The organism is Mesorhizobium sp. Arg314 (assembly GCF_053714275.1).
The window spans coordinates 1-101,449 of the sequence record NZ_JBSKBP010000019.1 but is presented as its reverse complement, the minus strand read 5'-3'; the positions used below and the strand labels follow the sequence as shown (position 1 = coordinate 101,449).

88 protein-coding genes, 3 tRNA genes and 2 pseudogenes are annotated in these 101,449 nt (G+C 62.6%); 53 read left to right on the top strand and 40 right to left on the bottom strand.

The features are described from left to right. From ACWGS9_RS20795 to ACWGS9_RS20760, 8 genes are all read right to left on the bottom strand, one after another. Positions 1-239, bottom strand: a 239-nt coding sequence (locus ACWGS9_RS20795; protein ID WP_454506995.1) for an alcohol dehydrogenase catalytic domain-containing protein, incomplete at its 3' end; no start/stop codon positions are given. Positions 240-635: 396 nt separating this feature from the next. Then, positions 636-1,457 carry an MBL fold metallo-hydrolase gene (locus ACWGS9_RS20790; protein WP_454506994.1) on the bottom strand — a complete coding sequence of 274 codons (822 nt, stop codon included), beginning with the start codon at positions 1,455-1,457 and terminating at the stop codon, positions 636-638. Positions 1,458-1,460: 3 nt separating this feature from the next. Further along, positions 1,461-2,255: a TatD family hydrolase gene (locus tag ACWGS9_RS20785; RefSeq protein WP_454506993.1), complete on the bottom strand. Its 795-nt coding sequence runs from the start codon at positions 2,253-2,255 to the stop codon at positions 1,461-1,463. Then, positions 2,255-3,802, bottom strand: a complete 1,548-nt coding sequence (gene metG, locus ACWGS9_RS20780; RefSeq protein ID WP_454506992.1) for a methionine--tRNA ligase — start codon at positions 3,800-3,802, stop codon at positions 2,255-2,257. The genes ACWGS9_RS20785 and metG overlap by 1 nt, the downstream gene beginning before the upstream one ends. 132 nt (positions 3,803-3,934) lie before the next feature. Beyond that, positions 3,935-4,990 carry a DNA polymerase III subunit delta' gene (locus ACWGS9_RS20775; protein WP_454506991.1) on the bottom strand — a complete coding sequence of 352 codons (1,056 nt, stop codon included), beginning with the start codon at positions 4,988-4,990 and terminating at the stop codon, positions 3,935-3,937. Beyond that, complete coding sequence (tmk, locus tag ACWGS9_RS20770; protein WP_454507001.1) at positions 4,987-5,661, bottom strand: dTMP kinase; 675 nt, start codon at positions 5,659-5,661, stop codon at positions 4,987-4,989. The genes ACWGS9_RS20775 and tmk overlap by 4 nt, the downstream gene beginning before the upstream one ends. Before the next feature lie 72 nt (positions 5,662-5,733). Beyond that, positions 5,734-6,912 (bottom strand): D-alanyl-D-alanine carboxypeptidase family protein, encoded by a 1,179-nt coding sequence (locus ACWGS9_RS20765; RefSeq protein ID WP_454506990.1) that lies wholly within the window; start codon positions 6,910-6,912, stop codon positions 5,734-5,736. Between the two features lie 129 nt (positions 6,913-7,041). Further along, positions 7,042-8,304, bottom strand: coding sequence for a septal ring lytic transglycosylase RlpA family protein (locus ACWGS9_RS20760; protein WP_454506989.1), 1,263 nt, complete (start codon positions 8,302-8,304; stop codon positions 7,042-7,044). 587 nt (positions 8,305-8,891) lie between these two features. Here ACWGS9_RS20760 and ACWGS9_RS20755 point away from each other — a divergent pair. Beyond that, positions 8,892-8,981 (top strand) — tRNA-Ser (locus tag ACWGS9_RS20755). Positions 8,982-9,357: 376 nt separating this feature from the next. Then, entirely contained in the window at positions 9,358-9,786 is a 429-nt protein-coding gene (locus ACWGS9_RS20750; protein ID WP_454506988.1) for a hypothetical protein, read from the top strand. A 218-nt stretch (positions 9,787-10,004) separates the two neighbouring features. Here ACWGS9_RS20750 and ACWGS9_RS20745 read toward each other — a convergent pair whose 3' ends face one another. After that, positions 10,005-16,817, bottom strand: coding sequence for a hypothetical protein (locus tag ACWGS9_RS20745; RefSeq protein WP_454506987.1), 6,813 nt, complete (start codon positions 16,815-16,817; stop codon positions 10,005-10,007). Between the two features lie 752 nt (positions 16,818-17,569). On the opposite strand from ACWGS9_RS20745, the gene ACWGS9_RS20740 reads away from it, so the two are divergent. The 3 genes from ACWGS9_RS20740 to rimO all read left to right on the top strand — a co-directional run bounded on the left by ACWGS9_RS20740 (position 17,570) and on the right by rimO (position 20,260). Beyond that, positions 17,570-17,977, top strand: coding sequence for a DUF930 domain-containing protein (locus ACWGS9_RS20740; protein WP_454506986.1), 408 nt, complete (start codon positions 17,570-17,572; stop codon positions 17,975-17,977). A gap of 185 nt (positions 17,978-18,162) precedes the next feature. Then, the gene (locus ACWGS9_RS20735) at positions 18,163-18,822 is read left to right on the top strand and encodes a TerC family protein (RefSeq protein WP_454506985.1); all 660 of its coding nucleotides are present in this window, start codon (positions 18,163-18,165) and stop codon (positions 18,820-18,822) included. Between the two features lie 124 nt (positions 18,823-18,946). After that, entirely contained in the window at positions 18,947-20,260 is a 1,314-nt protein-coding gene (gene rimO, locus ACWGS9_RS20730) for a 30S ribosomal protein S12 methylthiotransferase RimO (RefSeq protein WP_454506984.1), read from the top strand. A gap of 80 nt (positions 20,261-20,340) precedes the next feature. On the opposite strand, the gene ACWGS9_RS20725 is transcribed toward rimO, so the two are convergent. The 8 genes from ACWGS9_RS20725 to ACWGS9_RS20690 all read right to left on the bottom strand — a co-directional run bounded on the left by ACWGS9_RS20725 (position 20,341) and on the right by ACWGS9_RS20690 (position 28,792). Further along, positions 20,341-21,408 carry a BMP family ABC transporter substrate-binding protein gene (locus tag ACWGS9_RS20725; protein ID WP_454506983.1) on the bottom strand — a complete coding sequence of 356 codons (1,068 nt, stop codon included), beginning with the start codon at positions 21,406-21,408 and terminating at the stop codon, positions 20,341-20,343. A gap of 51 nt (positions 21,409-21,459) precedes the next feature. Further along, on the bottom strand, positions 21,460-22,380 hold the full coding sequence (locus ACWGS9_RS20720) for an ABC transporter permease (protein WP_320216066.1): 921 nt from the start codon (positions 22,378-22,380) through the stop codon (positions 21,460-21,462). Further along, positions 22,380-23,510: an ABC transporter permease gene (locus ACWGS9_RS20715; protein WP_320216065.1), complete on the bottom strand. Its 1,131-nt coding sequence runs from the start codon at positions 23,508-23,510 to the stop codon at positions 22,380-22,382. Before ACWGS9_RS20715 ends, ACWGS9_RS20720 begins: the two co-directional genes overlap by 1 nt. Beyond that, positions 23,507-25,084, bottom strand: coding sequence for an ABC transporter ATP-binding protein (locus ACWGS9_RS20710; RefSeq protein WP_454506982.1), 1,578 nt, complete (start codon positions 25,082-25,084; stop codon positions 23,507-23,509). The genes ACWGS9_RS20715 and ACWGS9_RS20710 overlap by 4 nt, the downstream gene beginning before the upstream one ends. 264 nt (positions 25,085-25,348) lie before the next feature. Beyond that, a complete protein-coding gene (locus tag ACWGS9_RS20705) occupies positions 25,349-26,326 on the bottom strand; it encodes a quinone oxidoreductase family protein (protein ID WP_454506981.1) in 978 nt (325 codons plus the stop codon). A 133-nt stretch (positions 26,327-26,459) separates the two neighbouring features. After that, positions 26,460-27,221, bottom strand: a complete 762-nt coding sequence (pcsA, locus tag ACWGS9_RS20700) for a phosphatidylcholine synthase (RefSeq protein ID WP_454507000.1) — start codon at positions 27,219-27,221, stop codon at positions 26,460-26,462. A gap of 53 nt (positions 27,222-27,274) precedes the next feature. After that, positions 27,275-27,889 (bottom strand): DUF1326 domain-containing protein, encoded by a 615-nt coding sequence (locus tag ACWGS9_RS20695; RefSeq protein WP_454506980.1) that lies wholly within the window; start codon positions 27,887-27,889, stop codon positions 27,275-27,277. Positions 27,890-27,901: 12 nt separating this feature from the next. Continuing rightward, entirely contained in the window at positions 27,902-28,792 is an 891-nt protein-coding gene (locus ACWGS9_RS20690) for a DUF2182 domain-containing protein (protein WP_454506999.1), read from the bottom strand. Between the two features lie 101 nt (positions 28,793-28,893). On the opposite strand from ACWGS9_RS20690, the gene ACWGS9_RS20685 reads away from it, so the two are divergent. Next, entirely contained in the window at positions 28,894-30,105 is a 1,212-nt protein-coding gene (locus tag ACWGS9_RS20685) for a UbiH/UbiF family hydroxylase (RefSeq protein ID WP_454506979.1), read from the top strand. A gap of 213 nt (positions 30,106-30,318) precedes the next feature. After that, on the top strand, positions 30,319-30,642 hold the full coding sequence (hspQ, locus tag ACWGS9_RS20680; protein ID WP_454506978.1) for a heat shock protein HspQ: 324 nt from the start codon (positions 30,319-30,321) through the stop codon (positions 30,640-30,642). 97 nt (positions 30,643-30,739) lie between these two features. Here the strand turns inward: hspQ and ACWGS9_RS20675 are convergent, their stop codons facing one another. Next, complete coding sequence (locus tag ACWGS9_RS20675; RefSeq protein WP_454506977.1) at positions 30,740-31,360, bottom strand: invasion associated locus B family protein; 621 nt, start codon at positions 31,358-31,360, stop codon at positions 30,740-30,742. A gap of 294 nt (positions 31,361-31,654) precedes the next feature. Between ACWGS9_RS20675 and ACWGS9_RS20670 the strand changes: the two genes are divergently transcribed. The 5 genes from ACWGS9_RS20670 (at position 31,655) to mgtE (ending at position 38,566) form a co-directional block, all read left to right on the top strand. After that, a complete protein-coding gene (locus ACWGS9_RS20670) occupies positions 31,655-33,475 on the top strand; it encodes an extracellular solute-binding protein (RefSeq protein ID WP_454506976.1) in 1,821 nt (606 codons plus the stop codon). 39 nt (positions 33,476-33,514) lie between these two features. Then, positions 33,515-34,192 (top strand): DsbA family oxidoreductase, encoded by a 678-nt coding sequence (locus ACWGS9_RS20665; protein WP_454506975.1) that lies wholly within the window; start codon positions 33,515-33,517, stop codon positions 34,190-34,192. A gap of 146 nt (positions 34,193-34,338) precedes the next feature. Further along, positions 34,339-34,677 carry a hypothetical protein gene (locus ACWGS9_RS20660; RefSeq protein WP_454506974.1) on the top strand — a complete coding sequence of 113 codons (339 nt, stop codon included), beginning with the start codon at positions 34,339-34,341 and terminating at the stop codon, positions 34,675-34,677. Between the two features lie 357 nt (positions 34,678-35,034). Continuing rightward, positions 35,035-36,924, top strand: coding sequence for an ABC transporter ATP-binding protein/permease (locus ACWGS9_RS20655; RefSeq protein ID WP_454506973.1), 1,890 nt, complete (start codon positions 35,035-35,037; stop codon positions 36,922-36,924). 277 nt (positions 36,925-37,201) lie between these two features. Continuing rightward, positions 37,202-38,566: a magnesium transporter gene (gene mgtE, locus ACWGS9_RS20650; protein WP_454506972.1), complete on the top strand. Its 1,365-nt coding sequence runs from the start codon at positions 37,202-37,204 to the stop codon at positions 38,564-38,566. Positions 38,567-38,757: 191 nt separating this feature from the next. On the opposite strand, the gene gor is transcribed toward mgtE, so the two are convergent. The 3 genes from gor to rpiA form a co-directional block, all read right to left on the bottom strand. Then, the gene (gor, locus tag ACWGS9_RS20645; protein ID WP_454506971.1) at positions 38,758-40,146 is read right to left on the bottom strand and encodes a glutathione-disulfide reductase; all 1,389 of its coding nucleotides are present in this window, start codon (positions 40,144-40,146) and stop codon (positions 38,758-38,760) included. A 119-nt stretch (positions 40,147-40,265) separates the two neighbouring features. Further along, on the bottom strand, positions 40,266-40,883 hold the full coding sequence (locus tag ACWGS9_RS20640) for a DUF2059 domain-containing protein (RefSeq protein WP_454506970.1): 618 nt from the start codon (positions 40,881-40,883) through the stop codon (positions 40,266-40,268). After that, positions 40,870-41,601 carry a ribose-5-phosphate isomerase RpiA gene (gene rpiA / locus ACWGS9_RS20635; protein WP_454506969.1) on the bottom strand — a complete coding sequence of 244 codons (732 nt, stop codon included), beginning with the start codon at positions 41,599-41,601 and terminating at the stop codon, positions 40,870-40,872. The genes ACWGS9_RS20640 and rpiA overlap by 14 nt, the downstream gene beginning before the upstream one ends. 159 nt (positions 41,602-41,760) lie before the next feature. Between rpiA and ACWGS9_RS20630 the strand changes: the two genes are divergently transcribed. Together ACWGS9_RS20630 and ACWGS9_RS20625 are read left to right on the top strand one after the other, a co-directional pair. Continuing rightward, positions 41,761-42,441 carry a phosphoglycolate phosphatase gene (locus tag ACWGS9_RS20630; protein WP_454506968.1) on the top strand — a complete coding sequence of 227 codons (681 nt, stop codon included), beginning with the start codon at positions 41,761-41,763 and terminating at the stop codon, positions 42,439-42,441. A 128-nt stretch (positions 42,442-42,569) separates the two neighbouring features. Further along, positions 42,570-42,644: transfer RNA gene (locus tag ACWGS9_RS20625), tRNA-Val, on the top strand. 90 nt (positions 42,645-42,734) lie between these two features. Here the strand turns inward: ACWGS9_RS20625 and ACWGS9_RS20620 are convergent. From ACWGS9_RS20620 to ACWGS9_RS20610, 3 genes are all read right to left on the bottom strand, one after another. Continuing rightward, positions 42,735-42,905 carry a hypothetical protein gene (locus ACWGS9_RS20620; protein ID WP_181164840.1) on the bottom strand — a complete coding sequence of 57 codons (171 nt, stop codon included), beginning with the start codon at positions 42,903-42,905 and terminating at the stop codon, positions 42,735-42,737. 109 nt (positions 42,906-43,014) lie between these two features. Next, on the bottom strand, positions 43,015-44,538 hold the full coding sequence (locus ACWGS9_RS20615) for an MBL fold metallo-hydrolase (RefSeq protein WP_454506967.1): 1,524 nt from the start codon (positions 44,536-44,538) through the stop codon (positions 43,015-43,017). After that, positions 44,531-48,205, bottom strand: a complete 3,675-nt coding sequence (locus ACWGS9_RS20610) for a S8 family serine peptidase (protein WP_454506966.1) — start codon at positions 48,203-48,205, stop codon at positions 44,531-44,533. Before ACWGS9_RS20610 ends, ACWGS9_RS20615 begins: the two co-directional genes overlap by 8 nt. A gap of 594 nt (positions 48,206-48,799) precedes the next feature. Here ACWGS9_RS20610 and ACWGS9_RS20605 point away from each other — a divergent pair. Continuing rightward, on the top strand, positions 48,800-49,483 hold the full coding sequence (locus tag ACWGS9_RS20605) for a Crp/Fnr family transcriptional regulator (protein ID WP_454506965.1): 684 nt from the start codon (positions 48,800-48,802) through the stop codon (positions 49,481-49,483). Positions 49,484-49,635: 152 nt separating this feature from the next. Here ACWGS9_RS20605 and ACWGS9_RS20600 read toward each other — a convergent pair whose 3' ends face one another. Together ACWGS9_RS20600 and ACWGS9_RS20595 are read right to left on the bottom strand one after the other, a co-directional pair. Continuing rightward, entirely contained in the window at positions 49,636-53,862 is a 4,227-nt protein-coding gene (locus ACWGS9_RS20600) for a cytochrome P450 (protein ID WP_454506964.1), read from the bottom strand. Between the two features lie 118 nt (positions 53,863-53,980). Next, positions 53,981-55,762 carry an adenylate/guanylate cyclase domain-containing protein gene (locus tag ACWGS9_RS20595; RefSeq protein WP_454506963.1) on the bottom strand — a complete coding sequence of 594 codons (1,782 nt, stop codon included), beginning with the start codon at positions 55,760-55,762 and terminating at the stop codon, positions 53,981-53,983. 431 nt (positions 55,763-56,193) lie between these two features. Here ACWGS9_RS20595 and ACWGS9_RS20590 point away from each other — a divergent pair, with 431 nt between their 5' ends. From ACWGS9_RS20590 to ACWGS9_RS20580, 3 genes are all read left to right on the top strand, one after another. Then, on the top strand, positions 56,194-56,451 hold the full coding sequence (locus tag ACWGS9_RS20590) for a PepSY domain-containing protein (protein ID WP_454506962.1): 258 nt from the start codon (positions 56,194-56,196) through the stop codon (positions 56,449-56,451). Positions 56,452-56,539: 88 nt separating this feature from the next. Then, on the top strand, positions 56,540-57,265 hold the full coding sequence (locus ACWGS9_RS20585) for a lysozyme inhibitor LprI family protein (RefSeq protein ID WP_454506961.1): 726 nt from the start codon (positions 56,540-56,542) through the stop codon (positions 57,263-57,265). Positions 57,266-57,376: 111 nt separating this feature from the next. After that, on the top strand, positions 57,377-57,529 hold the full coding sequence (locus tag ACWGS9_RS20580; RefSeq protein WP_454507002.1) for a hypothetical protein: 153 nt from the start codon (positions 57,377-57,379) through the stop codon (positions 57,527-57,529). Here the strand turns inward: ACWGS9_RS20580 and ACWGS9_RS20575 are convergent. Next, complete coding sequence (locus ACWGS9_RS20575) at positions 57,521-59,404, bottom strand: L,D-transpeptidase family protein (protein WP_454506960.1); 1,884 nt, start codon at positions 59,402-59,404, stop codon at positions 57,521-57,523. The genes ACWGS9_RS20580 and ACWGS9_RS20575 overlap by 9 nt on opposite strands. A 305-nt stretch (positions 59,405-59,709) precedes the next feature. On the opposite strand from ACWGS9_RS20575, the gene ACWGS9_RS20570 reads away from it, so the two are divergent. Beyond that, positions 59,710-60,111, top strand: a complete 402-nt coding sequence (locus ACWGS9_RS20570) for a rhodanese-like domain-containing protein (RefSeq protein ID WP_454506959.1) — start codon at positions 59,710-59,712, stop codon at positions 60,109-60,111. 37 nt (positions 60,112-60,148) lie between these two features. Then, the gene (gene plsY / locus ACWGS9_RS20565; protein WP_454506958.1) at positions 60,149-60,835 is read left to right on the top strand and encodes a glycerol-3-phosphate 1-O-acyltransferase PlsY; all 687 of its coding nucleotides are present in this window, start codon (positions 60,149-60,151) and stop codon (positions 60,833-60,835) included. Positions 60,836-60,850: 15 nt separating this feature from the next. Here the strand turns inward: plsY and ACWGS9_RS20560 are convergent, their stop codons facing one another. Next, positions 60,851-61,759, bottom strand: a complete 909-nt coding sequence (locus tag ACWGS9_RS20560) for an alpha/beta hydrolase (RefSeq protein ID WP_454506957.1) — start codon at positions 61,757-61,759, stop codon at positions 60,851-60,853. Between the two features lie 47 nt (positions 61,760-61,806). Between ACWGS9_RS20560 and ACWGS9_RS20555 the strand changes: the two genes are divergently transcribed. Next, positions 61,807-62,259, top strand: a complete 453-nt coding sequence (locus tag ACWGS9_RS20555) for a MarR family winged helix-turn-helix transcriptional regulator (RefSeq protein WP_454506956.1) — start codon at positions 61,807-61,809, stop codon at positions 62,257-62,259. 159 nt (positions 62,260-62,418) lie between these two features. Here the strand turns inward: ACWGS9_RS20555 and ACWGS9_RS20550 are convergent, their stop codons facing one another. Beyond that, positions 62,419-63,030: a pyridoxamine 5'-phosphate oxidase family protein gene (locus ACWGS9_RS20550; protein WP_454506955.1), complete on the bottom strand. Its 612-nt coding sequence runs from the start codon at positions 63,028-63,030 to the stop codon at positions 62,419-62,421. Positions 63,031-63,226: 196 nt separating this feature from the next. Further along, complete coding sequence (locus ACWGS9_RS20545; protein WP_454506954.1) at positions 63,227-63,580, bottom strand: gamma-butyrobetaine hydroxylase family protein; 354 nt, start codon at positions 63,578-63,580, stop codon at positions 63,227-63,229. Positions 63,581-63,778: 198 nt separating this feature from the next. Between ACWGS9_RS20545 and moaA the strand changes: the two genes are divergently transcribed. From moaA to ACWGS9_RS20485, 12 genes are all read left to right on the top strand, one after another. Then, positions 63,779-64,792, top strand: coding sequence for a GTP 3',8-cyclase MoaA (moaA, locus tag ACWGS9_RS20540; RefSeq protein WP_454506998.1), 1,014 nt, complete (start codon positions 63,779-63,781; stop codon positions 64,790-64,792). Between the two features lie 54 nt (positions 64,793-64,846). Next, positions 64,847-65,341 (top strand): hypothetical protein, encoded by a 495-nt coding sequence (locus tag ACWGS9_RS20535; protein WP_454506953.1) that lies wholly within the window; start codon positions 64,847-64,849, stop codon positions 65,339-65,341. Positions 65,342-65,455: 114 nt separating this feature from the next. Continuing rightward, the gene (locus tag ACWGS9_RS20530) at positions 65,456-65,812 is read left to right on the top strand and encodes a hypothetical protein (protein ID WP_454506952.1); all 357 of its coding nucleotides are present in this window, start codon (positions 65,456-65,458) and stop codon (positions 65,810-65,812) included. A gap of 123 nt (positions 65,813-65,935) precedes the next feature. Continuing rightward, positions 65,936-66,856: a DMT family transporter gene (locus ACWGS9_RS20525; RefSeq protein WP_454506951.1), complete on the top strand. Its 921-nt coding sequence runs from the start codon at positions 65,936-65,938 to the stop codon at positions 66,854-66,856. A 5-nt stretch (positions 66,857-66,861) separates the two neighbouring features. Then, positions 66,862-67,494: a molybdenum cofactor guanylyltransferase MobA gene (mobA, locus tag ACWGS9_RS20520; RefSeq protein ID WP_454506950.1), complete on the top strand. Its 633-nt coding sequence runs from the start codon at positions 66,862-66,864 to the stop codon at positions 67,492-67,494. Further along, on the top strand, positions 67,491-68,006 hold the full coding sequence (gene mobB / locus ACWGS9_RS20515; RefSeq protein WP_454506949.1) for a molybdopterin-guanine dinucleotide biosynthesis protein B: 516 nt from the start codon (positions 67,491-67,493) through the stop codon (positions 68,004-68,006). The genes mobA and mobB overlap by 4 nt, the downstream gene beginning before the upstream one ends. A 152-nt stretch (positions 68,007-68,158) precedes the next feature. Further along, on the top strand, positions 68,159-68,944 hold the full coding sequence (locus tag ACWGS9_RS20510; protein ID WP_454506948.1) for an ABC transporter substrate-binding protein: 786 nt from the start codon (positions 68,159-68,161) through the stop codon (positions 68,942-68,944). 77 nt (positions 68,945-69,021) lie between these two features. Then, entirely contained in the window at positions 69,022-69,738 is a 717-nt protein-coding gene (locus ACWGS9_RS20505; protein ID WP_454506947.1) for an ABC transporter permease, read from the top strand. After that, a complete protein-coding gene (locus tag ACWGS9_RS20500) occupies positions 69,735-70,559 on the top strand; it encodes an ABC transporter permease (RefSeq protein WP_454506946.1) in 825 nt (274 codons plus the stop codon). The genes ACWGS9_RS20505 and ACWGS9_RS20500 overlap by 4 nt, the downstream gene beginning before the upstream one ends. A 113-nt stretch (positions 70,560-70,672) precedes the next feature. Next, complete coding sequence (locus ACWGS9_RS20495; protein WP_454506945.1) at positions 70,673-71,542, top strand: NAD(P)-dependent oxidoreductase; 870 nt, start codon at positions 70,673-70,675, stop codon at positions 71,540-71,542. Between the two features lie 6 nt (positions 71,543-71,548). Next, positions 71,549-72,253, top strand: a complete 705-nt coding sequence (locus ACWGS9_RS20490; protein WP_454506944.1) for a DNA alkylation repair protein — start codon at positions 71,549-71,551, stop codon at positions 72,251-72,253. Continuing rightward, positions 72,213-72,791, top strand: coding sequence for a GNAT family N-acetyltransferase (locus tag ACWGS9_RS20485; protein ID WP_454506943.1), 579 nt, complete (start codon positions 72,213-72,215; stop codon positions 72,789-72,791). The genes ACWGS9_RS20490 and ACWGS9_RS20485 overlap by 41 nt, the downstream gene beginning before the upstream one ends. Positions 72,792-72,858: 67 nt before the next feature. Here ACWGS9_RS20485 and ACWGS9_RS20480 read toward each other — a convergent pair whose 3' ends face one another. After that, positions 72,859-74,211, bottom strand: a complete 1,353-nt coding sequence (locus ACWGS9_RS20480; RefSeq protein WP_454506942.1) for a hypothetical protein — start codon at positions 74,209-74,211, stop codon at positions 72,859-72,861. 249 nt (positions 74,212-74,460) lie between these two features. Here ACWGS9_RS20480 and ACWGS9_RS20475 point away from each other — a divergent pair, with 249 nt between their 5' ends. Continuing rightward, entirely contained in the window at positions 74,461-75,027 is a 567-nt protein-coding gene (locus ACWGS9_RS20475; protein ID WP_454506941.1) for a DUF3299 domain-containing protein, read from the top strand. 43 nt (positions 75,028-75,070) lie between these two features. Here the strand turns inward: ACWGS9_RS20475 and ACWGS9_RS20470 are convergent, their stop codons facing one another. The 4 genes from ACWGS9_RS20470 to ACWGS9_RS20455 form a co-directional block, all read right to left on the bottom strand. Next, positions 75,071-75,562, bottom strand: a complete 492-nt coding sequence (locus ACWGS9_RS20470; protein WP_006205209.1) for an Lrp/AsnC family transcriptional regulator — start codon at positions 75,560-75,562, stop codon at positions 75,071-75,073. 107 nt (positions 75,563-75,669) lie between these two features. Further along, a complete protein-coding gene (locus tag ACWGS9_RS20465; protein WP_454506940.1) occupies positions 75,670-76,377 on the bottom strand; it encodes a uracil-DNA glycosylase family protein in 708 nt (235 codons plus the stop codon). Beyond that, complete coding sequence (locus ACWGS9_RS20460; RefSeq protein WP_454506939.1) at positions 76,317-76,928, bottom strand: glutathione S-transferase; 612 nt, start codon at positions 76,926-76,928, stop codon at positions 76,317-76,319. Before ACWGS9_RS20460 ends, ACWGS9_RS20465 begins: the two co-directional genes overlap by 61 nt. Before the next feature lie 62 nt (positions 76,929-76,990). Continuing rightward, entirely contained in the window at positions 76,991-77,614 is a 624-nt protein-coding gene (locus ACWGS9_RS20455) for a thermonuclease family protein (protein ID WP_454506938.1), read from the bottom strand. Positions 77,615-77,690: 76 nt separating this feature from the next. Here ACWGS9_RS20455 and ACWGS9_RS20450 point away from each other — a divergent pair, with 76 nt between their 5' ends. Next, the gene (locus ACWGS9_RS20450) at positions 77,691-79,214 is read left to right on the top strand and encodes a sensor histidine kinase (RefSeq protein ID WP_454506937.1); all 1,524 of its coding nucleotides are present in this window, start codon (positions 77,691-77,693) and stop codon (positions 79,212-79,214) included. Between the two features lie 17 nt (positions 79,215-79,231). Here the strand turns inward: ACWGS9_RS20450 and ACWGS9_RS20445 are convergent, their stop codons facing one another. Next, the gene (locus ACWGS9_RS20445) at positions 79,232-80,227 is read right to left on the bottom strand and encodes a nicotinate-nucleotide--dimethylbenzimidazole phosphoribosyltransferase (RefSeq protein WP_454506936.1); all 996 of its coding nucleotides are present in this window, start codon (positions 80,225-80,227) and stop codon (positions 79,232-79,234) included. Positions 80,228-80,392: 165 nt separating this feature from the next. On the opposite strand from ACWGS9_RS20445, the gene ACWGS9_RS20440 reads away from it, so the two are divergent. From ACWGS9_RS20440 to ACWGS9_RS20395, 10 genes and pseudogenes are all read left to right on the top strand, one after another. Continuing rightward, positions 80,393-80,623, top strand: a complete 231-nt coding sequence (locus tag ACWGS9_RS20440) for a DUF1289 domain-containing protein (protein ID WP_454506935.1) — start codon at positions 80,393-80,395, stop codon at positions 80,621-80,623. 10 nt (positions 80,624-80,633) lie between these two features. Continuing rightward, complete coding sequence (locus ACWGS9_RS20435) at positions 80,634-81,338, top strand: TIGR02281 family clan AA aspartic protease (protein WP_454506934.1); 705 nt, start codon at positions 80,634-80,636, stop codon at positions 81,336-81,338. A 226-nt stretch (positions 81,339-81,564) separates the two neighbouring features. After that, positions 81,565-81,897: a BufA1 family periplasmic bufferin-type metallophore gene (locus ACWGS9_RS20430; RefSeq protein WP_454506933.1), complete on the top strand. Its 333-nt coding sequence runs from the start codon at positions 81,565-81,567 to the stop codon at positions 81,895-81,897. A gap of 66 nt (positions 81,898-81,963) precedes the next feature. Further along, entirely contained in the window at positions 81,964-82,827 is an 864-nt protein-coding gene (bufB, locus tag ACWGS9_RS20425) for an MNIO family bufferin maturase (RefSeq protein WP_454506932.1), read from the top strand. Next, positions 82,811-83,602, top strand: a complete 792-nt coding sequence (locus ACWGS9_RS20420; RefSeq protein ID WP_454506931.1) for an HvfC/BufC N-terminal domain-containing protein — start codon at positions 82,811-82,813, stop codon at positions 83,600-83,602. Before bufB ends, ACWGS9_RS20420 begins: the two co-directional genes overlap by 17 nt. Positions 83,603-83,658: 56 nt before the next feature. Further along, positions 83,659-84,084, top strand: a complete 426-nt coding sequence (locus ACWGS9_RS20415; RefSeq protein WP_454506997.1) for a DoxX family protein — start codon at positions 83,659-83,661, stop codon at positions 84,082-84,084. Positions 84,085-84,164: 80 nt separating this feature from the next. Continuing rightward, complete coding sequence (locus ACWGS9_RS20410; RefSeq protein ID WP_454506930.1) at positions 84,165-84,686, top strand: sigma-70 family RNA polymerase sigma factor; 522 nt, start codon at positions 84,165-84,167, stop codon at positions 84,684-84,686. Beyond that, entirely contained in the window at positions 84,683-85,339 is a 657-nt protein-coding gene (locus ACWGS9_RS20405; protein WP_454506929.1) for an NrsF family protein, read from the top strand. The genes ACWGS9_RS20410 and ACWGS9_RS20405 overlap by 4 nt, the downstream gene beginning before the upstream one ends. A gap of 80 nt (positions 85,340-85,419) precedes the next feature. Further along, positions 85,420-85,605: pseudogene (locus tag ACWGS9_RS20400) on the top strand (mercuric transporter MerT family protein); the annotation flags it as partial. A gap of 18 nt (positions 85,606-85,623) precedes the next feature. Further along, positions 85,624-85,767, top strand: a pseudogene (locus tag ACWGS9_RS20395) (GDCCVxC domain-containing (seleno)protein); the annotation flags it as partial. Positions 85,768-85,788: 21 nt separating this feature from the next. Here ACWGS9_RS20395 and dusA read toward each other — a convergent pair. Both dusA and ACWGS9_RS20385 read right to left on the bottom strand, forming a co-directional pair. Further along, positions 85,789-86,787, bottom strand: a complete 999-nt coding sequence (gene dusA / locus ACWGS9_RS20390) for a tRNA dihydrouridine(20/20a) synthase DusA (protein ID WP_454506928.1) — start codon at positions 86,785-86,787, stop codon at positions 85,789-85,791. A 46-nt stretch (positions 86,788-86,833) separates the two neighbouring features. Continuing rightward, on the bottom strand, positions 86,834-87,304 hold the full coding sequence (locus tag ACWGS9_RS20385) for a hypothetical protein (protein ID WP_454506927.1): 471 nt from the start codon (positions 87,302-87,304) through the stop codon (positions 86,834-86,836). 968 nt (positions 87,305-88,272) lie between these two features. On the opposite strand from ACWGS9_RS20385, the gene ACWGS9_RS20380 reads away from it, so the two are divergent. Further along, positions 88,273-88,998, top strand: coding sequence for a Crp/Fnr family transcriptional regulator (locus ACWGS9_RS20380; RefSeq protein WP_454506926.1), 726 nt, complete (start codon positions 88,273-88,275; stop codon positions 88,996-88,998). Positions 88,999-89,328: 330 nt separating this feature from the next. Then, on the top strand, positions 89,329-90,075 hold the full coding sequence (locus ACWGS9_RS20375) for a LuxR C-terminal-related transcriptional regulator (protein WP_454506996.1): 747 nt from the start codon (positions 89,329-89,331) through the stop codon (positions 90,073-90,075). A 254-nt stretch (positions 90,076-90,329) separates the two neighbouring features. Here ACWGS9_RS20375 and ACWGS9_RS20370 read toward each other — a convergent pair whose 3' ends face one another. Both ACWGS9_RS20370 and ACWGS9_RS20365 read right to left on the bottom strand, forming a co-directional pair. After that, positions 90,330-90,686, bottom strand: a complete 357-nt coding sequence (locus ACWGS9_RS20370) for a hypothetical protein (RefSeq protein WP_454506925.1) — start codon at positions 90,684-90,686, stop codon at positions 90,330-90,332. Positions 90,687-91,036: 350 nt separating this feature from the next. Then, positions 91,037-91,870 (bottom strand): LuxR C-terminal-related transcriptional regulator, encoded by an 834-nt coding sequence (locus tag ACWGS9_RS20365; protein ID WP_454506924.1) that lies wholly within the window; start codon positions 91,868-91,870, stop codon positions 91,037-91,039. Between the two features lie 655 nt (positions 91,871-92,525). On the opposite strand from ACWGS9_RS20365, the gene ACWGS9_RS20360 reads away from it, so the two are divergent. From ACWGS9_RS20360 to ACWGS9_RS20335, 6 genes are all read left to right on the top strand, one after another. Next, complete coding sequence (locus ACWGS9_RS20360; RefSeq protein WP_454506923.1) at positions 92,526-94,349, top strand: polysaccharide biosynthesis/export family protein; 1,824 nt, start codon at positions 92,526-92,528, stop codon at positions 94,347-94,349. Between the two features lie 311 nt (positions 94,350-94,660). Further along, on the top strand, positions 94,661-95,803 hold the full coding sequence (locus ACWGS9_RS20355) for a GNAT family N-acetyltransferase (protein WP_454506922.1): 1,143 nt from the start codon (positions 94,661-94,663) through the stop codon (positions 95,801-95,803). 128 nt (positions 95,804-95,931) lie between these two features. Continuing rightward, positions 95,932-96,016, top strand: a tRNA-Asn gene (locus tag ACWGS9_RS20350). Between the two features lie 524 nt (positions 96,017-96,540). Next, positions 96,541-97,152, top strand: coding sequence for a 4'-phosphopantetheinyl transferase family protein (locus tag ACWGS9_RS20345; RefSeq protein WP_454506921.1), 612 nt, complete (start codon positions 96,541-96,543; stop codon positions 97,150-97,152). Positions 97,153-97,242: 90 nt separating this feature from the next. Continuing rightward, positions 97,243-98,274, top strand: a complete 1,032-nt coding sequence (locus ACWGS9_RS20340; RefSeq protein WP_454506920.1) for a TubC N-terminal docking domain-related protein — start codon at positions 97,243-97,245, stop codon at positions 98,272-98,274. Between the two features lie 38 nt (positions 98,275-98,312). After that, complete coding sequence (locus ACWGS9_RS20335; protein ID WP_454506919.1) at positions 98,313-101,288, top strand: amino acid adenylation domain-containing protein; 2,976 nt, start codon at positions 98,313-98,315, stop codon at positions 101,286-101,288. The last annotated feature ends 161 nt before the right edge of the window (positions 101,289-101,449 follow it).

The window sequence follows — 101,449 nt, the reverse complement described above, 5'->3', positions numbered from 1 at the left end:
GTTGTCCCATAGCCAAGGGCAGTGATCACACCGGCCAGCTCGTGGCCGAGGATCGACGGCGTCCGGTCACGGAAGGCACGATCGGCCCAGGTCGAAGGCCACTCTAGTTCGGTGTTGACGAATCCTGCCGCGTAAACCTGAACGACGACATCGTTTATCGCGGCTTGCGGCTCAGGCCGCTCCACCAGCTTCATGCCGGCCGTTCCCGAAGCCTGATCCGTGACAACGATTGCTTTCATCTGAATTGCCTTTTCTCTCGTCTGTCTCTTCGGTCGAAATGTTGCCTGCTGGCCGCTATGAGTGGCAAGCGGGTTGCGTGGTGACCAGAGGCATGACGGCTCCGCAAGGCCCGGTCTCACGCCAGGCGCTGTGAAGTCGCCGGCCTTCCTTCCAGGGAAGCGGGAGGTGTCGCATCTCTAACTGGGGCAACTGTCGCATCTACTAAATGGCTGCTCCATGAGAAAGTCGCATAAGATAGATTATGGAACTGTCGCATCGGGCGCTGACCCGGAAACTGCTGCGGCTTTCGCCGCTGGTGGCAAACTCTATGAACCGCTCCATACAGCGCTTCGCGACTTCGCGCCCAGACCGAACGTTTGGATGATGGAGCCGAAATGCCAACTGAGCAGTCGTCGCTATCGCTCTGACTCGTAAGGGATTTCGATCGCCATGCCGTCATAGGCCGGCACCACGTGCTCCGGCGTCTCGGCCATCACCGCGACATAGTCGAGCGGCACGTGCATATGGGTCAGCACGGCATTCCTGGGCGCCAGCTTTTCGATCCACTCCAGCGCCTGGCCGAGCGACAGATGGCTGGGATGCGTGCTGTACTGCAGCGCGTCGATCACCAGCATGTCGAGGCCGTGCAAACGCTCGGCTGTGGCATCCGGGAAGCCGCTGATATCCGGGCAGTAGGCAAGCCCGCCGATGCGGAAGCCCAGTGAAATGATGTCGCCATGGAACTGCGGCAGCGGCTCGAGGGTGAGGGCGCCCCCCTCGCCTTCGATCACCACCGGTCTCCCGTGGTCGATGATATGGGCCTCGACGATCGGTGGATACGAGCTGCCGGGCGGCGTCTCGAAGCAATAGCCAAACGCCTCGCGCATCCGCCGCATCGTCGGTTCGTCGGCGTGGATGTCGATCCTGCGCCGCTGGTCGTGCACGTAGCCGCGCAAATCGTCAATGCCGTGGATATGGTCGGCATGCGGATGGGTATAGACGACGGCGTCGATACGCCCGACCGACGCCATCAGCATCTGCTGGCGGAAATCCGGCCCGGTGTCGATGACGACCGTGGTACGCGCGCCGTTGGCGGCAATCCGCTCGACCAGCGCGGCCGTGCGCATGCGCCGGTTCTTCGGATTTGCGGGATCGCAATTGCCCCAGTCGCCCGTGATGCGCGGCGTGCCGGGCGACGAGCCGCAGCCGAGAACGGTAAAGCGCAGCCGGTCGCCCATGCCTCAGCCTGCCGCCATGTCGGGACGCGGCATCTTGGTGAACAACCGAAAGAAATTCCCGGTGGTGATATCGGCGATCTCGGCCTCGCTGACGCCGATGGTCTCGGCAAGCACCCTTGCCGTGTTCGCCACATAGGCCGGTTCGTTGCGTTTGCCGCGATGCGGGATCGGCGCGAGGTAGGGCGCATCGGTCTCGACAAGCAGCCGGTCGCGCGGCACGTCGGCGGCGATGGCGCGCAGCTCGGTCGAGTTCTTGAAGGTCAGGATGCCGGAGAAAGAGACATAGCCGCCCAGCGCCACGCCGACTTCGGCCAGCCTGCGCCCAGACGAAAAACAGTGCAGAATGAAAGGGAAGGCGCCCTTCCCTGTCTCGTCCTCGAGGATCGCCGCCATGTCATCGTCGGCGTCGCGCGAATGGATGACCAGCGGCAGGCCGGTCCGGCGCGCGGCGGAAATCTGGGTGCGAAAACCTTGCGCCTGCGCATCGCGCGGCGCCTTGTCATAGTAGTAGTCGAGCCCGGCTTCGCCGATCGCCACCACCTTTGGATGGCCGGAAAGCCGCACCAACTCGTCGGCGGTGACGTCGAGCTCTTCCGCCGCATTGTGCGGATGGGTGCCAACCGAGCAATAGACTTCAGTGAAAGTTTCAGCGATTTCAAGGATTTGTTGAAAACGCTTGACGCGCGTCGAGATGGTGACCATGCGACCGATTCCGGCGGCGAGAGCGCGGGAGACGATTGTCTCCCGCTCCTCGGCGAAGTCCGGAAAGTCGAGATGGCAATGGCTGTCGACCAGCATCAGGCGTTGCCATCCTGCTCGACATAGCGTGGGAACACGCCCTCGGGCGCCGGCAATGCCGTGCCGGGCACCAGCGCGTGGTCGGCATGGACGTGCTCGAATGCGCGCTTGTCCGCGGGCACGGCCAACAGGTCGAGCAGCTTGGCGGCCGATCCGGGAACGAACGGCTGGCAAAGCACCGTCACCCGTCGCACGACCTCGGCCGTCGTCCAAAGCACCGTCTCCATGCGTTCCGGATTGGTCTTCTTCAGCGCCCACGGCTCCTGCGAGGCGAAATAGCGGTCCGCTTCCGCCACCGCGCCGAAGATCGCCGCCAGCGCCAGATGGATGCCCTGCTCCGCCATTGCCCTGCGCGAAACGGCCAACGCCTCGATCGCATGGTCGAGGATCGCCGTGTCGGCCTCGGTCAGATCGCCGCGCTTCGGCACCGCGCCGCCGCAGTTCTTGGCAATCATCGACAGCGAGCGCTGCGCCAGATTGCCGAGACCGTTGGCGAGGTCGGCATTGGTGCGGTTGACGATCGCCTCATGGCTGTAGCTGCCGTCCTGGCCGAGCGGCACCTCGCGCAGGAAGAAATAGCGTACCCGGTCGACGCCGTAATGCTCGACCATGGTGAACGGATCGACGACGTTGCCGACCGACTTCGACATCTTCTCGCCGCGGTTGAACAGGAAGCCGTGGGCGAAGACACGCTTCGGCAATTCGATGCCGGCCGACATCAGAAAAGCCGGCCAGTAGACCGCATGGAAGCGCACGATGTCCTTGCCGATGATATGCGTGGCCGGCCAGTAGTGCCATTGCTCGGCCTTGGTGTCGGGATAGCCGGCCGCGGTGATGTAGTTGGTCAAGGCATCGACCCAGACATACATGACATGCTTGTCGTCGCCTGGCACGGGCACGCCCCAGTCGAAGGTGGTGCGCGAGATCGACAGGTCCTTCAGCCCCGACCTGACGAAGCTCACCACCTCGTTGCGCCGCTCGGCCGGACCAACGAAGTCGGGCTGGCTCTCATAAAGCGCCAGCAATTTGTCCTGATATGCGGAGAGCCGGAAGAAATAGCTTTCCTCCTCGTTCCATTCGACCGGCGAGCCAAGCGGCTCGCGGCGCACGCCATCCTCGCCGAGCGTGGTTTCGCTCTCGTCGAAATAGGCCTCCTGCCGCACCGAATACCAGCCGCTGTAGCGGTCCAGATAGATGTCGCCATTGGCGGCCATCGCCTTCCAGATCGCCTGGCAGGATGCGTAGTGGCGTTGTTCCGTCGTGCGGATGAATTCGTCGTTTGAGGCGCCGACCGTCTCGGTCATCGAGCGGAAGATTGCCGAATTGCGGTCGGCAAGCGCCAGGGGCGTGATGCCTTCCTTCTCGGCCGTCTGCTGCATTTTGAGGCCATGCTCGTCGGTGCCGGTGAGGAACAACACATCCTTGCCGTCGAGACGCTGGAAGCGAGCAAGCGCGTCGCTGGCAATGACCGTATAGGCATGGCCGATGTGTGGCTTGCCGTTCGGATAAAAGATCGGAGTGGTCAGGTAAAATTTTTCGCGTGACATGAATGAACCGTCATGAATGTCTGAATGTGAGTTGTGGCGGTGGATATCGCATCGGGACGGCGATTGCCATCCCGTTGCATGCCGCCCAAAGGGGCCCCGGTTTTGGGGCGGCGGCATGCACCAAAGCAATCGTCACATTCGCATCGCAGAATTCAGGCGGTCGATCATGGCCAGGGCGTGCTGCTTCTTGTCGAGATTGTAAGTCTCGGCCTCAGATATCGTGTTCAGCGCCTCGTGCCAAGCCTCCGACAGGGTTTTGGCCCTGGCGAGGTCGCCCGCAAGTGCCGCTTCGCTGGCGGCGGCCGATAGCAGATCGAGCGCGCGGCGGTTGAAGATGTCGAATTGGATCGCCTGGTCGCGTCCCGCCACGGCCTCGGCCAAGCGATGCGCGCCGGCAATGTCCGGCTTCCTGGCCGCCACCAGCGTGTCGAGCGCGCCGGCGATCTCCAGTCCGCCATATTGGGTGAGCAGGATCGCGTTGCGGGCGCTGCCCCCTGCCCGCTCGGCAAGTGCTGCGCGCGCGGCCGGATCGTCCGGCGGCGGCGGCTCGACATTTTCCAGCACCGCCATCAACTCGTCGGCGGCCAGAGGCGCCAGCCGCACCATCTGGCAGCGCGAGCGGATCGTCGGCAGCAGGCTGCCCGGCGCGTGCACGATCAGAATGAACAGGGTGCGCGCCGGCGGCTCTTCGAGATTCTTGAGCAAGGCATTGGCGGCGTTGGTGTTCATGTCGTCGGCCGGATCGACGATGACGACGCGGTAGCTGCCGTCATGCGAGGTCATCGACAGGAAGCGGCTGACCCTGCGGATCTCGTCGACGGTCAGCACCGTCTTGAAGCTCTTGGTCTTGTCGTTGGCCGGACGGGTGAGATGCAGCACCGAAGGATGCGCGCCGGTGGCGATCTGGCGAAACAGCGAGGAAGCCGGATCGGGAACGGCGAGCGTGTCGGGCGCCGCCTTGAAATCCGGATATTTCAGAAGGTGGTACGCAAGGTGGAACGCCAGCGTGGCCTTGCCGATGCCGTGCGGTCCGGCAAAAATCAGCGCGTGCGGCAGCTTGCCGGCGCGGTAGGCGCTCACGAGCATAGCCGCCGCTGGCGCGTGGCCGATCAGCCGCGGCGTTTCTGCCGGCTCAGGCACGCCATCCAGCGTGTCGTGCTGTTCTGGGGCAATGCGTTCGAAGATCATGCCGGCGCCGTCTCAATCCTTGGCGCCTGCATCCGCTCTTCCAGCGCCGTGAAGACGGCGGCGGTGACGACATTTTCCACCGCATCGGGATCGGCGGAGGCGTCGATGACGATGCAGCGCTCCGGCTCCGCTTCGGCGATGGCCAGGAAAGCCTCGCGCCGTCGCCGATGGATAGCCAAAGTCTCCTTCTCGAAGCGGTCGGCGGCATCACCGGCGCCGCGCCGCGCGGCGGCCCGCCTCAGGCCTTCAACGGGATCGATGTCGAAGATCAGCGTCATGTCCGGCATCATGCCGTTGATGGCAACCGCTTCCAGCGCCTTCATGAAATCGGCATCGATGCCGCCGGTGACCCCTTGGTAGACGCGCGAGGAATCGATGAAGCGGTCGCACAGCACGATCGAGCCGCGCTCGACCGACGGCCGGATGACCTGCTCGACATGGTCGGAGCGCGCGGCAGCGAACAGGATTGCCTCCATCTTCGGACCGAACGGCTCGGCCGCCCCCGACAGAAGCACATGCCTTACGGCCTCGGCGCCGGGCGATCCGCCCGGCTCGCGGGTGACCAGAACCTCGTATTTCTTGGCGCGCATGCGCCGTGCCAGCCGCTCGATCTGTGTCGACTTGCCTGCTCCTTCGCCGCCTTCGAAAGTGATGAAAAATCCGCTCGCCAATCGCGACTGCCTTTGCCCGTGCTGGCCGCTGTCATAGCTCCCGTCCGTCAAAAGGTCCACGAACTTGCCCGATCACAAATGTTTCTGACGCAGCCAGCCGACAGCGAGTTCCTTGACGGCGTCGAGCGCGCGCTGCGGCAGCGTGCCCACTTTCACCGACTCGGCGGCATAGAGCTGCGTCTGCTGGCTGAGGGTTTCACCTATCCAAACGCGCAGCTCTCCGACCGGTTGCCCCTCCTCGACCGGTGCCGACACCGGACCCTGATAGACGATCCTGGCGGTCAGCTTGTCACGGTTGGCGATCGGCAGAAAGATGTCCACCGGACCTTTGGCCTTCAAGGCCAGGCCGGACTTGGCGCCGCCGAAGACCTGCGCTTCGCCGACCACCTCGTCCTTGGCGAAAATCTCGGTCTTCTGGAAGGAACGCGAGCCCCATTCGAGCAGCTTGCGCGCCTCTTCGGAGCGTTCGCGGTCATTCGCCAGTCCGCTGAGCGCGGCGATCACGCGGGTGCCGTTGTGGCTGACGGTGCCGACCAGGCCGAACCCCGCCTGCTCGCTGGCACCGGCCACGAAGCCGTCGGCTTCGATGCCCATGGCGATCAGCGGATTGCGGTTCCTCTGCGCGATCTTGTTCCAGGTGAAGTCCGGCTGGCCGTAATAGTGGAAGAACTCGGGATAGTCGCGCCACAGATGCAGCGCCAGCATCGTCAGCTCCCGCATGGTCGTCTGCTGGCCGTCGGCCGGCAGGCCGGTCGAATTGACGAAGGTCGACTTCGACAGGCCGAGCTGGCGGGCGCGATCCGTCATCTGCACGGCGAAATTCGCTTCCGAGCCCGCCATGCCCTCGGCAAGCACGATACAGCCGTCATTGGCGGCCTGCACGGTGACGCCCTGGATGAGGTCCTCGACGCGGACCTCGGATTTGAGCTTGGCGAACATGGTCGAGGTGCCGGACGGCGCGCCGCCGGTGCGCCAGGCGTTTTCACTGACGACGAAAGTGTCGTCGAGCGTCATGCGTTTCGACTTGATGGCGTTGAAGACCGTCTCCATCGTCATCAGCTTGGCCATCGAGGCCGGCGGGATCGGCTTGTCGGGGTCCTTGGCGAAGAGCACGGTGCCGGTGTCGGCATCGATCATGAACGCCTGCGTTGCCTTGGTCTCGAAAAGCTGCGCGCTCGCCGGGGCGGCGCAAAGCAGCACCAGCACCAATCCCAGAAGGCTGGCGAAAGGTGGAAAAATGCGGAATTGCATGAATCTCGACCCAATCTGAGCAACACCGGAAAACGCACAGAGGTTGTTGGCCCGGAATTGCGCAAAGACTACCCCGCGGCCAAGCTATCAGGGTTTTTTCGACCGGATCAACGGGCAGCTCGAATTTGGTCAGTTACGCACAGCCAGCGCGTCCGGCGCGCCATGCGACCAGGCTGCCTGGAGCAGGTCGTCGATGCTGCCATGGCCGTCCGGATAGACATTGACCGCATACCAGTCGTTGCCGTCGAGCTCGGTGCGCTGGATCTCGGTCCGGCCGAACGGCTCGAGCGCCGCGGCCACACGCTTTGCCTCGGCGGCTTCGTCGAAGGAACCGGCGGCGACGTAGTCGGATCCAGGAGCCTGTTCCTGGCGGTTCGATTTCTTCCACGACTGCAGGATATCGGCCGGCGACATGCCGCTGGTGCCAAGCGCGGCAAAGACATCGGCGCGCTTCACCCGCCCATCCGCATAGGACAGCGAAGCCACCGCGAAGGGCGAATTCGCCGGCAAGGTGAGCTCGGGTCGCTGCGGCACGATCGGTCCGAAATCCGGCAGCACGACATCGCTGGCGCCCTGCACCGAGAACGACGCCGGTTGCACGGTCGGCTGATTCGACAAGCCTGGCTGCGCGGCAAAGGCTTGCCCCGAATTGGTCAACTGGCCGGGGAACGGAACGGCGGCTGGCGGCGCGCTCACCGGCACGCTCGGCGACGGGCCGTTCATGGCCACCATCACGCCGGTCGGCAGGCCGTCCGAGGGATCCGGCCGGTTGTTGCCGGGGTGATAGGAGGCCACCAGATACCGGTCGTCATCGCCGTCGAGCGGCGCCCGGCCGACATATTCCACTTTGACCTTGGCCGTGCCGACCTTGTCATAGTCGAGCATCTGCGCGGCGCGTTCGGAAACGTCGATGATACGGCCTTCATGGTAGGGACCGCGGTCGTTGACACGCACGATCACTGAACTGCCGGTCTCGATATTGGTGACGCGGGCATAGCTCGGCAGCGGCATCGTCGGATGCGCCGCCGTCAGATGCGTCATGTCATAGACTTCGCCATTGGCGGTCAAACGGCCATGGAAGGCGTCGCCGTACCAGGAAGCCAGGCCGACCTTGGCGTATTTCTTGTCTTCCTTCGGGTAATACCACTTGCCGCGCACCTGGTAGGGCTTGCCGAGCTGGTCCCGGCCGCCGCCGCGCCGCATGAACTCGACGCGCGGGCTCGCCTTCACGCCATATTCGGATTCGGCGAAATATTCCTTGGAGCGGGCCTTCTTGTAGACCATTCCCTTCGGTTCGGGTTGCGACGCACAGGCAGCCAGCAGCAGGCCCGAGAGGGCGCACAGGGCGAAAGCAGAAGCACGGCGAAGACGCGGGTGCGCCGAAGTCTGCATGTTTTCGATTGTCCCCTACCGTGCTGCCATCCGACGGAACCAAGCGTCCGCCAATGCCAGCAACACCTTGATCCCCAATCCCTTTGTGCACCGGAATTGTTTATCACGATGTTAATCGATTATGGCCGCAACAGGGCGAGATTATGGCGAGAGGTGATACCGGCGCCCTCGGAACATCCGTTCCCGTTTCGAAAATCCTCTGCTGCCAATACGAGCACCGGCGACAAAGATCGCCGGCGTGTCGAATCCGCGTGAGAGTAAAGGTTCGTCCGCTATAGCGGCCGCCCGCCGGATGGCGCCTGCTGGGCCGTCGCACGAGACAGCATCTCACGCTTTGTCAGTACAGGTTTCTCATAGGTTTTCTTCACGATTGTCCCCTCAAATATTAGCAGATTGAGATTGGCAGGGTCTCGGCGACATTGTCAATGCATCGGCTTCCGCTGCCGTCCCGCCTCCCGCAAACAATGATTGAGCCGTTCCAACGATTGACAGATCTTTGCGCGGCGCACTAGAGCATGGGCGCTCGCGTTCCTGTTGGTATGGCTTTGCGGTCAGCGGGACGAAGCGCCTCGTGAAGGAATCACGATGGAGGGATGGCCGAGCGGTTTAAGGCACCGGTCTTGAAAACCGGCGTGGGCGCAAGTTCACCGTGGGTTCGAATCCCACTCCCTCCGCCACGACCATAATAAAATCAATAACTTAGAGGTCATTTTCCGACTGCGAAATATCTTTTTGCGCTACCCTTTAAGCAATGTCGGTCGCTGCGCCCCTCCCCGCCTTGACGGCTTAATACCGTTCTACATAGCCGCAATCGGCCTTACGATGATCTCCAGCGCGGTCTGGCGCTATCGCGCAGAGGGGACATGATTGACATTGCGGCAAGCCCTGACGGCACCCTGAAGGCCTATCTGCCTATGGGCACTCAGTCTAAATTGAGCGGTTGCTAATGCGCGTCTAAACTATTCGGCAGCCGCGCCCCCACCCCTAGACCCGGCCTGGGTCGTGGTTAGACTCCGTCCAAAACGCTTTAAGAAATTTGGGGGCTAACCGCCTATGCCTATCATCATCAATCTGTTGTTTTGGCTGCACCTTATGGCTTTGGCTATGGGAATTGGCGGCGGCATAGCCATGTCTCAAGTCGGCCCGCGCCTGGTAGCAGCGACGCCGGACCAGCGTACGCTTTGGTGGCCGCTGGCCACGGTCTACACTCGCATCGCCGGCACGGGCCTCATCCTGCTCCTGATCACTGGGCCGCTCCTGCTTTGGCTGAGGTACGGCGGCATCGATGGTCTGAATGGTTGGTTTAAGCTCAAGATGGCGCTCGTCGTCGTCATAGTGCTGACGATCGGCCTGAGCATGCGGGGGATGGCGCGGCTGAGGCGCGGCGACGAAGGTGGCGGCAAGCTGATGAGGGTGGCGGGCCCCCTGACAACGCTAACCGCGGCAGCGATCGCCCTGGCCGCTGTTTTCAGCTTCCATTGAGCGAATTGCCCAGCTACACCGCGAAGGCTTCCCCAGTCTTCGAGCCAACGCGAAGAACACCGCACCGTTCGGGAGCCACTCCTTGGCACGGGCGGTCTGATGCATGTCGCCCAGAAGTGTGCAGCGGTTCTGGGACAACGACATGCATCAAAACAAAGACCTAAAGCGCGTCGCCTGAATCCGGTTCAGCGCGACATGCTTAGGAGCGCACCCCGCCTCTACCAGTTCAGCTTGAAGCCGACATCGCCGCCATAGCTCCGCAGGCCGTCGCCGAACTTGCCGTCGAAAGCGGCGAACATCGAGGTGTTTGAGCCCCAGTTCATCTTCAGGCCGGCATTGAGCGCAACCGCGTCCTCGGCCGCCGAGGCGCCCTGGATGACGAAGGAGGTGCCGGGCGCCGCCTGGAAGCTGGGCTTCACCGAGCGGTCCGGCTCGAACTCATGCACCCAGGCCGCGCGGCCCCAGGCCTGCAGCGACTGGCCGTCGCCGATGCCGATGGTGGTGTCGAGCTGCAGGCCGAGCGAGACCGGCAGCGAGGTGATGACGCGGTGATCGAAGCTGAGCCCCAGCGCGCCGCCGTCAGGCGACGTCTCGTCGAAAGCGTCCATCGACAGGAATGCGAACTGCAGCCCGGCGAAAGGCGTGATGGCCCCCGCACCCACCTGCTGCCGCCAGCCGGCCTCGATGTTGGTGCCGAAGCCGGCGCTGAGGAAATTGCTGCGCCAGTTCTCGGGCGTGATGCCGGCCACCGGGTCGATCGGCGAGTCCGAACCGGGCACGGCCGTGGCCCGGTGGATGTTGTTGTTGTAGAGGCCGAAGGCAAGCGCGCCGTCGATATAGAACTGGTCCCATTTATGCGCGACATAGGCGCCGGCCTGCGCGCCGACGATGTTGCCCGAAGTCTGTCGGTCGTCGACAGCAAATGAACCCGCCGAGCCACCCAGGGCGAAGCCCACCAGCGTGTCGGGATCGCCGACGGTCTCCATGCCCGCTGCGAGATTGCCGCCCCTGTAGGTGGTGCCGGCACTGCCAGCCGCCGCATTGCCACTGATCTCGCCGCCGTTGCCGCCGGCGCTTGCCCAATAGCTCCAGCGCCGCTGGTCGGGCTGCATGGCCTTGAACGGATCCTTTTTGGGCTTCGTCGGTTCGTCATAGGCCTGCGGCGTGGCTGTGTGATCCGTCGGGTCGGTCCCGAGGCCGGTGCGCCAGAAATCGGCCTGGCGGCCTATCGAGGCGAAGAAGCTTTCATAAGCACCGAACTGCGGCTGCTCGAACCCGGAAACGCCCTCGCCCGAGATCGAATCGTAGACGGCGCCGAGCTGGGTGACCGTCGGGATATAGAACAGCGCCTCGGCGATCTTCTGGAAATCCGGCGAGGTCGGGCCACTCTGAATGGCGTTGACTGCGTTCGCGACCGGAATCTGGTTCCCGGTCAGGCCGGTGGGAGCGAAGGTTATGTCGACAGCGAGATAGACATTGTTAAGATCCGGATACTGCAACTGATATTGCGCGACCGCGCTTGCGATCGAACTGAGCTCCAGTCCGCTGTGCGAGACACCGCCATCGGCATGCAGGATGTGGAACGTTTGGCTGCCTGGCTTCGCCGCGGCCGCATCCATGATGTTGAGGTCGATGGCGCCGCCGAGATCCGCCGTGCCGGCAACGTTGATCAGGTCGGACTGCGGATCGAGGTCGACGTCGAGCTTGTAGACGCCGGTCGAGGCCTGGTTCCAATTGCCGACGAGGTTGGTCGCCATCACATTGTTGTCGCCGCCCGGCGAGAAATAGCCGCTGTCGGCGAAGAGGTTGCCGGTGCCGAGCTTGGCGTCGGCACCGGCGTTGAAGATGGCGTTGGCCGCGTTGGTGAAGCTGTTGACGCCCGCGCCGAGATCGAAGGAGCCGGTGACGGTGCCGTAATTGGTGACCGCCTCCTTGGCGTCGCCGGACAGGATCGCCCAGCCGCCCGCCGTGCCGCTCGCGGTGGTGATCGTGCCCTTGTTGCTGATCGTGTTGTTGTTGCCGTCGATGATCCAGACACCGACGCCGACATGGTTTGCGTCGGTGACGCCGCCCAGGACCTTGCCGGTGGCGCTCGTCAGGTTGATGGCAATGTCGCCATTGCCATCAACGGCCTTGCTCTGCGCGACGATGGCGTCTGTGCCGGCAGCATGGGTGACGACCGACCCGTCGAGATCGACGGTGATGTTGCCGGCTGTGCCGAGATAGTTCTGCGTCGCGTCCTTCTTGCCGCCATTGCTCTGGGCGAAGATGCCGATGGAGCCGTCGCCATAGGTGTCGATCGTGCCGGCATAGTTGACGTGGACGATGCCGGAATCGCCGGCGTCGCCATTGCTGCCGACGGCCCAGTTGGTGACGGTGCTGACACCCGGGATCAGTTCGTTGCCGAGCGTGCCCAGGATACCGCCGCCGCCGCCGACCGACTGGGCAAAAATGCCGGCCGAGGACGAGCCATGGGTGATGATCGCGCCGTTGCCCTCGACGGTGACGTCCTTGCCCGAGCCGCCATTGCCGCCGCCCTGGCCGAAAGCAAGGCCGATGCCGAGGTTGAGTGCCGGGATCGGCCCAAGTCCATTAGCCAGCACGCGATCGACATTGCCGGCGACGCCGCCGCCACCGCCTACCGACTGGGCAAAGATGCCGTTGGAGGCCGCGCCGAATGTCTCGATCTTGCCATTCCCGTTATTGATGACGTGGACGATGCCGCCGTTGCCGCCGCTGGTGCCCTTGCCGCCGACGCTGATCGTGCCGGTGGCGCCGATATTGGCCTTGCCGCCCACGCCACCGCCGCCGCCCACCGACTGGGCGAAGATGCCGTTGGAATTGCTGCCCTTGGTCGTGATGTTACCGGTGTTGGTGACCTCGACAAGGCCGCCGATGCCTGACCCGCCGCCATTGCCGCCAACGGCGGCGCCAAGCGCGCTGTAGATCTTGGTCTTGCCGAAGAGGACGTTGGCGATCAGCGCCGCAGGCACCGGGATCAGCTCGTCCGTGCCGAGGATGCCGTTGCCACCCGCGCCACCGCCGCCACCCACGCTCTGCGCATAGATGCCGTCGGCAAGCGAACCGTTGGTCGTGATGCTGCCGTCATTGGTGACGGTCACGTGGCCGCCATCCCCGGCCGCGCCGCCCTGACCGCCGACTGCAACCGACATGGCGACGTTGATCAACGCATCCGGGGGAGCCTCGCCCTTGCCGACCAGCACGTTGATCGAATTGGCACGGCCGCCGATGCCGCCGCCGCCGCCGATCGATTGGGCGAAGATGCCATAGGCGCTGTTGCCGGTGGTCACCGTATCGCCAGCGATGTCCGTGTTGGTGGTGATGAGGCCGGTCTCGATATTGCCATGGTTGTTGACGGTGACGTCCTTGCCGTCGCCGGCGAGCGCGCCATTGCCGCCGATGGCAACCGAGATGTTGGTGTTCTGGGCGCTGGAGCTCGTCGCGTTCGCCCAGCTTCCGACCGCCGTGATCGCGTTGCCGCCATCGCCGCCGCCACCGCCCGCGCTCTGCGCAAAGACGCCGGCCGAATTGTCGCCATAGGTACGGATGACCGACCAGTTGTTGACCGTCGCGCTCGAACCGTCGCCGCCAAGCGCGCCCTGGCCGCCCACGGTGACGCCGATCGACGCCAGCGGCAGGTCGCTGTTGTTGATGCCGAGATTGACGCCGATCGCGAAGCCGCCATCGCCGCCGCCGCCGCCTATCGACTGCGCCCTGATGCCGTCGGCACCAAGGCCCCAGGTGGTGATGGTCGAGCCGGCGACGACCGCGCCGAGCTTATCCTTGCCCGCATCGACGATGACGGCGCCGCCGTTCCCGCCGGTGCCGCCCGTGCCGCCGACGGCGACCGATATGTTGGCCCCCGGCCCCAATGAACCGGAGCCCGATCCGGCGTAGCCGCCGGTGCCGCCGCCGCCGCCGACCGATTGCGCCCAGATGCCGTGGGCCCCGGTGCCGTGGGTGGTGACGTTTCCGCCATTGGTGACATGCACCGTCTCGCCAATGCTGCCTGCGCCGCCACTGCCGCCGACCGCGACCGAAACGGCGACCGCCGGTATCTCCTCAGGGTCGGGCGAAACCGCCAGCGAGAAGGCGATGGCCCCGCCACCGTTGCCGCCGCCGCCGCCGACCGACTGCGCGAAGATGCCGTAAGCCTTGGCGCCCGAGGTGGTTATGTTCCCCTGGTTGTTGACCGTGACGGTGCCGCCGCTGCTGCCGTCGCCGGCATCGCCGCCGATGGCGGCCGATATCGCGCCGACCGCGAGTGCGCCGGCGATGGAGAAGCCGCCATTGCCGCCGCCGCCGCCAAGGCTCTGAGCGTTGATGCCGATCGAACCATCCGCATGGGTGATGATCGAGGAGGCGTTGTTGACGGTAACGGCCTTGGCGATACCACCCGCGGCTCCCTTGCCGCCAAGGGTGACGGTCAGCGCGACCGCGCCGATCGTGCCGCCGCCGGCAAAGCCGCCATTGCCGCCGCCACCGCCGACCGACTGCGCGAGGATGCCATAGGACTGGAGGCCGTAGGTCTCGATCGTGCCGCCCATGGTGTTGACGGTGACGATGTCACCGCTGCCTCCGACATCGGCAGCGCCGCCCATCGCGAGGCCGAAGTTGAACGCGCCACCGCCGCTCACCGCGACGGCGCCGCCGCCATCGCCACCGCCACCACCGACGCTCTGCGCGAAGATGCCATAGGCACCGTCGCCCTGAGTGGTGATGTCGCCCTTGTAGTTGACTGTGACGTCCTTGCCGTCGCCGCCGGGGCCGCCCTTGCCGCCGAGCGCGAAGCTGGCGCCGGCGCCGGATGTGGCGGTCGAGACCGCGACCGCAAGGCCTCCCCTGCCGCCGCCACCGCCGACCGACTGCGCGAAGACGCCATAGGCCTTAGCGCCGGTGACGACGGTTTGGCCCTGACCGTTGATGGTGCGCGTGCCGGTACTGATGTCGGAGGCTACAAGGCCGCTGAGATTGCCCGGCGTGGCCACGTGATTGACCTCGACCGATCCGCCATTGCCGCCCTTGTCGCCGGCGCCGCCGATGGCGATCGCCACCGCTTCACCGACAGTATACGAGCCGCCGCCGTTGCCGCCACCGCCGCCCAGCGACTGGGCGAGGATGCCGACCGAATTGTCGCCGGTTGTCGTCAAGTGGTTTGAGGAATTGACGGTGACGTTCTGGCCGTCGCCGCCGCCGCCCCCCGAGCCGCCGATGGAGAAGAGGCCGCCGCTGGAGCCACCGTCGCCGCCGCCGCCGCCGATCGACTCCGCCTGGATGGCGGTGCCGGCGGTCGCGATTATGCCGGTATTGTCGACCGTGACGGTGCCGCCATTGCTGGTTGAGGAGCCCTTGCCGCCGATCGCGACCAGGCCGCCTGAATCGCCGCCATTGCCGCCGCCACCGCCGATCGACTGGGCATAGATGCCGCGCGCCTTCGGTCCGGTGGTGATGAGCGTGCCGTCATTGGTGACGGACACCGATCCGCCCGCACCGCCCGCGGTGCCCTCGCCGCCGATGGCGACCAGGCCGCCGCTGCCAGAGCCGTTTCCGCCGCCGCCGCCGATCGATTGCGCCACGATCGCGTCGGCGCCGACATCCTTGATGGTCGGACCCAGATCGGTGACGCTCGTGTCCGTGCCGCCATATGTCGTGATGTTCGCGTGGTTGGCGACAATGACGGTCTTGCCGTCGCCTCCGGAGCCGGCGTCGCCACCGATGGCGACGAGGCCACCAGCGCCGCCCGCATCGCCACCACCGCCGCCGATCGACTGCGCCAGGATGCCGAAGGCGCCGACGCCATAGGTCGTAATGTTGCCGCCGACATTGTTGGTGACGGTCACGGTGTCGCCGGTGCCGCCGCCGGAGCCGAGCTTGTTGCCGAGCGCAACGATGCCGCCAGAATCGCCGGCATTGCCGCCGCTGCCGCCGAGCGACTGCGCCCAGATGCCATAGGACCGCGCGCCCTTGGTCCCGATGACACCGCTGTTGGTGACGGTTACGGTGCCGCCATTGCCGCCGGCCGAGGCGGAGCCGGGCTCGCCGACGATGCCGAAGCTGTCGCCACCCGAGCCGCCGCCACCGCCGATCGACTGGGCGAAGATGCCGACGGACTTATCTTTGTTGGTGGTGATCTGGCCGCTATTGTTGACGATGACCGTGCCGCCTTTTGTCGGCGGGCCGCCAGAGCCGCCCTGACTCAGTATGTAGCCATTGCCGCCCGCGCCCCCCTGGCCACCCTTGCTCATCACAAAGATGCCATCGGCTCCGACCGCGTCGGTGGTGATCGTGGCCGCCGAATTGAGCGTGATGTCGCCGCCCTGGCCGGCAGCGCCACCCTGGCGCGCGTCCTGGTTGCCGTAGGAGTCGCCGCCCTTGCCGCCGTCACCGCCAATGCTGACGATCTCGACCGCGGCCTTGCCGTCCTGGCTGGAACTGTAGCTGGCGCCCAAGCCAAGCGTGTCATTGATCGTCGGGCCATTGCCGCCCGGCTGGCCATCGGAACCGCTCACGCCGATGGTCAGGCTGCCAAGAATGCCGAAATCGATCTCGATGCCGTAGGCATTCGAGCCGCCAGAGCCGTTTGAACCGGTCTGGCGGTCGACATAGCGCACATCGTTGCCCTGGGTCACCGTGCCGCCGCTGCCGGAGCCGCCAGCGCCGCCGCCCGCGGTCGGAACGTTGAGCTGATAGGTGTTGAGCGTGGTTTGCGGTTTGCCCGAGTCGGTCTCGTTCTCGACCACGATGCCGGTGTAGTAGGTGGTGCCGTTCACCGTCGTCGTGGTGTAGGATAGAACTTTGTAGGTCTTTCCGCCTGAAACATAGGTGGTGTTGACGGCGGGCGGCGTGACGATAACGGCGTTATAGGTAGTCGTGCCGCCGGAGGTGACCTTTGTCACCACCCAACCATTGGGTGATATCTGGAAGACAGTTTCGAAATTGCCGGTGCCTGGATTGTACACCGGATCGCCGACCGCCACCGCGAACGCGCTGCCCATAGGCAGAAGCAACATCGAGCCCGTGAGCATTCCGAACACGCTCGATCGGGCAGACCGCCGCAGAGCGTTCAGACCGACTGCGGGCAAACTGACAATCTTCATCGCCGCGGTCGCTCCCCAACGGCTGTCAGCGACGACGGCGGCCAGCGCTGCCTTTGGGGCGATCAACAGGAAGGGCGCGGCGACTGAGATTGGACCAGGACGACAGGCGTGCAACGCGCGTCCGCGGCCGGACTCCGACCCCTTGGCCGTCTCGATCTTCGCCATTGCCGCAGCCCCCCGGGTCGTTCAACCCGTCCCCGTCTGGCTATGGCGTGGCCCAAGGGAAGCGCCTTGTCAACTTCGCTCCAACTGTCAGCCGGCGGTCGAGTTCACGGATTTGTTATCGGCGCCAAGTAATCCGACGCATGTCGGACTGTCGCAGAAAGTATTGAACTATTTGGGTTTTCCGGCGTTTCCTGCCGCGGAGTTCGCAGTGGCGATGGGCCGGCCGGTCTGCCATGCGGCCGAATGGTACTCCGCGCGGGGATATCGGAGGCAGGCTCTCGGGGTTGACTTTTTCTGGGCGTATCGCGGTCCATTTGCAGGAAAGCACGACGTGGCGGCCCCGATGACGACACGGACATTCCAAACTTATTGGTGATTCTGCAAATTGCGGCACCAATGGTTGCACGGCGGGGCATCGGTTGATGAACTGAAGCGGCACCGGCCCGGCATGACGGCCAACGGCTGGCAAAACAGCGGCTATTTGATTTCTCAGACAAAACATGCTGCTTGTCGCGCCCATGAAAAAGCTCTGCCTGATGGTTCTGGCGTCGCTGACGCTGGTCTTGCCGGCCAAGGCGATGGACAATGCGTTGCGCGCCGGCCTGATGAAACTCGATCCGGAGACCCGTCTCGAGCAGCGATGTGACGCCGAGGTGCTCGATCGGATCAGTCACGACGATCACAACTACAAGGCCGACCGCGTCGTGGCCTACGCCTTCGCCACGCCGCAGATGAGCGCCGACGCCATCAGGAGCTCCGGCGCCGCCTTCCGCAGCAAGGGCCAATGGTACCGGCTGAAGTTCAAATGCCAGACAGCGGCGGACCACATGGAAGTGCTGCAGTTCCGCTACAAGATCGGCGACGAGATCCCCGAGGCCGACTGGGCAAAGTATAATCTCTACGACTGATCGGCGATCGCGACGACCCGCCTCCGGTCGACATAACAACCGCAAATTCCTATCATATTCGGTGTAACGCGGCCCCTGAAAGGGCCCGCCCCGGCCTGTTCCCTTGACGCGCGTGAACCATCCACGTTAGGGCGTCAGAATAGTCGACGATCGAGACTCAGCGAACAGCAAAGGGCCTCCAGCCGATGGACATTTTCAGCGCCGCAAGCCTGACCGCCCTGCTCCAGGTCATTGCCATCGACCTCGTGCTCGCGGGCGATAATGCCATCGTCATCGGCCTTGCGGCGGCAGGTCTGCCTGCAGATCAACGCAAGAAGGCAATCCTCATTGGTGTGCTCGCGGCGACCGTGCTGCGCATCTTCTTTGCGGCCATCACGGTGAAACTGCTTGCCATTGTCGGCCTGCTGCTTGCCGGCGGCATCCTGCTGCTTTGGGTGTGCTGGAAGATGTATCGCGAGTTGCGCACCTCCCATGCCGATGAGCACGAGGCAACGGAGGCATTGGCCAATTCCGACCTCGACAGCGACAAAGCGATCGCGGGCAAGGCGCGGCGCAAGACGCTTGGGCAGGCGTCGCTGCAGATTGTCGTCGCCGACGTTTCGATGTCACTCGACAACGTATTGGCTGTCGCAGGCGCGGCGCGCGATCATTTCCCGGTGCTGGTCATCGGCCTGGTGTTGTCGATTGCCTTGATGGGCCTCGCCGCGAGCTTTATTGCCAGGCTGTTGCACCGCTATCGCTGGATCGCTTACATCGGCCTGCTGATCATTCTCTATGTCGCGCTCGACATGGTCTATCGCGGTGCGGTCGAAGTCTGGCCGCACGTCAATGCCGCGGTGAGCTGAGGCTCTCCATCTGCTCCAGGGTTGCGTTGGGCAATGCGTTTTGCCGCAGGATGGGTCAGCCCATACCAATGCCGCAATTAGTGTGATATTGCGCCGCCGATCCCCAAAAAGCCCGGAAAACCTTATGTCCGCCCCTCGCGTCAGTTTCGTCAGTCTTGGATGCCCGAAGGCGCTCGTCGATTCCGAGCGCATCATCACGCGGCTCCGCGCCGAAGGCTACGAGATCGCGCGCAAGCATGACGGCGCCGATCTCGTCGTCGTCAACACCTGCGGCTTCCTCGATTCCGCCCGCGACGAGTCCCTCAACGCCATCGGCTCGGCCCTTTCGGAAAACGGTCGCGTCATCGTCACCGGCTGTCTCGGCGCCGAGCCGGATGTCATCCGCGAGAAACATCCGAACGTGCTCGCCATCACCGGTCCGCAGGCCTATGAGAGCGTCATGGCGGCCGTGCATGAGGCGGCTCCGCCCAGCCACGATCCCTATGTCGACCTGCTGCCGCCGCAAGGTGTGAAGCTCACGCCGCGCCACTACGCCTATCTGAAGATCTCGGAAGGCTGCAACAACCGCTGCACCTTCTGCATCATCCCGGCGCTGCGTGGCGATCTCGTCTCGCGCCCCGCTGCGGACGTGCTGCGCGAAGCCGAAAAGCTCGCCAAGGCCGGCGTCAAGGAAATCCTCGTCATCTCGCAGGACACCAGCGCCTACGGCATCGACATCAAATACCAAACCAGCATGTTCGGCGATCGCGAAGTCCGGGCGAAATTCCTCGACCTCGCCGAGGAGCTCGGCAAGCTCGGCATCTGGGTACGCATGCATTATGTGTACCCCTACCCGCATGTCGCCGACGTCATCCCGCTGATGGCCGAGGGCAAGATCCTTCCCTATCTGGACATCCCGTTCCAGCATGCTTCGCCGCAGGTGCTGAAGAACATGCGCCGGCCGGCGCATGGCGAAAAGACGCTGGAGCGCATCCGCGGCTGGCGCGAGGTGTGTCCGGATCTCGCCATCCGTTCGACCTTCATCGTCGGCTTCCCCGGCGAGACGGATGACGATTTCGAGATGCTGCTCGACTGGCTGGATGAAGCAAAGATCGATCGCGCCGGCTGCTTCAAATACGAGCCGGTCCGGGGCGCCCGCTCCAACGAGCTTGGCCTGGAGCAGGTGCCGCAGGAGATCAAGGAAGCGCGCTGGCACCGCTTCATGCAGCGCCAGCAGAAGATCTCCGCGACGCAGCTCGCAAAAAAGGTCGGCAAACGCCTGCCGGTGCTGATCGACGAGGCGCATGGCACATCGGCCAAGGGCCGCACCAAATATGACGCGCCGGAGATCGACGGCTCGGTGCACATCCAATCGCGGCGGCCGCTGCGCGCCGGCGAGATCGTTACGGTCAAGATCGACCGCGCGGACGCCTACGATCTCTATGGATCAGCCGTCTGAGCCTCCTTGCGAAGAAAGCACCGCGAATAAAAAGGGCGCCGCGCGGCGCCCTTTTTCGTTTTGGCTTCGCGACGTGCCGCTTACTGCGGCAGCTTATCGTCGATGCCTTTGACATAGAAATTCATGCCGAGCAGCGTGCCGTCGTCGGCGACCTCGCCGTCCTTCAGCCAGGCTGAGCCATCCTGCTTGGACACCGGGCCGGTGAAGGGGTTCCAGCCGCCGGCGATCTTCTTCTCGGTCGCCTGTGCCATCGCCTTCACATCGTCAGGCATGTTGGTGTAGGGCGCGAGCTTGACGGCGCCATCCTTGATGCCAAGCCAGACATTGTCCGGCTTCCAGGTGCCATCGAGAGCAGCCTGAACGCGGCTGATATAATACGGGCCCCATTCGTCCGTCAGCGAGGTCAGCTGCGCGTTCGGCGCGAACTTGATCATGTCGGACGACTGGCCGAAGCCGTGCAGCTTGCGTTCCTCGGCGACCTGCAGAGCCGCGGTGGAATCGGTGTGCTGGACGATGATGTCGGCGCCCTGGTCGAACAGCGCCTTGGCGGCGTCGGCTTCCTTGCCCGGATCGAACCAGGAGTTCACCCACACGATCTTCACCTTGAAGTCGGGATTGATCGACTGTGCGCCGAGGATGAAGGAGTTGATGCCCATCACCACTTCCGGGATCGGGAAGGACACGATGTAGCCGGCAAGGCCCTTCTTCGATTCCTTGGCCGCGATCTGGCCGAGCACATAGCGGCCTTCATAGAAGCGGGCGTTGTAGATGCCGAGATTGTCGCCGGTCTTGAAGCCGGTGGCATGCTCGAACATCACCTTGGGAAACTTCTTGGCGACCTTCACCTCGGCATCCATGAAGCCGAAGGAGGTGCCGAAGATGATCTTGCACTTCTCGCGTGCCAGGCGCTCGAAAGCGCGGTCTGCGTCGGGACCTTCCGAGACGTTTTCGAGATAGGCGGTCTCGACCTTGTCGCCGAGCGCCTTCTCGACCTCGAGGCGGCCCTGGTCGTGCTGGTAGGAATAGCCGAAGTCGCCGATCGGACCGGTATAGACCCAGCAGGCCTTGAGCTTGTCGGCCGCCTCGGCGGTTGCCGCCAGCGACAGGGCCGCGGCCGTGGTCATCAACGCAATAAGCAGTTTTTTCATTGTGTTACCTCTCTGAGTTAAGCCTTGGAGCTTCCCGTCTTTTTGTTGTTGTCAACGATCCGGAACGAATGGCTGCCCCAACGAAGCCGGCGTGTTCATCATCGTCAAACGCTTGTTGCGCGAGATTAGAACGAGAACCACGACGGTTGCCAGATAGGGCAACGAAGAAAGAAACTGTGAAGGCACAGGAATGCCAAAAGCCTGTGCATGAAGCTGGCCGATCCACACCGCGCCGAAGATGTAGGCGCCGGCCAGCACCCGCCACGGGCGCCACGAAGCGAACACCACCAGCGCCAGCGCAATCCAGCCGCGGCCCGCGCTCATATTCTCCACCCATTGCGGCGTATAGACCAGCGACAGGTGGCCGCCGGCAAGGCCGGCGCAGGCGCCGCCGAAGATCACGGCGAGATAGCGGTAGCGGATGACCTTGATGCCGAGCGCGTGCGCCGAGGTGTGGCTGTCGCCGATCGAGCGCAGCGTCAGGCCGGTGCGTGTCTTGAACAGGAACCACATCACCGCCGCGGTGAGCGCGATCGAGATGTAGAAGACCGGATCCTGGCCGAAGATCAGCTTGCCGACGATCGGGATCGAGCTGATCACCGGGATATCGAGATTGGGCAATCTCACGCCCGGCTGGCCGACGAAGCTGGTGCCGATCATGCCCGAGAGGCCGAGGCCGAGCAGCGTCAGCGACAGGCCGGTCGCTACCTGGTTGGTCGCGAGCGACAGCGTCATGACGGCGAAGAGCAGCGAGAACAGCGCCCCGACGATGATCGCGGCAAGCAGGCCGATCCACGGCGACCCGGTGAGGTAGCCGGCGCCGAAGCCGCCGACGGCGCCCATGATCATCATGCCTTCGACGCCGAGATTGAGCACGCCGGAGCGCTCGACCACCAGTTCGCCGATCGCCGCGATCAGAAGCGGCGTCGCCGCGGTCGCGATGGTCAAAAGGATGTTGACGGTGATGTCCATCAGCGGACCTCCTCGAGCTTCGGCGCTGCTTCGAGTTTCGCGGCGCCGTTGGGCTTCGTCAGCGCCATGCCGATCAGGCGGATGCGGTAGTGGATGAGCGTGTCGCAGCCGAGCACGAAGAACAACAGCATGCCCTGGAACACGCGCGCCACCTTGTCCGAGATGCCGAGCGCGCTCTGCACCGCCTCGCCGCCGAGATAGGTCAGCGCCAGCACAAGGCCCGCGGCCACGATGCCCAGCGGATTGAGCCGTCCGAGGAAGGCGACGATGATGGCAGTGAAGCCGTAGCCGGGCGAGATCACCGGCTGCAGCTGGCCGATGGCGCCAGACACTTCCGAGATGCCCGCCAGACCAGCCAGCGCGCCGGACAGAAGGAAGGTGAAGAAGACCATCCGGTTGAAGCCGAAGCCGGCGAAGCGCCCTGCCCTCGGGCTGGAGCCCAGCACGCGCACCTCGAAACCCTTCAGCATGCGGCTCATCATCAGCCAGACCAGCACGGCTGCAACAATCGCGAAGACGAAGCCCCAATTGGCGCGGCCGGCGTCGGGCATCAGCTCCGGCAGGACGGCCGAGTCGCCGAACTGGATGGTCTGCGGAAAGCCATGCCCCTGCGGATCGCGCCACGGGCCGCGCACCAGCCAGTCGAGAAAGAGCTGCGCGACATAGACCAGCATCAGGCTGGTCAGGATTTCATTGGTGCTGAAGCGTGTCTTGAGCAGCGCCGGGATTGACGCATAGAGAGCCCCGCCGACCATGCCGAGCAAGAGCATCAGCGGCAGCACCAGCGGTCCTTCGAATTGTGGAAACAAGACCGGGATGATCGAGCCGAAGATAGCTCCGAAAACCAACTGGCCTTCGGCGCCGATGTTCCAGATGTTGGCCTTGTAGCAGACCGACAGGCCAACCGCGATCAGGATGAGCGGCGCCGCCTTGATCGCCAGCTCATGCAACTGCCAGACCTGGCTGATCGGCTCGACGAAGTAGATTTCGAAGGCATTGAAGGGATTGACGCCGAGTAATGCGAACATGATGGCGCCGGCGACGATCGTCAGCGCGAAAGCGATGAAGGGTGACAGCACCGAGAACAGCGCCGAGCGCTGCGGACGTTTGACCAGTTCGATGCGCATCACGCAACCTCCAGGCTGTGTTCGGCGTGGCCGGGCTCGGCGCCGCCCATCAACAGGCCGATCTTCTCGAAAGTCGCCTCGGCGATCGGCAGCGGCGTCGACAGTTCTCCGTTGTGCATGACGGCAATCGCGTCCGACAGTTCGAACAATTCGTCGAGGTCCTGGCTGATGACCAGGACCGCGGAGCCGCTGCGGGCAAGCTCGATCAGGGCCTGGCGGATGTGTGCGGCCGCACCTGCGTCGACGCCCCAGGTCGGCTGGTTGACGACCATGACGCTCGGCTTGCGGTCGAGTTCACGGCCGACGATGAATTTCTGCAGATTGCCGCCCGATAGCGCGGCCGCCTCCGGGTCCGGTGCGCTTTTGCGCACATCCATGGCTGTGATGATGCGCTGGGCGGCGCTGTAAACGGCACCGTTCTTGACCATGCCGCCGGAGCCTACAAAAGCCTTGCCGTCGGTGGCGTGACGAGAAAGCAGCAGGTTCTCCGAAAGCTTCATGCGTGGGGCGGCGCCATGGCCGAGGCGCTCTTCCGGGACGAAGGCGGCCCCCATCAGGCGGCGGCCGGTGATCGACAGGCCTCCGGCGTCCTTGCCGCGAATGCGCACGGAACCGGCATCCTGCTGCAGCACTTCGCCGGAGGCGGATTCGAAAAACTCGCCCTGGCCGTTGCCGGCGACGCCGGCGATGCCGATCACCTCGCCGGCGCGCACGGTCAGGTTGATGTTCTTGAGCGGAATGGCGAAGGGCGTCGCCGGCTTGCGGCTGAGGCCGCGGATTTCCAGCAGCGCCGGCGCGGTCTCGATGCCTTCCGCCGGCGCGCGCACCACCGCCTTCACCTCGCTGCCGACCATCATGCGGGCCAGCGATGCGGCGGTCTCCTGGCGTGGGTTGCAGTGGCCGACGACCTTGCCGTGGCGCAGCACGGTAGCGCGGTCGCAGATGCGTTTGACCTCCTCCAGCCGGTGCGAAATGTAGAGGATCGATTTGCCTTCGGCGCGTAGCCGCTCCAGCGTTTCGAACAGCTTGTCGGCCTCCTGCGGCGTCAGCACCGAGGTCGGCTCATCGAGGATGATGAGCTGCGGCGTCTGCAGCAGGCAGCGGATGATCTCGATGCGCTGGCGTTCGCCGACGGAGAGATCGCCGACCAGCGAATCCGGATCGAGCGGCAGGCCGTAGCTGAAGGAAAGCGCCCTCGCCTTCGCGGCAATCGTGCCGATCGGCGAACCGTCATTGAGGGAAAGCGCGATGTTTTCGGCCGCCGTCAGCGCCTCGAACAGCGAGAAATGCTGGAACACCATGCCGATGCCGAGCTTCTTGGCGACGCCCGGGCTGGTGATCTTGACCGGCTTGCCGTCCCAGAATATCTCGCCCGAGTTCGGCTCGAGCGATCCGAACAGCATCTTGACCAGCGTCGACTTGCCGGCGCCGTTCTCACCGAGCAGCGCGTGGATCTCGCCTTTTGCGATATTGAGATCGATGTGATCGCACGCCGTCAGCGTGCCAAAAATCTTGGTAAGGCCACGAACCTCAAGCAGGTTCGCCCTGTCATGATTTGCACTCACAGTGCCTCCCATCCAGTTTCCCGGACATGTTCCGTGTTCCCGAAAGCATGGTATGCGCGGCCGGCTCCCATCGGAAAGCAGCACCCAACTTGAAAGAGCTTCAAGAATTTCAGCGGAAACTCAAGGGCTAAGATAGGCCTGTTGAGAACGCTGGCAAATCCGGAGCGGTTTCCAGGCAAGCCGTGCCTCAGCCACGGCAAGTCGCTGAAAAACAAGGCAGCCGGCTAGGGCATGATGCCGAAAAAGTGTGAAGCGGTTTTCGGGCGATATCCGGCTCTAGGGAATAAGGACAGTCGTTCCCGTCGTCTTGCGGGCCTCGAGATCGGCCTGCGCCTTCGCAGCGTCCTTCAGCGCGTAGCGCTGGTTGATCTTGATCTCGACGGCGCCACTGAGCACCACGCCGAAAAGCGCTTCAGCCGACTTCACCAGGTCCTCGCGCCTGGCGTTGTAGACGAACAGCGTCGGCCGGGTTGTATAGATCGAGCCCTTCTGTGCCAGGAGCGACATCGAGAAAGGCGGGATCGGCCCGGACGACTGGCCGAAGCTGACGAACATGCCGAGCGGCCGCAGGCAATCGAGCGAGGCTGGAAAAGTGTCGGCGCCGACGGAATCATAGACGACATCGCATTTCTTGCCGCCGGTCAGCGCCGCAACGGCGGCGACGAAATCCTGCTCCTTGTAGTTGATGACGTGATCGAAGCCATGCGCGCGGGCGAGCTCGATCTTGTCGGCGGAGCTCGCGGTGCCGATCACGGTCGCGCCGAGATGCTTTGCCCATTGGCCGAGGATCAGGCCGACGCCGCCGGCGGCCGCGTGGTAGAGGATCGTGTCGCCGGCCTTCACGGGAAAGGTGCGGCGCAAAAGATATTCCGCCGTCATGCCCTTCAGCATCATCGCCGCGGCCTGCTCGTCGCTGATGCCGTCCGGTACCTTGACCACGCGGTCGGCCGCGATAACCCGTTGCTCGCTATAGGCGCCGACATTGACGGCATAGGCGATGCGGTCGCCAGGCTTCAGCCAGTCGACCCCGGCGCCCAGCGCCTGCACGACGCCAGCCGCCTCGCCGCCTGGGATCAGCGGAAAACCGCCAGGCGGCGGATAAAGCCCGGAGCGGTGGTAAACGTCGATGAAGTTGAGGCCGATCGCGGTGTGCCGGACTAGGATCTGGCCTTTTCCCGGCCGGCCGGAATCGGCATCCTCGTAAATCAGGACCTCAGGGCCGCCATGGGCGTGAATGCGGATTGCCTTGGACATCGCTCAACTCTCTGAAGGGTACGAACCGGATCTGCGCGATCTCGAAAAGGGAGAACCGATTTCGGAAAAGATCATGCTCCGATAGACAGCTAGGTCAGGATGACGATTCAACCAGAATTATCCTGATCCAGGATCAGGACTTCTTGACGCCCAGATTGGGAAACATCTGCATGACGGCCCCGATGCAGGTGAGATAAAGGCCAGTGATCGTGATGCCGATCTTGGTGAAGTCGCCGACCTGCTCGCTTAGAACGCCGATCTTGTCGTAGAAGGCCGCGAGCGCCGCCTGCGCCAGCGCCAGCGCGCCGAAGGCGCACCACAAAAGCGTCATGCCGAGATTGAGCGGTCTCAACCTCACGACGCGCACCGGATGAATGAAATTAATCGGCAGGAAGGTCAAAATGCCGGCAACCACCACCACGGCGAAAGACACCCATTGCCCCGGCTCGATGACAAACAGCGTGAACACCACCATGTTCCACACGACAGGGAACCCTTTGAAGAAGTTCTCCTTCGTCTTCATGCCGGTGTCAGCATAGTAGATTGCGCTGGAGACGACGATGATGGCCGCCGACAGGAAAGACAGGTTCTCGCCCATGAAACCGCGTTGATAGAGCGCGAAGGCCGGAATGAGGACGTAGGTGACGTAGTCGATGATGTTGTCAAGGAGTTCGCCCGACCATGTCGGCAGGATCTCCTTGACCTCGAGCTTTCTTGCGATCGGGCCGTCGATACCGTCGACAAAGAGCGCCAGTCCCAGCCACCAGAACATCGCCGTCCAGCGATCCTCGCTCGCCGCCACCAGCGACAGGAAGGCAAGGAACGACCCTGACGCGGTGAGCAGATGGACGGAGAAGGCGCGCGCCTGCGGCCACGTCACCTTCTTCTTCGGCAGAGGAATCCGCTCCACGATCTTCTTTGCCGCTTTCCTGGCCGCTGTGTTCTTGCTCACGGTCCCCGCCAGTCCAGCTTGCAGATTTCGGCCGAGCGGCCGGCGAAATTCCAGTTGCGGCCGAAGGCGCGCATCTTGCTCTTGTCGGACTTCGCCACGATGATTTCCGGCGCGATCCAATATTCGGAATTGGTGATCACCGTATCCTTCTCGCGGTCCTTGCCTTGTATAGGCGTCACAGCGCCGTCGATAATCCGCGGTATCTGGAAGACGCGCGTCTTGTCACGCGTCTCATAGGTGATCGGCACCTGCTCGACGCCGAGGAATTTCCCGACAAGGATCGACAGCAGCGAGGTGGTGCCGCCGGCCTTGCCGGTGAAGATCCTGCTTAGCGCCTTCACCGCATAGACGGAAGCACGCTTGTCGATGAACAGCCCGGCCGTCCAGTTGCCGCGGCTCATGTAACCGGGGATTTCCATGATCAGGCCGAGATTGAGGCCCGAAAGGTCGACTTCGCCGAAATGGCCCGCGTCGATGCGAAAGCCCGCCCAGGTCTGGCAGTAGCCTTCCGTCGGCGGATGGCTGCCGAGCGACAGCACGCAGGGACAGAAAACCGTGCAATTGCAGGAGAGTACCAGCTCCCCTTTGATTGCCCAGCTTTGGTCGGTCATCGAATTCTCCCCTCACGCCGAAACTAATAGCAGGGCAGCCGCCCACACAAGCAGTATCGCACCGGCAACCCGGCTGGCCACCCTGCCGGTGGTCTGTTTTTCGATCAGAGTGAACAGGCCAATCAGCGCCATCCAGAAGACGTTCATCGCGCCGACCGCAAACATCACCAGCATCAGCGCCCAACAGCAACCGAGGCACCAGACGCCCTGCTCCAATCCCAAACGGAAGATGCGGCCTGGTTTCGCGCTCCAGTTGGCGAAGAGGATCGAGAACGGGTTGCGGCACTTTTCCAGGCATGCCTGTTTCAGGCCGCTGAATTGATAGAGGCCGGCAACGAGCAGCGCGGCGGCGCCGGCAAGGCCGTCGGCGGGATCGAGCATCTGGCCGGAACTGGCAAAGGCATAGACCGAGAGCGTCAACACAGTGAAACCCACGGATGCGCCAAGCCAAGTGGTGAGGTATCCGCCGACAAGCACCAGCGGATGGACGACCGGCGCGCCCTTGATCCTCGCCGTGTCGGCGATTTCGCAATAGGTGTGGATCAACGGCGCCGCGGAAGGCAGCATCGTCGCCACGGCCATCAGAAACCACATCAGCACAAGCGCCGGCGCCTGCAGGCCGGTTGGGCCGGCAAGCGGTGCCGGCGCAAGGCAGAGCGCGAAGAACCGGTCCAGGAAATCCGGCAATGGCGGGCTCGGCAGATTTTTGAGCAGCACGTCGCCGGGCGCGCCGACAAGGCGGCTTTCAGCGCCGCGGATCGCCATCGCGCCGAGAAGGAACCACGCAAGGGAGACGCCGATACCGATCGTGAGCATGACGGCGAGGCGCGGGCTGCGCGCCACGCCGGCCGTCGCGCGGCCCGCGCGGTCGAGATGGCTGAAATCGTGCTCCTGGCCGTTCATGGCAATCGAATGGGCTGAATCGCCGCGTTGATCAAGCCGGCTGATCTGACCTATATCCTGACGAAGGCCCGACGGGTCGCCTCTCATCGTGGAAGCCTGGCGTGGAGTACAACGACAAAGCCCGCATTCTGGTTGCCGGCAGCGGTCCGGCCGGCCTGATCGCCGCGCTCGGCTTCGCCAAGGCCGGCTTCGACGTGACGCTGGTCGGGCCTGAGGCCAACAGCGCTGACGGCCGCACCACGGCCCTCATGAATCCGGCGCTGAAAGTCCTCGACCGGCTGGGCGTTCTTGGCGAGCTGACACCACAGGCCGCGGCGCTCAAGGTGATGCGCATCGTCGACGCCACCCGGCGGCTGATCCGAAGCCCGACCGTGACCTTTCGCGCCAGCGAGATCGGCGAGGAACAGTTCGGGCTCAATCTGCCGAATAAGGTTCTTATCCCGATCCTCGCCAAGGCCGTTTCAGCTCATGGCGGCATTCAATGGCTGAAATCCATCGTCGAGTCATGGCGCCTTGATGCCGATCAGGCTCATGCCCGGCTGGCCGATGGCAGCGAAATCTCGGCGTCCCTGGCAGTCGCCGCCGACGGGCGCCTGTCTCCGGCACGGGAGGCCGCCGGCATCCGCGCCTCCGCGCGGCCCTATCCGCAGTCGGCGCTCGTCCTCAACTTTGGCCATCGCAGCGAGCACGGCTTCGTTTCGACCGAATTCCACACCGAAACCGGACCGTTCACGCAGGTGCCGCTGCCCGGCAGGCGCTCGAGCCTTGTCTGGGTGGTCAAGCCGGAGACGGCGCAGGAACTCGTGGCGCTCGACGATGCAACCTTGTCGGGACGCGTCGAGGAGCAGATGCAATCGATGCTTGGCCGGGTCTCGGTCGAGCCGGGCCGTCAAGTCTATCCTTTGTCCGCGGCCTCACCCGGCCGCTTCGCGCAAAATCGCGTCGCGCTTGTCGGCGAGGCAGCGCATGTGTTTCCGCCAATCGGCGCCCAGGGTCTCAACCTCGGCATCAGGGATATCGACGATCTGATTGGAATCGCGAGTGAAAACCGCGACGACCCCGGGTCGCGCCGGAGCCTCGCCGCCTATGACACCAGGCGCCGGCCCGACATATGGGCGCGCAGTGGCGCAGTGAACCTGCTCAACATGTCGCTGCTATCCGACATGTTGCCGGCACAACTGGCGCGCAGCGCCGGCCTCAATGCCTTGGGCAGCTTCGCGCCGTTGCGCGCCTTCTTCATGCGCGAGGGATTGCGGCCCGGCAGCGGTTTTCGCGCGATTGCCGGCGGCCTGCGCAAACAGGTCGGGCATTAGAAGCTCACACCGCGCCTTTCTGTCCCGCCCTCGAAACCTTCCGTCCTGCTATCCGTAGCTTGCACATAGGGGCTGCGGCATTGAATTTGAGGCAGCGTCTGCGCCAAATAGGCAACAGCCCGAAAGTCGGGGTCGATTTTTGGCAGCGTAGCGCGTAATTTCAAGAAGTTAGGTGCGTTTTGCGTCGAGCAAACACGCCCAATGGTGAGTGCTATGAAAACGGCCAAATTCGCAATCGGACAAGTGGTTCGCCACAGGCTGTTTCCGTTCCGCGGCGTGATCTTCGACGTCGATCCCGAATTCGCCAACACCGAGGAATGGTACGAAGCCATTCCCGCCGACGTGCGTCCGCGCAGGGACCAGCCTTTCTACCATCTTCTGGCGGAGAATTCGGAGACCGAATACATCGCCTATGTGTCCGAGCAGAACCTGCTCGAGGATCGGTCGGGCGAGCCGGTGCGGCACCCGCAGATCGGCGAGATGTTCGACAAGCTGCCGGACGGCCGCTACGAGCCGAAGCGCCATTCGAAGCACTGAAGCGCTAAGGCATGTCGCCCAAAGCGCGCTGCGCGGCTACAACAAAAAAGCGGGGCGAATTGCCCCGCTTTTTGTTTTCCGGAGGTTGTTCCGGCGATCAGTTAGCGGTCTTGGCCTTGTCCTGCTCGTCCTTGAGCTTCTTGGCGAAGTCCTGGTTGTTCTTGGCGACGAAGTCCTGCAGCTTCTTCTGCCGGTCCTCGATGTCCGACTGCTGCAGCGGCGGGCCATCATAGGCGCCGCTGAAGCCGGTGAGCGCGATCTTGATCGGGTTCGGCTGGTTCTGGAAGTTGATCGAGGTCAGCGAGATCGCCTGTCCCTTCTTGAAAGACGCCACGAGCTGGTCGCTCAGCGGCACTTCGGCGACGCAACGATCCGGGAAGCAGATCACATAGTCTAGCTTCTGCGCCTTGCCGGCATCGATCTGCAGGCCGATGCCCGGAGGAATAAGACGGCCGGTCGGGACCGTGACCTGGAACACCTTGCGGTTCACCTTGCCCTTGAGCTCGATCAGGCTGACGCCGGTGACGAGCTGGCCGTTGCCGGCGGTGACGATGTTCTGGACATTGCAGATGTCGACGTCTTCCTGCTTGGTGCAGGCCTTGAACCAACCCTGAGGGATCTGCGGCTGCTGCTGAGCCGAGGCGGTGAAAAGCCCGGCGCCCAGAACGCCGACCACGCCTGCGGCCAGCACCGAAAGGCGGTACGCGTTGATCGTCATATGGTGCACTTTCCTCTCAAATGATCCCGGGGACCGGCTTCTTCGTGCCGTGTGGTCCAGCTACCTGTTGCCCAAATGAGGCAACAGGATGACTTCGGAGCGCGTGTTACACTGCCAGCGGCGTCGAATCCAGCCCGGTTTCCGCGATTTCTTCGCGGTTTCGTGTCCGGAGGCGAGCATCGATTGGCGATGGAGCGGCTGAACCCGATTCCCATTGGAGCGCCGATTCAATCGCGTAACGAAATGCTCTAGGGTGCATGGCGAATCACAAAGCCGCCCGGCAAGGAGACGGTCATGGACCGCGTTCTCGTTCGGCTGATCGCCGCGACCTCGTTTCTGGCTTTTACGCTGCTTCCGGCACAGTCGGAGCCGAGGCACGGCATAGCCATGCAGGGCGAGCCGGCGCTGCCGCCCGATTACCAGCATTTCGACTACGTCAATCCGGACGCGCCGAAAGGCGGAAACGTCACCTATTGCGTCGTCGGCTCCTTCGACAATCTCAACCCGTTCATTCTGAAAAGCCTGCGCACCACGGCGCGCGGCATGATCGATACTGTTTACGGCAATCTCGTCTTCGAGCCGCTGATGCAGCGCAATTACAACGAACCCTTCAGCCTCTACGGACTGCTGGCCGACAGCGCCGACATGGATACGGAGCGCAAGAGCATCGAGTTCCATCTCAATCCCAATGCCGAATGGTCGGACGGCCGGCCGGTCACGCCCGAAGACGTGCTGTTCACCTATGACGTCTTCGCCGACAAGGGCCGCCCGCCCTACAGCGACCGCATGAGCATGATCGCCAAGCTCGAAAAGACCGGCGAGCACAGCGTGAAATTCACCTTCAATGATAAGGCCAATCGGGAATTCCCGTTGATCGTGGCGCTGACGCCGATCATCCCCAAGCACACCTTCGACAAGGAGACTTTCGACAAGACCACGCTGAAGCCGCTGATCGGCAGCGGTCCCTACACCGTGGATAAGGTGCTGCCGGGGCAGCGCATCGTCTTCAAGCGCAACCCGAACTATTGGGGCAAGGACGTCCCGTCGAAGCGGGGCTTTGATAATTTCGACCAGATCACCATCGAGTATTTCCTCAACGCCAACGCCAAGACGGAGGCGTTCAAGAAGGGCATCTGCGCCCTCGACGACGAGACCGATCCGGTCAAGCGCGAGCGCGACATCGACTTTCCGGCCTTCCGCCGCGGCGATGTGAAGGAAGAATATTTCAACACCGGCATCCCTCCGGTGGTGACCGGCTTCCTGTTCAACACCAGGCTGCCGAAATTCGCCAATCCCGTCGTGCGGCGCGCGCTCGGCATGCTCTATGACTTCGAATGGGCGAACAAGAACCTGTTCGGCGGCAAGTTCAACCGCACCATGAGCTACTGGCAGAATTCCGAGCTTTCCGCGCTCGGCCATTCAGCCGACGATCGCGAAAAGGCGTTGCTTGCGCTCTACCCCGGCCGCGTGCCGCCCGACGTTATGGACGGCACCTGGCGGCCACCGGTTACCGACGGCTCTGGCCAGGACCGCAAGGTATTGAAGGCTGCCTTCGAATTGCTGAAGAGCGCAGGCTTCCGCGTGCAGGACGGTAAGATGCTCGACTCTCAGGGCAGCCCCTTCGGCTTTGAGATCCTGACCTCCTCGCAGGATGAAGAGCGGCTGGCATCCATCTACCAGCGCACGCTGGAGAAGATCGGCATCGACGTCGGCATCCGCACCCTCGACGGCGACCAGATCCAGTCCCGCAAGCAGCGCTACGACTTCGAAGTGCTGATCGGCACCAGCGGCTTCAGCAATTCGCTGTCGCCCGGCAGTGAGCAGCTCGGCCGCTGGGGATCGGTTGCCGCGAAAACGGAAGGATCGTTCAATCTCGCCGGCGTCGCCGATCCGGCTGTCGACGCCGCGATCGACGCGATGCTGAACGCCCGAGCCAAGGAAGACTATGTCGCGGCGGTGCGCGTGCTCGACCGGCTGCTGATCTCAGGCAACTACATGGTGCCGATGCAATACAACACACAGCAGTGGCTTGCTTACTGGAGTTATCTGGAACATCCGCAGAAGACCCCCATATTCGGTTATCAGCTGCCGGCCTGGTGGCGAAAGCCCAACTGACGCAAGCCCAACCCAATCGCGACCAAACAGGAGACGAGCATGAGCGCCGAGAACTCAATCACCGTCGATGTTGTGTCCGATGTCGTCTGCCCCTGGTGCTTCATCGGACAGAAGCGGCTGGACAACGCCATTGCCGCAGCCGACGTCGAAGTCCATGTCCGTTGGCGCCCATTCCAGCTCGATCCGACCATCCCGCCGGGCGGCATGGATCGCCGCCAATACATGCTTGGCAAGTTCGGCAGTGAGGAACGCATCCAACAGATTCACGCACGCATCGAGCCGCTCGGCGAAGCCGAGGGAATCCATTTTGCGTTCGGCGCCATCAAGGTCGCTGCCAACACGCTGGATGCCCATCGCGTCATCCGCTGGGCGGGAGCCGCGGGTGAAGACGTGCAGAACCGGCTGGTGCGCCGCCTGTTCCAGCTGAATTTCGAGAAAGGCGCCAATCTCGGCGACCATGCCGTGCTGGCCCAGGCCGCCGGCGAAGCCGGCATGGATGCATCGGTGGTCGAGACGCTGCTGCCGACCGACGCCGATGTCGAGGCCGTCCGCAACGAGATCGCCACCGCCTCGCGCATGGGCATCACCGGCGTGCCCTGCTTCCTGCTTGAGGGCAAATATGCCGTGATGGGCGCGCAGGATGCCGACACGCTTGCCGACGCCATCCGCCAGGTCGCCCAGGCCAAGGCGCGCGGCGAGCTGGAAACCGCGAGCTGAGTGTTTCCTTCCGCGCAATCGCGGAAGCCGCCGCACGCTTTCCTGGAATTACGCGCCTACTTCACGGTCACCTTGGCCTTGCTGAGGAAGCGACCTTCGAAGGAAAACCCTGGACGGCGTCTTTCACCCTGGCACAGACGATGCAAATGGCCGGCAAGCCGATGCTGAACCTGTCGGGGACCGAGCAGGGGTCGCCGACCATGACCTTCAATTCGATGCTGGAGTTGAAGGATCCGAACGACCTTGCCGGCAGCTATCCGCTCAAGACCGGGTCCGCCGCGAACAGCGCCAACTTCAACATTCTCGATTCCGGCGCCATGGTCGGCCATGTCCGTTTCGGCGGCAGTGAGATCGTCATCGACAAATACGACGCCGCCAGCAAGACAATTTCGGGTCATTTCAGCGCCTCCGGAAAAGACGAAACGGACAAGCCTGAAGAGCTCACTGACGGTAGATTTTCGGGCATTCCGGTCACCGCGCAGTAGCCATCCCGACCCGCGGACACCTATTTTTCGTTCACAAACCCGTGTCTTTTGCTTCCCCAAGGGAAGGCCGCCGCCGGCCGGCGCAATCACCTCTAACGCTCTGGAATAAAAGGCGAAATCAGCGCGATCGACGCCTCCTTGGCACAGCCTTTCTGTTGCCCTCGCGCCACGGCGGGTAACCGTGTTCACATTCGCCGGCAGAAAATTAATGGAAAATGATCAATTGGTGTTACCTTATGTAACATAACTAAAAAGGATTTGGGCGGGATCGTGATTCGGGTCGGCAGACCGCGACGTACAGTACCGGAGCAAACGACCAACGAGGCAAAGACCTCGTCCTCGACGCCGGTATCGTCGATGCGTACATTCTGGGGGCTGATGCGAGCCTACTGGTTCTCCGACCGGTGGAAGGAAGCCTGGACGCTCACCCTCGTCATCGCGCTCCTGACCGCTCTGTCCAGCAAGGCCGGCGTTTGGTTTGCCGTGGCGCTAGGCGAGCTGGGCAATTCGATCGCCTTCCTCCATGATGCCGCCAACACCCACCCGCTGGAAACGATTCTGACCAATGCCGGCATATTGGTGCTGCTGGTTGTGCTGAAGGACGCCGGATTCACCGGCGTACGCAATCTCGTTTCAACGACCTTGCATCGTAAATGGCGCGGCTGGCTGAACGGCCAGTTCAACCAGGCCCTTCTCGACGGCAACCATACGCATTTCCATGCCCAGCATGGCTCGGCGGCCAGTGGTATCGTCGCGCCTGATAACATCGACCAGCGCATCCAGGAATCGATCAAGGACATGACCGGCGGCGCTATCGGTCTGGCCATAGGCGTGCTGGGTGTGGCGACTTCGCTCTATTTCATTGGCGAAAACCTGATCGGGTCCTCGGTCGAGGTCAAAGGCCTGGAATTCCTGGGCAGCTACGGCACCGCGGTGCTGGCTTTCCTTGCCGTCGCAATTTACGTGCCGCTGAACACCTGGATCGCGGTCAAGCTCGGACGCCTGCTGGAGCGGCTCAATGTTCGCATGCAGCAGGCCGAAGGCAGCTACCGCAGCGAACTGATTACATTCCTGCGCCGCAGCTTCCACGTAGCCGCCTCGCATGGCGAGGGCGTGCAAAAGTCAATGCACGACCGGCTCTATGTCGATATCGACAAAACATGGAGCCGGCTCAACGTCGTCAACACCAGCTACACGTCGTTCGAGCTGATCTACAACTTCGTCGGCGCCCGTATCGTTGCCTACGCTCCGGGCCTTGTATCGTTCATCCACAACCGCCTGGACTACAAAGGCTACATCACCGGCTCCGAAATGGTCGCCCAGTTGATCAGCCAGTGCTCGTGGTTCATCCATGTGATGCCGGCTATCGCAACGCTTCGAGCCAACAGCCAGCGTGTGACCGAACTCGCCAATGCCATCGAGAACGTCCAGCGTCCGCAGGAATTCTATCAGCAAACCGGTCGCTCGGACTTCAGCTACGCAACGCAGAACCCGGTGTTCGGCCTGACCATCCAGAAACTGGAACTTGCCCATCAGGGCGAGGACGCAACGCCCTTCCTCGGCGCCGCCAATTTGCGCTTCCGCCGTGGCGAGTGGACCTTCCTCAAGGGCGAATCCGGTTGCGGCAAGACTTCGCTGATCAAGGCGATCAATGGCCTCTGGCCTTATGGCCGTGGCACCATCGTGTTCCCCGAAGGCGTGACGAATTTCTATGCCGCTCAGGAGGTCAAACTGCAGCAGGTTTCGCTGAAGCAGCTCGTTTGCCTGCCGGGCTCCGAAAGCGATCACAGCGACACGCAAGTGGCTGCGGCGCTGCACAAGGCCGGTCTCGGCGACTTCATCGAACACCTGGCCGACGAGAGCCGCGAAGGCAAGATCTGGGACCAGGTGCTCTCGGGTGGCCAGAAGCAGAAGCTGGTGGTCGCGCGCATCATCCTGCAGCAGCCGGGGCTGCTCTTCCTCGACGAGGCGACCGGCGCGCTCGATCCCGAGGGCAAGATTGCCTTCCACCAGGCGATCAAGGACAATTGCCCCAATGTCACGGTGATCAGCGTCATGCACGAGGCGGTGCCACCGCGCTCACTCGCTGGCGAGGAATTCTATCACAGCGTGGTTTCGATCGCCGATGGCATCGCCACCAAGAAGCCGCTTGCTCCCAGCCTGCCGCGCGAACTCACCACCATCCTCGCCCAGCCGCGGCCGGTCGAGGACAAGTGGCTGCGCTTCCGCCGGCTGAAGCAGAAATAGCAATCAGGCCAAGCTTTTACCTGCTCCATAGCTTGGCTGCGGCGGCTGCCGGTCACAGTCTCGCGATCCGACCTCCCCTCACCCGATTTCCGAGCTTTTGACGATTGACTCGACAAAAAGCGCTCCTATGTTGCGCCCGTTCGCAGAATTCAACTCGAACCCGCGAGCAGAAAGGTCAACCCGCCATGCCTGGCGACAGTCACAGTCGAACGCAACCGCCGTCCGCCCTGACGTGACCTTGACGGCTCACGTCCTGCCGGACGGCAAGGAGTGAGCCATGAACGAATTCGCACCCGTACTGGACGACGAAGCCGTAGCCGTCGCCCGTGTTCTTGCCAACGATCACGTCGCCGACGTCGTCGAAGCGCTCAACCACGAACCCCGCGAGACAGCCATCGAGCTGCTTTGCGCCGTGCCGTTCGAGCGGCTGGTCGAGATTTTCGACCAACCGGAGCTCGAAGCAGCCCCCGCGCTCGCGGAAGCCCTGCCGCGCCCGAAGGCGAGCAAGCTTTTGACCGCCATGTCGGTCGACCGCGCGGCCGATATTCTGCGCGAGCTGGATGAACCGGCCCGCTCGGAGCTGCTTGGCGTGCTTGCCTCGTCGCTGCGCGCGACACTGCTTTCCATCCTGGGATATCCGGAGGGCAGTGCAGCATCGATCATGACGACGGAATTCGTCAGCGTGCCTTCGGATTGGACCGTTGGGCGCACGCTCGACTACATCCGCAAGGTCGAGCGCACACGCGAAACCATCTATGCCATCTACATCGTCGACCCGGAGACGCAGCTTCTGCTGCGCTCGACCGGATTGCGTCGGCTCATCACCGGCGATCCGGAGGATTCGATCCTGTCGGTGGCGCCCGATCGCATGCCGGTGACGGTGACGCCGCTCACCGATCGCGAGAACCTGGCGCAGACTATCTCCAAATACGACCTGCTCGCACTGCCGGTCGTCGACCACGGCAGAATCCTCGGCATCGTCACCGTCGACGACATCATCGACACGATGATCGAGGAAACGACCGAGGACGTGCATCGCTTCGGCGGCATGGAGGCGCTCGACGAGCCCTATATGAAGATGGGCTTCCTCGCCATGATCCAGAAGCGGGCCGGCTGGCTCTGCGCGCTGTTCCTCAGCGAGATGCTGACGGCCAACGCCATGCAGAGCTATGAAGGCGAGCTGGAGAGGGCGATCGTGCTGACGCTGTTCATCCCGCTGATCATGAGCTCCGGCGGCAATTCCGGCTCGCAGGCGACCTCACTGGTCATCCGCGCGCTGGCGCTGCGCGAAATCGGCTTGGGCGACTGGTGGCGGGTGGCTTTGCGCGAGCTGCCGACCGGCCTGGTGCTGGGCTCGATCCTTGGCGTCGTCGGCATCTGCCGCATCACGCTGTGGCAGTATTTCGGCTTTTACGACTATGGCCCGCACTGGATGCTGATCGCTGCAACGGTGGGAGCGGCACTGATCGGCATCGTCACCTTTGGCTCGCTGTCGGGGTCGATGCTGCCATTCGCGCTGAAGCGCATCGGCTTCGACCCGGCGAGCGCCTCGGCGCCGTTCGTCGCCACCCTGGTCGATGTCACTGGGCTGGTGATCTATTTCTCGGTCGCGCTGGTGATCCTGCGCGGCACGCTGCTTTAGGCCTCGGGCCTGTCGCCGCCGGCATCGATGCGCCGGCCGAAATCGGGGTCGAGCGGAGCGGCAGACATGGTCAGTTCCAGGGCCAGGTCTAATGCATGTCGCCCAGAAGTGTGCAGCGGTTCTGGGACAACGACATGCATCAAAACAAAGACTTAAGCGCGTCGCCTGAATCCGGTTCAGCGCGACGCGCTTTAGACGCGTTCGCCGTTCTTCACGCGATAGGTCGGCTTGTACATCGTCACCAGTTCCTCGGCCGCCGTCGGATGCACGGCCATGGTGCGGTCGAAATCGTCCTTCGTAAGCCCAGCCTTCAGCGGGATGCCGAGAAGCTGCGCCATCTCGCCGGCGTCCGGCCCGAGGATATGGGCGCCCAACACCTTCCTTGTCGAGCCGTCGACCACCAGCTTGATCAGCATCTTCTCGTCACGGCCGGACAGCGTGTGCCGCATCGGGCGGAAGGATGCGCTATAGATCTCGATGTCCGAATACCGCTTGATCGCGTCGTCTTCCGACAGGCCGACTGTGCCGATCTCCGGTTGCGAGAACACGGCTGTCGCAATGGTGTCGTGGTCCGGTGCGGTCGGATTGTTCTTGAAGGCGGTCTCGATGAAGCACATCGCCTCGTGGATGGCGACCGGCGTCAACTGCACGCGATGGGTGACGTCGCCGATCGCCCAGATATTGTCGAGGTTGGTGCGCGAATATTGGTCGACCACGATCGCGCCCGTCTTGCCGAGTTCCACGCCGACGCCTTCGAGCCCCATATTCTCCGTGTTGGGGATGCGACCGATCGCGAGCATGACCTGGTCGACCGTCAGTGTCTGGCCGGAGGACAACAGCACATCCAGCCTGCCCTCGGGCGTCTTGCGCACCCACTCGGAAACCGCCGGACAAAGGATCTCGATCCCCTTCTTCTCCATCGTCTTGTGCAGCGAGCGGCGCAGATCCATGTCGAAGCGGCTGAGGATCTCCTGGCCGCGGTAAACAAGTGTGGTCTCCACGCCCAAGCCATGGAAAATGTTGGCGAATTCGACGGCGATGTAGCCGCCGCCCTCGATCATGATCGCCTTTGGCAATTCCTTGAGATCGAAGGCCTCGTTGGAGAAGATGCAATATTCATGGCCGCTCAGCGCCGGATGCGCCGCCGGACGGCCACCGGTGGCGATCAGGATCTGGTCGGCGCTGACAGTGCGATCCTCGGCAACCAGATAAACGGCATGCCGGTCGACCAGCACGGCGCGCGAGTGAAACGTCTCGCCGCCGGAGCCCTCGACATTCCTCTTGTAGATCGCTTCGAGCCGCGCGATTTCCTTGTCCTTGTTGGCGACCAGCGTCTGCCAGTCGAAGCTCGCCTCGGGCACCGTCCAGCCATAGCCGGCGGCGTCGGCGAAATGTTCGGGAAATTGCGAGGCATAGACATAGAGCTTCTTCGGCACGCAGCCGCGGATGACGCAGGTGCCGCCGAAGCGGTACTCCTCCGCAACAGCGACGCGCTTGCCGAGTGCCGCCGCCACCCGGGCCGCCCTCACCCCGCCCGAGCCGCCGCCGATGACGAACAGATCATAGTCATAACCGGCCATCGCGACGGGCTCCTGCGGATGAGAAAGACCGGTCACAGGTAGGCTGCAAAACGGCAAAAGAAAAGCCCGGGGAAACCCGGGCTTTGTGGTCCAGCGGCCGTCGACCGATTTGATACCGATCAGTTCGCCGAATTGTCGGCGGGAGCCGAGCCATCTGCCGGGGCCGAATTGTCGGCAGGAGCAGAGCCATCGGCGGGCGCGGTGGCGTCCGGAGCCGGCGCTGCCGGCGCCGCGGCCTTGGCGGCGGCCGCAAGCGTCTCTCCGACCTGCTGCGCGAGATCGCGGGCAAGGCCGTTTTGCCAGATGTCGGCGGCCTTCACCAGGTCGCGCGTCACCGCGGGGCCATTGTCCAGCAGCTTCTTGCCTGCATCGGAGCTGTAGAAGGCGGCGATATCGTTGAGGTCTTTCTCGGAGAACACCTTGGCATAGGCCAGCGCGGCTTCCTTTTCGAGGTCGGCGCGCCGCGAAGCAAGGCCGAGCGCCTTCTCGGTCACGGTCTTGCCGATCAGCTCCTGCATGTCGGGGTTCTTCTGGATGAGCTGCGCCTGGAGCGCGCCGGCCGCCTGCGGCAGGATGTTGTCGAACGAGTCCGTGGCGTGGATAGCGGCGACCGCCGCACGCGCGGCCTTCAGGTGCGATTCGCTGACATCCTGCGCAAACACCGGCGAGGACAGCGCAAGGACGGCCGAGGCCGCCAGAAACATCGAAAGGCGACGAACTCGTTTATGCAACATCATGGTCGATAGAACTCCCTGGTTTTCGGGCGGCATGGACGGTTTGGATGCCGTCGCCGCCGGCGATGACTGCCGTTGACGCCAGCCCGATGAAAAGACCGTGCTCGACGACGCCCGGAATGGCGAAGAGAGCATTCGAAAGCGCTCTTGTATCCGGAATGCGGCCAAAAGATGCATCGAGGATAAAGTGGCCGCCGTCTGTAACAAATGGCTGGCTTCCCGTCATCCTCAATGTAACCGGGCCGGAAAGGCCGAGCTTTGCCGCGGCGGCGCCGATCGCGATCTCGGTAGCGCGCAGGCCGAATTTGTTGACCTCGATCGGCAGGGGGAACCGGCCGAGCGTCTCGACCATCTTGGACTTGTCGGCAATGACGATCATGCGATCGGACGCCGCCGCGACGATCTTCTCGCGCAGCAGCGCGCCGCCGCCGCCCTTGATTAGGGTCAGATCCGGATCGACCTCATCGGCGCCGTCAATGGTGAGGTCGAGTTCGGGCGTCTCTTCCAGCGTCGACAGCGGCACGCCGAGCTCGCGACAGAGGGCCGCGGTGCGCTCGGAGGTCGGTACGCCGATGACCTTAAGGCCGGTCGCAACCTTCTCGGCCAGCAGCCGCACGAACTCTTCCGCCGTGGTGCCGGTGCCGATGCCGAGCCGCATGCCGCTGCCGACATGGGCAAGCGCTGCCCGCGCGGCCTCGACCTTCAATTGCCTTGCGTCCATGGGGAGCCCCGATTTCGCCGGTTTCGCGCGCCTCCTAGCATTTTTGCCTCTCCCGTCAAAGGCTCCCCGCCAAAGGCTTTGTGGACCGATCGAGGCTTCTTGCCTGAACCGGACCCACCCTGTATCGGCTGCGGCAACGCAACTGCTGCAGGACTGCCCATGACCCGCCCGATCATCGTGTTCGACCTCGACGGAACGTTGGTCGACACGGCACCCGACTTGCTCGACAGCCTCAATCACAGCCTGGCGGCAAGCGATCTTGCCGCCGTCGACGAGGCAGGCTTCCGGCGCTTCGTCGGCCATGGCGGCCGCGTCATGATCGAACGCGCGCATGCCGCGCAGAACAAGGCACTGTTGGCGCAAGAGCACGACCGGCTGCTGAGACTGTTCCTCGACCACTACACGCTGAACATTCCCGGCAAGTCCCGCCCTTATCCCGGCGTCATTGCCGCGCTCGATCGATTCCAGGCCGCCGGTTACCTGATGGCGGTCTGCACCAACAAATATGAAGCCAATTCCGTGGCGCTGATCGGCGCTCTAGGCCTGTCGAACTACTTTGCCGCGATCTGCGGCCAGGACACGTTTGCCTTCCGCAAGCCCGACCCGCGCCATCTGACCGAGACGATCAGGCTGGCCGGCGGCGATCCGGAAAACGCCTTGATGGTCGGCGATTCGCAGACCGACATCGACACCGCCAAGGCCGCCGGCATTCCAGTCGTCGCGGTCGATTTCGGCTACACCGACCGTCATGTGCGCGAATTCGAGCCCACCCTGGTGGTTTCGCATTTCGACACGCTGACGCCGGACCTTGCCGAGAGGCTGATCGCGGCGGCGCGCTGAGCGACCGCTCGGATTAGGCCGCCAAGAAATCCGCAAACCGATCCGCGGGATAAGGTTGGCGCATCGCCTTGACTTCGCGCACCCGCCTCCCTTATATCGCGGCTCGCTTTGGCCTTCGGGCCCAGGGCGGGCGATTAGCTCAGCGGGAGAGCACACCCTTCACACGGGTGGGGTCGCAGGTTCAATCCCTGCATCGCCCACCATCCAACATCTTGAATATGTTGGATGATCTGGCTCAGGAAACTCTCGAGCATCGCTGTTGGCGTGGTTGGGCATGGACACATGCCAACGCCTTAGATCAGCCCCCGTCTCACATTCATGCGCGTCACGGCCGTCACCAGGATGGCGCCGGTCATGAAGTAGAGCGTGGCGATGATGTGGCCTTGATGGAAATGCAGCCCGGCAAACAGCAGGGCCGTGACCACGGCAAGGAAGGCGATGACGCGGGAGAATGCATCGGGCATGGGGCGGCGACCTACGCAGTAAGTTGAACGGCCGCCCTCATTCGGCCGATTGCTCCATAGATCGGTTTTCGATTTTTCGCAATCGGCCCGGTGGCGAGATTCGCGACTCTCAAACCAGATCCACCTCGACCCAGAGCCCGCCCTGTCCTCGGGCAGCATCGCGCGGCACGCTGCGCACGGCCAGGATCGAACCGGACGGCGCGGCAAAGGCGGGCTTGCCGTTCTTGTCGGCCAGCCACGGATCATCGGCGCGGATGACGCGGCCCTTGGTCTTTGTCTCGAGCGCGGTCAGGATGCCGTCATAGGGCATCTCGCCCCAGTGCACTTTCACCGCGTCGACCTTGTTGGTCGGGATGAAGGCCGACAGGTCGGCGCTCGTCAGCAGATCAAAACCCTGTTTCTGCGGCGTGGCGTTCTGGCTGCCGTGATGGGCGACCTTGAGATAGACGGTGCGCGCCAGCAGATCGGCTGATGTGACGGTGCCCTGCCCCACCGGCCATTTCAGGTCCTTCCAGCTCAGCCAGTTGCCGATCTGGGCGTCGCCCGGGAACAGCAACACCCGGCCGCTGTCGATGAATTCGAAGGCAAGCACCAGGCTGGTGTTGTTGACGCCGCGATCGACCTGCAAGGCAAGGTCGGCGGCGATCCCCATCCAGTCGGCGTCGATGCGCCGCCAGGACTGGTCGCGGTCTTCCATCGAGGCCGCGGCCGAAACCGGCCCCGAATAATGCTTGCGGACATAGGTGCCGACGTCGATGGCCGGGTCACTGCCTTTGTCGCCGTTCAGCGCCGCGGAAAGCGGCGTGCCGACATTGCGTTCGAACGGACTGAGTTCATCGACATAATTGGCGTCGGCCGCGTCGTTCATCTTGAGGCCGCTCGTCAGCGCCCGCGCGAACGGGCCGCCGCTGGCCAGCGGGAACATCTCGCTCGCCTTCTCCTCCAACCGCAGTGCCGCCTTGTCGCGCGGCGGACCGAGCACATAGACGCGAAGGTTGGGCAACCCGTCGATCGACACCGGCGGCCCACCAGGTTCGAAATAGGTCGGTGACGGTTTTCGCGACAGCCTGGCCGCCGCGTCGCGGGCCGAACGCACCCTCTCGCCGGCGGCGCCGAACTGGAAACCGAGCACGGACTGCAGGCCGTCGCGGACGCCGGCCATGTAGGAACTGAGCCCCTGCATCCCGTCGAGCTTCTGGCCCGCGCCCTGCAGTGCCGCCAGTGCCTGGCCCTTGAACTTGTCGAGTTCCACAGCCTCGGCGTCGGCGGGATTCTCGGTCCATGCCATCCAGACATCGGCGACGACGAAGTCCTTGAAAAGGTCCTTCGCGGTCAGGAAGCCGGAGACATGGTCCCAGTGCTCGTGCGTGACGACGAGAACGTCGATCTTGCCGCCGGTCTCTTTCCTGAGGTCGGCGACGATGTCGCCAACCAGCGTCGGGCCGCCCGTGATCGAAACATGGATGCCGCAATCGATCAGCATGCGGAATGGCGTTCCGTCAGGCTTACCGAACGTGAGCAGATGGCAATCGCCGATGCCCTGGCAGTAATGCCGTATAGTGACGCCCGATGCCTGTGTCGCCGCGGGAGCCGTTTTTGCCGGCCTCGTCCTGGTCGCTGGCTTTCTAGACATGGTCGTCATCTCCGTCGCTGGCATGCAGCAAGGCAAAGGGCTCCGATACCTCGCCGCCGAAATAGAGTGCCCTGAGCGGCGACAGATAGTTGGCCGCCATCGTCCCGGCCTGACGCTTCTGCCGATCCGCGCTGCCGGTATTCTTGATGATCGAGTAGCGGATCTCCTCGAAACCCTCGCGCGGGTCGATGATGATCGTGGCGCCGCCGCGGAACCAGAAGAAGCCGTCGCCCTTGGCCACGCCTTGCGGCATCGCCATGCCGTCGAGCGAGACCGGGATGCGCTGCTGGATGACCGCTATGACCTCGACACGAAACGAGCCATCCGGCTCGACGCGGCGCGTCGGGCGCACGCTGTAGATGTCGAAGGTCGTCTCGCCTTTCTTCGGCGCATGCATGACCGTGCCGTCCTCATTGTAGCGCGGCAGATCGGGCAGCAGGCCGAACTGCTGGTAGAGGTCCGGATCGGAGGCGAAGGCCTTGTGCATCGCCTTCCACAGCGCGTAGCGGTTCTTGTCGTTGAGCGCGAAGATCTCGGCCCGCTTCAATTTCTGGTTCCAGCCGAGATCGATCTTGCTAAGCAGCCCCTTGAGCCAAGCCGGCGACGGGTCTTCCGGCGCGCTCCAGGCGAGCGTCTCTTCCGAGATGGTGCGCACGTCGCGTGGCAACAGCTTCCATTTGCGGAACGATTCCAGGAAGGCCAGGCGGTAGTGCAGCGGGTCGTCGGGGTAGGCGTCGCGGTCGGCGGAGATCAGCGCGCGCAGATATTCACCAAAGGTGATGTCGACGGCCGGGCAATAGTCGAGCGCGCGGATGCACATGGTCAGCATCTGCCTGGCGGTCTTTGCGACCTCGTCGGTCAGGCGCTCGACCAGGCTCGGATGCAAGGTTCCCGCCGGCAGGATACCGGAGCCGCCGGTGGCAAGCTGGATCAGGTCGTCTGTCCGCCGGTCGGCGATCGCCAGGAAGGCCTGGTATACGGCGAAGACCAGGATCGAGCCGCGGTCATGGGCCTCGAAGGTCTTGTCGTAGTCGATATCGGCCATGCCGGCGCCGCCATATTCGCGCAACGGCCCGGCCCTGCCGCTGCCTTCGCCGAACTGCTTGGCGATGCCGGAAAGCAGCGAGGCGGCCGACAATTCGCCCCTCGCCTTGCCGATTTCGAAGCTGACCAGCTCCTTCAGCGTAAAATGCTGGAACAGCGCTACGATGTCGGCGAAGGCCTCGTGGAAGGCCGGAACGTCCGGGTTGGACGCTTCCTGGAAGCGGCGATGCAGCCCGTCGAGCAGCGCGTGCGACATCTCATGCGCGACAATATCGCTGGACAGGCACGAGAACACCGTCGTCCCGGGCGTGGTGACGTCGCCCTCATTGCTGGTCGCCGGGAAATAGCCGAACAACAGCGCCTTCTTTTCCGGGCTGTAATAGGCATTCTCGGCGCGCAACGCATGCGGATAGATGCGCAGGCGCGGCACATAATGCGCCTTCACCGTCATGTCGCCGCTGCGGCCGGGAGCCTCGGCATAGTGCGGCGCCCACAACGCCCGCCGGCCAAGCGAACGCTCGAAATGGCCGATCGTGGTCATGGCGACCGCGTAGACCATCTGCTGGTGGAATTTCGGATTGCCCTCAGAAGGCGGCAGGCCGTCCTGCGCCAAAAGCACTTTGTCGTTGAGATCCACCGGGTCGTAGACGCGGTCGGACGCAGGGTCGACATCGACCACTTCGAGATATTCCCCGATCGGGCCCGGCAGCAACGGCCTGTCGGTCGCCGGCTCGTCATCCCACGGCACTGCAAGCGTCGCCTGGTAGACCGAAATCGAATCCAGCCGCTTGGCGACCGATGGATCGAGCGCGTAGATGCGCAGGCGCCGTTGCGGCGGCGGCAGCGGGTGTGGCTTACGCCTGACGGCCGGCGCAGGGCCAATGACCGGCGCGGCAACGGCCGCGCTGACGCCCGGCCGGCCGAGCCACCCTTCCAGAAAGGCCTTGAGCGGCTTTGACGGATTGCCCTGGTCGAGCGCCGCTTCGAGGTAGCGGTTGCGCGCCGCGGCCGAAACCTTGTCCGGATCGCCATCCGGGTCGGCGATCGCCTGTTCGATTGCCGCCGTGCCTTGCGCCATCTGCGTCAGCTCCAGCGCAAACATCATTCGCTGCCGAAGCGTCGCCGGAGGTGGCGCCGCCAACGAGTTCCCTCCGGTCAGCAAGTCCAGCCAGCTCCATGTGTAGGTGGCGGGCGCGAGCTTCGTCAGACTGCTCGCCGCCGGCGGGAGGAAGTCCAGCGCGTCGAAGGCCCGCAACACGCCCTGCCCGATCTTCTCTTTTGTCTCCGCCGCATTCATCTTGGCCGTCGATTTCAAGGCCTTGGCGAACAAGGCCTTGCGTACCGCCTCGATGCGCATCCACGGCTGAGGATAATTCTTCACCACGTCCCAATGCTCGGCCAGCCAGAGAGCGGCGGCGGCGGCGACCTGCGGCGTCGCTGCCGACGTGCCGCTGCCGTCCATGTCGACGATCTTGCGACAGTCGATCTCGGCCCAGGGCACGTTCGGCGTGTAGGCTCCAATCGCCGTGTCCATCTTCGAAGGCGGCCCGTAATTGCCTTGCATGGTGCCGAGACTGAGTCCGGCATAGGCGCGCCCGTCGCCCATCACGCCGCATGCCGCAAGCACCCGGTTGCAGCGCGCGGGATAGACGATGCTGCGTGGCGTGATGGTGAAATTATTGCCGGCTGCCGTGACCATGACGACGCCGTGGTCGTAGGCAAGGTTGACGGCGTCGACCAGAGCCTGCGAGGCGAGACCGCCCATGCTCATCGACAACACCTGCGCGCCCTGCTGGCGCGCATAGTCGATGCCTTGCACCATGGTGCCGGTGGTCAGCCGCACCACCCAGTCGGCGATGCGCACCGGCAGTATCTTCGCCGTTGGCGCGCCGCCGACGTAATCGTTGAAGCCCGGCCAGTGCGGCGAGGTGCCATCGAGCTTGTTGCCGGCAAGCAGGCTGAGCGTGCCGGTGCCATGGCCACGGTTGCTGGTCAGCGTGCCGGCCGGAGCGTGGTCGGTCGCATTGTTCGGCCCGGTCCCGTCGTCGACGAAATTGCGCTGCTGGGCTGCAAGAAGCGCGGCCGGAATGGTTTGGTGGCCCGGATCGAAACCGGTATCGAGATGGGCGATGGTGATGTTGGCCTGCTTTGCGCCCACCTTGTTGCGCGCCGCCGCGAGCTGGCTGAAGTCCGGCGCGGCGTTCCAGGCGACCCTACCCGGTACCGTCGCCTGCCCACCGCTCGGGTCCTGTTCGTCGAAAGTGCATGCCGGAGCCGCGCTTGCCGCCATGCCGCGATCGCCGCCGCTGTCCTTGTAATCCCATTGCTGCAGGATATCGGGTTCGATCGCGAGCACTTCGGCGCCCGCGGCCGCCAGGGCCGGATTCTGGGCGACAACGTCGTGGGCGTGGTCCCAGGGATTGTCTGAACCGACGGCGTCCGTCGCCAACCGCAGCCAGGTGGCGCCGCGATCCGCGGCCGCGGCCGGACTTGCGGCGGCGCCAGGCGGCAGAGTGAGTATCGGTTCGGCTTCGATCCCGCCAATCCGGGGCGGCCCGCCTCGCACCGAGAGCCCCGCGCCGTCGCCACGAACCTTTACAAGGAGTCCCCTCGCGGCTGCCATGGCGTGCCCTCCCCCAACGGGAACCATGGCGCCGACCGTCCGCTGCAGTCAAGCCAAGGTTCCTGCCATACTTCGATTAATCTCTTTGCCGACCAGGCAATCATGCCGTCTTCAAAGCAAAGATTGGTCGAGGCATGAAGCATACATTTCTAAAACAACAATCGCTCCGCCCGATACCCATATCTGTGAGCGCCTTCACATACGCCAAACAGGGTTTGCGCGCAGATATTGCAACGGAGGCACCAACGGCTTGAGCTGACTACAGTGTGCGAAGACTGCTTCCGGACTGCAATGGACGCGGTTTCTCAAGAAGGAATTTTGATCACCTAGCCATTTTCAGATTTGCTGTCTGCGCGCTGGGTACCTCCCACCCAAGCGCGCGGACGGCGTTCTCGAAGGATCGGCCCGTGCCCGCCAGTGCGCCCGGTCTCCTGATAGTTTGCCGGCTTAGCCATTTTCGACGCGACAGGCGTGACATTCGAATTTCCGTCAGCCACCCGCCGAACTCGGTCAGCCACCACAGAAGGAGACGACACTTTGATCGAGCACGCACTTGTCCTACAATTTCCGCTTAACGAGAGGCGGAATCGTATCATGGCTACAAACGGCGCGGACGACAGGAACCTGCCGCGCCTGGCGCGGATCGACCCGCGCCAGTTCGACCTGCTGTTCGGCGGCTGCAAGCTGGAGCGCTATGCCGCCGGCCAGCACCTGTTTGTCCAGGAGGATGCCTCCGACCGCATCTATGGCGTGATGAGCGGCACCGTCGAGATTTCGATCTATTCGCCCGGCGGGCAGAAGCTGGTGGCCAATATCGAGCTGTCGCGCAGCCTTGTCGGTGAGATCGGGGCGCTGGACGGGCGCCCACGCACGGCAACCGCCATCTGCCTCACGGCATGTGAGCTGGTTTCGCTAAGCCGGACGCAACTATTTGATCGCATAGAGAAAAACCCGCCTCTTGCACGAGCGATGATCGAATTGCTGTGCACGCGGCTGCGCTGGGTCAGTGGCGAGCTGGGCGACCAGGCCTTTTTCGGCATCGAGGCCCGGCTGGCGAAGCGGCTGGTGTTCCTGAGCGGCGTCATGGCCGACTCCGCCGGCTGGATTCCGATTTCACAATCGGAGCTCGGCGAGTTCCTCGGCGCGACGCGCGAATCGGTCAACAAGACGCTCAACGACTGGCGCAACCGGCAGATGATCGCCATCAAGCGCGGCGGGCTGCGCATCATCAACGCCGCCGCGCTGAACCATATCGCCGATTCGCAGGACGACGACTGAGCAATTGAGCTCGGCGACTTCGCCGTAGCTTGCTCGGCGACTTCGCCGTAGCTTGCTCGGCGACCCCGCCGTAGCTTCCTCGGCGACGTCGCCGTGGCCTTCCGTCGGTTCGCCGATTCCGCGAAACGATAAACTGCCCTGAGCGCCCTCGATCAGAGCCGCGAGATCAGAAAGCGCAACGCCGAGCGGCTCGGCATGAAGAAATAGCCGCCGCCTTTCGTGGTGACGAACTGCGGCACATCCTTGAGCACGGTGACCTTTTCCCAGGAAGGGATCGAGAACCGGCCGCCGCCGCCTCGCGCGCCGATCGTCGGATCCGTCTCGCCTACCAGGCCCTGGAAGGAATTCGATGAGACCCAGGTCTGCTGGATGAACTCGTACTGGCGCTCGATATCGGCGTTGAGGCACATGAAGAGCAGGCCCTTCTCGGTCTTTCCGCCCCTGTCCTTCTTCTCATAGGTGCGGCCGACGCGCAGGATGCGATGGCGCTTGCCGATCCTGATCTGTGTCTCGCGGTCCTCTCCCAGCGAATCGCGCGGGTTGGAACGGCGGACGTGCGAGCCGAACGGACAGGCATGCCCTTGCGGATCCTCGGCGCCGAGCGCGAAATCATTGTCGACGCCGCGGCCCGGGCGTCCGCTCGGATTGCGGACCAGCGAGCTGCCGTCCTGCCAGCGGCCGAGCATCTTTGCCGCCACCCAATGCGGCGTGATGGCCCCGTCACCGGTCTCGTCGGCCACTTGAACGGCGGCCTTCCTGCAATAATCGTCGAACAATTCGACATGCTGCTCGAACTGGCGCACCACGAGGAAGGTGCCGTTGCGGCCGAAATCGCGCGGCGGAGGCGGCTGCCCCGGTATCTGACGGTTGCGGCGTACCTGCGACAGGATGCCGGTGCGGTCCAATGCCGCCTCGACCGACGGCGAAGCCGGATAGAAGCCGTGCTCGTCGCGATAGCCGAACAGGAACTCGCCCGGTGCGAGCAGATGCATGGGCGCGGCTCCCTTGGCGGCGCGCGCCGTCCCTCGAACGACCGGCTGCGAGACACCGTCGACGAAGCCGAAATGCTCGACTGCCCGCTTGCCGTCGCGCCGCACCATCAGCGGCAATTCGGCGGCCACCGACATTCCGGCGCCTGTCGTCTGTCGCTTCATGGCCGTGATCTCGGCCTTCAACGAGGCCGTCGTCTCGGCATAGCAGACGATGACGACGTCGACGGGCTTGTCGGGCGAACCCCATTGCCATTTGTCGGGAGCGTCCGGCCCGGTGTCGTTGAGGATGCGGCTGCGCCCGGGCGTTCCCATGCCTTGGCGGAAGGCGACCGGGAACGTATCCAGCGGCTGGTCGTCGACGCCACCTTCCAGTCCCAGCCGACGCAGGCCGCTGGGGCCGAACGCCACGGTCATGGCGCGGCCGGCGGGCACGCCGTCGCCGAAGCTGGTTTTGTCGATAGCAAAGTCGAGCCATGCCCTGCGCTTCGTTGACGGCAAACCTTCCGGCACCTGGATGGCTAGCATATGCGCCTGACCGAGCGCGCCGAAGGGCCCGAAGAAGATGGATTGGATTTCGCCTGATTCCAGCTCTTCGAGCGGCAAAGACGGAGGTTCAGGCAGGCTGGTCGCGTCCACGGGCCGTGCTTGCGGACGCGGCAGGGAGCCAAACAGGCTCAGCCAGTCGCGCGCCTCGTTGCCGGTGGCCGAAGCGATGCCACGCCTGATCCTGGAGTTGATGCGGATGCGCGTGGTGTTGAGCTGCGGATAGGCGGTGTACCAGAACAGCGTCGGCACCTGCTGGCGCCGCGCCCAGCGCTTGAAGCGATCGCCGTCGCGCGCGCCGTCGAGGAAGAGCCAGCGCGTGCGCGGATAGCCTTCGGTGTTGCTCCACACGCCAGTCAGGCCGGCCGAGGCCTTGGCAATGAAATCCTCGAGATAGCTTTCCCAACTGCCTCCATAGTTGGAGAAGAACACCAGCCTGCCTGTGCCGGGCAGCAGCACCCAGCGGGCGAAATGAATGGTGTTGATGGTGGCGAGGAAGCCCGGTTTGAACACTTTCTGCGCCGATATCGAGATCAGATAGAAGGAGAACCTCAGCGCCAGCCGCCGCAAGATGCCCGCCTTCATCGTCGAGATCGCCGTCAGGTTATTCTGCGCGGTGTGATCCTCATTGGCGAGGATCTTTTCGAGTGCGCCAATGTCGACAGGCGTGCTTGCCGGCTGGTCCTTGTCCTCGAGCCGCCGCAACGCCAGGAAGCAAAGTCCCACGAACAGCGCGAGAATGGCCAGCAGGCCGAGCACCGAGAGCAAAAGCGAGGCGCCCGCAATCACGATGTTGGTGAAGGTAACGCCATGCGGATTTCCGAATACGAGCACATAGGTCATGCGCCAAAAGGCCAGAACGACGATCGCGACGGTGGCGAACATCGCCGGCGTCAGCAGCGTCGTCGTCAGCGCCCGCGACCAGTGGCCGGTTGGCCTTTCCAGCAGGCTTTCGGCGGGCTCGAACGCCCAGCCGAATTGCCCGAGGCAGCGGACATGCCGGCGCGCCTCGGCAAGCACATCCATCGCATTGCCGCTGCCCGCGCGCGGCTTTTCGGCAATCTCGCGCACGCTGTCGGCGAGTCTGGCCTCGGCAAGGATGCGGCGCACGGAATGCCCCGGCGTGCCGGAGAAAACCAGCCCGGCGGCGCTGCCGAAGGACGGCGATATCTCGATGTGGTTCTTCTTCAGGAAGTCCTCCAGCGAGCCGCCGTCCGGCAGGCCGCACACGTCCCTGAAGATCGGCCGCAGCCGGTGACCGATCGATTGTGCCACGGCGGCAATGACATCGTCGGTGCTGCCGTCGCCGGAGATTTCGAACACCAGCGCACCGGTCTCGATCCCCGATTTCTCGTCCTTGCCGGTGGGAGCGACGGCCAGGCTGGTGAAATGAATGGTCCCGACCTTGTCGAGCGCGGCGCGGAGCTCGCCGATCGCGGGATTGCCGAGGCCGGCGACCTTGTCGCGCACGGCATCAAGCGGCATCGGGCAGGTGATCGGGCAGACCACCGTCACCATCGACTGGTCGGCGGTGCGGCAAAGCGGCGAGCGTTCGAAATCGACCTTGAGGCTTGCCGGATAGGCGCCGACATTGACCGTCTTGCCGGCCCTGCCCCGCGCGCGGGCCAGCTTCGGTTTGCCGAACAGGGCGCGGACGCATTCGCCGATCTGGATGCGGGCGATCTCGGCGCCGATGCACAGATGTATGCCGTGACCGAACACCATGTAGTCGCGATGCGGGCGCGACGTATCGAACTCGTTCGGCCGCTGCACGATCTCCGGATCGAACATCGCCGAAAGCGTGGCCGGCATCACCACCGTTCCGGCCTTGACCAGGCGCTCGCGGCGGGTGCCCTTGCCGATCACCGCGTCACGCCTTGTATAGCGCCAAGGGCCGATCCAGATCGGCTTGAAGCGCATGGCTTCCATGATCGCCCGGTCGAGCTTCCCGGTCTCGCCGGCCGCGATTGCCTCATCCACGGCCTGCCGCGCATCGGTTCGCGACAGGATCACATCCAGGCAATTGCTGCCGGCAAGCACATTGGTCGGCACGAAGCCGGCGACCATGCCGAGCATGATGGAATGGATGTCGGGCAGCGACAGGCGTCCCTGGTCCATCAGTGCGACGAGACGGGCCAGCGGCCGGTCGCCCTCGCCTGCCCTTTCCCTGACCGCGGCGATCGAGCGGTCTATGACCTTGATCAGCCGGTCGCCGGCAACCACCGCAAGCTGGCGCGTGGTGGGATTTGCCGTCGGATCGGAAAAGAACAGCGCGCTGAGCGCGATAGACCAGTCGGCGAACTCGCTTTCATCGTCGATCTCGAGGCCGAAATAATCGCGGCAGATGCGCACCGGCACGATCTTCATCAAACCGGCGATGGCATCGAAGCCGGGGCTGGCGCGGGTCATGATGTCGCGCGAATGGCGCTCGGCGATCGGCCTGACGGTGGCTTCGACTTCCGCCGGCGGAAAGGCGCTCAGCACCGCCGATTTCATCTGCCGGTATGCGGCGCCGTCCTGCATGCCGAGAATGAAATTCGAGCCCCGGGCCAGTTCGGCCATTTCCGGCCCGTAGGGCGTCTCGAACTCGTCGCCGCGTTCCAATATGTCGCGAACATCCGCGCCCTTGGTGACGAGCAGGAAATTGCCAAAGCCGAGATTCGGCCAGAAACGGCGCAGCAGCGCCAGCAGCCAGCGCGGATCGCCGAGAAGGAAGCCGGCGATGCGCGAAGCAATGCCGCCCTTGGAACGCAGCCGGTCGATGTCGAACGGCGGCATCTCGGCAACGGGACGCTGGCCCTTCTGGGCGGCCCGGACAGCGGCGAAGTACTTCAATGTGATCATGGCGTTCAAGCCCCCCGGCTGTCCACGTCAATGCGATGCCGGCATCTTTCTGGCCTAGGTTTGCATCGGTCCGGCGTATGTGAATTCGTTCACAGTCATTTGTTGTCGACCCCGGCAATCATGCGGCTGACTTGGCCCGATCGAAGTTGGCGATCAGAAAATTGTTCTTGGCAGGGTCGACGAACGGTATCCAGCGTATCCTCTGCTCGGAAAAATCGGGATGCCTGGTCATGAAAATGGCGAGCTCCCGCGCCGCCTCCTCGCGCCGGCCGCCGCTGATCAGGGCGCCTATCTTCAGGAACCTGGCGTAAAAGTAACCTGGCGACAGGTTGAGCGAGCGCTCGGCGGTGGCGATCGCGGCCGGCCAGTCCTCGACGAAGCAATAGGCGGCGGCCAGTTCCCCCAGATTGTGGAATCGATAGAGGTCGAACGGGCTCAACCGCTCTGTATCAAGGAAGAACGGTATCGCGCCGGTCGCATCGCCAAGCAGCAGATACGCGCTGCCCATGGCCGAGCGGGCGAAGGCGAAACTCGGATTGATGTGGATCGCCTCGGTGAGGTGCTCGGCCGCCAAAGCCGGAAGGCCGCGCATGATGTCGGCGGCGCCGAGATAAGCATGCGGACGCGCATCGAGGCTGTCCATCAGAAGCGCCTTGCGCGCAAGAGTCTCGACTTTTTCCAGGTCGTCGCTATCGCCGAAACGCAGCCAGGCCCGCCAAAAATACCACCATGCCAGCTCGTTGAGCACGGCACTCGAGTTCGGATCGTCCCGGTAGGCTCTGTCGAAGAAGTCGAGGGCGATTTCGGTATCGCGACGCGTGCGCCTGTTCATGTGCCAGCGGCCGCGCCTGACCAGTTGCCACGTTTCGAGGCTCTCCCAAGGCACCTGGAAGGTTCGCGCCTGCTCGGCGCGATCGACCTCCTTGTCGAGGATGGAAACGATCTCGCTGCCGATCTGGTCGCGCAGGCTGAAGATGTCGACAAGGTCGCGGTCGAAGCGCTGCGACCAGACCAGGCGCCCGTTCGAGGTGTCGGTGAGCGACGCGTTGAGACGGATCTGCCCGCCATAGCGCGCCAACGTGCCGCTAACGATGTAGCGCGCGCCAAGCGCGTTGCCGATGAGCCTTGTGCCCAGGCTGTCGTCGCGAAACTGGAAGCTTGAACCCTTGGCGATGACCGAAAGCCAGCGCGTGTTGGAAAGGCCGTAGATGATGTCCTCGGCAATACCGTCCGCCATATAGCCGACGTCGGGTTCGCTTCCGTTGCCCTGGAACGGCAGCACCGCGATTGCCGGGGGACCCTTGGCGACCGGCCTGTAGTGGCCGGGCGCGGTGGGGACAGTCACGAAGGAAGTCGCCGCGGCAGGCCCGTTGCCGCTGCGGCCGGCGATCAGGACCTGCACCGGCAGGGCGATGTTCTTCAGGCTGAACTCGCCGAGATCGGTGAAGACCGCCGCCGTCTTGTCCTTCACGTGGTGCCATGTCGTCGCCGAGATGGCGACGCCGTCATGCGGTGCGAATTCCTGAAGCCGGGCGGCGATGTTCACGTCGTCGCCGTAAAGACGGCCTTCGCGGACAATGACGTCGCCGGTGTTGATCCCGGCGCGAAACGGCATGCGCATGTCTTCGGCGACCGCTGAATTCAACGCCACGATCCGCGCCTGGAAATCGAACGCCGCCCGCAAGGCTTCGATCGGATTGCCGAATTCGGCCATGATGCTGTCGCCGGCATCGCCGAACGTGCGCCCGCCGAATGCGCCGCAACTGTCGGCGATGATGTCGCGCCTCTCCTCGAAGGCGGCGACGGCCAACTCGTCGTCGATGCCCATAAGCCTCGAGAACCCTACGGCGTCGATTGAAATGATTGTCGCAAGCTGACGGGTATAATTCCGTTCAGCCATGATCGAGCCCCCAGTCCCCCGCTTCAGTCCAAACAGGCGACCTGTGCTCGAAAACACGTCGCCGCCCGCCGACGGAACTCCTCGGCAGGCCAGCGCGCCGTTGCCACCCTGTTATGGCGAGGACTCTATCAGGGTCTTGCCGAAAGCTCTACTACGAACAGCTAATATGACGAATTCTCGATCCGGCGCATGGTTAGTCATTCGTTACATTAAGAGGCACATCCGCCTCGCAATATTACCTATTGAAATCGCCCGCTCTTTTGCCCCAAGCAATGCTGAATTGATTAGCGCCAGGCGAAGGTCGACTGCCTCAAGGCAAATGCCTCGAAATGCGTTGTTCTTACGCAACGGAACCAACCTGCCTGCGTGCGAGTTTCTCACCGCATTCGGGCCGATACGAGATTTTGGCCAATACGAGATCGAGGGCTCTCATGCGCACTGTCGTTTTAGCAATCGGTATCGCGGCCATCCTTGCCGGCGGACCAGCCTTCGCGGCAGACGACCAGGTGCTGCCCCCGCAAAATGCCAAGAAACTTTCGGAAATTATCGCCAAGGTCGAGCATCGCAACGACTTCCGCTATGTCAAGGAGGTCGGTTGGGATAGCGACGGCTATACCGTCACCTACTACACGACGGACAAGGCCAAGGTCCAAATCACCTACGATCCCGTGACCGGCGAACCCAAATAGGCCGCACTCGTTTACCCGCCTCGGCTATTCCGCGAGGCCTGCATCCGGCATAGACTTGATCGTCGAGACAGGCCGGCCGGAGGACAATATGCGGCTTCAAATCTGCGTAACCGCCCTGCTTGTGACATCGGCGCTTGGAGCGTCCAGCCTGGCGCGGGCGGACGGCCCGTCCTTCGATTGCCGAAAGGCGCAGTTGCCCACCGAAAAGACGATCTGCGCCGACCCGCAAATGTCAGCCATCGATGCGCTTGTCAGCAAGGCCTATGGCGGTTTCGAACCCGCCTTCGGCGGTGACAAGCGCAAGATCGCCAGGGGACTGGTCGCCGACCGGAATGCCTGCAAAACGGATGCGGCCTGCATCGTCAGTGCGCAGAACAATGCTTTGCAGACTTACGGCAATGCGCCGTCATGGGTGCAGGACTACAACATCGCGCTGATCGGCAAGAAGGCGCTCGACTTCGCGGCAAAAACGCCGAGGCCGACCGATCAGCCCCTGCCGGTGTCGGTCGGAAAATGCGGCTTTACCCATATCGAGGCGCTGACGACGAGGCTGGGCGACGACCCGCTGGAAACCGCAAGCCCGGAAGCTGGGAGCGCGGCGAGGTTTACCAATGGCGGCACGGCGGTCTCCTATGACCGGGAGGCGGGACTGGCGAGTTCCAAGGTTGGCGATCCGGTCGTGATGTGCCTGATCGCGATCCCACGCGACTGTCCGAAAGACGATCTGCGCGGCAGGGTTTACTACGCCGTCGACCTCGCCGCCAAAGGCACGTGGGCCCTGCCCGACTCCGAGCATCTGTGTGGTGGCGCCTGAGGACCCTGGCGCCACGCGCGGAGCCTAATGCATGTCGCCCAGAAGTGTGCAGGGGTTCTGGGACAACGACATGCATCAAAACAAAGACTTGCTGCGGCGGCCGCCGGTTTCATGCTGATCTGGCCCGACGCCGCCGACGATCCGGAACGCTGGGCCGACATGGGCATCATCGCCGGCGCCGGCCTCGTGGCCGGCCTGATCTACTGGCGGATCGCCGGGCGCGATGCCGGCTTCCGCCGGCCGCTTGTCAACCGCTTAGCTTGACGGCGTGCGCACAGCCTCAGTCGCGTCGAGCGCCTGCATCAGCTTGGAATCGCGACCATAGACGTCGTCGAAATATTCGACTTTGCCGGACATGTCCGGCCATGCGGTGAAATAGGCGACATAGACCGGGATGATGCGCGTGACATTCTCGGTCGAATGCCCCTGCTTCAGCTTCTCGGCTATGTCGTCGACGGAGGTGCCAAGCACCGCGGCAGCCATGCCGCGCGGATCCTGCAGCCGGATACAGCCATGGCTGAGCGCCCGCATGTCGCGCGCGAAGAACGACTTCTGCGGTGTGTCATGCATGTAGATGGCGTGCTTGTTGGGGAAGAGGATCTTCAATTCGCCCAGCGCGTTGGCCTCGCTCGGCTGCTGGCGCACGCTGAACGGGATGTTGGCGCCATAGGCGCCCCAATTGACGGACGAAGATGGGATCTTCTTGCCGCGCGAATCCGTCACCTCGTAGCCGGCACGGTCGAGGTAGCCGGGATCGCTGCGCAGCCTGGGCAGCATCTCATTGACGATGATCGACTGCGGCACGCCCCAATAGGGATGGAAGTCGACCTGCTTGATCTGGTCGTAGAAGAAGGCGGTCTGGTTGGTGACCCGGCCGATGACCGCGCGGGTCTTCAGCTTCTCCTCGCCATTGTCGATATAGCTGGCAGTGAAGGCCGGCTGGTTGATGAAGACGCGTGGGCTGCCGAGATCCGACGGCAGCCAGCGCAGTTCTTCGAGCGCCACCTTGACCTTCTCGATCCTGTCGGCCTTCGACGCGCCGGCCAGTGAAGCCACCGTGCGCGGGCCGATGACGCCGTCGCCCTTCATGCCTTCCCGCTGCTGCACTGCCTTGATCACCGGCACCAGGTCCGGCTCGTAGAGCTCGCTCTTGCCCAGCCGGGCCAGCACCTCGCCATAGCTGCCGCCCATCTCATCGTCGAGATTGCGCGAAATCAGCGTCAGCAATTTAGGCAGTTCCGGACTGCTCTCACCGGGCTTGAGCAGCAGCTTCGGATCGACGACGATCTCGTTTTCTTCACTGGCTTCGAGCGCTTCGAGCTCGACGCGCAGCGCCTGGTACTCGGCGTTCTGCGGATGCCGCGATTCGAGATAGGTGCGCACTTCCTGGGTATGCGCCAACGTCTTCAGCGCGCCTTCCAGATCGAACGGCTTGGCCGGAAAATCATAATAGCCGGTCATCCGGTTAGGATCGACGCGGCCGCTCTGGGCGTCCTGTGCGTAGCGCAGCACGCGCGCCGAGAGTGCCATCTCGAAGCGGACCAGTTCCTTGGTCCGCTCTTCAGGCGTGGCCGAAGTCGCGGCCGCCGGAATATCGACGGAGTAGTCGGCCGGCGCCAGACCATAGCTGGCGGCCTCGCCAAGCACGCGCACCGCGTCCTGCGCCCTGCTGTTGGGAGCGTTGTCGCTCACCCAGATGAAGTCCGGATTGGACGAATAATAGGCGATCAGCGCCTTGGCGATGTCAGGCTCGGCGAACAGCTCATAATCGCTCAAACCCGCAACCGCATCCCGAAACGCGGTGCTCGTCACGGACGGCACGAAGGCCGCATCCTGCGCCGTCGCGGGTGGCGTTGCCGGCAACAGTGACTTGAAGTCGACGCGAACAAGCTTGTCGGCCCTGTAGGTGTTGTAGGTCGGACTGCTTATCCTGACGCCACCACCCTCATCGGCCGATGCGTCTGGCCGTATTTTGCGCGGCTTCGGCGGCGGCGGAAACTCGCCCTGCGGATTGTGCCGGATGCCACCGCCGAACAGCATGTCGAACAGTCCTTGCGCGCTTGCCGGCTGCTGCCCGAAGGCAAGCGTAGCCGCAATCGCGATCGGCATGACAGTTTTTTTGTTCCCGAGAATTCTCATGCTTCACCCGCACCGGTTGTGACCGGTTCCCGTTCCGCGCCGCTGGACGGTCCCGCCCTCCGCATGGCGGATGTATGACGTGACTATACTGATTCATACCGTTTTCGTTAAGCTTCCATAAATTTTCGAAGCCGTGTGGCCGAACGGTTTCACTTCATTGTGAGACCCGAGGCAGCGATTGCTCCGGCCTCGAAAACAATCAGACGTTGGCGATGGCCGGCGCCCTCGGCTGACCCCGTGACAAACGCAGGGCTTTGTGATCGAAATTTCGGCGGTCGCAACAAACGTGGCCGGGAGGGTCTGCCGTGAAGAAGGGTTATCGCCAGTTGCTCGATGAGGCGAATGCCGAGATCGAGGTCGTGTCGCCGGAGGAGGCAGCCGGGCTGCTGGAGGATGACGACACGATCTTCGTCGACCTGCGCGACCCTCGCGAGGTCGAGCGCGATGGCAAGATCCCGGGTGCCAAGCATGTGACGCGCGGCATGCTGGAATTCTGGATCGATCCCGAAAGCCCTTATCACAAGCCGTTCTTCGCTAGCGGAAAGACCTTCGTCTTCTTCTGCCCCGGCGGCTGGCGCTCGGCGCTCGCCACCAAGACGGCGCAGGACATGGGACTGACGCCGGTCAAGCACATCCTCGGCGGTTACACCGCTTGGAAAGCGGCTGGCCTGCCGATCGAGCCCGGCCAGAAGAAAAAGACCGATTGATCACGAATCCTGAAACTTCCGGAATCGATCGACCCCAATGGTTTTCTGGATAGCGAGTGCGGTCGGATTGGCGATCGCCTGTCTCCTCGGTTCTACGCCTTCCGGCTATCTGGCCGGCAAACTGCTCAAGGGCATCGACATACGCGAGCACGGCTCCAAATCCACCGGCGCCACGAACGTGCTGCGAACCCTGGGCAAATGGCCCGCGCTGGCGGTGCTGGTGGTCGATATACTGAAAGGCGTGGCGGCGGTCGTCTTTGCCCGCTGGTTTTATCCCTGGTGCTACACCATATCATCCGCCGCGCCGCCAACGGCGCTTGAATTGCAAACCGTGGTGCCTTGGGCCGTTTGCCTTGCCGGACTTGCCGTCTTGCTGGGGCACGGCCGGTCGATCTGGCTGAATCTTACAGGCGGAAAATCAGCCGCGACGGGACTTGGCGTGCTGCTGGCCATATCCTGGCCGATTGTATTGGGGGCCGCGGCGGCATTTGCCGTAACGCTCGCTCTTTTCCGGATTGTTTCCCTCAGCTCGATACTGGCGGCACTGACGGCGGTCGCGCTTGTCTGCGGGCTGGAGCAACCGTTGCCCTATCGGTTGCTGGTGATCGCGGGCAGCCTCTACGTGATCGTGCGCCATCGCGCCAACATTCAGCGGCTGCTGGCCGGGATAGAGCCGCGCCTTGGCCGCAGCAGCCCGGGATCGAAAGCAGGCTCGCAAATCTAGGGGCGGCCTCGCACCCTAGTGCAGGATCGAATCCCGCTGCCCGGTCACAAAGCCCACTGCGCGCGCAACGACATCCCAGTCTCCGAGGATACGGCGGTGGCCAAGCCCGTCGGCCCAGTGCAGGTGGACATGCCGACCGGCGCCCGCATAGCGCTTCGCATGGTCGGCATGGACCTCGCGATCGTCCGGCGCATGGATGATCAGCGTCGGCACGGGTGCCGCGGCAAGCTGTCGGTCGCCGGTGAATTCGCTGAGCGGCCGGCCCGAGAGATGTTTCACCCGATCCGCCATGGCGACGCGGGAGCGCGGCCCGACATTCATCATGCGGCTGAAATCGTCGAAGATTGCCGGCAGTGAGCTCGGCGCCGCGATCAGCACCAGCTTTTGCGCCGCCAGCGGCGGCATGCCCTTGACCGATGCCGCAACCGCGTTGGCGGCAATCGCACCGCCGAAGGAGTGGCCGACGATGGCGGCAAACGGACCGAACCATTCGCCGGCGACGCGCGCCGCGTCCACGGCATTCACCATGTTGAGATGGCGGCCGCGCGAATGGCCATGCCCGGGCAGGTCGAGCGAGACGACCTTGTAACCTGCGCCACGAAACCCGTCGATCAGCGCGCGCATATACTCCGTGCGCGAACGCCAGCCATGGATGACGAGCACGGTGCCGCAAGTCTCCCTGCCCGGCTCCGGCCTGAATTCATGCACCGCGACGCAATCCGTCCTGGTCTTCAGCCGGTGGTGGCGCGCCTCGGCCATGAAGGTTGAGGCACGTTCGACAGCGCGGCGTTCGCCATCGCTCAAGGCCTTGACGTTCGGCGTGCGGCAGAACAATTCGAACGCGGCGCGGCCGCTGAGACGCGGCGCAACATGCTCGGCCGCGCCAAAAACGCCCCGGATGACCTTCATTCCAAATGATGCCATATTGGCAGTCCATCCATTCGTTCAAGCATGAACATAATAGTTCAAAGATGAACATTAAGCAAGAGCTGCCCTGGGACAATCCTCGCTTCCGCAACTGGGTTGCGGTGGCGCGCGCCTGCCATGTGCTGGAGCGCACGCTGGCGGTGAAGCTTGCCCCTCTCGACCTCAAGCCGGCGCAGCTCGACGTGCTGATGAATCTCTACCGCCATCCCGGCATGTCGCAGCACGACCTTGCCCGCAAGCTCTTGGTCGGCCGCTCCAACATCACGATGCTGTTGCCGCAGCTCGAGGCGCGCGGCCTGCTGCGCCGCGAGGGCGACGAGAAGGACAAGCGCGTGCTGCGGCTGAACCTCACCGAGGCAGGCGAAGCACTGCTGATGAAGGCGTTGAAGGTTCACATGGCGCTGATCGAGAAGGCGATGAGCCAGTCGACGCCGGAACAGTGCGACATGATCGGCGAGCAGATGCGCAAGATCGCCGATATCCTGAAGGAAGCCTGAGGCAGGAACCCGCGTCGCCAGGCGTATTGAGATTCAGATCAGGCCGAGTCGAAAACGATGGCTTCCGAGAACCGGAGCGGAGCGTACTCAAAGTACGTGAGCACCGGAAGCGCAGGAAACCGTCGTTTGCAGGCCGGCCTCACCTGAATATCAATACGCCTACCACATCGTCTTCTTGGCTCGTTCCGGCCATTCCTTGTCGTAGGTTTCCGCGTCGATGTTCTTGCGGCTGGTGATCTCGAGGATCTGGCCGGGCGTCGGCAGCGACTTCGGGTCGACGTGCCTGGCCGGGTTCCAGAGCTCGGAGCGCACGATGGCGCGGGCGCACTGGAAATAGACCGTGTCGACATCGATGACGGTAACCGAGCGAGCCGGCTTGCCGTCGACCATGAAGGACGCGCAAAGCCCGGCATCGGTTGTGATATGCGCGCGGCCGTTGACGCGCAGCGTGGTGCCTGAGCCCGGCACAAGAAAGAGCAGACCGACGCGCGGATCGCGGATGATGTTCTTCAGCGAATCGGCGCGGTTGTTGCCGCGTCTGTCCGGCATCATCAGCGTCTTCTCATCGACGATGCGCACGAAGCCGGCGAGATCGCCGCGCGGCGAGCAGTCGAGCCCCTCCGGTCCGCTGGTCGCCAGCGCCACGAAGGGCGAGGCTTCGATGAAGGCGGCATATTCGGGAATCACATGGTCGAGTTCCTTGACGACCGAGGCCTCGCCCGGCTGCCCGTAAAGCGCCTCGAGCTGTTCGACGGATGTGATGAGCGACATTGTCTTGTTCTCCGGACCTTTGCAGGCGCTACGCCACGCCCATGACGTTTTGACGACAGCCGGCCGCCTGTATTGAAACGTCCTGCAACCAGGCTAATGCATGTCGCCCAGAAGCGTACGCGGTTCTGGGACAACGACATGCATAAAAACAAGGACTTAAAGCGCGTCGCCTGAATCCGTTTCAGCGCGACGCGCTTTAGCGGTCCCGGCTAAGTCCCTTCTCGGCCAGCTCGGCAAGATAGGCGCTCCAGCGCTCGTCTTTTTCATGGCCTAGCGTATGCAGATAGTTCCAGGTGAAGATGCCGGTGTCGTGGAAATCGTCGAAGGTGATGCGCACCGCGTAGTTGCCGACCGGCTCGATCTTGAGGATCGCGACGTTGCGCTTGCCGGGCACGGTCACTCGCTGCTCCGGCGAATGGCCTTGCACTTCCGCCGACGGCGAGGCCACACGCAGGAGCTCCGCCGGCAATTCGAACGGTTGATGACCGGGAAAGGTCACGGTAAGCAGCTTGCGGTCCTTCGAGACCCTGAGTTCATTCGGCGCGGTCATGACTGGTCCTGCTTTGGTTGCGCCCTTCCCTACGCCGCTTCGCACGATCCGGATAGATTGGAAGCAGCCGACATGCGATGTCGGTCAGAGAATGTTACCAAAGATCAAGACCTTCTATCTTGAATGCGGCATTGGATCGTATCACATAGCTGTATATAACGACGTCGCTCAGGCCATGGGAAACGCTTGCAAATGGACATGATCGACCCCTTCGGTCGTAACATGATCGACCCCTTCGGTCGCACCATCAGCTATCTGCGCGTGTCGGTCACCGACCGCTGCGATTTCCGCTGTACATATTGCATGGCCGAGGACATGACCTTCCTGCCGAAGAAGGATCTGCTGTCGCTCGAGGAGCTTGACCGGCTCTGCACCGTTTTCATCGAAAAAGGCGTGAGGAAGCTGCGGCTGACCGGCGGTGAGCCGCTGGTGCGCAAGAACATCATGCATCTGGTGCGCCAACTGTCGCGGCATCTCCAGAGCGGCGCGCTGGAAGAACTGACGCTGACCACCAACGGTTCGCAGCTTTCGCGCTTCGCCGCCGAGCTCGCCGACTGCGGCGTCAAGCGCATCAACGTCTCGCTCGACACGCTCGATGCCGGGAAATTCCACCAGATCACGCGCTGGGGCAATCTCGGCAAGGTGATGGAAGGCATCGATGCCGCGCAGAAGGCCGGGCTGAAGATCAAGCTCAACGCCGTGGCGCTGCGCGACTTCAACGATGCCGAAATCCCTGAGCTGATGCGCTGGGCGCATGGCCGCGGCATGGACCTCACCCTCATCGAGACGATGCCGATGGGCGAGATCGAGGCCGACCGCACCGACCAGTATTTGCCGCTGTCGCTGCTGCGCGCCTCGCTGGAGCGCCAGTTCACGCTCGCTGATGTCCCCTACAAGACCGGCGGCCCTGCCCGCTATGTCCATGTCGCCGAGACCGGCGGCCGGCTCGGCTTCATCACGCCGATGACGCATAATTTCTGCGAAAGCTGCAACCGCGTGCGGCTGACCTGCACCGGCACGCTCTATATGTGCCTTGGCCAGGAGGATGCCGCCGACCTCCGGGCGCCGTTGCGCGCCTCCGAAGGCAACGAACTGCTCGACGCGGCAATCGACGAGGCCATCGGCCGCAAGCCGAAGGGCCATGATTTCATCATCGACCGGCGCACCAGCCGCCCCTCGGTGTCGCGGCATATGAGCGTCACCGGCGGCTGATTTTTTCCCTGGCTTGGTGCATGATCGCCTCTGGTCATCGGCCAAGGGGGAATCATGCAAAATCTTCATCGCATCGGCTGGTCGTCGCTGGCCGCACTCCTCCCCCTCTCGATCATCATGACGACAACGGCAACCGCCAGGCCGTTCACTTACGTGAATGCGCGCTTCGGCCAGTCATGCACATTCCCCGATGAAATCTTCAACAATCCCATGCCCGAGCCGGAAAATGGCGATGGACAGCAATGGCTTAGTGCCGACGGCGCCAGCCTGATCTGCTCCGGCATCAACAACATCGACAACGACACCCCGCAGGGTTTCGTCGACGGCGAGAAAGTGAGCACCGAGCCGGGCTACAAGGTCACTTACAGCAAGACAGGCAGGAACTGGGCGGTGCTGTCCGGCACCAAGGACGGCAAGATCTTTTATGAACGCCGCCTGTTCGGCAAGGATGACGTCATCCGCACTGTCTGGATCGAATATCCCGCCGCGCTCAAGGCGAAATACAATCCGCTGGTCGGTGCCATCACCGAGAGCCTGCGCGGCCCTTGAGGCAGCCTGGCCACGCGGAAAATAAAGCGCTTGCGCCGCCTTCGCCCCGATTTACCGCCAGCCTTTTCCAGCCTAGCGTCTCAGCGCAATTTTTCGCTCTTAGGGGGAGTGCACATGCGCAGATTCATGCTTTCACTTGCAATGCTTGGGGTTGCTGCCATGCCGGCGGCGGCTCAGTCGATCGGCGGCACCTATACGGTCGCCGGCACCAATTTCGACGGTTCGAAATATGGCGGCGAGGCAACCATCACGCTGACCAGCGACACGACCTGCACGATCCACTGGGAAACCGGCGGCTCGACCTCGGACGGTATCTGCATGCGCAACGACAATGCGTTTTCCGCTGGTTACGCGATGGGCAAGGAGATCGGCCTCGTCGTCTACAAGATCGAGAAGGACGGTTCCCTGCACGGGCTGTGGACCATCGCCGGCCAGAACGGCAACGGCACCGAAGTGCTGACGCCGAAGTAAGCCTTCGAAACTTTTGCAAATCGATCTCATGGGTCACGCAGAAATTCGTGGCCCATTTCTTTGCCGTTGCTGTTTTCCGGTTGCCTGCTACAGGCTTGATTTGAAATAAATCCGGAAACGCCTTTGCCTCTCTCGCCAAATCTGCGCGGCGCGCTGTTCATGATCGTGGCCATGGTCGGCTTCACCTTGAACGACGCGATCACCAAATTCTCTTCCGAATCGATGAACATGGCGCAGGTCATGCTGGTGCGCGGCGCCTTCGCGTCTGTCTTCGTCGGCCTGCTTGCCTGGCGGCGCGGCGCGCTTGCCAATCCGGCCGCCATGCTGCAGCCGATGGTGGCTGCGCGAGTGGCGGGCGAAGCCGGCGCAACGGTGTCGTTCCTCATCGCGCTTGCGCATTTGCCGATCGCCAATGTCTCCGCCGTGCTGCAGGCGCTGCCGCTGGCGGTGACGATGGGCGCGGCGCTGTTCTTCGGCGAAGGCGTCGGCTGGCGGCGCTGGATTGCCATTGCCGTCGGCTTCGCAGGCGTGCTGATCATCGTGCGGCCGGGTTTCGAAGGGTTCAGCGTCTATTCGCTGCTGGCATTGACCAGCGTCGCCTGCTGCGCGGTGCGCGACCTCGCCACCAAGCGTATCCCGCAGGCGATCCCGACCATGCTGGTGTCGACCGCGACCGCGCTTGCCATGACGGTCCTGGGCGCACTGCTTTTGTCGCCGATGGGCGGCTGGACGCCGATGAGCGGCAGGGCGACCGCGCTGCTGGCGCTGGCGGCGGTGCTGGTGCTGATCGGCTATCAGTTCATCATCATGGCGATGCGCTCGGGCGACATCTCCTTCATCGCGCCGTTCCGCTACACCGCGCTGCTGTGGTCGATCCTGCTCGGCCTCGTCATTTTCGGCGACATGCCCGATCCGCCGATGATCGTCGGCGCCGCGATTATCATCGGCTCCGGCCTCTACGCGCTCTATCGCGAGCGCGTCGTGGGTCGCAGACAGCCTGCGGCGGAAAGCGCTGGACCCGATATGGCGCCGGACGGCATATAGGCGCGATGGATCGGACTGTTGCAGGGATCATTCTGGCGGGAGGCCAGTCGCGCCGGATGGGCGGCGGCGACAAACCTTTGCTTTCGTTGGGTAAAATCCGGCTGCTCGATCATGTTGCCGCCCGAATGAAGCCGCAAGTCGCGATCTTGGGCCTCAACGCGAATGGCGATCCGGCAAGATTTGCCGCCATGGAGCTGCCGGTGCTCAAAGATACCGTGTCGGGCTATGCCGGCCCGCTTGCGGGGATTCTGACCGGTCTCGAATGGGCGACAAAGCAAACGGGCTGCCAGTGGCTGGTGAGCGCCGCCGGCGACACGCCGTTCTTCCCCGACACCCTCGTCGAGCGCCTTGTCGTGGCGGCCCACGACCGTCCTGGCGCGATCGCCGTCGCCAGTTCCGACGGCAGATGGCACCCGACCTTCGCGCTCTGGCCGCTCGGCCTGCGCGACGCCTTGCGCCATTTCCTGGTCGACGAGGACAACCGACGGGTTTCCGCTTTCATCAAGCGCCACGGCTATGTCGCAGTGGAGTTCCCCATGATCGAGGCCGGCGGCCAAAGGGTCGACCCGTTCTTCAACATCAACACGCCGGACGACCTTGCGACGGCGAAAAGTCTGTTGCAAAGCCTCCGGCCATGAGACGCGTGTTCGGCATCACCGGCTGGAAGAACTCCGGCAAGACGACTTTGACGGAAAAGCTCGTCACCGAACTGGTGGCGCGCGGCTGGACGGTTTCGACGGTGAAGCACGCCCACCATGACTTCGACATCGACAAGCCGGGCGCCGACAGTTTTCGCCACCGGCAAGCGGGAGCGACGGAGGTCGCGATCGTCTCCGGCCGGCGCTGGGCGCTGATGCACGAATTGCGCGGCGAGGACGAGCCGACGCTGGACGATATACTGGCGCGGCTGGCGCCCTCGGACATCGTGCTGGTCGAGGGCTACAAGCGCGAAGCGCACAAGAAGATCGAGGCAAGGCGGCTTGAAGCCAAGGACCGGACGCCGCTTTCGGGCAACGATCCCAACATTATAGCGGTCGCCGCCGACTTCACGGTCGAAGACGAAAAGCTGCCGGTTTTCGACCTCAACGATACGAAATCGATAGCCGACTTTGTCGAGCGCAGCACAGGTCTCGTGGCTCAAACCAAGTAACGCAACGGCAGACGGTGATTGTCGTCTGCCGTTGATTTGCAGTTGCTTTTTTCTCGCAAAGAGTGGGAGTATCCGCGCCAGCGGGCGGTCAAGAAACGGCCGCCCACAAGAGCCGCACGGGACAGCGGCCATGACAATATGAGAGGATTATCATGCGTATTGCACTGCGTATCGCGCTTGCCGCTTCGGCCGCGCTGCTGACACTTGGCGTCGCCCAGGCTCAGGAAAAGACCCTGAGGATCGGCACTGAAGGCGCGTATCCGCCCTTCAACAACCTGACTTCGGACGGCCAGTTGGTCGGCTTCGATATTGATATCGCCAAGGCCCTCTGTGACGAGATGAAGGTGAAGTGCACTTTCGTCGCGCAGGATTGGGATGGCATCATCCCGGCGCTGCAGGCCGGCAAGTTCGACGCTATCGTCGCCTCGATGTCGATCACGCCCGAGCGCCAGCAAAAGGTCGACTTCAGCCACAAATACTACAACACGCCGTCGGCGATCGCCGTGCCGAAGGATTCGCCGCTCAAGGGCGTGACCAAGGAAGACCTCGCCGGCAAGAACATCGGCGTCGCCACCACGACCACGCACTACAACTATGCCTCGAAGACCTATACGGACAGCACCATCAAGGGCTATCCGAGCAGCCCGGAGGAACAGGCCGACCTCGCCAATGGCCGTCTCGACGCCATCGAGGACGACATCGTCGTGCTGCAGCAGTGGCTGGATTCGCCGGACGGCGCCTGCTGCAAGATCCTCGGCCAGCCCTCGCCGCAGCCGGTTGAGATCTTCGGACCGGGCGCCGGTATTGCCGTGCGCAAGGGCGAGACCGATCTGGTCAACAAGCTGAACGAAGCGATCGACGCCATCCGCAAGAACGGAAAGTACAAGGAAATCAACGACAAGTACTTCAAGTTCGACGTCTACGGCGCCGAATCCTGATCGATAACCAAGGGCGGCGAGGCACCCGTCGCCGCCCTTAAATCCTTCCGGGATCGCCACGGAGACACGACCCGTCAATGCCGGCCCAAAGCATTTGGACACTTCTCAGTTGGGGACCGGAAGGCTGGAGTGACGACATTGCGTCTGGCGTTCTGGTCACCATCGCGCTGGCGCTGGCCACATTGCCGATTGGCTTGGTGATCGGCTTTTTCGTCGCCTTCGCCAAGCAGCATGAAGAGCCTTCGCTGCGGTTGGCCGGCAACATCTACACCACCGTCTTTCGCGGCCTGCCGGAACTGGTGACGCTGTTCCTGTTCTTCTTCGGCATGCCGCTTCTGCTGCAACATGTCGTGCGGCTGTTCAATCCGGACGCGACGATCGACGTCAACAGCTTCATCGCCGGCATGATCGTGCTGTCGCTGATCTTCTCCTCCTACGCCAGCGAGGTCTTCCTCTCCGCGTTTCGTGCCATTCCGAAAGGCCAGTACGAGGGCGGCTACGCCATTGGCCTGTCGAAATGGCAGACGATGCGGCTGGTGATCCTGCCGCAGCTGATCCGCATCGCTTTTCCAGGCCTGGAGAACTGCTGGCTGAGCCTGCTCAAGGACACCTCGCTGGTCTCGGTGGTCAATCTCGCGGAGACCTTGCGCCAATCCGGCGTCGCGGCGCGCGTCACCAAGCATTCCTTCCTGTTCTACAGCGTCGCGGCGCTGATCTTCCTGCTGCTGGCTGTCCTGTCATCAATCGCCACTAGCTACATCCTGCGCCACCTCGGACGGAGGGAAGCGCGATGAGCGTCAGCCAGGCTATCGCGATCGAGAAGCCGCCTCCGCAAGCGCGAGGCTGGTCGCGCGCCCGCATCCTCGGTTACGCGCTGGTCGGCATCTGGGTGCTGTTCGGCGCCGGCATCGTTGCCTACCTGATCTATGCGTGGAACGCCGAGTTCTTCGCCAGATACGCTCCAGCCTATCTGCAGGGCCTGGGAACCACCCTGTCGCTGGTGAGCATCTCAATGGTCCTCGGCGCCATCTTCTCGCTGCCGGTCGCCTATGGCCGCATGTCGAAGAACCGTGTCATGTCGGGGCTCGCCTATTGCTACGTCTATTTCTTCCGTGGCACGCCGCTGCTCGTGCAGACCTACTTGGTCTATTACGGCGTCGGCTCGTTCCGGCCCGAGCTCGAAACGGTCGGGCTGTGGTGGTTCTTCCGCGAAGCCTTCTATTGCGGTGTCTTTGCCTTCTCGCTCAACACTGCCGCCTATCAGGCCGAAATCCTGCGCGGCGCCATCGAAAGCGTGCCGCGCGGCCAATGGGAAGGTGCTGCCTCGCTTGGCCTGCACAAATTGCAGACGCTGCGCAAAGTGGTCCTGCCCCAGGCGATCATCGTCGCGCTCAGGCCCTACGGCAACGAACTCATCCTGATGATCAAGGCTTCCGCCATCGTCGCGATCATCACCGTCTACGACCTGATGGGCAACGCCAAGCTCGCCTACGCAAAATCCTTCGACATCCAGGCCTATATCTGGGTGGCGATCGTCTATCTGGTGATGGTCGAAATCCTGCGCCACGGCGTCGAATGGATCGAGCGCCGGATCACCATCCACCTGCATCGATAGAGTGCTGCGCATCGGCCTGCACCAGTCGAAGCGGGGCTGCGTGCCTTGACGAATTTTTCGCATGGCCTAGACCTTTGGCCACTGAAATCTCTGTTTTGTTGGAAGGCAGGCTTATGGCATCGGTGGCATTTCTCGGTCTTGGCGTCATGGGCTATCCGATGGCCGGACACCTCAGGAACAAGGGCGGCCACGACGTCACCGTCTATAACCGCACCAAGGCAAAGGCCGAGGAGTGGGTGGCCGAGCATGGCGGCAGGCTGGCGCTGACGCCGGCCGAAGCGGCCGAGGGCAAGGATTTCGTTTTCTCCTGCGTCGGCAATGACGATGATTTGCGCTCGGTCACGTCCGGTGCGAACGGCGCCTTCGCCGCGATGAAAAAGGGTGCCGTCTTCATCGACAACACCACAGCCTCGGCCGAGGTCGCGCGCGAGCTTGACGAAGCCGCGCGCAAAGCGGGCTTCTCCTTCCTCGACGCGCCGGTGTCAGGCGGCCAGGCCGGCGCCGAGAACGGCGTGCTGACCGTCATGGTCGGCGGCGAGCAGGCCGCCTTCGACAAGGCCAGGCCGGTCATCGACGCCTACGCCCGCATGGTCGGCCTGATGGGATCGGCAGGCGCCGGCCAACTGACGAAAATGATCAACCAGATCGCCATTGCCGGCCTAGTCCAGGGGCTGGCCGAGGGCATCCATTTCGGCAAGAAGGCCGGCCTCGACATCGAGAAGGTGATCGAGGTGATCTCCAAGGGCGCCGCCGGTTCCTGGCAGATGGAAAACCGCCACAAGACGATGAATGCCGGCAAATATGATTTCGGCTTCGCCGTCGACTGGATGCGCAAGGACCTCGGCATCTGCCTGGCGGAGGCCAACCGCAACGGCGCCAAGCTGCCGGTGACCGCACTTGTCGACCAGTTCTACAAGGATGTGCAGGAGATGGGCGGCAAGCGCTGGGATACCTCCTCGCTGCTGGCGCGCCTGGAAAAATAGACAGCAATGGCCCTGCCCGATCCGAGCTGGAGCGTCGATGACATCGTCGCCCACCTGCGCTCGATCGGCACTGCGGAAAACCGGGCGGGCATGGCGCGCTTCGGCATCAACACCGCGAGGGCGCTCGGCGTCGGCAATTCCGAATTGCGGCCGCTGGCGCGCAAGCTGAAGAAGAACCACCAGCGGTCGCTTCTGCTATGGGACAGCGGTATCCGTGAAGCGCGGCTGATGGCCGCCTTCACCGGCGAGCCGAAGAAGGTCGACATCGATCAATGCCGGCGCTGGGCCGCGGATTTCGACAGCTGGGAGATCGTCGACACCGTTGCCGACCTGTTTGCCGAAACGCCGTTCTGGCGCGAACTGATCGACGAGTTCGCCGAAGACGAACGCGAATTCGTTCGCCGCACCGCCTTTGCCATGCTGGCCTGGAGCGCGGTGCATCTGAAGAACGAGCCGGATGCGACCTTTCTTGCCTACCTGCCGCTGATCGAGAAACATGCCGGCGATCCGCGCAATTTCGTTCGCAAGGCGGTCAATTGGGCGCTGCGGCAGATCGGCAAGCGGTCCATGAGCCTGCACGCCCCTGCCCTTGCGCTGGCCGAGAAACTGGCGGCATCGTCGGACAGGACGGCGCGCTGGATCGGCAAGGATGCGGTGAAGGAACTGACGGATGCCAAACAGCTCGCAAGGCTCGCACCCGCAAAAGCCTGACCTTGCCGGCATCCGCTTCGTCGAGGTAACGCAAGAGACACGTGGCCGTTTCGAGAGCCTGTTCGAGCAGCCGGGCGCGCCAAAATATTGCTGGTGCATGGCATGGCGCCATTCGAGCCGCGAGCACATCCAGACCGATGAGAAGAAGCGCATGATGATGGCGCTCATCGATGCCGGCACCCCGGTCGGCATTATCGCCGAGCTCGATGGCAACACGGTTGGCTGGTGCTCGGTCGCGCCGCGCGAGACCTATCGACGACTTTCTAAGCAGCAGGACGATAGTGAAACCGGCATCTGGTCGATCGTCTGCTTCTATGTCCCAAGGGCATTGCGCGGCGGCGGGTTGGCCTCCGCCCTGCTCGATGCCGCGATCGATCATGCCTTCGCCAGGGGCGCGCGCATCGTCGAGGCCTATCCGGTCGATGAGGCCGCACCGAGCTATCGCTTCATGGGTTTTCACGACATGTTCGTCGCGCGCGGCTTCCGTGAGGTCGGCACCGCCGGTACCCGCCGGCATGTGATGCGGCTCATGCGCTAACCAGCGGGTGATTTGGACGCCTATCCGCCCCTAACGCGGTGCCTGCCGAGTAAGGATATTCCAGCTACTATCGCCGTAGGCCATGAACCCCGAGTTCTTTCCACATCCACTCGACGCTGTAGCTGGCCATGGGATGAGTCGGATGAGGTTGCTTGGCAGTCTGGTTTTCGAGATATTTCAGCCAATCGACAAGTTTTTGGCGACCGGCCGTGGTTTTGGCGGCCTGACGCGGCGTCTTGTTTCCCAACATTTTTACCGGCTGATCGAGAGTTTCCAGATAATGCCGATCCAAGTACTCGTGGACTGTCTGCTCAGAGATTTCCGGCGTGATGGTCGATCGCGATGTTTCGGCACCGCTGCCCGGCTCCTCGGCCATGATCTGTTCGACAGTCCTGATCTCGGTTAGTGGAGCTCGGACAAGATCGCCAAGGGTCTGCTGGATCAACGCCGTTCCTCTTGTCGCCCGCGCGGCGGAATTGGCCGACAGATGTAAGAAACGGCCCTTCAACTCGATGTTGCCGAGCACGGGCGAACCGTTGTCCATCGTAGTGTCCATAGCAGGAGCGGCCACCGCTTTTGTTTTGGAGCCACCTTTCGGCGTTTCCTCCAGCCAGTTCCAGAATTTCGCGTCTGCTTGCGAGAAGGCTGGGATATTGTTCAACCGGGTGGCGATATCCTCCTGTCTCGCACCGGTCTCCAGCGGAAAACGAACGTTGTGGAACACGATTTCGTCACCGTCGGTGTTCTGTAGCTTCGGCCCCGCTACCCTTCCAAGGGTATCGAACAACCAAGAGAGCGTGAACATGAATGCTGCCGCCTGCAGCTCTTCGTCTTTGACGGCAGGTAGCTTTTTTGCATTTCTTTTGCCGAACAGGCCCTTGAGCCCATCGAACAATGTTTCCGAGGCCTGCGGGGTAAAGGGCAAGACACCGCCGGACATGATGTTTTTTCCCATCACGGGCACGATCCGCGCGGCAAGCCTGTCCCATTGCTTCAAAGTCTTTGTGGCACTGCCCTCGCTGACGGTGATCGGCTCGCTGTCGCGGATAAGATCGCGCGCCACAAATGACGTCCCCGGGATGACGTTACTTACCTCATATAAACTCATGACCGAGGTGCGCAGCGCTGCCATATACGCCCTTGATTGCGCGCTTTCCTTCCAGCCACGGCGCTTCAGATATTCGTCAACGATGTTGGTGGGTTCGCCCTCGAAATCTTGCGTCAGGAAGTCCTCGAACGCGCAACCCCAGAGTGTGTTCGCCCAGTGGTCATCGAGGACTTCAGCAAGGTCTTCAAACTCCGCTTCGCCTTCGTCGAGGATCGGGCCGAAGTGTTCATCGAAAACCCCTTCGAAGCATTCGAGCCATTCGTCGCGGCGGAGAAATTTCATCAGTCCGCTGAGGTCGTGGCTGGCTGGCATGGAACTTCTCCAAGTTCTTGCGCGCCGGGCATCGAGGGACGCGCGGCGTTCGCTGCCGTTATTCGTCGGCCTATTTTCGGTGCCAGTCCCCGGCAAGGCAAGGCGTGGACAACGATTTCCCAATATTTCTCCGCTCGACTTTCCGCGGGAGCTTTTCCGCGGCACCGGCCGGATCCATCGGCCAAAAATGCTTCAAAGATCACGGCAGTTTTACTCGCTCGCAATCGCGGACCGGCCAGAATGGCACCAATGAACAAGGCTCTCAACACTTGCACGATCATCGCTGCGGTACTTGGCCTTGCCGCCAGTCAAGCCTCGGCGGAAACGGCGCATATCCTGTGGAAGGATCTGCGGCCCGCCGCGCAATCCGTCGCCGAGGACGCGAATCTGCCGATGATCGCGGCAAAATTGCCCGACCATGGCGAGACGCTGTCGCTCAACCTGCAGGACAGGACCATACAATTAGCCGGCTATGCATTGCCGGTCGATCGCGAAGGCGACCTCGTCTACCAGTTCCTGCTGGTGCCATGGACGGGTGCCTGCAGCCACATGCCGACGCCGCCGCCGAACCAGATCGTGCTGGTCACGCCGGCGCATCCCTACAAGATGAAAGAGGCATATGAGCCGGTCGCTGTCACCGGCGTGCTCAAACCCGGCATGGAGAAAAGCCAGCTCTTCATCCTCGACGGAGTGTCGATCGTCCAGTCGGGCTACACGGTGCGCAAGGCCGAGGTGGCGAGCGTCGACACTGTGCCGGACACGGTTACCCTGCCGGTCAATTCGCCCTGGAGTTTCCTCAACAAAAAGAAGAACTAAGCTCGCCGCTCCAATCAAATGCGGTAGGCGGCGAGCGCGACGATCACGCCGCGTTGGCGCCCGATTCCTTGTCCAGCACCATGTAGTCGAGCGGAATCTCGGTCGTATACTTGATCTGCTCCATGGCGAAGGATGACGACACGTCGCGGATCTCGATCTTGGCGATCAGCCGCTTGTAGAAGGCATCGTAAGCGGCGATGTCGGGCACCACCACACGCAGCAGGTAATCGACGTCGCCGCTCATGCGGTAGAACTCGACCACCTCCGGGAATTCCTGGATGACCTCGGAAAAACGCCGCAGCCATTCATGGCTGTGCGAATTGGTGCGGATCGACACGAAGACGGTGACACGCACATTGACCTTCTCGTGGTCGAGGATGGCCACTCGCCGTTTGATGACGCCCTCCTCCTCCAGCTTCTGGATACGCCGCCAGCACGGCGTGGTCGACAGGCCGACCTTCTTGGCGACATCGGCGACCGCAAGTGTCGCGTCCTCCTGCAGGAGGCGGAGAATTTTTCTGTCGAGGCGATCCATGGGAAGCTCCAGGGGAATAGTTTCGCTATAATCCCTTTTATCGAAGCCTTTAACAAGAAAGAAATTCTGCCGATGGCGGCAAAAGCGAGTGATTTCTTGCAGGATGCCTAATCGATGCGATAGCGGATTTCCGACCTCAGGAAGGGTAGCAAATCCATTTCAAACCAGGGATTCTTCTTCAGCCAGCCGGTGTTTCGCCAGGATGGATGCGGCAGCGGCAGCACTTTCGGGACGGTCGGTCCATCCCACATGGCGCGCCAATTCCTGACTGTTTCAGTCAGCGACGGCAGCCGCGCCGTGCCCATATGCCAGGCCTGCGCGTAACCGCCGATGGTCAACACCAGATCGATCCGGGGCATCAGCGCCATCAATCGAGCGCGCCAGGCCGGCGCGCATTCGCGACGCGGCGGCAGGTCGCTCCCCTTGGCGTCCTGGCCGGGAAAACAAAAGCCCATGGGGACGATGGCGAATTTTTCCGTGTCGTAGAATTCTTGCGCGCTGACGCCGAGCCAGTTCCTGAGCCGATCTCCCGAAGCATCGGTGAACGGCACGCCCGACAAATGCACCTTGGTGCCCGGCGCCTGTCCGGCAAGCAGGATCCGCGCGGTGGAGGACGGCTGCAGCACCGGCCGCGGCTCATGCGGCAGCGGCCGGCCGAGCGGCTGGTCGACGCAGATGCGGCAGCCCCGCACCCTCGCGGTGAGGCGCTCCAATGCATCGCTCATATCGGGCGGACTATCCAATTTGCTGTCGCTCAGGCCGTTGCGCTCGGCCGGCTTGTAAGCGCCGCGTACCAGCGCAGCACGTTCGTGCATTCCTCCGGCACCTTGATGCGGGCTGGCTTCATGAAATCGATGGCGATCATCCCGGTGATGTCGGCGACCGAATAGGCGTCGCCGGCGGCGAATTCGCGCTGCGCCAATTCATTGTCAAGGAGGTGCAGGAATTCGATTGCCTTCGGCTTGTTGGCCTCGCCCCATTCCGGAATTTGCGGCACTTCCCACTCCTTCATCGCCGGATGGATATGCCGGAACGCGGCGGCGACGCTGACCATGAGGTTCAGTTCCAGGCGTCTTTGCCACATCTCGACTTTTGCTTTGCCGAGCGCGCCCTTGCCGAACAGCGCGGGTTCGGGGTGCAACTCCTCGAAATAGCGGCAAATGGCGATCGATTCGGTGATGACGGTGCCGTCGTCGAGCTCGAGCACCGGCAGCCGCCGCAGCGGATTGCGTTGCGCCACCTGTTCGCCGCGATGCTCCAGCGCGCCCATATCGACCGGCACAAACGGGACCGTCAGCCCCTTTTCGGCCAGGAAGACGCGCACGCGCCTGGGATTGGGCGCTCGGCCGCCATCGAACAGCTTCATTCCATCCTCCGGTTTCCCATCCTTCCTGCGTCTTGGCCGATCATAGGGCGCGGGTCCGCCCATCACCAGAAGCGAAAAAATTCGCGCACCGCATCGCCGAATGAGGCCAGCGTGCCGTGCTTTCGCTCGACCGGCGCATCGTGATGGCTGTCGCGCCAGTCCTGCGGCTCCTCGAAGGTGCCCGCCCAGATGCCGACCTTGGTCGCTCTCGCAACCGCTTCATCGGTCTCGAAGTCGCCGAAGGCAACCGCCCATCCTGCCTGCACCTGGGCACGGTTGAGATCGGTGTCGCCTGCCCTGCAATCGCCGAGCAGACGGCCGTAGCGATCGCGCTGCCAGCCGCTGCAGGAAACAGGCCTGCCCGCGATCAGCCGCACCAGCGACTGCCGCGCCAGCTTGCCGCAGGCATAGTCGGTGCCGGCCTTCCGGCAAGTCTGCTGATACTCCGGAGCATCGATACCGCGCATGCGGATGCGCTCGGCCCCGAGCATAATCGAATCGCCGTCACTGACGATCGCGGTGCCTTGCTCCCTGCGCATCTCGAAGCGGTCGAGCCGTACCGCCACCAACATCAGCAGCCCTAGCAGAACAATGGCCAGTCCGTAATCCAGCAGCTTACGCCAGAGGCTTCGCGGCGGGCCTGCCGCGTAACGCCGGCGCGGTCCTCGCGGCCCGAAACGGCTCATATGGCAAACAGTCTCTTAATCATTCGAACGTAGCTTAACGAACTGGAAATCGCTGCGCGCAGAAATTGAAATCCGTATGCCTTTGCTACGCTCGAACACAGCGGATAAATTCATTGTGGACCGCCGCAAACCGCACCGCAACAGCGATGTGGCGCGCGCGGTGCGCAAGACGCGCGATCGCCTTTCGCAGCAGGCCGGCAGCCTCGACTTCGACCGCGAACTCCTGAAGCTGCATGCGCGCGCCATGGTGATCAGCGCGGCAGCGATCCCGCTGCTCGTGCTTGCCGTGGCGGCCATCGGCCGGCTGGCGGGCCTCGACAACCAGATCGCCATCTGGGCCTTGTCGACGCTGCTTTGCTACACGATCGTCGCTTTCATGGCGCGGCGCGTGGAGCGGACGGAAGCAGCCGAACTCGACCCGGTGCAGACGCGTCGCGACTTCCTGATCGGCCATTTCCTGTGCGGCCTTGGCTGGGCGTGGTTCGCCTGGATCGGCTGCGACGCATGCCAGATCGACCAGTTCCATGTGGCCAAGGCCATGGTGCTGCTGATCGCCATGGCGACGACCGCCGTGATGGCCTCTTCGCTTGGCGGCGCGCTGTTGGCGACCTTTGCCATTCCCGTTGCCGTTTATGTCTACACCACTATGCGCCTGTGGACGCCGATCGAAGCCACGATGGCGGCGCTCCTCATCGCAGCACTTCCTTTCTTCGGCTACGTCGCTCGTCATCTCAACCGGGCCTCGTTGATGCTGCTCTCGTTCCGTTCGGAGAAGGATGCACTGATTGCCGAGGTGGAGACGGCAAAATCGATGTCGGACGAGGCAAGGCGGCGCGCCGAGGACGCCAATCTGGCGAAATCGCGCTTTCTCGCCTCGATGAGCCACGAGCTCAGGACCCCGCTCAACGCCATCCTTGGCTTCTCCGAAGTGATGGCCAATGAAGTGCTGGGCCCGATGAACAATCCGACCTACCGCGACTATGCCCATGACGTGCATGAGTCCGGCCAGCACCTGCTCGACCTGATCAACGAAATCCTCGACCTCTCGCGCATCGAGGCCGGCCGCTACCAGCTCAACGAGGAGCCGGTGGTGCTGCTGACGATCGTCGAGGACTGCTGCCACATGATGGAGCTGCGCGCCCGCAACAAGGACATCCGCGTCATCCAGGAGTTCGAGCAAACCCTGCCGCGGCTCTTCGCCGACGAACGCGCCGTCAGGCAGATCACGCTCAACCTCCTGTCCAATTCGATCAAGTTCACGCCCTCCGGCGGTGAAGTGCGCGTGCGCGTCGGCTGGACGGCGGGCGGCGGCCAGTACATTTCGGTCAAGGACAACGGCCCGGGCATACCGGAAGAGGAAATCCCGGTGGTGCTTTCAGCCTTCGGCCAGGGCTCGATCGCCATCAAGAGCGCCGAACAGGGAACCGGCCTCGGCCTGCCGATCGTGCAGGGCCTGCTCGCCATGCATGGGGGCGAGTTCGAGCTTCACTCCAAGCTGCGTGAAGGCACTGAAGCGATCGCCATCTTCCCGCTGAGCCGGGTGATGGAGGAACTGCCGGCCCTGCCGACCAAGGCGGTCGCCACGCGCGGGCGCCGCTGAAGCAATTTCCGTCGGCTCTAGGGCCGGACAGCCACCGCCATGCCGGAACTGGTCAACGCCGCGGCCTTGACGATACCGGCGGCGAGAGCGGCCCCTACGCCTTCGCCATGGTTGATCCCAAAATCGAGCAGCGGCCGCAGTCCGAGCGCTTCGGCCGCTTTGGCGTGGCCAGGTTCGGGCGACAGGCTGGCAAGCAGGCAGTGATCGAGCGTGCCCGGATTGGCCGCATGCAGAACGGCGGCTGCCGCGGTCGCGGCGAACCCGTCGAGCAAGACAGGGATCTTCTCCATGCGCGCCGCCAGAATGGCGCCGCAGATCGCCGCGAATTCGCGGCCGCCGACCCGCCGCAAGGCCTCGAGCGGATCGCCGAGACCCGAGCCATGAAACGCCAGCGCCCGATCCACGACCTCGGCCTTGCGCGCCATCATCGCCGCATCGGCGCCCGACCCCAGCCCGACCCAGTCGCCTCCCTCGCCGCCGAACAGCGCGGCGCACAAGGCAGCGGCGATCGTCGAGTTCCCGACCCCGAGATCGCCCAGGCACAGAAGATCGGCGCCGCCGGCGACCGCCTCCATGCCGAAGGCCATGGTTGCGGCGCAGCCGCGCTCGTCGAGCGCGGCCTCCTCGGTGATGTCGCCCGTGGGGATGTCCAATGCGAGGTCGAAGACTTTCAGGCCGAGATCGTTGGCGATGCAGACCTGGTTGATCGCGGCCCCGCCGGCGGCGCAGAGCTCGACTTCATTGGCGGTCGCCGCCACCGGCCGCGGCGAAATGCCATGCCTGACGGCGCCGTGATTGCCGGCGAAGATCGCCACCAGCGGCCGGTTGATCGCCGGCGGCGCCCGCCCGCTCCAGGCAGCAGCCCAGGCCGCAATGTCCTCGATCCGCCCCAGCGATTCTTTCGGCTTGTCTGCTTTGGCAAAAACCGCGCGGACACGAGCCTCCGCCGCGTGATCGGCGGGCGGCAACGCCGCCAGAAGGTTTCGGAAATCGTCAAAAGGCGTTGCGGTCATCTATGTCGGTCGCGGTTCGTTGCGGAAGTCGCAAGCGGCATAGCCGCCTTCTCCAGCCGGCACAACCGCCTGACGATGCCGCGAAAGCGTTGCCTTGCGGCGCATTGCGGAGGGCTTGCATTGCTCCGGCGGTTGCACCATGTGGAATAAAGGCAAGAGAACAGCATGACCGCCATCGAATCTCCCTGCATCCTGGTCTGTTCGATCGATATGAAAACCGGCTTCTGCTTTGGTTGCGGCCGCACGCGCGACGAGATTTCCGGCTGGCTCACGATGACCCCCGAAACGCGCCGGACGGTGATGGCCGAATTGCCGGCACGGCTCGATACGGTCGAGCGGCGGCCGCGCCGCGAAACCCGGCGTACCCGCATGGCGCGCGAGCGCGGCGTTTTGTGAGAAAGAACCGATGAACCGGCTGTTCTGGATCGTGATGGCGGTGATCGGCGCCGGGGTCGTGCTGCTCATGCTCAACAATTCGGCCGGCCGCACTTTCGGCATGAACAACAACGATTTTGGCCGGCTGATCTGGGTCGGCGTGCTGGTGATGGTGATCGGTGCGAGCCTGCTCCGCTCGGGACGGCCGATGGGCGACATGGCGCGCAATCTCGGCGTCTGGGCCGCATTCGTGCTCGTGCTGATCGCCGGCTACCAATATCGCTACGAGTTGCAGGACGTGGCGAGCCGCGTGACCGCCGGCCTTGTCCCAGGCAGCCCGCTGGCCTTGGGCGTGGAGAATGGCCGCCCGACCGTCACGCTCGACAAGGCCGGCAACGGCCATTTCGAAGCCCGCATCCTGGTCAACGGCACGCCGGTGCGGGCCGTGGTCGACACCGGCGCGACCAGCACCGTGCTGACGTCCGAAGATGCGCAAGCGGCGGGTTTCAACCCGGCGGCGCTCAGCTACAGCGTGGACGTCTCCACCGCCAACGGCATGGCGCGCGCGGCGACGGTCAGGACCGACGAAGTGGCGATCGGCGGCATCGTGCGCAAGGACATGCCGGTGATGGTCGCCGCGCCCGGCATGCTGGAGCAAAGCCTGCTCGGCATGAACTTCATCGGCTCATTGTCGGGCTTCGACGTGCGCGGCGACCGCATGATCTTGCGGGATTAGGCCCTCAAGCCGCTTCGGCTACCGCCTTACTGACTGCTTATGGCCGTGCTTCAAGCCCCGTAGTTCTTTGCCGACCATTCCTGAGGCCAACTACACGAATTCGTGAACCGCCGCGATCTGAACCACCGTAACCTCCGCAGGCGCCGCCGCGAACCTTTGGGAGAACCTGCTGCTTCCAGCACCGCTGGGGGAGAAGGTTCGCCCAACAACGCCATGGAGGATAAGCATGTCAAACCGCCTGATTTCCGCTGTCGTCGCCAGTGCCTTTGCCGGAGCCATTGGCGCGGCCGCCATCGGCTCCGCATCCGCCGCGATGAGCGAGGGAGAGATGATGAAAATGCGCGAGATGACCAAGAAAGAGGTCGCTTCCGGCAAGATGGAGAAGTGTTTCGGCGTGGCGCTGAAGGGCCACAACGACTGCTACGCGGGCGCTGGTACCACCTGCGCGGGCACGTCCACCAAGGACTACCAGGGCAATGCCTTCAAGCTGGTGGCAAAAGGGACCTGCACCGCCATGAGCACCCCTAAAGGTCACGGTTCGTTGAAGCCGATCACATGATTTGTCGGGAACCTCGGCGGGTGGCTTTGCCATCCGCCATATCCACACCCTTCCGGGAGCCCGATCATGACTATCCCTCTACGCGCCGGTGTGGGACTTAAGCCGCAGCACTATCGCGAAATCCTGGAAACCGCGCCGGACATCGGATTTTTCGAGGTCCACGCCGAAAACTATATGGGGGCCGGCGGGCCGCCGCACCGCTATCTTGCTGCTATCCGCGCGCTCTATCCCCTATCGTTGCACGGCGTCGGCCTGTCGATCGGTGCGGCCAGGCCCCTTGACCAGGACCATTTGAGGCGCCTGAAGGAACTCATCGCCCGTTACCAACCGTGCCTTTTCTCAGAGCACCTCGCATGGTCGAGCCACGGCGATGCCTTTCTGAATGATCTGCTGCCGACGCCCTATACGACTGAAACGCTCCAGCGCATCGCTTCACACATCGATGAGGTGCAGGAAACACTCGGCCGCCAGATGCTGCTGGAAAATCCGTCCACCTACGTCGCCTTTGCCGAAAGCACCTATGCCGAGCCTGATTTCATCACCGAGGTGCAACGACGCACCGGCTGCGGACTGCTGCTGGACGTCAGCAACGTCCATGTCGCGTCGACCAATCAACAGTGGGATCCTTTCGCCTATATAGATGCTTACCCGCTCGGCGCCGTACAGGAAATACATCTAGCCGGCTTCACCCCCGAAACCGACGAGAAGCACCGGCCGCTGCTCATCGATACGCACGACCGGCCCGTCGACCCCCTGGTTTGGCAGCTCTACGCCTACGCGATCGACAAAATCGGTCCCATACCAACGCTGATCGAATGGGACGCTGATTTGCCAGCATGGAGCGAGCTGCACGCCGAGGCCATGCGGGCCGAAGCGTATATGACGTCTCACGCGCCTGGGCAGGAGATGCACCTTGCAAAGATTGGCTGAACGGCAACAGGATTTCGCGCTGGCCCTGCTTGATGCTACCCGCGCCATGCCGCGAGGCCTCTTGGGACCCGACGGCTTGCCAAGTCCGCGTCGGTTCGCGGTCTATCGCAACAATGTCGTGGCCGGCCTGATCGAGACACTTAAGGAAAATTATCCAGCGGTTCATCGCATCGTCGGGGAAGAATTCTTCCGTGCCATGGCGAGGCATTTTGTGATCGCCCATCCGCCGCATTCTCCCATCATGGCGAGCTACGGCGAAGGCTTCCCTGAATTCATCGACGGGTTCGAGCCGGCGACAGCGCTCCCCTACCTCGCCGACGTGGCGGGAATCGAGCGCGCCTGGAATGAGGCCTACCACGCGGCCGATGCGGAGCCGCTTACCGCCAACAACCTCCTCGCCATCGATCAGGACGACCTGGCCCTGGTCCGACTGGCGCTCCATCCTTCGCTCCGGGTGACGCAATCGCGGTTTCCCGCACTCACCATCTGGCACATGAACATTGCCGGCGGCGAGCTCGCAGCTGTCGATCTCGAAGCTGGCGGCGAAGATGCTCTCATCATCCGCCCGAGCGCAGAAGTCGTTGTGCATCAACTGTCCGCGGGAGCCGCGGCTTTCGTCAGGACTCTCGGCGCCGGAAAGCCAGCGGTGGCCGCGGCAATCGCCGCACTCGAAGCCACGCCGTATTTCGATCTCGGGACGATGCTGGCCTGGCTGATTGAAGCCGGCGCTTTCGTCGGTTGGAGCCTCGAACAGGATGCCGGAGGTGAGCCGTGACGATCTCAGCTCTGGAAGTCGCCCGTACACTGACAAGGTGGCTTTCCTCGGTTGCCATGGCTGTCGCGCCCCTATTTCTGCGGGCAGCGCTCGCGGTGCCGTTTTTCCGCTCTGGCCTTACCCGCTGGGACGGCTTCCTGCAGCTCTCCGACAGCACCGTCTATCTGTTCGAGGAGGAGTTCAAGTTGCACATCTTCGGCGCCGAGTATGGTTTGCCCATGCCGGATGCCGTAGCCTATCTGGTCGCGACCTCCGAACTCGTTTTGCCGGTGCTGCTGGTTCTGGGCCTCGCCGCCCGCTTTGCAGCGCTGGCTATGCTCGTAATGACCGGTGTCATCCAGCTTGTGGTGCCCGATGGCTGGGCTAACTTCCACCTGCCCTGGGCCGCCATGGCGATCTCCATCATCGCCCTGGGCGCGGGCCCCGTTTCCGTTGACCGGCTGATCGCGCGACGATTTGCGTCCGAGGCGTATCGGCAATGACTACCTCTCCCGTGCTGAAGATTGTGAGAGCAGGAGCCGCCCCTTCGCCACAGATACGGGAGCTGGATTGGTCGATCCTCATGGCCAGGGCTCAGGACGGCGACGCCGACGCCTACCGGCGGCTCCTGGAGAGCATCACTCCATATCTCCGCGCTCACGCGGCGCGCTGTCACCGCAGTCCCAGCGATGTCGAGGATGCAGTGCAAGACATACTGCTCAGTCTGCATGCCGTACGCCGGACCTATGATCCGGCGCGGCCGTTTGGTCCCTGGCTTACGGCAATCGCCCGGCGCAGGCTGATCGACCGCCTGCGCCGCCAGGGCCGCCGCCGGACCTTCGAAACGGAATGTGAACCTGTTCACGAAACCCTTGCCGATCCGCTCGCGAACCCTGAGGGCATGACAAACATCCATGAGATTGCGGCGGCGCTCGACCGCCTTCCTGCCGGACAGCGCGAAGCCGTCCGGCTTACCAAGATCGAAGGGCTGTCGCTGAAGGAAGCCTCGGCGCTGAGTGGTACGAGCGTGGCGGCGCTTAAAATCGCCACTCACCGCGCCATCCAGCGTCTGCGGCGATTCTTTCACGGCGGAAATGAAACATGATCCCGACGGATGATCTCATTTCTGCGCTTGCGGCCAATCTGAGACCGGTCAGGCGGCTTCGCCCGCCGCTGCTGCGCGCCACCGGTTTCCTGCTTCTGGCCGCGTTGATCCTGACCATGATCGCCGCTGCCCATGGCTGGCGGCCAGGTCTCCTTGTTCGCATGGCCGATATCCGCTTCGCCTTGAGCCTCACGGGGGCTGTCCTCACCGGCATCCTCGCCGCGGTCGCGGCATTCTTCATCAGCCTCCCCGGCCGTTCACGTCGGTGGCTGTGGCTGCCGCTTCCGCCGCTTGTCTTGTGGCTTTTCTCGATCGGCTATCAGTGCCTGCGCTTCTGGACCCCGATGGTTCCAGGCAGTGCAGATCCCGGTGAGACGGCTTCTTGCATCGCCACCTTGGTGCTGACCAGCCTGCCCTTGTCGCTCGCCCTGAGCCTCATGCTTCGCCACGCCGCCAGTTTCAATCCGGCGCCGGTGATCTTCGCTGCAAGTCTTTCCGTCGCTGGAATCACGGCAGCAGCGCTGACCCTGTTTCATCCAATCGACGCCAGCATCGAGATTCTGATGTTCAATCTTGGCACCGGATTGCTGATCATATTGTCGGGCGGCGCCATCAACCTGTTCGTTTCGAATCGCGTGGAGATGCCGGAATGATCGCACCATCGCCCGTCAACAATCCAACGACACCGCGGACTGCCCTGTCGCTCGCTCTTGGCGGGCTCTAGGCAGGTCTCCTGGCCTCTGCCTGCTGCATCCTTCCCCTTGCCTTCGCTGTCGCGGGGATCAGTGGCGCCTGGATCGCGCGTCTCACCGCGCTCGCCCCCTATCAGCCGTACTTCCTCACGCTCGCAGCCGTCTCCATCGCTCTCGGATACTGGCGCTACCGCCGCAGCGAAGCAGCCGCCTGTCTTCCAGGCTCCCTCTGCGCCTGCCGGTATTTCTACGAATGCGAAAGCTGCAGGACTCTCCTCAAGCCACTGCCGGGAGATTGTTGCGTATTCTGCTCTTACGGTGATCATTCCTGTCCGCCGAGACAGGAGAAGCTGCAGTCCGGTCCCACTGGCCGGCATTGCCGCTGCTGAGTTCTATGACGTCGCAGCCTGTTAGGCGGCTTCAGCCGCAGCCTTGCTGAGATCGACCGCCGCAAAGGCTGCCTTCAGCACCTCCGGCCCGGCGCCGGGTTTGTTCGCATCCGTGGAGAGGATCTGCCGGAAGCGGCGCGCGCCAGGCAAGCCGTGGAACAGTCCGACCATATGACGGGTAATGTGGCCGAGCCGCCCGCCCCGCTCGATATGGCGCGCGGCATAGCCAGCCATGGCGTCAATCAGCGCCGCGTAGTCGAAGGCGGCGTTTGCCTCGCCATAGAAGGCTGCATCGACGTCGGCGAGGATGCCGGGCGTATGATAGGCCGCGCGGCCGAGCATCGCGCCGTCGACGTGACCGAGATGCGCGGACGCCTCGCCGAGCGATTGAACGCCGCCGTTGATGCCGATGAATTCGCTCGGCTTTCTGGCCTTCAACCGGTAGACGCGCGCATAGTCGAGCGGCGGAATATCGCGGTTCTCCTTGGGGCTCAGCCCTTCCAGCCAGGCCTTGCGGGCATGCACCCAGAGCGCGTCGGCGCCCGCGGCGAACACGCTGTCGGCGAGGATGTCGAGAGCAGGCTCGGGGTCCTGATCGTCGACGCCGATGCGGCATTTGACCGTGACGGGGATTTTCACCGAAACCTTCATCGCCGCGACGCATTCCGCCACCAGAACCGGCGTCTTCATCAGGCAGGCGCCGAACGTTCCCGACTGGACGCGGTCGGACGGGCAGCCGACATTGAGGTTGATCTCGTCATAGCCGAAGGCCTCGCCGATCCGCGCTGCCTCGGCGAGCTTTGCCGGATCCGATCCGCCGAGCTGCAGCGCCACCGGGTGCTCGACATCGTCAAAACCGAGCAAACGTTCGCGCGCGCCATGGATGACCGCATCCGCCACCACCATCTCGGTGTATAGCAGCGCGCGGCGCGTCAGCCGGCGATGGAAGAACCGGCAATGCCTGTCCGTCCAGTCCATCATGGGCGCCACGGCCACTCTATGATCTTGATTTTTAAGCATTTTTCTTTGACATCAAATCGTTAGAACCTGCCGAATGCACACGAATTTACGCCAGGATACGACGCTTTTCGCCCCGTTTCGACTTCTCGGCGCACACGGGAGCGCACACGAAAAAATGGCCACCTGCACAAAACTCTCGTCCGGCTCCTGGCGTGTCCAAGTCCGTCGCAAAGGTCGCTACGTCAGCTGGACCTTCCTTCGCCGGGACGACGCACGGCGCTGGGCAACCGAAACCGAGCGCCAGGTCGATCGCGGTGAGACGCCGACCAAGTCCCGTATAGCGCGCCTGAAAACCTTCGGCGAACTTATCGACCTTCATATCGACGACATGTGCGGCGTAGGCAAGTCCATGCTTGGCGGCATTTGTCCTTCGGTCCTTTTTCCATGCGAACTGCGCTGCTTCTTTCCGCCGCACCGCGGGGAGCCAAAGGACGTAGCTAACATCCGGCAGCAGAAGGATGGCAACAGATACGCTTTCCGAAGGAACCTGATGCACGCGAGGCCCGGCGGTAAGCATTAAAGCTTAGCCAGGGCGGATGCCCGGAGACTTCGCCACCATGTAAACTCCATTCTCACTCGGACGGCTGTCTGGGCGTTAGGCGCGAAAAGATGCTTGCCAAAAGTCGCGAGGAACTGGCTGACGAGACCGGGCGCGTTGGTTTTGCAGGTGATCACAGGCTGCCAAGGTTGGCCCGTCTCTTCGCGCGCGGGCGCGGAGGCCAGTGCTGATAGGCAACGACGGCGATATGCTCGCCGTTCCAACGCAGAAGGAGAAACGGTATGGCTAGGCAAATTATGCGTGGGACGTTGGGGGCCAAGGAGGTCCGGCAACTCAAAGAAGTTTACGACCGCGCCCGGGCCGTCCGAGCCAGGTACGCGGAATCCCACCTTGCAGGCAGGGCAGCAAAAACCCTGATCGATGCCTTCGAAGCCCCTATTCATCCCGGCGATACTGCTCTCGATCCTCAATGGCTGAGCAAGGCCGCCCCTTTGGGAAACGCCTGAAGACCGAAATGTTATATGCATTCGACGACAACGGCTGCGGTGGCCCAAAGCGAGTCGCGCTGAAAGGGACTTAGGGCACGCGCTTTAGGCCTTTGTTTTGATGCATGTCGTTGTCCCAGAACCACTGCAAACTCTGGGCGACATCCATTAGTAGCCGACCCGCCGACCATTTTCGACGCCAGGCGTGCAAATTCCCAATTGCAACTTTCCGCAACCGGCCAAATCGAGTTTGGACGCGAAATGCGCCAGCTAGGTGGTTGTAAATGCCGCCTCGCCTGAAGGCCGCACTATCCCCCGGCAAAGACATCGGCCCTCGATTTCTCCACCTGTAGGAGACTGATACGGAACTTCGAAGTCGTTGCGGCGTTGCAGACGTCGGAGAAGTGTTCTTTTCCATAGGGCATTGCAACCACGGCCTGCTCATTGTGAAGCCGCTCACATCTGGCGTTCAAGAATTAACTATTGTAGGTTGTGGTAGGGTTGGGGAAACTGCTGATCTCGATGCAGACATTGTCGCAATTCATAGGCCCACGTCCGGTTGGGGGGACGTGGTCGAAGGCTGAGTGGGTCAACAACCATTTTCTCGGTGTTACCCCAAGAGCCTACAAACCCGATTCGATTATATGTCGCCAGGATGACGACAACGATACGATATTCATCGTAAAGTCAGGCTGGACCCTGCTCTACCGCGGGCTGCCGGACGGAGAACGGCAGATCGTTGACACTCCCCTTTCGGGAGACATTGTCGGCTTCCGCTCCGTAGACGGACCACGGTTCGCTTCGCTAGCCTCCATAACCGATGCGACTGTTTACCCGATACCAAGGAAGGCCTTGGTCGAGGGAATCTTGTCCGAAGCTACTTTCGGCAGCAAGATTGCCCACTCCCTGGCACGGATGAATGCCATTCTAGCCGAGCACCTGGTGAATGTCGGGCGGCGCAACGCAATGAGCCGGACCGCCCATTTCCTGCTCGAATTGGAGGAAAGGCTCTCCAACGTTGGCCTGTCCGCTCACGGGAAGTATGACTGCCCTCTCACTCAGAATGAACTGGCGGACATCCTCGGAATGACCCCCGTTCACGTGAACCGGACATTGAGGGAACTCCGCAGTGCCGGTCTTGTCTCGTTCAAGGCTGGCCATGTCGAGATTCTCAACCGCAAGAACCTCGTAAAATCGGCCGGGTTTGAGAAAGAGTACCTCAGCTAGATTTTTCCTGGCGAATCCAGCATGCTCCCGTGATCAGTTTTCAAGCAGCAGGCATAGCGGCGTGCCTGGGAACCTGTGGCGCGGCGTCTTCAAGGCCTGGTCGGCACCGCTTATTCGCAAATTTACCAAAAATTAACCTAGGTTAGCGACCGCTAATAATACCACCCTAGAGTACGTTAGCCGTTCTTCGCTGGGGTAGGCGGGAACAGCTTTGTGGTCAGGATGAAGCGATCCAGCCTTAAAACTGGACGGGCAGGATCATTTTTCCAAATTCTGGAACAAGGGATGGTCGGCCGCCGGAGGCGGCTCATGGGCAATAGGGTGGGTAATATGAGTTCCTCAGCTGGACTGGTTAATTACACCTCTTTGAATCAGCCAAGGGTTTCGAGTAACGGAACCGAAAATGCTCGTCATGAGCAATGCCTTCTCATACTGGATGGAAGGGCCTTGGACCGAGAATGTCTTGCATCGGCCCTCGTAGACCACGAACTTGGCATGGCGGTCGCAGCCATGGGTTCGATCGAAGAATGGCGCATGAAGAAGGGCTCAGCCCCTCCCCTGGTCGCCATACTCTTCAACCTTGGCGGTCGGAAGGTCACCGATCATGTCACGGCAGACGAGATCAGGCGCATATCGTCTGAGTTCAAATTGATCCCTGTAGTTGTCCTGGCGGACAATGAGGACCTTGCACAGATATTGGCAGCAATCGAATGTGGCGCACGAGGCTACATTCCGACCTCAGTCGGTATCGATGTGTGTGTCGAAGCAATCAACCTTGCTGCAGCCGGAGGTATCTTTGTTCCGGCAAGCAGCGTTCTCTCCATGCGGCATCTGATCGAGTCAGAAAGCCGCGACACGCAGCCTTTGTCGAGAATGTTCACTCTGAGGCAAGCCGAGGTCGCCCAAGCGCTCCGCCGCGGGAAAGCCAACAAGGTCATCGCCTACGAGCTGAACCTGCGTGAAAGCACCGTGAAGGTGCATATCCGAAACATCATGAAGAAACTGAAGGCGACCAACCGCACGGAAGTCGCCTACAAGGTCAACGATCTCTTCGCGGAAGGAACTCTGCGAAAGTGACGATCCCAGGTCGAGGATCCTCATTGCAGTGATTAGAGCGGAATGAAATTAGTTCAACCCGGTCGTGATGTTGGACCTACCGCGCCCGCCGGCGCGGCGCGGCCACACGATCCTGCTCAGTTCTGGTCAGCGCCTTTTTTGTGGGCGTGTACGAATTCGCAGACCGAGCGCGCGACCTTCAGGCCGCGCTCGCTAAATTCGGTCACAAACCCGCGCAAGGTGGCGTCTTTCTTCGGGAGCGCCCGACCAGCCGGTCACGCCAAGCTCCCGATATAATCTTCGGCTGGTAGCCGCTGGCCTGGCGCAGCGCCGCCCCCGGTCTCGTCCATCCGCTTCAACCGCTCAGTCGCTGAACTAGAGAAGGTATGTCTGCCCACCCAGCTCAGGGCTTCCTCGATCGTATCGAAATTCTTGTGCTGCCCGCTTAGCAAACCGAAGCCTGTCTCGAGGAACCATTTGCCCTTTGTCGAGTAGGCCTCCTCGTCGATGCGAGTAAGGACTGCAACCAGTTGATCGAACTTCCAGACCAGGAGCCCCGACTCTCCGCCCACGACCGTTCCAATTCGGGCTTCGTTGAGCGAAAATCCAGGAGCCATTTGTGCGTTGCCCACCTTGATGCATCCTCTCGACTTCAAAAAAAGGATGTTGAAAATCTGTTAGCTTTGAATGGGCTGCTTCCCCTCGCCCGACGATACAGACAAATTTTTGTTAGCACACCGTTGGGCGAGTTCAAGCCTTTTCACCGATGATCCACCGCTAGTTTTTCGCGAGGTGTAACTGCCAAAGAATTTGGCCTGCCTGAGCTGAAAGCCGTGGCGAAACAGTCGACTCCGCGCAACCCGGCGAGCCCAGCGAATGTCTCGCGGTCGAACCAGTCCTTCGAGCGTTGAGTTAGCTGCAGGCACATGTGATTTCGCATGAAGCTCGGCCTGCTCCACGAGCAGCCCGGCGGTACTATATCTCAAGAAGAGGCGGCGGTCACACCGGATGAATGCTTGAGGAAGTGGTATCCCTTTTGTGCTCCGATCCGCTCTTGCTGATCGTGGGAGGGCTGGATGGCAATCTTTTCGTTCCCCGACAGGCCATTGCCGGACGAGGGAGTGAGCACACCGTGATTCATCGCCCAAACTGCAGCCTGAGTACGGTTGCGGACCCGAATTTTTCGAAGGATTGCCTTGACGTGTACCTTCACCGTAGCTTCGGCGATGTCAATTTTGCGCGCGATAGTTTTGTTAGACTCTCCTTCGATCAAGCAACGAAGAATACATTTTTCTCGATTCGACAAAGCTGACAGCTCTCTCTCCTCACCGTACTGGATTTCAACAGCAGCGCTTGCCAAATCACGCACCGCATCATACTTCATAACAGGCCAAATATCTTGAATAAAAGTCGATGTCTCTGCAGGTAACACGGTCTGGCCAAGCATAACCAATTCGATGGCTTTGATGAAGGTTTCGCGAGCAGCGGTTTTGGTCAAATACGCGTCAGCCCCCGCGCGAAAGGCCGAAACTATATCGTTCGATCGACACTGATCGGCTAGCGCCACGACATGGCTGGTCGGATACATTGCTTTAAAGTCTGCAATTTGTCCAAATCCGGCATCCCCCCCAGTGCCGTCGACATCCACAATGAGCAGGATGGATCGGTGCTGGGGTAGCGATTTTTGCAGAAGATCGTGAACACAAGCCGCAGAGGAGAGAATACGAAATTTTTCTGCATCCAGGATTCGAATAAGACCCTCTCGAAGGAATTCGTTCGCCCCGGCAAGCACTGTTACAAACGATTGCCTTGTCATCACAACTACCCCTGATCTGTGGCGCTCGACGTCCCTAAGACCCGGTGTACGTGCCCGGCACGCAACGCGCCAACCGCCCTAATTTCCTTAGCCTAAATTACCTTACGCCACGAAATCCCATGCCAAGATACCCTCTTTAGGCGCCAAAATACCCTCTTTAGGCGTAGGGCAGCATCGTCGAGGACTATCCGGATTCTCAAACCCGAGGCCTCGATCGGGTTTGCGTAGATGGTGATCCCCTCGTTCTCCAAAGCTTGGACGATGAAATTGGGAGATGCCCCAGCCGTCCTGCGGATCCATGTTGGGTCGCGGGCGGTTCGAGACGCTCCGTCGGCCGAGCAATCCCGGCTGTTCGCCGCGTTCGATCGCCTTGTCTCGTTTGCCGTCAAAGAGGTTCTTCTGCGGCGCAGTAATTGCTCATTGAACGAGTCCGCGCAGGCGGTGTTTATCCAGAAGGAGTGCCCACAAAGGATAGTTGTGCCGTCGGGGGTGAAGGGTCACGATAGAGCGGAGCCTTGCTCGGCTCGACCAGTTCGAGACGGGATGGTCACCACTGAAAAAGCGAAGGTCACGCGCCATGGCAATAGAGACAAAATACAATTCCGAACACGTCTCCGAACCCGTCGCTTCCTCGTCACATTCGGCCCGGAGCGGCATGAAGGGCGTCCTGCTTGTCATGGGGCTCTCTAGCGTCGCCGCCCTGGGAGCGGGCGCGATCAGAAACTGGGAGGCCATCGAGGATGCCTCCGGACCCGCGATGCAGAAGGTCGAGGACGTCTCCGGAGCCCTGGCGCAGAGGGTCGAGGAGGTTTCCGGAACCCTGACGCAGAGGGTCCAGGAGGTTTCCGGAACCCTGGCGCAGCGGGTCGAGGACGTCTCCGGAGCCCTGGCGCAGAAGGTCTCTGCTGCTATCGACAGCTGGCAAGATCAACCGGCTCAAACCATGGCCGAACCGTCCCGCGCGGTCGTGCCTGGACGGGATGCGTTGGCCGCCGCTCTCACCGAACCGAGTGCCGCGCCTACCATCCTTAGTGCTGAGGGCTCCAAAACTCTCAGAACGGGACCGGATTCGTCTCCTGCGACGTCGAGCGAAAGGAACACCGCCCCTGCCGTCGCCACCAATTCCGAGCGCTCCAGAATGCGCGGCATTGCGCCAGACGTGCCAACCGGTAGCCAGTTCGGCGTCGGCGACCGCCTAAAGCTCGCGTTCTACGAGCGAGTCGACGTCGAGGAAAACAAGTGGGGTGGCACGTCCTCGGCCTCGGCCCTGGGCGGCATTCTGCAGCGTCCGGAACTGAGCGGCGAATATACTGTCCAGGAGGACGGCACGATTTCCGTGCCCTTGCTTGGCTCCATTCCGGTCGCCAACCGGTCGGCGCAGCAAGTACAGGACGACCTCGTGGAAACATTCAAAGAACTGCTGGGCCGCAAGGGGCTGGTCAACATCCTGTCGCTGGAGCGCTCGCCTATTTACGTACTGGGGCCGGTCAAGAATCCAGGCTCGTTCAAGTACGCGCCCGGCATGACGATCCTACACGCCATCGCGCTGGCCGGCGGACTGAACGAGGGCCAGAGCGAGCCGTGGCAGAAGATCGAAGCCGTGCGTGAAACCCAGAAGCGGAGCGGGGCGATCGATGCCATGGTGAAACTGCTCGCGCGCGCAGCCGTCCTGGAGGCCGAACGCGACGGGACGGCGCCCAAGATCCCGTCCCAGTTGCTGGAATTGGCCGGCGCGACCGAAGCCGCCAATCTCGTCAATGAGCAGAGCGACCGCCGTAGTGCCCTCACCATGGCCCGCAAGTATCGCGAACGCGCGACCTTGACGGCGCTGGAGGCAGCCAAGCAGGACGTCGTCGCGTATGGACACACGGAATCGCTAGACGAACTCGTCAAGCTGCGCCAGGAGCGCGTCAACAATATGCAAACGCTCGTGAACCGCAAAGTTCTCAACGTGACGATGATGGACCAGGCCCAGGCCGAGCTGTCTGACGCGGAACAGCGTCGGCGGGACGCCCTCAACCAGTACTCGAGCGCCAAGCAGCGCGTCGCTTCGCTGGAGGCTGAGGTGTTACAAACCCGCGCCGACCACAGGAACGATCTTGAGGTCGAGCTTGAGACGACGGAGGGCCAGATCGCGACCAATGTGCGCGACTTGAACGCCAGCGAAGGCGTCCTGTACACGTTGCCGGTGACCCGCGCCCAGTTTGCGGCCCAGTTCACGGCGGACGCGAACAGGGTAACCTATCAAATCGTGCGGCAATCGCCAACCGGGCCGGTCAGCATCGAGTCCGACGGGATGACCCTGTTGCGGCCAGGCGACCTGGTCAACATAAGCGCGGGCGAAAGCCAGCCAAGAGAGCCAGCCGGCTCGCCGGTCCCAACCTCGTTGCCGACCGGCGACAACTTGCCGGCCGCGAGCACTCTCAACGAAGTAGGGCCTGGGCGCGTGCTAGCTGATCAGATGATTAGTCCGAATTGACGCCTGGCAAAAAGGTTTTGCCCTGGGCATGGCGGGCCAGCCGGCGTCCGCTGAAATCGTAGCGTAGTGTTGGCAAATTACTTAGCTGACGGCATGGTGTTCGAAGACCGAAGCTGCCTCTTTTAGAGGGGACTCATTTGCTTGTTCTTTGGCCTTGCTTCAACGTAATAGCATGGTGGAAAACTATTCCACCGGAAAGTATTCGAAAGAGGGGGGAGTATGTCAGGATCTCGCTACATCTCTCAGTTATCAATCGCTACATCTCAGATTTCAATGCGAAGCACTATCGTGCGGCTTCAGACGAGCATGCCATGCCTCAGGATACGGTGATCGACGTTAATGTGGAGACCTTGCAGAACATTGCGAAACTTGAGACCGATTGGAAGGAGCTCGAAGCGCGAGCCACTCACTCATTCTATCTGTCCTGGCTGTGGATCGGAACGTGGCTACGGCATCTCCCGGCGGGTGCGCAACCACACGTTTTAGTCGCTCGGACGTCAAGTAAGATCGTTGGCTTGGCGATTATTTGCCGGCGGAGGGCGTGGAGTTTCGGGCCGCATGCGCGGGCGCGTTGGCTTCTCAATGAAACCGGAGACGTTCGTTTCGATCGATTGTTCATCGAGTACAACAATATTCTTGCGGAGCGATCCCTGGCCGATGCCACTAGGGTGGCATGCCTCGAGGCCTTGGCACATCACTTGCGCTGCTCCGACCAGCTGGTGCTCTCCGGAATTGATCAGGACTTTGAGCTAGCCGCTTGTCGCACCGCGGGGCGGGCTGGGTTCCTTACCGAGGTCAAATCGGTAGATACGGCACGATGGATTGATTTCACCAAAGTCCGTCAGAAAGGCGGAAATTACCGCGCCACATTGGGCCGCAATACTCGCCAAGCGGTAAGCCGTGCCATGCGGTTGTATGCGGAACGCGGCCCGATTGAGTTCCGGACGCTGGAAGCGACGGCTGAGGCGCTCGTCGCGTTTGATTTGCTCGCCGAGCTTCATCAGGCGCGGTGGAGACACAAGGGATCCTTTGCCAATCCGAGCTTCCGTCGGTTTCACGAGGACCTCATTGCCCGCGGAGTTCCCACGGGGACCGTCCGCATCTCACGGACGTTGGTTGGGGACCAGACAATTGGAATCTTGTACAACTTCGTCCATGACGGGCGTGTTCTCAACTATCAAAGCGGCTTTCTGTTTGAGCGCGACGGCCGGCTCAAACCCGGGCTTATCAGCCATGTGCTGGCTATTGAGGACAGCATCGGACGCGGGGAGTGCGGCTACGATTTTCTAGCGGGCCCCGCCGGGCACAAGTCACACCTGGCCAATGCGGAGCACCCTTTGCGATGGATCGCAATAGGCAGAGACAGTCCAGAGCGCCGCATCGAGGCAAAACTGCGCGGCGCCAAGGGGGTGCTAGGGACCATTGCTACTCATGTGAGACAGGCCGCGGCTTGAGGTGTCGACCAAAAAAGGGAGCTGCCACTCTGATCAAGTCTTTGAGGCAGGCTCTTAGACCTTGAAGCGGCGGGTCGGCTCTTCGGCTAGGGAGGACCAAGGAGAGGTTGGATTTGTCTAATCTATGTTTCAGCGTGGCGGAATTGGTAGACGCACCGCACTGTTGATGCGACGCCGCGAGGCTTGTAGGTTCGACTCCTACCGCTGGAGCCATAGATTCTAAGTCGCAACGTAGCCGCCATAGCCGATCGATTAGTCAGAAGAGGTAATCCGAATTGGATCTTAACTGACGGTGGCATCGCAAGCGACGCGTGGAGACTGCCTTGATCTGACGCGATTCCGCATCCAAGTAACTTTGGTCAGCAGCCTACTCGTCAGAACAGCGAGATCACTGTGCGCGAGTTCATTGCCAAGATTGGTGTCAAGATCAATTTGGCCGTTTCGCCTCCGGGAGCCCCTCGCAGCAGCAGCATTTCTAGGGGCTTTATAGCCCCATCCATACATCAAAATATCTACCTGCCGCTCCTTGCTTTCGCCCTTACGTGATTGTTTCATCGGGAATTGGCATAAACGGCGCTGCCGTTCTTATGCGCATGAGCGTTCCCAGCGATCGGGAGCCACGTATGACTTCTGACTGCCCCGTGCTCGAGTTCATCCAATTTTCTGGCGCTCCTGTGGAGCCGGAGCCGCCCCCTTCATACTCTTTGGATAAAGTCGGGCTGAGACCCGGGATCATAATGCCGGTGCTCGAGAAAGATGGTTTGGAGGTCCTGGCATTCATGCTCGACGCGGAGCAGAACGTCATCCGCGAGATAGGCGTTTGCCTCAACGAAGAGGAACGTCGGCGCGCCGATGGGTTGAGACTGGAGCGGGATCGCCGCCGCTTTGAAGCTACCCGTGGGCTGCTGCGCCGGGTCCTCGCTTCCAAACTGGGAATCTCGCCGTCCGACCTCGAACTAGAATATGGAAGCCTAGGCAAACCCTACCTCTCGCGACGCATGCCTGCTCGCGATTTGCGCTTCAGCGTCTCACGATCCGGAGATGTCGCGGTCGTCGCCCTCTCGACCAGGGAGGAGGTCGGGGTGGACATCGAGGCCGTTCTCCCTGTGCCCGAAGCTGACGAGATTGCAGCGCGCTGCTTTTCCACCTCCGAGTACCGGTCTTACACCGCCCTTGGCCCGCAAGACCGGCCGGAAGGCTTCCTCCGGCGCTGGACCCGGCTGGAGGCTGTCTCAAAGGCCCTTGGGTGCGGTTTAGGACAGCCCCTTTCTTGGGAGGAAGGGGATTGGGCTGTCCTTAGCTTCGTACCAAAACCCGGGTACATCGGGACCGTGGCAGTCCGGAATTGAGTGGTAGTCCGGAATTGAAATGTCGGCGATGCCATCATTCACTTACGATGCACTGCAGCTAGACGAGGAGTTGGACAGACGAGGAGCCCTATGGCGGCGGACAGGATGCAGTTCCCGGAGCTTCTCGCGGACCTCGCGGTCAAGGACATCAAGGTCTGGGTAGAGGGCGACCGGCTGCGGTGCAACGCCCCAGTTGGCGCATTGACGGCGGAGTTCCGTGACCAGTTGCGGGACCGGAAGGGCGAGATCATCGCGTTTCTGAACATGGCCAAGGCGGCGGCCCGGCAACAGCCTGCAATCATTCCGCTCCAGTCTCACGGAACACGCACGCCCATTTACGCGGTACCCGGGCATATCGGGGCGCCCTTCTCATTCTCGGACCTGTCGAAGCACCTAGGCGGCGATCAACCGTTTTACGCACTTCAACCGTCAGGTTTCGATGGGCAGAGCGAGCCAATGGACCGCGTGGAGGATATCGCCGAGTACTTCGCCCGCCAGATTGTCGAATATCAGCCCACCGGTCCCTACATCATCGCCGGTTACTGCTCCGGCGCTGCAACCGCTTTCGAACTGGCGAAAATCCTGGGTCAACGCGGAGCGGAGGTCCCATGCATAGCGCTCTTCGGCCCTCTTCATCCCGCCACCTATCAGAAGCTGCCGCGTCTGCTGTATTTCTTTACCAAGCGTAGGGTCGATTCGTTCCTGCGAGAGATGGCCAAGCTGCCGACATTCGGCGCCCGTCTCAGATATTTCGGCAGTCGCCTCCGGAATCTCGTCGAGCCCCTCCACGCCGCCCTCGTGTCCCTCGTCCGCGAAAGCAAAGAGCCTGTTGCGACGGATCCGGTGCTGGCGAGCAGAGCTCGACTCAAATCCACCGCGATCACGGCTTTGCGGCGCTACATTCCCACTCCGTATTCGGGTCGAGTATGCATATTCCTTCCGAACAAGGCCTGGCTGCGTTCGGGTGCAGCACCGCACAGATGGCTTCGAGCGGTGCCCCATGCCGAATTTTATTTCGGGCCCGAGGACTGCAATGAGGCGCTTATGCTGGAGGAACCGGACGCACCTGCCATTGCAGAACTTTATCGCCAGGCAAGCCAAAAAGCAGAACGATTGACGTGATTTGATGTTTTTGATTTCCGCGATGGGGAGCGTATCTCATGAATGAAGTCCTACCTATCGTGGCGAAGGGCGTAGCGCTTCCCCTGCCGAAAGATGCCGATCGTGAGGCGCTGGTGGTCAAGTACAACGCCACGGCAGCGCCCTATCCGTCGGACAGGACGATCATCGATCTCTTCCGCGACCAGGCGACGCGTAGTCCTAACGCCGAAGCGATCCGCTTCGGCGACGCAACGCTCACGTACCAGCAGCTCGACGAACGCTCCAACCAGATGGCCACGCATCTGAGTTCGACCGGCGTTGGGCCGGGTCGGGTTGTCGTTGTGTTCATGGAGCACTCCATTGAGGTCGTCGTCGCGATCTTGGGCATCCTGAGATCCGGCGCGGCCTATGTGCCGGTGGATGCGGAAACGCCGAAGGGGCGTCTCGCAACAATCCTGAAAGACATTGCCGACGGGACGGACGGGCGGGCGCCGGTGGCGATCACTCAGGCGCGCCTTCAATCCGTTATTTCCCCGAGCCTTGCCGACATTTTCGTGCTCGACGCCGATTTCGGGTCGATATTGAATCAGCCCGACTCAACCCGACCGTCCGCTGCCACTCCAGACAGCGCCGCCTATATCATCTACACCTCCGGCTCGACCGGCACGCCCAAGGGCGTCGTGATTGAGCATCGGAACTTGGTGAACTACATCTGGTGGGCCGCTCGGGTGTACGGTTCCAGCGAAGGTGTCGCCTGGCCCCTTTTCTCATCCCTCGCCTTCGACCTGACCGTTACGACGCTCTTTACGCCACTCATCACCGGCGGCCGCATCGTGGTCTATCTTGGAGATCCTGGAGTCCAGAGCATGGTCGTGCTCAAGGTCATCGACGACAATGCCGTCGATATCATGAAGCTGACGCCGGCGCATCTCGCGATGATTCGCGAGCGCAATCTTGAGACCACAAGGCTGCGCAAGTTCATCGTGGGTGGCGAGGACTTCAAAACCGAGTTGGCTCGCGATATCACGAAAGCCATTCCCCATCCAATCGAAGTCTACAACGAGTACGGACCAACAGAAGCCACCGTGGGCTGCATGATTCACCGTTTCGACATCGACCGGGATAAATCCGCATCGGTGCCAATCGGCGTTCCGGCTGCCAATGCGGGCATCTACGTCCTCGACAAGGCATATCAGCCCACCGTGCCCGGCATCATCGGTGAGATATTTATTGCCGGTGACGGTCTCGCGAGAGGCTATTTCAATCGCCCTGACCTGACCGACGAGCGTTTCCTCACGGTCACCGATCCTCGAGATGGGTTTTCGAAGCTGCGGCTGTACAAGACGGGCGATGTCGCCCGCTGGAACTCGGGAGGGCGCCTGGACTTTCTCGGCCGCGCCGATCATCAGGTGAAGGTTGGTGGCGCGCGTGTCGAACTGGGCGAGGTCGAAGCGCGGCTTCTGGGGCACCCGCACGTTCAGCAATGCGCTGTCGCTGCTATCGCCACATCGAGGACGAAACCAGCGACACAAATGCGTTATTGCGAACGGTGCGGTGTTGAGTCCGGCCTGCCCGGCACAACGTTCGATGAGGCAGGCATCTGCAATCTATGCCGGGCCTTCGACACCTATGTCGACAAGGCGCAGACCTATTTCAAGACCTCGGATGACCTCCAGATTCTCATCGCGGAGATGCACACTAACCGGAAGGGACCTTACGACTGCATCGTGCTGTTGAGCGGCGGCAAAGACAGCAGTTTTATGCTGTGCAAGCTGGTCGCCATGGGGGTGAAGCCGCTTGCCTTCACCCTCGACAACGGTTTCCTTTCGGAAGGAGCCAAGGCCAATATCAGGCGGCTCGTGAACTCCCTCGGCGTGGACCACCATTGGGGGGGCACGCCGCATATGAACGAGATCTTCGTCGACAGCCTGAAACGGTTCGCGAACGTCTGCAACGGCTGCTTCAAGACGATCTACACCCTGGCCACGAACGTCGCCCGCGAACGAGGGATCGGGTACATCGTGACGGGGTTGTCCCGCGGCCAGTTCTTTGAGACGCGCCTGACCGAGGAGGTCTTCAAGCGGGACGACTACGATCCGGCCCGTCTGGACGCGCTCATCGCCGAGGCGCGCAAGGAGTATCACCGCCGCGAGGACGCTGTGTCGCACTACCTCGACGTGGATGCCTTCCGGAACGACTCAATATTCGAGGAAGTGAAGTTCATCGACTTCTACCGCTACTGGAGCGTCTCTCTGGAGGACATGCTCGACTTCCTGAAGACGCAGGCGGGATGGAATCGGCCTGCGGATACAGGACGCTCCACCAACTGCCTCATCAACGATGTCGGGATCTACGTTCACAAGAAGCAACGGGGACATCACAACTACGCCCTCCCCTATAGCTGGGATGTGCGCCTCGGCCAGAAGACGCGCGATGAAGCGATTAACGAACTCAACGATGAGTTGGATGTAGCCCGCATCAAGGAGATTATGGCCCAAATCGGCTATGTCGAACCGCCAGCGGCCGAAGATGGCATCGCACGACTTGTGGCCTACTACGTCTCGTCGAAACCCCTGACCGTGGCGGACCTGCGCGCCCACCTCGCCGAAGAACTCTTGGAGCCCATGATTCCGACACACTATGTCCGCCTCGAACGGATGCCACTTACGTCCAACGGCAAGATCGACCGCTCCGCGCTTCCCGAGCCGACGGCGGAAAACATTCAGCCTGCGCAAGACTTCGCCGCCCCCTCGACGGAGACCGAGAAGGCGTTGGCCGCGCTGTGGTGCGATCTCCTGAAGGTCGAGGCGATCGGCCGTGACGACAACTTCTTCGGACTGGGCGGGGAGTCGCTCCTGGTGATGCGGGCTGTGTCGCGCATGCGGCAGACCTTTGGCGTCGACGTGCAGCTTCGCAACCTCTTCGAGCGCCCGACAGTGGCCGGACTGGCGGAAGTGATCGACGGAATGCTCTGGGTCGCCGATTCCAGAGCCTCTTCAGTCTCGGAAGGACCGAGAGAGGAAATCGAACTCTAGCTTGCGGGAAGGCCCGCGAATGGCCTTTGGGCACCAATCCGGACGGAAGCTTTTGCGTTGGACTGCATAGCAGAGCGGATGAAGATGATGGACAAAGCTTGGGTTTCGCCGAAAGGACCGGGGCTGCCTTGGCTGGCGGGCGAATATGAGGCGTTGCGCGA

Excerpts from the sequence above, each read along its gene's own strand:
- ACWGS9_RS20725 (WP_454506983.1), bottom strand. The coding sequence starts at position 21,408 with ATGAAAAAACTGCTTATTGCGTTGATGACCACGGCCGCGGCCCTGTCG.
- ACWGS9_RS20505 (WP_454506947.1), top strand. The coding sequence starts at position 69,022 with ATGCCGGCCCAAAGCATTTGGACACTTCTCAGTTGGGGACCGGAAGGC.
- dusA (WP_454506928.1), bottom strand. The coding sequence starts at position 86,787 with ATGCTTAAAAATCAAGATCATAGAGTGGCCGTGGCGCCCATGATGGAC.
- gor (WP_454506971.1), bottom strand. The coding sequence starts at position 40,146 with ATGGCCGGTTATGACTATGATCTGTTCGTCATCGGCGGCGGCTCGGGC.
- ACWGS9_RS20790 (WP_454506994.1), bottom strand. The coding sequence starts at position 1,457 with ATGGGCGACCGGCTGCGCTTTACCGTTCTCGGCTGCGGCTCGTCGCCC.
- ACWGS9_RS20455 (WP_454506938.1), bottom strand. The coding sequence starts at position 77,614 with ATGAGCCGTTTCGGGCCGCGAGGACCGCGCCGGCGTTACGCGGCAGGC.
- ACWGS9_RS20450 (WP_454506937.1), top strand. The coding sequence starts at position 77,691 with ATGCCTTTGCTACGCTCGAACACAGCGGATAAATTCATTGTGGACCGC.
- ACWGS9_RS20630 (WP_454506968.1), top strand. The coding sequence starts at position 41,761 with ATGACCCGCCCGATCATCGTGTTCGACCTCGACGGAACGTTGGTCGAC.
- ACWGS9_RS20775 (WP_454506991.1), bottom strand. The coding sequence starts at position 4,990 with ATGATCTTCGAACGCATTGCCCCAGAACAGCACGACACGCTGGATGGC.
- ACWGS9_RS20460 (WP_454506939.1), bottom strand. The coding sequence starts at position 76,928 with ATGAAGCTGTTCGATGGCGGCCGAGCGCCCAATCCCAGGCGCGTGCGC.
- ACWGS9_RS20405 (WP_454506929.1), top strand. The coding sequence starts at position 84,683 with ATGATCCCGACGGATGATCTCATTTCTGCGCTTGCGGCCAATCTGAGA.
- ACWGS9_RS20510 (WP_454506948.1), top strand. The coding sequence starts at position 68,159 with ATGCGTATTGCACTGCGTATCGCGCTTGCCGCTTCGGCCGCGCTGCTG.
- bufB (WP_454506932.1), top strand. The coding sequence starts at position 81,964 with ATGACTATCCCTCTACGCGCCGGTGTGGGACTTAAGCCGCAGCACTAT.
- ACWGS9_RS20445 (WP_454506936.1), bottom strand. The coding sequence starts at position 80,227 with ATGACCGCAACGCCTTTTGACGATTTCCGAAACCTTCTGGCGGCGTTG.
- ACWGS9_RS20355 (WP_454506922.1), top strand. The coding sequence starts at position 94,661 with ATGCCTCAGGATACGGTGATCGACGTTAATGTGGAGACCTTGCAGAAC.
- hspQ (WP_454506978.1), top strand. The coding sequence starts at position 30,319 with ATGAAAACGGCCAAATTCGCAATCGGACAAGTGGTTCGCCACAGGCTG.
- ACWGS9_RS20535 (WP_454506953.1), top strand. The coding sequence starts at position 64,847 with ATGCAAAATCTTCATCGCATCGGCTGGTCGTCGCTGGCCGCACTCCTC.
- ACWGS9_RS20475 (WP_454506941.1), top strand. The coding sequence starts at position 74,461 with ATGAACAAGGCTCTCAACACTTGCACGATCATCGCTGCGGTACTTGGC.
- ACWGS9_RS20415 (WP_454506997.1), top strand. The coding sequence starts at position 83,659 with ATGGCTGTCGCGCCCCTATTTCTGCGGGCAGCGCTCGCGGTGCCGTTT.
- ACWGS9_RS20760 (WP_454506989.1), bottom strand. The coding sequence starts at position 8,304 with ATGCAGACTTCGGCGCACCCGCGTCTTCGCCGTGCTTCTGCTTTCGCC.
- ACWGS9_RS20710 (WP_454506982.1), bottom strand. The coding sequence starts at position 25,084 with ATGGGAGGCACTGTGAGTGCAAATCATGACAGGGCGAACCTGCTTGAG.
- ACWGS9_RS20385 (WP_454506927.1), bottom strand. The coding sequence starts at position 87,304 with ATGCTTACCGCCGGGCCTCGCGTGCATCAGGTTCCTTCGGAAAGCGTA.
- ACWGS9_RS20440 (WP_454506935.1), top strand. The coding sequence starts at position 80,393 with ATGACCGCCATCGAATCTCCCTGCATCCTGGTCTGTTCGATCGATATG.
- ACWGS9_RS20365 (WP_454506924.1), bottom strand. The coding sequence starts at position 91,870 with ATGACAAGGCAATCGTTTGTAACAGTGCTTGCCGGGGCGAACGAATTC.
- moaA (WP_454506998.1), top strand. The coding sequence starts at position 63,779 with ATGATCGACCCCTTCGGTCGTAACATGATCGACCCCTTCGGTCGCACC.
- ACWGS9_RS20675 (WP_454506977.1), bottom strand. The coding sequence starts at position 31,360 with ATGACGATCAACGCGTACCGCCTTTCGGTGCTGGCCGCAGGCGTGGTC.
- ACWGS9_RS20740 (WP_454506986.1), top strand. The coding sequence starts at position 17,570 with ATGCTGCTTGTCGCGCCCATGAAAAAGCTCTGCCTGATGGTTCTGGCG.
- ACWGS9_RS20500 (WP_454506946.1), top strand. The coding sequence starts at position 69,735 with ATGAGCGTCAGCCAGGCTATCGCGATCGAGAAGCCGCCTCCGCAAGCG.
- rimO (WP_454506984.1), top strand. The coding sequence starts at position 18,947 with ATGTCCGCCCCTCGCGTCAGTTTCGTCAGTCTTGGATGCCCGAAGGCG.
- ACWGS9_RS20495 (WP_454506945.1), top strand. The coding sequence starts at position 70,673 with ATGGCATCGGTGGCATTTCTCGGTCTTGGCGTCATGGGCTATCCGATG.
- mobB (WP_454506949.1), top strand. The coding sequence starts at position 67,491 with ATGAGACGCGTGTTCGGCATCACCGGCTGGAAGAACTCCGGCAAGACG.
- ACWGS9_RS20375 (WP_454506996.1), top strand. The coding sequence starts at position 89,329 with ATGAGTTCCTCAGCTGGACTGGTTAATTACACCTCTTTGAATCAGCCA.
- ACWGS9_RS20695 (WP_454506980.1), bottom strand. The coding sequence starts at position 27,889 with ATGACCGACCAAAGCTGGGCAATCAAAGGGGAGCTGGTACTCTCCTGC.
- ACWGS9_RS20545 (WP_454506954.1), bottom strand. The coding sequence starts at position 63,580 with ATGACCGCGCCGAATGAACTCAGGGTCTCGAAGGACCGCAAGCTGCTT.
- ACWGS9_RS20765 (WP_454506990.1), bottom strand. The coding sequence starts at position 6,912 with ATGCAATTCCGCATTTTTCCACCTTTCGCCAGCCTTCTGGGATTGGTG.
- ACWGS9_RS20615 (WP_454506967.1), bottom strand. The coding sequence starts at position 44,538 with ATGTCTAGAAAGCCAGCGACCAGGACGAGGCCGGCAAAAACGGCTCCC.
- mobA (WP_454506950.1), top strand. The coding sequence starts at position 66,862 with ATGGATCGGACTGTTGCAGGGATCATTCTGGCGGGAGGCCAGTCGCGC.
- ACWGS9_RS20470 (WP_006205209.1), bottom strand. The coding sequence starts at position 75,562 with ATGGATCGCCTCGACAGAAAAATTCTCCGCCTCCTGCAGGAGGACGCG.
- ACWGS9_RS20620 (WP_181164840.1), bottom strand. The coding sequence starts at position 42,905 with ATGCCCGATGCATTCTCCCGCGTCATCGCCTTCCTTGCCGTGGTCACG.
- ACWGS9_RS20485 (WP_454506943.1), top strand. The coding sequence starts at position 72,213 with ATGCCAAACAGCTCGCAAGGCTCGCACCCGCAAAAGCCTGACCTTGCC.
- ACWGS9_RS20550 (WP_454506955.1), bottom strand. The coding sequence starts at position 63,030 with ATGTCGCTCATCACATCCGTCGAACAGCTCGAGGCGCTTTACGGGCAG.
- ACWGS9_RS20430 (WP_454506933.1), top strand. The coding sequence starts at position 81,565 with ATGTCAAACCGCCTGATTTCCGCTGTCGTCGCCAGTGCCTTTGCCGGA.
- ACWGS9_RS20745 (WP_454506987.1), bottom strand. The coding sequence starts at position 16,817 with ATGTTGCTTCTGCCTATGGGCAGCGCGTTCGCGGTGGCGGTCGGCGAT.
- ACWGS9_RS20665 (WP_454506975.1), top strand. The coding sequence starts at position 33,515 with ATGAGCGCCGAGAACTCAATCACCGTCGATGTTGTGTCCGATGTCGTC.
- plsY (WP_454506958.1), top strand. The coding sequence starts at position 60,149 with ATGGTTTTCTGGATAGCGAGTGCGGTCGGATTGGCGATCGCCTGTCTC.
- ACWGS9_RS20335 (WP_454506919.1), top strand. The coding sequence starts at position 98,313 with ATGAATGAAGTCCTACCTATCGTGGCGAAGGGCGTAGCGCTTCCCCTG.
- ACWGS9_RS20785 (WP_454506993.1), bottom strand. The coding sequence starts at position 2,255 with ATGCTGGTCGACAGCCATTGCCATCTCGACTTTCCGGACTTCGCCGAG.
- ACWGS9_RS20580 (WP_454507002.1), top strand. The coding sequence starts at position 57,377 with ATGCTGATCTGGCCCGACGCCGCCGACGATCCGGAACGCTGGGCCGAC.
- ACWGS9_RS20530 (WP_454506952.1), top strand. The coding sequence starts at position 65,456 with ATGCGCAGATTCATGCTTTCACTTGCAATGCTTGGGGTTGCTGCCATG.
- ACWGS9_RS20345 (WP_454506921.1), top strand. The coding sequence starts at position 96,541 with ATGCCGGTGCTCGAGAAAGATGGTTTGGAGGTCCTGGCATTCATGCTC.
- ACWGS9_RS20585 (WP_454506961.1), top strand. The coding sequence starts at position 56,540 with ATGCGGCTTCAAATCTGCGTAACCGCCCTGCTTGTGACATCGGCGCTT.
- ACWGS9_RS20435 (WP_454506934.1), top strand. The coding sequence starts at position 80,634 with ATGAACCGGCTGTTCTGGATCGTGATGGCGGTGATCGGCGCCGGGGTC.
- ACWGS9_RS20560 (WP_454506957.1), bottom strand. The coding sequence starts at position 61,759 with ATGGCATCATTTGGAATGAAGGTCATCCGGGGCGTTTTTGGCGCGGCC.
- ACWGS9_RS20655 (WP_454506973.1), top strand. The coding sequence starts at position 35,035 with ATGCGTACATTCTGGGGGCTGATGCGAGCCTACTGGTTCTCCGACCGG.
- ACWGS9_RS20640 (WP_454506970.1), bottom strand. The coding sequence starts at position 40,883 with ATGATGTTGCATAAACGAGTTCGTCGCCTTTCGATGTTTCTGGCGGCC.
- ACWGS9_RS20410 (WP_454506930.1), top strand. The coding sequence starts at position 84,165 with ATGGCCAGGGCTCAGGACGGCGACGCCGACGCCTACCGGCGGCTCCTG.
- ACWGS9_RS20575 (WP_454506960.1), bottom strand. The coding sequence starts at position 59,404 with ATGAGAATTCTCGGGAACAAAAAAACTGTCATGCCGATCGCGATTGCG.
- mgtE (WP_454506972.1), top strand. The coding sequence starts at position 37,202 with ATGAACGAATTCGCACCCGTACTGGACGACGAAGCCGTAGCCGTCGCC.
- ACWGS9_RS20605 (WP_454506965.1), top strand. The coding sequence starts at position 48,800 with ATGGCTACAAACGGCGCGGACGACAGGAACCTGCCGCGCCTGGCGCGG.
- ACWGS9_RS20465 (WP_454506940.1), bottom strand. The coding sequence starts at position 76,377 with ATGCACGAACGTGCTGCGCTGGTACGCGGCGCTTACAAGCCGGCCGAG.
- ACWGS9_RS20660 (WP_454506974.1), top strand. The coding sequence starts at position 34,339 with ATGGCCGGCAAGCCGATGCTGAACCTGTCGGGGACCGAGCAGGGGTCG.
- ACWGS9_RS20590 (WP_454506962.1), top strand. The coding sequence starts at position 56,194 with ATGCGCACTGTCGTTTTAGCAATCGGTATCGCGGCCATCCTTGCCGGC.
- ACWGS9_RS20555 (WP_454506956.1), top strand. The coding sequence starts at position 61,807 with ATGAACATTAAGCAAGAGCTGCCCTGGGACAATCCTCGCTTCCGCAAC.
- ACWGS9_RS20595 (WP_454506963.1), bottom strand. The coding sequence starts at position 55,762 with ATGGCTGAACGGAATTATACCCGTCAGCTTGCGACAATCATTTCAATC.
- ACWGS9_RS20735 (WP_454506985.1), top strand. The coding sequence starts at position 18,163 with ATGGACATTTTCAGCGCCGCAAGCCTGACCGCCCTGCTCCAGGTCATT.
- ACWGS9_RS20690 (WP_454506999.1), bottom strand. The coding sequence starts at position 28,792 with ATGAACGGCCAGGAGCACGATTTCAGCCATCTCGACCGCGCGGGCCGC.
- ACWGS9_RS20600 (WP_454506964.1), bottom strand. The coding sequence starts at position 53,862 with ATGATCACATTGAAGTACTTCGCCGCTGTCCGGGCCGCCCAGAAGGGC.
- ACWGS9_RS20720 (WP_320216066.1), bottom strand. The coding sequence starts at position 22,380 with ATGGACATCACCGTCAACATCCTTTTGACCATCGCGACCGCGGCGACG.
- ACWGS9_RS20705 (WP_454506981.1), bottom strand. The coding sequence starts at position 26,326 with ATGTCCAAGGCAATCCGCATTCACGCCCATGGCGGCCCTGAGGTCCTG.
- ACWGS9_RS20670 (WP_454506976.1), top strand. The coding sequence starts at position 31,655 with ATGGACCGCGTTCTCGTTCGGCTGATCGCCGCGACCTCGTTTCTGGCT.
- ACWGS9_RS20360 (WP_454506923.1), top strand. The coding sequence starts at position 92,526 with ATGAAGGGCGTCCTGCTTGTCATGGGGCTCTCTAGCGTCGCCGCCCTG.
- ACWGS9_RS20750 (WP_454506988.1), top strand. The coding sequence starts at position 9,358 with ATGCCTATCATCATCAATCTGTTGTTTTGGCTGCACCTTATGGCTTTG.
- ACWGS9_RS20340 (WP_454506920.1), top strand. The coding sequence starts at position 97,243 with ATGGCGGCGGACAGGATGCAGTTCCCGGAGCTTCTCGCGGACCTCGCG.
- ACWGS9_RS20610 (WP_454506966.1), bottom strand. The coding sequence starts at position 48,205 with ATGGCAGCCGCGAGGGGACTCCTTGTAAAGGTTCGTGGCGACGGCGCG.
- ACWGS9_RS20480 (WP_454506942.1), bottom strand. The coding sequence starts at position 74,211 with ATGCCAGCCAGCCACGACCTCAGCGGACTGATGAAATTTCTCCGCCGC.
- rpiA (WP_454506969.1), bottom strand. The coding sequence starts at position 41,601 with ATGGACGCAAGGCAATTGAAGGTCGAGGCCGCGCGGGCAGCGCTTGCC.
- ACWGS9_RS20490 (WP_454506944.1), top strand. The coding sequence starts at position 71,549 with ATGGCCCTGCCCGATCCGAGCTGGAGCGTCGATGACATCGTCGCCCAC.
- metG (WP_454506992.1), bottom strand. The coding sequence starts at position 3,802 with ATGTCACGCGAAAAATTTTACCTGACCACTCCGATCTTTTATCCGAAC.